This window comes from Aliidongia dinghuensis (assembly GCF_014643535.1).
GTDB classification, from domain to species: Bacteria; Pseudomonadota; Alphaproteobacteria; order ATCC43930; family CGMCC-115725; genus Aliidongia; species Aliidongia dinghuensis.
Genome location: NZ_BMJQ01000010.1, coordinates 1 through 111,334, shown reverse-complemented (window position 1 = coordinate 111,334; position 111,334 = coordinate 1). Strand labels below are relative to the sequence as shown.

The window sequence follows — 111,334 nt, the reverse complement described above, 5'->3', positions numbered from 1 at the left end:
CCTGGGCGTCACCAACCGGGCAGGCTCGCGCCTCGGCCCACGCGCCGTGCGCCAGATCGAGCGGATCGGGCCTTACGAGCATGCGCTGCGCATGATGCCGGCGGCGGGGCTCAAGGTTGCGGACGTGGGCGACGTGCCGTTCCGCAGCCGCTTCAGCCTCGAGGACAGCCACGAGGACATCTTCCAGTTCTACAGCCGTGTCGCGGCGGCTGGCGTCGTGCCGCTGTCGGTCGGCGGCGACCATTCGATCACCTATTCGATCCTGAAGGCGCTCGGCGCCGAGCGGCCGCTGGGCCTCGTGCATATCGACGCCCATTGCGACACGGGCGGCGCCTATGAGGGCTCGAAATTCCACCACGGCGGCCCGTTCCGCCAGGCAGTGCTCGACGGCGTGCTCGACCCGGAACGCACGATCCAGATCGGCATCCGCGGCAGCGGCGAATATCTCTGGGAATTCTCCTATGATTCCGGCATGGCCGTGATCCATGCGGAGGAGGTGCCGGTGCTCGGCATCGAGGCCGTGATCGCGCGCGCCTGCCAGGTTGTGGGCGACGGCCCGGTCTATGTCAGCTTCGACATCGACAGCATCGATCCGGGCTTCGCGCCCGGTACCGGCACGCCCGAGGTCGGCGGCCTCACGCCCCGCGAGGTGCTGGCGCTCATCCGGGGCCTGAACGGCATCGACGTCGTTGGCGGCGACGTGGTCGAGGTGGCACCGCAGTATGACGCGACCAGCAACACCGCCCAGATCGGTGCGCAGGTGCTGTTCGATCTGTTCGCGCTCGCGGCGACCACGCTCCGCGCGAAGCGCGGGATCGCCCCCTGATCACCCCAACCCGATCACGCGGAAGTGATCATCCTGCGACCGCATCCCCTCTGGCCTGGCGCGTATCCAACGCACTAGGAGAAGCCGCGTCAGCAACCAGAGGGGCGGGTATCATGATAGTTCGGGTATCGGCAGTCGCAGCTTTGGGGCTCATTGCGTCGCTCGGCACGGCATGGGCCGCCGACAGCGCACCCGCCCGGGTGCGTGGCACGATCGACCAGGTCGAAGGCCGCGTGCTGCATATCACCGCCCGCAACGGCCAGAAGCTGACCGTGACGCTTGCGGCCGATGCCAAGGTGGTCGAGGTCAGCAAGATCGATATCGGCGCCATCAAGCCGAACAGCTATGTCGGCACGGCCGCGGCCCCCCAGCCCGACGGCACGCTGAAGGCGCTCGAGGTCCATGTCTTCCCCGAGTCGATGCGCGGTACGGGCGACGGGCACCGGCCGTTCGATCTCGGGCCGAACAGCACCATGACCAACGGCACGGTCGGCAGCGTCGTCGGCACTCACGACCGGACGATCACGATCAACTACCAGGGTGGTGAGAAGACCGTGCTCGTGCCGGCCGACGTGCCGATCGTGACCTTCGAGCCCGGCACGCCCGACGAGGTCAAGCCGGGCGCCCATGTCATCCTCGCCGCCACCAAGGCGGCCGACGGCAGCCTGAGCGCCGACCGGATCAATGTCGGCAAGGACGGCTTGACGCCGCCAATGTGACGAGGGCACGAGCCATGGCCATCGCCTCCATCGACCGGGTGCCGAAGAGGCGAATCCGGATCCACCCGCTGCCGGTGCGGATCGCCCATTGGGTGAACGCTTTCGCCATGACCTGCATGATCCTGAGCGGCTGGCAGATCTATGACGCATCGCCGCTGTTCCCGTTCGCCTTTCCCCGCTGGGCGACGCTCGGCGGCTGGCTTGGCGGCGCCATTGCCTGGCACCTGGCGGCGATGTGGCTCCTGGTCGGCAACGGCTTGCTCTATGGGGTCTACGGCCTCGCGAGCGGCCATTTTCGCCGCCATTTCCTGCCGCTCACCTTGGCCTCGGTCTCGGCCGATCTCAAGGCGGCGCTGACCTTCCGGCTCGCGCATCGGCTCGGGCACTACAACGCCGTACAGCGGCTGCTCTATGCGCTGGTCCTGCTGGCGGGCGTGCTTGCGGTCACCTCGGGCCTGGCGCTTTGGAAGCCGGTGCAGCTCCGGTGGCTCTCCTGGCTCTTGGGCGGCTTCGAGGTGACGCGGCGGGTGCATTTCGTCGCGATGGCAGGGATCACGGGCTTCGTCGCCGTGCATCTGGCGCTGGTGCTGCTGGTGCCGAAGACGCTGCCGCCGATGATCACCGGCCGCGCCAAGGAGGAACCATGAGCCTGAGCAAAAGGCTGAAGCGCTCCGACGCAACCCCCGACCTCGTCCGCCTGGAGCGGCGCCTGTTCCTGCGCAACAGCCTGTCCTTGGGCGCGCTCGCCATGCTCACCGGCTGCGATCTCACCGACGGCGACGCGGTCGACAAGGTGCTCTGGGCCATGTCGCGCTGGAACGACCGGGTGCAGGCCTGGCTGTTCGACCCGGACCGGCTGGCGCCGACCTATGCCGAGAGCGACATCACCAAGCCGTTTCCGTTCAATGCCTTCTATGCCATCGACGACGTGCCCGACATCGACGGCGGCGACTGGCAGCTCGAGGTCTCGGGCCTGGTCCAGGACAAGAGCCCCTGGACCCTCGAGCGGCTGCGGACCCTGCCGCAGCAGAGCCAGATCACGCGCCATATCTGCATCGAGGGCTGGAGCGCCATCGGCCAATGGTCGGGCGTGCCGTTCCGCACGTTCCTCGAACGGATCGGCGCCGACCTTCGCGCCCGCTACGTCGGCTTCAAATGCGCCGATCGGTACTATTCCAGCCTCGACATGGCGACGGCGCTGCATCCGCAGACCATCCTCGCGCTCGATTACGGCAAGGACCCGCTGCCGCCGGAATATGGCTTCCCCTTGAAGCTGCGCGTGCCGACCAAGCTCGGCTTCAAGAACCCGAAGCACATCGCGGCCCTGTTCGTGACCAACGACAATCCGGGCGGTTATTGGGAAGACCAGGGCTACAACTGGTATAGCGGCTCCTGAGCCGTCATTCGCCGTCCCAGTAATGGACGGCATCGCGGTCGCGGCCCAGGGCCTGGAAGCTTTGCGGCTTGCCCTCGGCGTCCGGACCCAAGAGCGCCTTGACGCCGAATTTACCGGAGTCCGGGTACTCGACGACCTCCGGCAACATGCGGGTGCTGATCGCGAGATAGCGCAGCTCCTCCGTGCCGGTGTTGCGGATCTGGTGCGCCGTCTCCGGGCCACCGGGCGGGCAGGCGATGACGTCGCCCGGGCGCAGCGGGTAGGTCGCCTCGCCGATGCAGACCTCGCCCTGGCCGGCCAAGACCAGGAACATTTCCTCGTTGATCCAGTGGTTGTGGCGCGGGTAGGCGCGCTTGCCGGGCGGCAGCGCCGTCACGTTGTAGCCGAGCTTCTGCGCACCGACGCGCGTGCCCAGCTGGCCGACCAGCGGCGCATAGCGCTCGGCTGCCGGCCCGGTCGCGGCATATTCCGGGGGCATCGGCTTGAGGTCGACCTCGTCGAGGTTGAGGATCGGTCGGGTCATGATGAACTCCGAAGCAGGGTGGGGCTGTCCGGCGGATCATGGCCGGGGTTGATTGCGCGCACGGAGGCGGTCATGTTCCTGCCTTCCGCCGGAAATATCCAGCGGCTGGAGCGGCCCAAGCCGGCGGACCGAGATCACGCGCGAGAAAGACGATACCCATGTCCACCCACCACGAGACCGATGTCGCGATCATCGGCGCCGGGCCGGTCGGCCTGTTCGCCATTTTCGAATGCGGCATGCTGCGCATGCGCACGCATGTCATCGACACGCTCGACATGGTGGGCGGCCAATGCGCAGCGCTCTATCCGGAAAAGCCGATCTATGACGTGGCCGGCCACCCGGCGATCGAGGCGCGGGATCTCATCGACAAGCTCGCGCACCAGGCCGCCCCCTTCCACCCGGTCTATCACCTGGGCCAGCAGGTGACCGGGCTCACGCAGATCGAGGACGGCGGGTTCCGGCTCGAGACCTCGCGCGGCCAGACGATCGCCGCCAAGGCCGTGATCCTCGCCGCCGGCTGCGGCGCCTTCGGGCCGAACCGGCCGCCGCTCGACGGCATCGAGGCTTTCGAGGGCAAGAGCGTCTTCTACATGGTCCAGCGGCGCGAGGCGTTCCGCGGCCAGCGCATCGTCATCGCTGGCGGTGGCGATTCGGCGGTCGACTGGGCGATTTCGCTCGCCGAGGTCGCGGAGCGGGTCATGGTCGTGCACCGCCGGGCCAAGTTCCGCGCGGCGCCGGAGAGTGCGGCCCGGCTCGACCAGCTCGCCGAAAGCGGCAAGATCGACCTCGTCGTGCCTTATCAGCTCCACGGGCTCGATGGGGCGAACGGGCACTTGAGCGCCGTCGTCGTCGCCGACCTCGACGGCAAGGAACGCCGGCTCGACGCCGACGTGCTGCTGCCGTTCTTCGGCCTGTCGATGAACCTCGGGCCGATTGCGGACTGGGGGTTGGCGCTCGACCGCCATACCGTGTCGATCGACCCGTCGACCGCCGAGACCAACATCCCGGGCGTGTTCGCTGTCGGCGACATCGTGACCTACAAGCACAAGCTCAAGCTGATCACGACCGGCTTCGCCGAGGCGGCGCATGCCGCACACGCGGCCTATCCGCTGGTCCACCCGAACGAGGCACTGCATTTCGAATATTCGACCTCGAAGGGCGTGCCCGGCCTCTGACGGCGGCGCTTCAAGGGGGCGAGTTACAGCGCCGGCAGCCAGCAGGTGACGCAGGTGCCGCCGTTCACGGCCGAATCGAGCTCGACCCGACCGCCGTGCATCTCGATGAAGCTGCGCACCAGCGTCAGCCCGAGCCCGGCGCCGACCTGGCGGCCGTCGGTCTGGCCGCGCTCGAAGCTCTCGAACACCTTGGCCTGCAGCTCGGCCGCGATGCCGATGCCGGTGTCGCTGACGCTCAGGGCGACCTCCGGGCCGATCCGGCGCGCGCCGAGCGTGATCGTGCCGCCGGTCGGCGTGAACTTGATGGCGTTCGACAGCAGGTTGAAGAGGGCCTGGCGGATGCGCGCCTCGTCCAAAGTCACGACGCCGATGTCGTGCGGGCAGTCGAAGGCGAGGTTGAGCTGCAGGTGCTTCGCCCGCTCGCGCGTCAAGGTCAAGACACTCGCCAGCATGGCATGAACATCGACCGGCGACCGGTCGAGCGTGAGCTCCCCGGCCTCGATCGAGGCGATGTCGAGGATGTCGTTGATGAGCGACATGAGCCGCTGCGAGCTCTCGAAGATGCCACGGCTGTATTCGAGCTGCCGGTCGTTCAGCGGCCCGAAATACTGGTTCGACAGGATGTCGGCGAAGCCGATGATCGCGTTCAAGGGCGTCCTGAGTTCGTAGGACACGTTGGCGATGAATTCGCTCTTCAAGCGGCCCGCGGTCTCGAGCGCCTCGTTCCGGTCCCGGAGCGCCTTGCGCACGCGCGCCGAGTCCGAGACGTCGAGATAGCTCAAGAGCACGTTGCCGTCCGGCAGCGGGATCGTGTTGATCTCGAGCACGAGCCCGTCGCGCCGGTCGAGCGTGCTGGCATAGCTCGTGTACGAGATCACCCGGTCGATGATCTCGGCCTTGGTCTTGTCCCAGGCCTCCTCGGCGTAGAACGGTCGCATCCGTTCGACAAGCGTCGAGATATGCGGGCGATTGGCGAGATCGTGCGGCTGCAGCAGCCACATCTCGGCAAAGGCCGGGTTCCAGAGCGTCAAGCGCCCGTCGCTGCCGAACACGACGAGCCCTTCGGACAAATTGTCGAGCGTTGCGCGCTGCACCTCGGACAGCGTGTTGTAGGAGCGTTCGAGCGCCAGCCGGTCGGTCACATTCTCATAGGTGAAGGTGAGGCCGCCGAACGGGTGGCGGCTTACGACCTGGCGCAAGGTGCGGTCGTCGGGCAGATGCAGCAGCTCCTCGCGCGGCGCCCGCAAGTCAGAGAAGAGGGCGGCCTGTTCCGCCTTGAACTTACGGAAGTCGGCATATTCCGGCAGCACCCGCTGCTCGCGCAGCAGGTCCAGCACCTCGGGCAGCGCCGGCTCGGTGTCGAGGAAATCCGGATCGAGCTGCCAGAGCCGGCCATAGGCGGTGTTGTAGAACAGGAGCCGCGCGTCGGGGCCGAAGATCGCGATCGCGGTCGTCACCGTCTCCAGCACTTCGCGGTGGGCGACGCCGAGCCGGGTGATCTCGTTGCGTGCCTGCTCGATCTCGCTCCGGTCGCGGGCGAAGCCGACGGTGCTGCCGCCTGGAATCGGGATCTCGGTCACCTCGAACGGTCCACCCGTTTCGCCGCCGATCATGCCGGCGGCGCTCTGCGGCGTGCCGGTCGCGGCGGCGCTGTCGGCAAGCGGGCGCGAGAAGGTGGCCAGGGCCGGCAGCTGGCGGAAGCGGGCGTTGCCGTTGGTGATCGCGAGCTCGCGGTCACGCCACCAGACCGGCACGGGGATCGTGTCGAGGGCGGCGGCGAGCCGGTCGCGCTCGGCCGCCCGCTCAGCGCCTTCGGCGAGGGCCGCCGCGCGGTCCGAGATGTCGGTCACCCAGACGAGGTCGAACGACAGGCGCTGATCGGTCGAGGTGACGCGGTGCAGAGTGAGCTCGATCGCGCGGCGGCTGCCGTCCTCGAGCGTCATCTGCAGCGTCTCGCCCTTGCCGGTCAAGGCAAGCGAGGCGAAGGCGGCGCGCACGGCCGCTTCCACGGTCGGGGCCAAGCGCAGCAGGTCGTCCAGCACCAGCGGCCATACGGGATCGTCGCCGCGTCCGTCGATCCGGATCGCCCGGCCGTCGACATAGCGGTAGCAGACGCCGGAGATCGTGCCGAGCCCCGCCGACAGGAGTGCTCCCGCCCGTTCCGCCCGCCGGCGCAGGCGCCGTTGCCGCTCGTGCGCGCCGATGCCGGCGCCGATCGCGACGACGAGAAGCAGTTCGGTCAACATGCGGCACGTCCCGGCCCGGATGCACTGGCGCAACCGGTGAGCGTCACCCAGATCGCGGCGGCGGTCGGCACGTTCATGGTTCTCATGGTAAGGGCTCGGCGCGCCCGCCACAAGCGATGCTGTTTCGGCTCAGAAACGGTTTCGGCGGCGCATCGAAACTGCGCCGCCGAAAGGCCCGAAGAGGGGCGGGGAGCCCGCACCCGTGCTCCCCCCACTTGTTCTACTAGTAGCGGTAGTGGTCGGCCTTGAACGGGCCCTTCTCCTCGATGCCGAGGTACTTGGCCTGCTCGGTGCTGAGCTTGGTGAGCTTCGCGCCCAGCTTCTCGAGATGGAGTGCCGCCACCTTCTCGTCGAGATGCTTCGGCAGCACGTAGACCTTGCGCTCGTACTTGGCGTGGTTCACCCAGAGCTCGATCTGCGCCAGCACCTGGTTGGTGAAGGACGCGCTCATGACGAAGCTCGGGTGGCCGGTGGCGCAGCCCAGGTTCACGAGCCGGCCCTTGGCGAGCACGATCAGGCGCTTGCCGTCGGGGAACACGACCTCGTCGACCTGGGGCTTCACTTCTTCCCAGACATAGTTGCGCAGCGAGGCGATCTGGATCTCGCTATCGAAGTGGCCGATGTTGCAGACGATCGCGCGGTCCTTCATGGCGCGCATGTGGTCGAGCGTGATGACGTCGACGTTGCCGGTCGCGGTCACGAAGATGTCGCCCAAGGGGGCGGCCTCGTCCATGGTCACGACCTGGTAGCCTTCCATCGCCGCCTGCAGGGCGCAGATCGGGTCGATCTCGGTCACCATGACGCGGGCGCCCTGGCTGCGGAGCGAGGCGGCCGAGCCCTTGCCCACGTCGCCGAAGCCGGCGACGACGGCGATCTTGCCCGCCATCATGACGTCGGTCGCGCGCTTGATACCGTCGACCAGGCTCTCGCGGCAGCCGTAGAGATTGTCGAACTTCGACTTCGTCACGCTGTCGTTGACGTTGATCGCCGGCACCGCGAGCGTGCCCGCCTTCATCATCTCATAGAGGCGATGCACGCCCGTGGTCGTCTCTTCCGAGATGCCGCGGATGTCCTTCAGCATCTCCGGATACTTGTCGTGCAGGATCTGCGTCGCGTCGCCGCCGTCGTCCAGCACCATGTTCGGCGTCCAGCCGTCGGGGCCGCGCAGCGTCTGCTCGATGCACCACCAGAATTCCTCTTCCGTCTCGCCCTTCCAGGCGAACACCGGGATGCCGGCGGCGGCGATGGCGGCCGCGGCCTGATCCTGGGTCGAGAAGATGTTGCAGGATGACCAGCGCACGGTGGCGCCAAGCTCTACCAGCGTCTCGATCAGCACCGCCGTCTGGATCGTCATGTGCAGGCAGCCGACGATGCGGGCCCCTTTGAGCGGCTTCGTCGCGCCAAATTCACGGCGCAGCGCCATCAGGCCCGGCATTTCCGTCTCGGCGATCGCGATTTCCTTGCGGCCCCAGCCCGCCAGATTGATGTCCGCGACCTTGTAGTCGGTGAACGTTGCCATGCCTGTCTCCAAATCCTCAAGAAAATGGCCGATCCGGCCAGCGGCCGGATCACGAGCGGGCTATAGCAGCAGCGGTGGCGCTGCGGCAAGGCCCGGAGGACTAACGCCGCTCTCGGCAGAAGCGCACCGGCTTGCACGCATGGCCGGCCGTCGATATGGTCGCGCGCCTTTCGAGGCGATGGGGCGGTCCCGATCCGAGGCTCGTCCGGCCGCCCCCGTGAATGCAGAGCGAGACAAGAGGACACGACGACCATGGTCGATTTCGACGAGGCGCAGACGAACGGCTCTCAGAAGGCGCGGCCGGCCGACGTCGGCGGCATCGCCGGCGAGCAGCTCCGCACGATCATCGAGCGCATCGAGCGGCTGGAGGAAGAGAAGAAGGCCCTGGCCGAGGACATCAAGGACGTGTTCGCCGAGGCCAAGGGCAACGGCTTCGATATCAAGATCATCCGCAAGATCATCTCGATTCGGAAGCGCGACCGCGCCGAGCTCGACGAGGAAGAGACCATGCTCGAGGTCTATATGCGCGCGCTCGGCATGCTGCCGAACCTCGACGAAGAGTAAGCGCGGCGCGGAGTAAGCGGCGGGCTCAGCGCCACAAGAGCGGGGCGAGCGGCACCACGAGGGCGGTCAGGAGGCCGTTGAGCGCGATGCCGAGAGCGGCGAAGGCGGCACCCAGCCCGTCTTCGGCCGCGACCTGGGCCGCGGCGACGCCACTGCCGGCGACGCCCGCCGCAAGCCCGTGGGCCCGCCAGTCGTCGATCTTGAGCCAGCTGAGCAGGCGCCGCCCGACAATCGCGGCCACGATGCCGCCGACGATGGCGAGGGCGGCGGTGAGCCCCGGGATGCCGCCGATCTCCTCAGACACAGCCATGGCAATGGGCGTGGTGACGGCCTTGGGCGCCATGGAGAGCGCCACCGCTCGGCTGCCGCCCAGGAGCCAGACCAGGCCGATGCCGCCCGTGATCGACGTCGTCGAGCCGGCAAGGAGCGCCAGGCCCACACCGTGGAGGCTGCGGCGGACGTGGGGCAGGTTGCGGGCAAGCGGGATGGCGAGTGCGACCGTCGCCGGCCCCAGCAGGAAATGGATGAACCCGGCGCCCTGAAAGTAGGTGCCGTACGGGGTGCCGGTCGCGAGCACGAGGGCTGCGACCGCGGCGATGGCGAGCAGCACCGGATTTAGAAGCGGCGTGCCGCCGGCGCTGCGCTGCAGGGAACGGGCGCCGAGATAGGCGGCGAGCGTCACGGCGATCCAGAGCAGGGGCGTGGGCGCGAGCGGCGCCCAGAGTGCCAGAACGATCCGGCTCATGATCTTGCCTCTTGCCGGCCGTGGCGGGCGGGTGTCGCGCAGGGCTGCGCCGAGCGGCGGCCGAGACGATGCATGGCGATGCCGGTGACGCCGAGGCTGAGCACCGTCGAGCCCAAGAGGCCGCCCAGGATCGGCAGCCATTCCGTCCGGAGCAGGCCCGCCGAGGTGATGACCCCGACGCCCGCTGGCACGAACAGCAGGCCCATATGCTCGAGCAGGACGCCCGCGGTCCGGTCGAGCGCCGAGGATGCTTCGGCCTCGGCCCTTCCGTCACCGCGCAGCGCGAGGCCGACGGCGAGCAGGATCATGCCGACGACCGGGCCTGGGATCGGCAGATGCAGGGCATCGCGCAGGAGTTCACCCAGAAATTGGCAGCCGAGTAGGGTGAAGAGGGCGCCGATCACGGCCGGCCCCCGTGCGATACGTTTCGCATGACCATCGATCTTCTCCTCGTGACGGATGCCGTGCCCGAAGAATGGCGCCCGTCCGCGGGTGCCGAAACGTCTCTCCCGTCGAATCTTTCTTGCAGAAAAGGGATGAATGGCGACGCTGTGGCGCGGGATTGCCGCCAATTTTTGCGCGCAAGGGGAGGGCGATGGACTATCTGGCCGCCATGCGGGCCTTCGTCCGCGCTGTCGATCTCGGCAGCTTCTCAAAAGCTGCAGCCGAAGCGGATCTCAAGGTCTCGACCGTCTCGCGCTACGTAAGCGCGCTCGAGGCGGATCTGGGGGCTGCGCTGCTCAACCGCTCGACCCGGCGGCTGCACCTGACGGAGGCCGGCACGGCGTTCCACGAGCGGGCGACCGCAATCCTGGCCGAGGTCGCGGAGGCGCGGGAGGCGACGCGATCGCTCAATGCCCGGCCGCAGGGCCTGCTGCGGATCAATATCCCGGGTGCCTTTGGCCGCCGGCATGTCGTGCCGCATCTTAAGGACTTCCGGTCGCTGCATCCGCTGATCCGCCTCGACGTGACGCTGACGGACGCGACGGTGAACCTGATCGAGAGCGGAGCGGACGTGGCCGTGCGCATCGGCGCGCTCGCCGATTCGACGCTGGTCGCCCGGCGCTTGGCGCCGCAGCGCCGCCTGCTGGTCGGCGCCCCCGGTTATCTGCGGCGGCATGGTGCGCCGGAAGCGCCGGGCGATCTCGCTCGGCACGACTGCTTGGCCTTTGCCTTGCTGCCGGGCGGTGCGTGGTATTGTCGCCCCGTTGGGGAGCCGGAGGCGGACGCCGCGGAGATCCGGATCGAGGGCAGCTTCCGCGCCAACGATTCCGAGACGCTGCTGCAGGCCGTGCGGGACAATCTGGGGTTGGCGCTGCTGCCGACATGGCTCGTTGCCGACGACCTGCGCGCCGGCCGGCTCGTGCCGCTGCTGACCGGATGGGCCTGGATGATCGCGCCGGGGCCTGAGCGCGCCGTCTGGGGCGTCTATCCGCCGAAGCGCATCGTTTCGCCCAAGGTCCGCGCGTTTCTCGACTTCATGGCGGCGCGCATCGGTCAGCCGCCCTATTGGGACTGCGACTTGCCGATCGGCTGATGCACGGTTGCGCCCGGCAAAAATTAGGTTGCGATATGTTACACTAGAAACTGTATATGGGTTGCGCCGTTTCGGTTGCGATCATGCTGCGTTATGGGCTAGATCTCTGAACGGCGTGATTTCAAAGGTGCTTGCCGCCGGTATCGTCGGCAGTTACTTTCACGATTACGAAAGATGTCCTGGCGACCCGAACAAGCGGGCGTCCAGCACACGGGAGACAGGGGGCTTAAAGGGAGCGGGCGGAACGGCCTGCCGGGCGTTTCCGGCGGCGTGTTTCTGCTCATCCTGGCGGCCTGAACTTGGCGCGTACGGGGGATGATGGAATATTTTCTCCAGCAACTGATCAATGGGCTGACGCTGGGCGCCGTCTACGGCCTCATCGCGATCGGCTACACCATGGTCTACGGCATCATCGGCATGATCAATTTCGCCCACGGCGAAATCTTCATGATCGGTTCCTTCATCTCGCTGATCAGCTTCCTGATCTTGAGTTCGGTCGGGGCCAGTTCGGCGGTCGTGGCGATCCTGATCGTCCTTGTGGTGACAATGATCTTCACGTCCATGTTCGGCTGGTCGGTCGAGCGCGTCGCCTATAGGCCATTGCGCGAGAGCTTCAAGCTGGCGCCGCTCATCTCGGCCATCGGCATGTCGATCTTCCTGCAGAGCTTCATCCAGGTGTTCCAGGGTGCCAGACCCAAGCCGCTGCAGCCGATCCTGCGCGGCGGCATTCAGCTCCTGGAGGGCCACGGCTTCACCGTCCAGATCAGCTACCTGCAGATCCTCATCATCGTGCTCACCGTGGCGCTCATGATCGGCTTCACCGGCGTCATCCAGCGCACCTCGCTCGGCCGCAGCCAGCGGGCATGCGAGCAGGACCGCACGATGGCGGCCCTCCTTGGCGTCAATGTCGACCGGACGATCTCGCTGACCTTCGTCATGGGCGCAGGATTGGCCGCTGTCGCCGGCCTGATGTTCACGCTCTACTACGGCGTCATCGACTTCTTCATCGGCTTCCTCGCCGGCGTGAAGGCGTTCACCGCCGCCGTGCTGGGCGGCATCGGCTCGCTGCCGGGCGCCATGCTTGGCGGCGTGCTGATCGGGCTCATCGAGGCCTTCTGGTCCGCCTATTTCTCCATCGCCTACAAGGATGTCGCCGTCTTCATGGTGCTGGTTCTGGTGTTGATCTTCCGTCCGACCGGTCTGCTCGGTCGGCCTGAGGTGGAGAAGGTCTGATGGCCGCCGTCAATGCTGCGGCCGGAAGCCGCAACGGGTTCTTGGGTGCCGTGCAGAACGCGCTCCTGACCGCCGTCGTCGCGCTCGTGCTGACCGTTCCGACCATCGGGCTCAAGACCGACGAGTCCGGCGGCACGCTCATCATCACCCGGCATTTCGATACGGTCGCCTGGATCGTTGCAGTCGTGTTCCTGGGCCGCCTCGCCATGAACCTCTTCATGGCGCGCCGCGCGGTGATCCCGAGCGAGCAGAAGAAGTCGGGCCCGAGCGCCATGGACCGGCTGGCCGCGTCCGTCGCCCAGAACCAGGCGAAGATCGGCGCCGTCGGCTTTCTCGTCGCCGTGGTGCTGCCGTTCTTCACCTCGAACTACCTGATCGACTTCGGCACCAACGTGCTGATCTACGTCATGCTCGGTTGGGGACTGAACATCGTGGTCGGCCTCGCCGGCCTGCTCGACCTGGGCTATGTCGCGTTCTACGCGGTCGGCGCCTATACGGTGGCGCTGCTCGCCACCAACTTCGGGTTCGGCTTCTGGATCTGCCTGCCGCTCGCGGGGCTGTTCGCCGCGTGCTTCGGCGTGGCGCTGGGCTTTCCGGTCCTGCGGCTGCGCGGCGACTATCTCGCGATCGTGACGCTCGGCTTCGGCGAGATCATCCGCTTGATCCTGCTCAATTGGCAGGACGTGACCGGCGGCCCGAACGGCATCGGCGGCATCCCGCGGCCGACGCTGTTCGGCCTGCCCTTCGTGCCGCGCTCGGCGAGCGGTCCCACCTTCTCGGAATTCTTCGGGCTCGAATTCTCGCCGACCCAGCGCTTCATCTTCCTCTACTTCCTGATCCTGCTGCTGGCGCTCGTGACCAATTTCTTCACGGTCCGCATGCGCAAGCTGCCGGTCGGCCGCGCCTGGGAGGCGCTGCGCGAGGACGAGATCGCGTGCCGGGCGATCGGCATCAACGCGACCAACATCAAGCTGTCGGCCTTCGCGTTCGGCGCCATGTTCGCAGGCTTCGCCGGCTCGTTCTTCGCGACGCGCCTGGGCTTCATCAGCCCCGAGAGCTTTACCTTCACCGAATCGGCGACGATCCTCGCCATCGTGGTGCTGGGCGGCATGGGCAGCCAGCTGGGTGTCGTGCTGGCGGCGATCGTGCTCGTGTCGCTGAACGAGGCTGGCCGCTGGTTCTCGTTCTTGGGCGATGTCGCACTCTACCGGCCGCTGATCTATGGCGGTGCGATGGTGCTGATCATGCTGGTGCGTCCGCGTGGGCTGCTCGCCCACCGCCAGCCGTCGATCCTGCTGCACGGCTCCGGCGGGCCGCGCGCGAGCCTCGTGCCCAACGATGCCCAAGCTGCCTCGACGGGAGAGCTGCCATGAGCCAGCTCGACAATTACGCGCCGCCGGGCAAGGCCCCGCTCTTGACGGTCGAGCATCTGACCATGCGCTTCGGCGGCCTGGTCGCGATCAACGACCTGTCGTTCGCCGCCTACGAGCGCGACATCACGGCGCTCATCGGCCCGAACGGCGCCGGCAAGACCACGGTGTTCAACTGCCTGACCGGCTTCTACAAGCCGACGGTCGGCCGCATCACCATGAAGGGCGCTGGCCAGGACTATCTGCTGGAGCAGATGGAAGGCTTCCGCATCACCCGGATCGCGGGCGTGGCGCGCACGTTCCAGAACATCCGCCTGTTCTCGGGCATGACGCTGCTCGAGAACCTGATCGTGGCCCAGCATAACGAGCTGATGGACGCGTCGCTGTTCTCGATCGCCGGCCTCCTGGGCCTGCCGCGCTACCGCAACGCTGAGAAGGCAGCGATCGAGCTCGCCAAGTTCTGGCTGAACCGGATCGGGCTCTACGAGCGCGCCGACCAGCCGGCGTCGAGCCTGCCCTATGGCGCGCAGCGCCGGCTGGAGATCGCCCGCGCCATGTGCACGAAGCCGCGCCTCCTGTGCCTCGACGAGCCGGCGGCCGGCCTCAATCCCAGGGAATCGGCCGAGCTCAACGCGCTGCTCCTGTCGGTGCGCAACGACGAGGGCATCGGCGTGCTGCTGATCGAGCACGATATGAGTGTGGTCATGAAGATCTCCGATCATATCGTCGTGCTGGACTACGGCCGGAAGATCTCGGACGGCACGCCCGAAGCCGTACGGAACGACGAGAACGTCATCAAGGCCTACCTCGGTGAAGTGGAGGAGGAAGAGCTGCCGCCCGAAGTCGCCTCGGATGTGGGGATGCAGTCATGACCCGCATGCTCGACATCTCCGGTGTCCATACCTATTACGGCCGCATCCAGGCGCTCAAAGGGGTGGATCTCACGGTCGAGAAGGGCGAGATCGTCACTCTGATCGGCGCCAACGGCGCCGGCAAGTCGACCCTGCTCATGACCATCTGCGGCCGGCCGCGGGCGAGCGCCGGCAAGATCGTCTATGACGGCGAGGACATCACCCACAAGCCGACCTACGAGATCGTGCGCCATGGCATCGCCCAGTCGCCCGAAGGCCGCCGCATCTTCTCGCGCATGACCGTGCTCGAGAACCTGCAGATGGGGGCCACGACCGGCGATCCGGCCAATTTCGACGGCGACCTCGAGCGCGTCTTCACCCTGTTCCCGCGCCTGAAGCAGCGCCAGACCCAGCGGTCCGGCACCATGTCGGGCGGCGAGCAGCAGATGTTGGCGATCGGCCGCGCGCTCATGAGCCGGCCCCGGCTCCTGCTGCTCGACGAGCCGTCGCTGGGCCTGGCACCGCTCGTCGTGAAGCAGATCTTCGAGGTCATCAAGGAGATCAACGAGCAACAAGGTGTGACAGTGTTCTTGGTCGAGCAGAACGCTTATCATGCGCTGAAGCTCGCCCACCGCGGCTACGTCATGAAGACGGGTGAGATCACGATGAGAGGCAGCGGCAGAGAGCTGCTCGCGAACAAGGAAGTTCGCGCCGCCTATCTCGAAGGAGGGCACTGATGTCCGGCCTCGATTCGGCCATGGCCGTCATCGGCACCAGCCTGTGGGTCTTTATTTGCGCCACCGTCATCCTGTTCGGCTGGGCCGCCTTCATGACGGGTCAGGCGTTGGCGCAGACCTGGCGGCCGATGTGGCATCTCGGACCCTACATGCTGCTCTTGGCGGCGGGCTGCCGGTTCCTCGACTTCGCGCTGTTCGGCGGTACGCTCTTGTCGCTGCCGGGCTATGTGGTGACCGTCATCATCCTGCTGATCTTCACCATCATGGCTTATCGGGCGACCCAGGCCCGCAAGATGGTGAACCAATACCCGTGGCTCTATGAACGGGCCGGGCCCTTCGCCTGGCGCGACCGGCAGGGCTGACGGGAGACTTGCGTACGGAGGGTTGAACTTGCTTTGATGCGGTTCAAGTCCTCCGCGCATGTGCGTGGCCCCGCGCGGACGACGGGGAAAAGTCTGCGCGGGTAATTAGGGGGCCTCGCCACCGGCGGCAACGACAACCCGATGGGGCGGGTCAAATCTTCTGACAGGGAGTTCTTTGAGATGACGAAGGGGCTAACCTTTTTGACGGCGGTCAGCGCTCTGGCGCTTACGGCCGGCGTTGCCAAGGCTGACATCCAGATCGCGACCGTGGGCCCGATCACCGGTTCGAACGCGGCCTTCGGCGAGCAGCTGAAGAAGGGCGCCGAACAGGCGGTCGCCGATATTAATGCCAAGGGCGGCGTGCTCGGCCAGAAGCTGGTGCTGACCGTGGGCGACGATGCCTGCGACCCGAAGCAGGCGGTCGCCGTCGCCAACCAGCTGGCGTCGAAGGGCGTGATCTTCGTGGCCGGCCATTTCTGCTCGGGCTCGTCGATCCCGGCCTCGGCCGTCTACAACGAAGCCGGCATCCTGCAGATCACCCCGGCCTCGACCAACCCGGCGCTGACCGAGGATGCGGCCAAGAAGAAGTGGGACAACGTCTATCGCACCTGCGGCCGCGACGACCAGCAGGGCCAGGTTGCAGGCAAGTATCTGCTTGACCACTACAAGGGCAAGCCGATCGCGATCCTCGACGACAAGTCGGCCTACGGCAAAGGCCTCGCCGACGAGACGACCAAGACCGCCAATGCCGGCGGCCTGAAGGAAGTGGTCCACGAGTCGATCACGGCCGGCGACAAGGACTTCACGGCCCTCATCTCCAAGATGAAGGCGGCGAACGTCTCGGCGGTCTATTTCGGCGGCTACCAGACCGAAGCGGGCCTGATGGTTCGTCAGGCGCACGAGCAGGGCCTGACCGCCCAGTTCATCTCGGGCGACGCGCTGCCGACGACCGAGTTCTGGGGCATCACCGGCCCGTCGGGCGAGGGCACGCTCTTCACCTTCGCGCCGGATCCGCAGAAGAAGCCGACCGCCAAGGCGATCGTCGAGGAGTTCAAGAAGACGGGCTATGAGCCGGAAGGCTACACGCTCTACACCTATGCCGCGATCCAGGTGTTCGCCCAGGCGGCGGAGAAGGCCAAGTCGACCAAGCTGCCGGACCTGGTGAAGGCGCTGCACGGCAATTCGTTCGACACGGTGATCGGCCCGATCAAGTACGACTCGAAGGGCGACATCACCGAGGGCGGCTTCGTCGTCTGGAAGTGGCACGACGGCAAGTATGCCGAGCTGAACGGCTAAGCGATCGCGACGGCTTCCCGGCACAGCCGTGCCGGGAAGCTGGTTGCAGGAACCACAAACGAAACGGCCCGGCGGGGTGCTCCGCCGGGCCGATTTGTTTTCGCTATCGCTCCGCTATTTCTTCGAGGGGCGACGGCCCGAGGTCCTCCCGGCGCCGCGACCGAGCCCGATCTCCTTGGCGAAGGCCGAGCGCTGCGCAGCATAGTTCGGCGCCACCATCGGATAGTCCGGCGGCAGGCCCCATTTCGCGCGATATTCGTCCGGAGTCATATTGTAGGTTGAACGAAGATGCCGCTTCAGCATCTTCAATTTCTTCCCGTCCTCGAGGCAGACGAGATATTCCGGGGTTATCGACTTCTTGACCGGGACGGCTGGTTTGGCCGGCTCCGCCTTTAACTCGGGGGGCGTGCTGTCCAGCCCGCGGAGCGAGTTGTAAACGGCATTGATCACTTCGGGTAGCTGAATCGTCGGCAAACTATTGTTGCTGACGTAGGCTGCAACCACGTCGGCGGTCATCCGCATTAGCCCATCTTCCGTGGCCTTTTCCATCGGCTTCTCCATGTGACATGTGCGTCCCGTAAAATTTTCTTATATTTAAGCATAGTTGCAGAGTGATTTCTTGCTGTCAACGGAAGCCTTGAGTGAATTTCAAGGTATATTGATTTGACGTTGCAATCGAGTGAACCAACTAAGCGTGGAGATTGACGGAAAGGGCAAATGCCGCCGCCCACTTTAGATGGTTCCCCAAGAGACGAAATGTTCTTTTTGAACGAAACATGAGGCGCCGGGCTGGCGCGGCGGCGGCATCCGGCACGCCTGAGGGCAACATGTCGGGTAGTATGCTGTGTGGCATGTGCTGAGAGCGCATCCCCGCTTCTTGGGGCGCACTACCGTCCTTCTTCAACATGTGGTATCCAACCGTTCTGCCGGTCGAGGGACCCGGGCAGTGGCCCGACCGGCCTGGAACCGCCCTGCAACGCCGCGACTCCGGCCAGATCCGGACTCGGGCTCGATCCCATGCGAAGGCTCGATACATGACTCCCAGCAAGCTCGCCGCCGGTGGCCACCCGGAAGGTTTCTTCACTACTGGCCTCGCCGACTCCGACCCTGAACTTCATGGCAGCATCGTCGAGGAACTGGGGCGTCAGCGGCATGAGATCGAGCTGATCGCGTCGGAGAACATCGTCTCCCGCGCCGTGCTGGAGGCGCAGGGCTCAGTGCTCACCAACAAATATGCCGAGGGCTATCCGGGCAAGCGCTACTACGGCGGTTGCGAGTTCGTCGACGTCGCGGAGGCGCTTGCGATCGATCGCGCGAAGCGGCTATTCGACTGCAAGTTCGCGAACGTGCAGCCCCATTCGGGCGCGCAGGCGAACCAGGCGGTGTTCATGGCGCTGCTGCAGCCGGGCGATACGATCCTCGGCATGTCGCTTGCTGCCGGCGGGCATCTGACCCACGGCGCGCCGGTCAACCAGTCGGGCAAATGGTTCAAGGCCGTGCCCTATGGTGTCACGGCCGACACCCATCTCATCGACTATGACGAGTTGCGGCGCCTGGCGCTCGAGCACAAGCCGCGCCTCATCATCGCCGGCGGCTCGGCCTATCCGCGCGTGATCGACTTCGCCCGCTTCCGGGCGATTGCCGACGAGGTCGGCGCCTATCTGATGGTCGACATGGCGCATTTCGCCGGCCTCGTCGCCGGCGGCGCCCACCCGAGCCCGCTGCCGCACGCCCATGTCGTAACCACGACGACGCACAAGACGCTCCGCGGCCCGCGCGGCGGCATGGTGCTGTCGAACGACGAAGAGCTCGGCAAGAAGATCAATTCTGCCGTGTTCCCCGGGCTGCAGGGCGGCCCGCTCATGCATGTGATCGCCGCCAAGGCGGTGGCGTTCGGCGAGGCGCTCAGGCCGGACTTCCAGGCCTACGCGCGGTCGGTCGTGGCAAATGCCCAGATCCTGGCCGAGACGCTGGTCGGCCGCGGGCTTGCCATCGTCTCGGGCGGCACGGACACGCACCTGATGCTGGTCGATCTCCGCCCGAAGCGGCTGACCGGCCGCGATGCGGAGAAGAGCCTCGGCCGCGCGCGCATCACCTGCAACAAGAACGGCATCCCGTTCGACCCGGAAAAGCCGATGGTGACTTCGGGCGTCCGGCTCGGCACGCCGGCCGGCACGACGCGCGGCTTCGGGCCGGCCGAGTGGCAGCAGATCGGCAACCTGATCGGCGACGTGCTCGACGGCCTGGCCGCCAGCAACAGCACCGACAATGACGCGGCGGAGGCGCGGGCCCGCGAAGAGGTGGATGCGCTGTGCCGGCGCTTCCCGCTCTATCCGACGTTCGGCTGACACAAGACGGGCCGTCCATCCTGATGGACGGCCTTTTTTGCATCGAGGCCCGCCCGCGGGGCGGGCATCAAGAGGTGAGACCCGGATGCGCTGTCCATTCTGCGGCTTCGACGATACCCAGGTTAAGGATTCGCGGCCAACCGACGATCGCTCGGCGATCCGTCGCCGACGGTTCTGCCCCAACTGCGCGGCACGCTTCACCACGTTCGAACGGGTGCAGCTGCGCGAGCTGACCGTCGTCAAGAAGACCGGCCAGCGCGAGCCGTTCGATCGCGACAAGCTCGCCCGCTCGATCTACATCTCGCTGCGCAAGCGCCCGGTCGAGGGCGAGCGGGTCGAGCGTGTCATCAACTCGATCGTTCGCCAGCTCGAAAGCTCGGGCGAGTCCGACGTGCCGACCGAACATATCGGCGAGCTCATCATGGAGGCGCTCGCCAATCTCGACCAGGTCGCCTACATCCGCTTCGCCAGCGTCTACCGCGACTTCCGTGAGGCGAAGGATTTCGGCGAGTTCGTCGGGCGCTTCTCGCCGGAAGACCACGAGTAGCGGCAAGGATGGACGACGTCGGCCATATGCGGGCCGCACTGGCTCTGGCCCGCCGCGGGCTGGGCCGTGTGGCACCCAACCCGGCGGTCGGCTGCGTCCTCTTGCGCGATGGCGTCGTCGTCGGGCGCGGCTGGACCCAGCCGGGCGGGCGGCCTCATGCCGAGACCGAGGCGCTGAAGCGCGCCGGTGCCGCCGCCGCGGGGGCGACCGCCTATGTGACGCTCGAGCCTTGCGCGCACCATGGCTCGACGCCGCCCTGCGCCGACGCGCTGATTGCCGCGGGAGTGAGCCGCGTCGTGGCCGCGATCGAGGACCCGGATCCGCGCGTCGCCGGCCGTGGCCTCGACCGGCTGCGTGCGGCGGGCATCTCCGTCGATCTCGGCATCTGCGCCGAGGAGGCGCGCCAGCTCAACGCCGGGTTCCTGAAGCGGGTCGAGGCCGGCCTGCCGCTGGTCACGCTCAAGCTCGCGACCTCGCTCGACGGCAAGATCGCGACCCACACCGGCGAGAGCCGCTGGATCACGGGCGCGCCGGCCCGGGCGCTCGGCCATATGCTGCGCCGGCAGCACGACGCGGTCATGGTCGGCAGCGGCACCGTACTGGCGGACGATCCCGAGCTGACCGTGCGCCTGCCCGGCCTCGGCGACCCGCCGCCGCGCCGCATCGTGGTCGACGGGCGGCTGCGCACGCCCTTGACCGCGAAGCTGGTCGCGACCGCGCAGCAGGTGCCGACGACGATCGTGACGCTCGCCGGCGTCGATGCGCTGCGGGCCGGCGCCTTCCGCGACTGCGGCGTCACCGTGATCGAGATCCATCGGGATGGGGACGGCAATGTGGATCTTGAGGCGGCGCTGCGGGCGCTCGCCAAGCAAGGCCTGACGCGCATCCTGGTCGAGGGCGGGGCGACACTCGCGGCCTCGCTCCTGCGCGGCCGGCTCGTCGACCGCGTCGCCTGGTTCCGCTCGGCCGGGCTCATCGGCGGCGACGGGCTCGAGGCGGTGAAGCCGTTCGGTGTCGACCGGCTTGCCGATCAGGCATTGGGCACCCGCTTGTCCGTCATGCGACTGGGCCAAGATCTGCTGGAAACCTTCGCGCTCAGCGCCTAGGTTTTGCCCCACCATGTTCACAGGCATCATCACCGACGTCGGCCGTGTGCTCGCGATCGAGCCGGACGGCGACCCGCGCTACCGGATCGGAACCCGCTACGACACGGGCGGCATCGCGTTGGGCGCGTCGATCGCGCATTCCGGCGTCTGCCTGACGGTGATCGCGACCGGGCCCGGCTGGTTCGACGTGCAAGTGTCGGCCGAGACACTGGGCCTCACCACGGTCAGGCACTGGCAGGTCGGCACCCGGATCAATCTCGAGCGCGCGCTCAAGGTCGGCGACGAGCTGGGCGGCCATATCGTCTCGGGCCATGTCGACGGCATCGGCCGCATCGTCGAGCGCCGGCCGGAGCAGGATTCCGTGCGCTTCGTGATCGAGGTCCCGCCGGCGCTGGAACGGCTCGTCGCCCGCAAGGGCTCGATCGCGATCGACGGCGTGTCGCTCACCGTGAACGAGGTTGAAGGGCGGCGCTTCGGGATCAACATCATCCCGCACACCCAGCAGGAGACCACCTTCGGCACGGCCGAGATCGGGCAGGAGGTCAACCTCGAGGTCGACATGCTGGCGCGCTACGTCGCCCGCCTGTTGGGCAAGGACCTGCCATGAGCTTTTCCGAGATCGTCTCGCCGATCGCCGACATCATCGAGGATGCGCGCAATGGCCGGATGTTCATCCTGGTCGACGATGAGGACCGCGAGAACGAGGGCGATCTCGTCATCCCGGCCCAGATGGCGACGCCCGATGTCATCAACTTCATGGCCAAGTACGGCCGGGGCTTGATCTGCCTGGCCCTGCCGCGCCAGCGGGTCGAGGATCTAAGGCTGCCGCTCATGCCGCAGCACAATGCCTCGCGCCTGCAGACCGCGTTCACCGTCTCGATCGAGGCCAAGGATGGCGTCACGACCGGCATCTCCGCCTCCGACCGGGCGCGCACGATCGCGGTCGCCATCGACCCGACCAAGGGCCCGTCCGACCTGGTGACGCCGGGCCATATCTTCCCGCTGATGGCGCGCGACGGCGGCGTGCTGGTGCGCACCGGCCATACCGAGGCCGCGGTCGACATCTCGCGGCTTGCCGGCCTCAACCCGTCGGGCGTGATCTGCGAGATCATGAACGACGACGGCACCATGGCGCGCCGGGCCGATCTCATCGCCTTCGCCCAGCACCACGGGCTCAAGATCGGCACGATCGCAGATCTCATCGCCTATCGCCGGCGCCACGAGCGCACGATCGAGCGCTCGCTCGAGAGCGTCATCGACAGCAAGTTCGGCGGCCAGTTCAGGGCGCTCGTCTATCTGAACCGGCTGAACTATTCCGAGCATCTGGCGCTGGTGATGGGCGACGTCGCCTCGGGTGAGCCGGTCATGGTGCGCATGCATGCGCTCAATCTGCTCGACGATGTCTTGGGCTGCGGGCTCTCCGGCCGCGGCGGCGAGCTGCAGCAATCGATGCGCATGATCGCCGAGGCCGGCCGCGGCGTGGTCGTGCTGATCCGGGAACCCAGCCCGACCGCACTCTCCGACCAGGTGAAGGCGCGGCTCGGCCAGGGCGAGCCCACGTCGGAGCTGCGCGACTACGGCATCGGCGCCCAGATCCTGCTCGATCTCGGCGTGACGCAGATGGTGCTGCTGACCAACACCAAGAAGACCGTCGTCGGCCTGGAGGGCTACGGCCTGACCATCACCGACCAGAAATCCATTCCGCTACCGCCCATTCCGCTCCCGAAAGTGACTCCATGAGCAAGCCCCATATCCTGATCGTTGAGGCGCCCTATTACACTGAGCTCGCCGCCGAGCTGCGCGCGGGTGTGATCGAGGCGCTCGACGCCGCGGGCGCCACCCACGAGATCCTGGCGGTGCCGGGCGCCTTCGAGGTGCCGGCGGCGATCGCCCATGCCGCGGGCCTGTTCCGCGAGGACGAAACCGGCTGCCCGTACGACGGCTTCTGCGCGCTGGGCTTCGTCATCCGCGGCGAGACGACCCATTTCGACCTGGTGAGCGAGGCCGCGACGAGCGCGCTGCAGGAGTTGGCGGTGCGCGACGGGCTCGCCATCGGCTATGGCATCTTCACGGCCGAGAACGACGAGCAGGCCTGGGCGCGGGCGCGCCGTACGGAAAAGAACAAGGGGCGCGAGGTCGCCGAGGCCTGCCTGGCGATGGTCAAGGTCAAGGCCCGCTTCGCGGACGCGCCCTGATGGACGAGGTCAAGAAGCCGCGCGCCCAGTCGAGTGGCATGAAGTCAGGCGGTGCGAAGGGGGGCAACAAGCGCAGCGCGGCACGGCTCGGCGCGGTGCAGGCGCTCTACCAGATCGAGATGACCGAGGCGTCGGCGGCGGCCGTCGTGGTGGAGTATGTCAAGCATCGCCTGGGGCAGGAGATCGACGGCGACAAGTTCGTGCCGGCCGACGCCACCCTGTTCGAGGAGTTGGTGCAGGGCGCCGTCCGGCAGCAGGCGGAACTCGACGGCATCATCCAGCCGGCGCTCTCGGCCGAATGGCCGCTCGACCGGCTGGAGATGATCCTGCGCGCGATCCTGCGCGTCGCCACGTTCGAACTCGCCCATCGCATCGACGTGCCGGTCCGGGTCGTCATCACCGAATATGTCGACATCGCCCACGCGTTCTTTACCGGCAAGGAGCCGGGCCTGATCAATGGCGTCCTCGACCGTCTCGGCCGGCAGCTCCGCCCGACCGAGTGGGCCTGACCCGCTGACCGTGAGGCCCCGCTGACCATGGGCAAGCCGACAGCGCTCGGCGAATTCGGCCGGATCGCGAAATTCTTCGCCCCGCTCGCCGCCGGCCAGCCGGGAGCACTGGACCTCCTCGACGACGCGGCACTCGTCGAGTGCCCGCCGGGCGAGCGGCTGGTCGTCACCGTCGACGCGATGGTCGAGGGCGTGCATTTCCTGTCCGACGACCCACCGGATTTGATTGCGCGCAAGCTGGTGCGGGTCAATCTCTCCGATCTGGCCGCCATGGCGGCGAGGCCTGTCGGCTATTTCTTGACCACGGCCCTGCCGAAGTCGCGCGGTGACGATTGGCTCGCCCGCTTCGCCGACGGCCTGGCCCAGGACCAGGCGGAATTCGGCATCGCGCTTCTGGGCGGCGACTCGGTCTCGACGCCGGGGCCGGTCAGCCTGACCCTGACCGCGTTCGGCCGCGTCGCACCCGGCGCTGAGGTGCGACGCAGCGGCGCCCGGCCCGGCGACCTCGTGTTCGTGTCCGGCACGATCGGTGACGGCGCCTTCGGCCTGGAGGCGGCGCGAGGACAACTCGATGAGCGGCTCGATCCGGCCGAGGTCGCTTATCTCGCCGACCGCTACCGCCTGCCGCGGCCGCGTGTCGCGCTCGGCCCACGGCTCTCGGGGCTGGCGAGCGCCATGATGGACGTGTCGGACGGCCTGGCCGGCGACCTTGGCCATATCTGTGCGGCCTCGAGTGTCGCCGGCGTGATCGAAGCGGCGCGAGTACCGCTCTCGCCGGCCGCCGCCCGGCTCGGCCGGCTCGAGCTGGCCCTCACCGGCGGCGATGATTACGAGCTGCTGTTCACTGCATCACGTGCGCAGCAGGACGCCATCCTGGCCGCCGCCGCGGCCGCCGGCGTGCCGGTCACGCCCATCGGCCGGATCGAGGCGGGGCAGGGGGTGCAGGTGCTGGATGCGGCCGGTCAGACGATGGCGCTCGCTGGCGTCGGGTGGCGGCATTTTTAGCGGTCAGCGGCGGTCGTCGGAGGTCTCATAGCATTATTTGCGCATTTTATGATATGATCCGTCACTCGATAACGGATGGGGCCAGAGTATGAACGTCTCTGTGGGCGAACGCTGGGAAGCGTTTATCGAGCGCGCCGTCTCGGCGGGTCGCTATGGCTCGGCGAGCGAGGTCGTGCGCGAAGGCCTGCGGTTGGTCGAGGAGCGGGAGGCCAAGCAGCAGGCCTTGCGGGCCACGCTCGAAGCTTCGGTCGAGGCCGGCGGGCAGGTCGACGATGCGGGCTTGGATGCAGCACTCGCCGAGCGAGCTGAAGAACTGCGGCGGCGCGGCATCGGCGTGTGAAGCGGGCGGTCTTTCTTCGCTCTGTCGAACGCGACCTGCTGTCGATCTTCACCTTCATCGCAGAAGCAAGCGACAGCATCGCTGTCGCCGACCGTTTCGTCCGACAGCTCCGCCAGCATTGCCACAAGCTTGCGAGCCTGCCGGGTACGCTTGGGCGAGCCCGGCCCGAACTGCTGCCGGATATTCGCTCGGTGCCATACCGCGGCTACGTCATTTTCTTTCGGTATGTCGACGAGCGTTTCGAAGTGGTCGATATTCTGGAAGGGCATCGCGATGTGGACGCGTTCTTCGACGGCCGCGTTTAACCTAGCCTAACCCTCTTCGCTCTCGGCGAAGAAATAGGTCCCCAAGAGCGTCTTCATCTCGCCCACGATGCGGTCGCGTTCCTCGATCGTCGGCTGTTCCAGCGCATAGGCCAGAAGCCGGTCGCCGGCGACGGTCACGATGCTGAGGCGCAGGTCCAATTCGGGCGTCGACTCGATGCCGAGCCCCTCGACCATGAAGCTCTTGACCATGCCGGCGAGGCCGCCCTTGGGGGCTGAATGGCTTTCGCGCGCGGCCGAGCTGATGTAGCGGCCGCCGTAGGCGATCGTCTTGAAGTCCGGCCGCTCGTCCAGGAACTGGACGAAGGCGTCGATGACGGCACCCAAGAGCGCCGGCCCGTCCTCCGGCGGGTTAAACATCAGCGCCTGGATCAAGAGGCCCTGGAAATCCTCCAGGTGCCGCGCCGCGATGGCGTCGACGATCGCCTGCTTGTCGGGAAAGAAGCGGTAGAGGGCGCCAACCGAGACCTCGGCCTCGGCGGCGATCATGCCGGTGGTCACGTCTTCGAGCGCCACGCCGCGGCCGAGCAAGCGCGAAGCGGCCGCGAAGATCCGCTGCACGGTCTCCTGGCTGCGTTCCTGCGACGGGCTGCGCCGCGCACCCAGCATGCGAACGTCGCTACCTTCGGCGGCGGTATTTTGGTCTGCTTTCGCCCTGGCCATGCACACCCTATATCGTTGCACCGCACCAGCCGCAATTGACAACGGCCGGTTCGCTGTGCAAAAACGCGAATACGACATCGCGTTCGTGATGCCGCCCTCGCGCCCCAGGTAGGATCTTACCGGTCGGGGCTCGCAATTAGGAGGTCCCTGGTGGGCATATCGCTCTTGCAGACCGTGAAGGTCGGCAGCTACGTCGTGAAGCAGCATCTCAAGGGCAACAAGCGCTACCCGCTGGTCCTGATGCTGGAGCCGCTGTTCCGCTGCAACCTTGCCTGCGCCGGCTGCGGCAAGATCGACTATCCGGACCCGATCCTGAACCAGCGCCTGTCGATCGAGGAGTGCCTGGGGGCGGCCGACGAATGCGGCGCGCCCGTCGTCTCGATCGCCGGCGGCGAGCCGCTGCTGCATCGCGAAATGCCGCAGATCGTCGAGGGCCTGATCGCCCGCAAGAAGTTCATCTATCTCTGCACGAACGCGCTGCTGCTCGAGAAGAAGCTCGACCAGTACAAGCCCAACCCGTACCTGACCTTCTCGGTTCATCTCGACGGCAGCGAGGAAGAGCACGACCACGCCGTCAGCCAGACGGGCGTCTACGTCAAGGCCGTGGCGGCGATCAAGGCGGCGAAGGCCAAGGGCTTCCGCGTCACGATCAACACCACCCTCTTCGACGGCGCCGAGCCGGAGAAGGTCGCGGCCTTCTTCGACGACGTCCAGGCCATGGGCATCGACGGCATCATGGTCTCGCCGGGCTATGCCTACGAGCGCGCGCCGGACAAGGAGCATTTCCTCAACCGGACCAAGACGAAGCAGCTGTTCCGCGACATCCTGAAGCGCGGCGAGGGCGGCAAGAAGTGGGGCTTCAACCTGTCGCCGCTGTTCCTCGATTTCCTGGCCGGCAACCAGACCTATCACTGCACGCCCTGGGGCAACCCGGCGCGCACGGTCTTCGGCTGGCAGCGCCCGTGCTACCTCCTGGGCGAGGGCTACGCCAAGACCTACAAGGAGCTGATGGAGACGACCGACTGGGACTCCTACGGCACCGGCAACTATGAGAAGTGCGCTGACTGCATGGTCCATTCGGGCTACGAGGCGACCTCGGTCACCGACACGATCAAGCATCCGTGGAAGGCGGCGATCGTGGCGCTGAAGGGCGTCAAGACCGACGGCCCGATGGCGCCCGATATCTCGCTCGCGAACCAGCGGCCGGCCGAATATGTCTTCTCGCGCCATGTCGAGCAGAAGATGGCTGAGCTGGCGCACAAGCCGCAGACCTTCGAGACCGCGACCGACGCGGCGGAATGACCCCCGACGGACAGAGGTTCGACCGCGCGGCCTCGGCCGCGCGGTTTTCGTTTGACGGCTGGAGACCGGCTGCCCACCTGCGATAGGCTGGCGGCCGCTTTGCCTTCCGGATGCTCCTTGATGCCGGCCTATCTTCTTATCGTCGTCCTGCAGATCGTCTGCGTCGTCCATGTCATCAAGACCGGTCGCAACACGATCTGGATCTGGGTCCTGGTCCTGCTGTCGGTCGCGGGCATCGCGGCCTATTTCATCGCCGAGATCCTGCCGGAATTGCTCCGCGGCCGCTCTGCGCGCCGCTTTGCGGCCGGCACAGCGAAGCGGCTCGACCCCGGTCGGGCCGCCCGGCGTCGGGCGGCCGATCTCGACATGGCCGACACGGCCGAAAACAAGCGCCTGCTTGCCGAGGAATTCATCGGGCTCGGGCGGTTCGACGACGCCGTCGACCTCTACGAGAGCACGCTCGTCGGCCCTCATGCCGATGATCCGACGTTGCTGCTCGGCCTGGCGCGGGCGCAATATCGGCGCGGCGACTGGGCGGCCGCGCTCGCCGCCCTCGACCGGCTGCGCGCTGCGGATGCCAAGTTCCAGTCGGCCGAGGGCCATCTGATCTATGCCTGCAGCCTCGAGGGCCTGGGGCGCGACACCGAGGCGCTCAGCGAATACGAAGCGCTCGCCGGCTATTTCTCAGGCGAGGAGGCGCGCTGCCGCTACGCCATGCTGCTGGCCAAGACCGGCCGGACCGACCTGGCGCGGCCGATCTTCGAGGAGATTTTGAAGCGCGCCCAGCGCGGTACCGGGCGCTATCGGCGGGAGCAGAGCGAGTGGATCGAGATCGCCCGGCGCGCAGCGGCGTCTGCCTGATCCGCGGCACCCGGTCGCAAGGGCCCAAGTCTCGTTCTAAACCATCTGGTCAGCATTCCGGGCGTATCGAACGGCATCGCGCGCCATAGGGGCGCTCACGTCGGGAGAGATCCCTTGCCGGTCGACCGCCTGCTCCGTTGCCTCGTTCTGATTCTCGCCGTCGCCTTGTTCTCGCCGGCGCCAGCCGCGCGCGCGGCGGAGGGCGCCTCTGCCGATCCGAACGCGCCGGTCTTCGTGCGCACCCAGGGCGTCGCCTTCTCGGTCATCGGTGCGAACAACAAGATCCAGAAGGAAGTCCAGCTCGCCTTCAGCCTCGAGCTCGAGAAAGGCAAGCTCGAGGCGGCGCTCGACCCGTTCAAGCGTAGGCTGCAGGACGCTTATCTCATCGCCATGTCCGACCTGTGGGAATCCCGCCCGGCCGACGCGCCGCCGGTCTCAGGCGAGGAGATCAAGGCCAAGCTCATGCAGGTCACGACCGAGATCACCGGCCCGGGCCTGGTCAAGGACATCCTGCTCCAGGGCATCGGCGAGCGCTCGCACGTGCGGTGAGGGCCGGCGGTGACGGCTGCCCGTATCGCGTCCCTCTCCCGCGCGAGCGGGCAAGGGACGGATTGGCGCGCTCCCGCCATTGACGTACGCCCTTCGCACCTTTCTCTTTGGCGAAAAGCCAATCAGGGACAGGCGCTTCATGGGGCATTACGACGTCATCATCATCGGCGGCGGCCATAACGGCCTCGTCGCGGCTGCCTATCTCGCGGCGGCCGGGCTCACGGTCAAGGTCGTGGAACGCCAGCCGGTCGTCGGCGGCGCAGCGGTGACCGAGGAATTCCATCCGGGCTTTCGCAATTCGGTCGCTTCCTACACGGTGAGCCTGCTGTCGCCCAAGATCATTGCCGATCTGGAGCTGCCGGTGCACGGGCTCCGGATCGTCGATCGCAAGGTGCAGAACCTGCTGCCGCTGCCCGACGGGCGGGCGCTCCGCATGCATCCGGACCCGGCCGCGACTCGCGCCGAGGTCGCCCGCTTCTCGGCCAGGGATGCCGATCGGCTTGGGGCCTTCGGCGAGCGACTCGACCGGATTGCCGACATCGTCCGGCGCCTGTGGCTGAAGACGCCGGCCAATCCGGGCCGCGGCCTCGGCGGCTGGCTGCCGGCGCTCGAGGCGGCGGGGCTCGCCTACGGGCTCGACCGCGAGTCGCAGCGTGATCTCCTGGAGCTGATCGGCTCCAGCGCCGGCGACCTGCTCGACCGCTGGTTCGAGAGCGAGCCCCTGAAGGCGGTGCTGGGCTTCGACAGTGTGGTCGGCAACTACGGCAGCCCCTATTCGCCGGGATCCGCCTATGTGCTGCTGCATCACGTGGTCGGCGAGGTCAATGGCCGGCGCGGCGGCTGGGGCCATGCCGTGGGCGGGATGGGCGCCATCACTCAGGCGATGGCACGGTCGGTCGCGGCGCGCGGCGGCGAGATCGAGACCGGGGTGGCGGTCGCTCGGGTCTTGACCGAGCGGGGGCAGGTGGGGCGGGGGCAGGTGGGGCGGGCGACGGGCGTGGTGCTGGCCGACGGGCGGGTGCTGCGCGCGCGGGCGGTCGTGTCCAACCTCAATCCGAAACTGCTGTTCCGCGACCTGGTCGACCCGGCCGCGGTGCCGGCGGACTTCGCCGCGCGCATGGCGGCCTGGCGCTGCCGCTCCGGCACGTTCCGCATGAACGTGGCGCTCGACCGCTTGCCGGAGTTCACGGCGGCGCCCAATCGCGACGGCACGGATCATCTGACGGCCGGCATCATCCTGGCACCGTCGCTTGGCTATATGGACCGGGCCTATGCCGACGCGCGTGCGCTCGGCTGGTCGCGGGAACCGATCGTCGAGCTCCTCATCCCGAGCACGCTCGACGACACGCTGGCGCCGCCCGGCGGCCATGTCGCGAGCCTGTTCTGCCAGCATGTCGCACCCGACCTGCCGGACGGCCGGTCGTGGGACGAGGCGCGCGACACGGTCGCCGACCTCATGCTCGATACGGTCGAACGCTACGCGCCCGGCTTCAAGGCCTCGGTCCTCGGCCGCCAGGTGCTGAGCCCGCTCGACCTCGAGCGCCGATTCGGTCTCATCGGCGGCGACATCTTCCATGGCAGCCTCGCGCTCGACCAGCTGTGGGCGGCGCGCCCGACCCTGGGGTTCGCGGACTACCGCACGCCCGTGGCCGGGCTCTACCAATGCGGGTCCGGCACCCACCCGGGCGGGGGCGTCAGCGGCGCGCCCGGGCATAACGCCGCGCGCGAGATTCTCCAGGATTTCCGCTGGGGGCGGGTCGCCCAGGCCTGAGGTTCAAGCGCACAGCTGTCACGCAATCGGGTGAGGATAGGGCGGGATCATCCGGACTGCAACGGCCGTCCGCAGGCGTTCCGCCTCGACCGGTTGTGCAACTGCGAAATAAACCTTGCCGAATTCCTCGGCATTGTTTGACGATCTCAGTAAAACCATTGCCCTTCTGGTACGGTCATTGTGCGGCCTCTGCCGTTCTGATATTGCAAAACTGTTTGGTCTGCTTGCCTGTACGCACCGCAGCCGACTCGTCCTTCCGGCCGGTGCCCTCCAAAAACTACGAATAAGAGGCTATCCGGCATGGTCATGACGAATTGGATCATCATCGTTTGCGGTGCAATCGCCCTGCTGTACGGCCTGGTCGCCGGGCGGCAGGTGTTGGCGACCGATGCGGGCAACGCCCGCATGCAGGAGATCGCCGCCGCCATCCAGGAAGGCGCGCGCGCCTATCTCAACCGCCAGTACCGCACGATCGCCATGGTCGGCGTCGTGATCTGCATCATCCTCGGCCTGACCTTGGGCCTCAAGGTGGCGATCGGCTTCATCATCGGCTCGACGCTCTCGGGCGTCGCCGGCTATATCGGCATGAACGTCTCGGTCCGTGCCAACGTGCGCACGGCCCAGGCCTCGCGCGGCGGGCTCGCGGCCGGCCTCGCCGTCGCCTTCAAGGCCGGCGCCATCACCGGCATGCTGGTGGTCGGCCTCGGCTTGCTCGGCGTCTCGATCTATTACTTCATCCTGCGCAGCACGGTGCCGGACGACCAGCTGCGTGCCGTGCTGGAGGCGCTGCTGGGCCTCTCGTTCGGCGCCTCGCTGATCTCGATCTTCGCCCGCCTCGGCGGCGGCATCTTCACCAAGGGCGCTGACGTCGGCGCCGACCTGGTCGGCAAGGTCGAGGCCGGCATCCCGGAAGACGACCCACGCAACCCGGCGGTCATCGCCGACAATGTCGGCGACAACGTCGGCGACTGCGCCGGCATGGCGGCCGACCTGTTCGAGACCTACGTCGTGACCGTGGTCGCGACCATGCTGCTGGGCTTCATCTTCTTCACCGGGGCGGCGCGCGACACGGTCATGCAGCTGCCGCTGCTGGTCGGCGCCGTCTGCATCGTGGCCTCCGTCATCGGCACGCTGTTCGTGCGGCTCGGCGGCGGCGAGAACATCATGGCGGCGCTCTACAAGGGACTGGTCGCGACCGGCATCCTGTCGGCCGCCCTCATCGCCTACGTCATCAGCAGCCAGGTGGGCTTCGGCAACGCACTGCAGACCACGGCCGGCGCCAGCATCAGCGGCGGCGACCTGTTCATCTGCTCGCTCGTCGGTCTCGCCGTCACGGGCCTCATCGTCGTCATCACCGAATATTACACGGCGACCAACTACCGGCCGGTCCGCTCGATCGCGAAGTCGTCCACGACGGGCCACGGCACGAACGTCATCCAGGGCCTGGCGATCTCGATGGAGGCGACGGCGCTGCCGGTGCTGGTGATCTCGGCCGGCATCATCATCGCCTATGTCACGGCCGGGCTCTACGGCATCGCCTTCGCGGCGACGACCATGCTGGCGCTCGCCGGCATGATCGTGGCGCTCGATGCCTATGGGCCGGTCACGGACAACGCCGGCGGCATCGCCGAGATGTCGGACCTGCCCAAGGAGGTGCGCAAGACGACCGACGCGCTCGACGCGGTCGGCAACACGACCAAGGCGGTGACCAAGGGCTATGCCATCGGCTCCGCCGGCCTCGCCTCGCTCGTGCTGTTCGCGGCCTATACCGAGGATCTCAAGACCTATTTCCCGTCGCTCAATGTCAGCTTCGCGCTGCAGAACCCGTATGTCGTGATCGGGCTCTTCATCGGCGGCTTGCTGCCGTACCTGTTCGGTGGCCTCGGCATGACCGCGGTCGGTCGCGCCGCGGGCTCGGTCGTGATCGAGGTGCGCCGGCAGTTCAAGGAGATCGCCGGCATCATGGAGGGGACGGCCAAGCCCGACTACGGCAAGGCGGTCGACCTGCTGACCAAGGCCGCCATCGCCGAGATGCTGGTACCCTCGCTGCTGCCGGTGCTGGCGCCGGTCGTGCTCTATATCGTGATCGACGTGGTGGCCGGGCAGAGTGAGGCGTTCAGCGCCTTGGGCGCCATGCTGCTCGGCACCATCGTCACCGGCCTGTTCGTCGCGATCTCGATGACCTCGGGCGGCGGCGCCTGGGACAATGCCAAGAAATACATCGAGGAAGGCCATCACGGCGGCAAGGGCTCCGACGCCCACAAGGCCGCGGTGACGGGCGACACGGTCGGCGACCCCTACAAGGACACGGCCGGCCCGGCGGTCAACCCGATGATCAAGATCATCAACATCGTGGCGCTCTTGCTGCTGGCGATCCTGGCGGCACTGCACCACTGAGCGAACCGCTCGCGAGCGAAGACGGCCTCCGGGGGCGACTCCGGGGGCCGTTTCGCCGATTCCCGCCCGAGGATTGATGTCCATGTTCGAGCCCGAACGCCATGTCGCGCCCGCTTATCGTGCCTGGGATGCGGCGGAGGCGCGTGCCGCGATCGCCGAAATCGCCGACGACGCCCTGGCCGCGCTCGATCCCGCGACGCTGTGGCAGACCCATCCGCAGGACAATGTCGAGGGCGGCACCGGCTCGATCTATTTCGGTGCCGCCGGTGTCATCTGGGCGATCGATCGGCTGCGCCGCGTGGGTGCGATTGCCGTCGACCGGGATCTTGCGTCGTTAGTCCCAACCGTGCTGGCGCGCAACGCGCCCTGGTACGCCCAGACCATGTATCCGGAGCACGGCTCGCTGCTGATGGGCGAACTCGGCATCCGGCTCGTCGAGATGCGGCTGGCGCCGAGCGCCGCGCTCGCTGATCGGATCCATGGCCTCGCGACGGCGAGCAACGATCTGCCGACGGTCGAGCTGATGTGGGGCTTGCCGGGTGCGATGCTCGCCTGCCTGCATATGCAGGGGCTGACCGGCGAGGCGCGATTTGTGGCGCTGTTTCAGACCCAGGCGGCGCGCCTCCTGAGCGAGCTCGAACATACGGACCGAGGGCCGATCTGGACCCAGCACCTCTATGGGAAACAGCAGCGCTGGCTCGGGCCGGTCCATGGGTTCGCGGGCCATATGGCGCCGCTGCTGCGGGGTTGGGCCTGGCTCGTTGCGAGCCAGCGCGCGCTCGTCGGCGATACGGCGGCACGGGCGCTCGCCGCCTACGCCGTTCGTTCGGAGCTGGGCGCCAACTGGCCGCACGCGGCCGACCAGCCGGCGAAGCTGTGCCAGCATTGCCATGGCGCTGCCGGCATGGTGACGACCTTCGCCGACGCGCCATTCTCCGCACCCGAATTCGATGCCCTATTGGTCGAAGGGGGCAATCTGGTTTGGCACGCGGGACCGCTCGCCAAGGGCTCGAATCTGTGCCACGGCACCGGCGGCAACGGCTATGCGTTCCTGAAGCTCCATCGGCGGACCGGCGACGCGCGCTGGCTCGAGCGGGCACGCGCCTTCGCCATGGCGACGATCGACCAGATGCGGGAGGCGCGCGCCACCTATGGCCGCGGCCGCTATTCGCTGTGGACCGGTGATCCGGGCCTGGCCCTCTATCTCTGGGACTGCATCACCGCCGAGCCGGCCTTCCCGACGATCGATATCTTCTGAGCCTACCGGCCCCCGCCGATTTCCAGGATCGTACCGGTCGTGTAGGAGGCGGCCGGCGACAGCAGCCAGACGACGCCCGCGGCCACCTCGTCGGGCGTGCCGGCGCGCTGCATCGGGATGCCGGCCGCCATGCGCTGCGGCCGGTCGGGGGCGCCATTGGCCGCATGCAGGTCGGTCTCGATCAGCCCCGGGGCGACCGCGTTGACGCGGACGCCTTCAGCCGCAACCTCGCGCGCGAGGCCGATGGTGAAGGTGTCGACCGCCCCCTTGGTCGCGGCGTAATGCACCCATTCGCCCGAGCCGCCGGTGCGGGCCGCAAGCGAGGAGATATTGACGATGGCGCCGCCCGGGCCGCCATGCCGGGTCGAAAGCCGTCGCACGGCCTCCCGCGCACACAGCACGGCGCCGGCGACATTGAGCGCCAGCACGGCCGAAAGCGCCTCGGCCGTGAGGGCTTCGACCCGGGCGAAGCCGCCGGTGATGCCGGCATTGTTGACGAGTCCGCCGAGCGGGCCGAGTCGCCGCTCTGCCTCGACGAAGAGCGCCAGGATATCCGCCTCCCGTGCCACGTCGCCTTGGATTGCCTCCGCGGTGCCGCCGGCCGCGCGAATCGCGGCCACGACTGCGTTCGCCGCCGCCGCGTCGCGTGCGAAATTGACCGCGACCCGCCAGCCGTCGCGGGCGGCGAGCCGCGCCACGGCGGCACCGATGCCGCGGCTGGCGCCGGTCACGATCAGGGTGCGCGGATCGGTTGCGGGCATGCGGGAAGGCTCCTCAGCAGGCAAGGCCATCGGGCCGGATCGACGGCGCAATGCCGAACCCGACGTCGATGAATTGGAACCGGTGCGATGTGGCGCGCGTTCCAGGCCCCATCTCGCCAGGCCCCATCTCGGCGGTCCAGCGCGGCCGCTAGGCGCCGCCGCCCAGGGGCTCTCTCTCGTCGTCGGGCGAATGCTCGGGATCGGGCCTCGGGATCGGGCCGGAATGCCCGGAACCGGGGCGTGGTGCGTCAGCTGGCGATCAGCCGCCGGTCTTCTTCTTCTCGTCGCTGTTCGTGAACTTGCCGAAGTTGCCGAGCAGCTGCTCGATCAGCGACAGTTCCTTGCCCGACGCCGGCGTCGTGCGCGGGATCATCGCCACGTCCGTGTCGTTGTTGTCCTGCTGCTGGAACGTCTTGACCACGCCGTTGTCGTCGAACTGCACGACATAGACGGTCTGGGCGACAAGCTGCGGCTCCGACAGCGCATCGCGCACGGACCGGCGCGAGATGTAGTACCAAGTGCCGGTATCGAACGTGCTGATGTTCGACGGCGACCCCATGAGCTTCGTCACGTCGGCTTTGGTGCTCTTGCCGGGGACGATCTGGGCGACCCCATCCGGGTCGGGCAGGTTGCCGCGCAGTTCCTGCGGCGGGCTGCAGGCGGCGAGCGCCAGCGGCGCGACGGCGGCCAACGCAAGCCATGCGCCACGCGAGGCGTGACGGCGGCGGCGAATGAAAGTCTGTATCTTGGCACCCATTTGCGGCAATAGGTGCCCGTTCCGGTGCCTGTCTGTCAATTGCCGCGATGGCCCTCGTGCGTCCGTCCGGCCCCGAAATCCGAGGTTCCATGGCTTTCGCTCATCTATTCGGCCATTCGCCCGAGAAGATCGCCGCCGCGGCGGTCCATCGCGCTGCCGTCGACCAGGCCCGGCTCGTGCCGTTCTACGCCGAGCACGGCGTGCCCGACACGCTCGACGGCCGGTTCGAAATGATCATCCTGCATGTCTTCCTGGTGCTGCACCGCCTGCGCGGCGTGGCCGAGGCTGAGAAGTTCGGCCAGACGCTCTATGATGTGCTGTTCGCCGACATGGACCGGGCGCTCCGCGAGATGGGTACGGGCGACCTTTCGGTCGGCAAGCAGGTGAAGCGCATGGCCGAAGGCTTCGCCGGGCGCATCAAGGCCTATCGCGACGGGCTCGCCGGCACGACGGACTTGCACGACGCGCTCCGGCGCAATCTTTATGGCACGGTCGCGCCGCGTGACGAGGATCTGGCGTTCCTGGCGGCCTATGTCCGGCGTCAGGAACAGGCGCTGGCCGGACAGGACGTGGCAGAGATCACCGCCGGCCGTATCGCGTTCGCCGCCTTGTGAGCGATCGGGGTGAGCGATCAGGGTAAGCGATCAGGCGAAGGATATGCCCGGTGTCGCGGCCTGCACCCGGTTGCGCCCCTGGTGCTTGGAGCGGTAGAGCGCCGCGTCGGCGTGCCTCAGGAGCCCATCGAACCCGTCATGCGCCAGGTTGCCGCTGGCGACGCCTATGCTGAGCGTCGGCCGCACCTGCAGTTCGGGCATGCCGTCGAGTGCCGCGTCGAACGCGTGGCGGATCCGCTCGGCGACCTCGACCGCCTCGTCGACGCGCGTACGCGGAATGACGATGACGAACTCGTCGCCGCCGTGGCGGGCCAGAATGTCGTGCTTGCGCAGCTGCCGTTCGGCCGTCGAGGTGAACAGCTGCAGCACGGCGTCGCCGGCCGCGTGGCCGCTCGTGTCGTTCAGGCGCTTGAAATGGTCGATGTCGACCAGCAGCAGGGCTGCCTCAGCCGCTTCGCGGCCGCGGGCACCGGCGAGCAAGCCCACGGAATGTTCGAGGCCGTTGCGGTTCATGGCGCCGGTCAGCGGATCATGCCGGGCGATCGCGATCAGCAGGTTCCGGTCCCGTTCGGCCGCCAGCAGCAGCAGCGTGATGCCGCGCATGGCGACGAACGTGGTGACGCTGGCGCCGATCCACTGCTGAGCCGGCGACTGGGAGGCCGCCAGCAGGTCGCCGGCCGGTATCTGGCTGGTCAGCGTCAGGATGCCGCGCGCGCATTGCAGCAGCGCGGTCGGGGCGAAAGTGCCCGCGAGGATCCAGCCGGACACGAGCCGCTCCCGGCGGGCGAGCAGAATGCCCTCGCACATGATGGCGATGTCGCAGCCGGCGAGCAGCAGGGTGCCCGCGAACACGCGCGGCCGGAAGTCTGACGGCTGCGGCCAGACGACGGCGATGAGTGCTGCAGCACCCAGCAGGAGAGCAGCCCCCCGCCAGCCGAAGCGGCGGCGGCCGGAGAAGCGGTCGATCGCGACCAGCAGCAGGAAATAGCCCGCGAGGCTCAGCCCGTTGCTCAGCACGATGGCGAGGGTGCCGTTGGTCGCATGCACCAGCATCACGCCGAGCGGGCCCAAGCCCAGCAGCAGATTGCTGAGGCCCCAATAGGCCGGCCAGCGCTCGAATCGGCCGGTCGCGTAGGCGAGGAGCTGGAGAAGGCCGAGCGTGATCAAGCTCAGCGCGTCGACAATGTACACGGTCCCTATGTCGAGGGTCACGTCGGATACTCTTGCGATGGTTCGGTCCGCGCGGCGCCGACTATGATCATCGGCGGTGAAGAGAGTGTGAAAGACTTCCGCTGGGTTGTGGCACTCGAAACGCGGCCGCGCATGCGGCCCTTGCGACGAATTCTCTCGACGTAGGCGCCGCGACGCACGATCTATAGGGTTCCATTTCGACGACAGTAGACTTCGAGAGCGCGCCATGCCTGCCGCCGACCATCCCCCATCTTCGCCGGAATCCGCGCCGGAGTTCTCTCACCTGGTCTCGACGGCCCGGCTCGGCACCAAGTCCGCAACCTATCGGCTGGCGGCGAACGCGGCCGAGCGGGCGGCCCTGGCGCAACGATTCGACCTGATTTCGCTCGATCGGTTCGAGGCGACCGTGACGCTGAAGCGCGAGGCCGGCGAGGCGATCCGCCTCGAGGGCGAGATCGCCGCGGACCTGGTCCAGGCCTGCGTCGTCACCAACGAGCCGGTGCCGGGCCGGGTCGTCGACCGCTTCACGCTCATCTACCGCGCCGACATCGACGAGGCGACGGCGGACCAGATGGCCCTCGACAATCCGGAAGACGAGATCATCGAGCCGCTCATAGGTGACTCGATTGACATCGGTGAGGCCGTCGCGCAACAATTGTCGGTCGCCATGGATCCCTACCCAAGGTCCGTGGGCGCCCAATCTTCTGTGCCATCGGCCGAGGCCATGGACGAAGACGATGAACCCGGTGCCTCGACGGGACGACGCAATCCCTTCGATGTCTTGGCGGCGCTCAAGAAGCAGAGCTGATGTTTCCGCGGTTGCGGGGATAGGCGTTTTTGTATAGATACCGCCGGCCTGCCGGCGGAGCCCTTAACTTTACGAGTTCGTTACGATGGCCGTTCCGAAGAAAAAGACCTCCAAGTCGCGTCGCAACATGCGCCGCTCGCATCATGCGCTCGCTGCCAACAGCTACGCCGAGTGCTCCAACTGCGGCGAGCTGAAGCGCCCGCACCATGTCTGCGGCTCGTGCGGCCAGTACGACGGTCGTGAAGTTACCGCTGCCGAAGCAGTCTGATCGGGCTTGACGCCGGTCCTTCTGTCTTGAGCAAGGAACTCACCATCGCTCTGGACGTCATGGGCGGCGATCGAGCGCCGGACATGGTGTTGAAAGGGGCGGAGATCGCGCTGGTGCGATTTCCGCAGGTTCGCTTCCTGCTTTTCGGCGATGAGCTGCGCATCAACCCGCTGCTGGAGAAGCTGCCGCGGGTGCGTGCCGCGTCGACGGTCATGCATGCGGAAGACGTCATTACCGGCGATGCGAAGCCGGCGGCGGCGCTCAGGGCCGGCCGCCGCTCGAGCATGCGCCTTGCGATCGACGCCGTGGCCGAAGGCAAGGCCGACTGCATCGTCTCGGCCGGCAATACCGGCGCCCTCATGGTCATGGCCAAGATGGTGCTGAAGACGATGCCGGGCATCGAGCGTCCGGCGATCGCGCAGTTCCTGCCGACCATGCGCGGCGAGACGGTTCTCTTGGACCTCGGCGCCAACGTCGAGTGCGACGCGGAGAACCTCGTCCAGTTCGCGCTCATGGGCGATGCGTTCGCGCGCGCGGTGCTGGGCCTGGTCAAGCCGACCATCGGCTTGCTCAACGTCGGCTCGGAAGAGATGAAGGGCAACGACGCGGTGCGCGAGGCGGCCCTCCGCCTCAAGGAAGGCATCCCCGGCATCACCTATCATGGCTTCGTCGAGGGCAACGACATCGCGGCCGGCACGGTCGACGTGATCGTGACCGACGGCTTCAGCGGCAATATCGCGCTCAAGGCCATGGAGGGCGTGGTCAAGCTGTTCTCGAACTTCACCCGCTCGGCCTTCAAGAGCTCGCTCCTGGCGCAGATCGGCTATCTGTTCGCCCGGCCGGCCCTCAACAAGATGCGGGATCAGCTCGATCCCCGGCGCTATAATGGCGCCATGCTGCTCGGCTTGAACGGCATCGTGGTCAAGAGTCACGGCGGATCCGACGCGGTCGGCTTCGCCAACGCGATCGGCGTGGCGGTCGACCTTCAGGTGAACGGCTTCCTCGACCAGATCCGTGAAGAATTGGCCGTGCTGCGCGGGCCGTTGGCCCCGCCGCAGACCGCAACCGTTTAATGTCCGAGCTCGTCCAGCCCCGAGAGATCATGCCCCTTCGTTCCGTCGTTCTCGGTTGCGGCGCCTATCTGCCGTCACGCATCGTCACCAACGAGGAACTGGCGGCGAAGGTCGATACCTCCGACGAATGGATCGTCCAGCGCACGGGCATCCGGCAGCGCCATGTCGCGGCCGAGGGCGAGTTCACCTCCGACCTGGCGCTCGCTGCCGCGCGCAAGGCGATCGGCCATGCCGGGATCACCGTCGACGAGCTCGATCTCGTCATCGTCGCGACTGCGACGCCCGACAACACCTTCCCGGCGACGGCGACCAAGGTCCAGCATAAGCTCGGCATGAAGCGCGGCTTCGCCTTCGACGTGCAGGCGGTCTGCTCCGGCTTCGTCTATGCGCTGGGCGTTGCCGACAGTTTCATCAAGACGGGCCAGGCGAAGACCGCGCTCGTCATCGGCGCCGAGACCTTCTCGCGCATCCTCGACTGGAACGACCGGCAGACCTGCGTCCTGTTCGGCGACGGCGCCGGCGCCGTTGTGCTGCGCGGTGAGGAAACGGCCGAGCGCGGCATTCTTTCGACCCATCTCCATTCCGAGGGCGAGCATTACGAGCTGCTCCATGTCGACGGCGGCCCGTCCTCGACCGGCACGGTCGGCCATCTGCGCATGGAGGGCCGCAAGGTCTTCGTCCATGCGGTGCAGCGGCTGGCGGAAGTGGTCGACGAGGCGCTGGCCGCGCAGAAGCTGACCGCGCGCGACATCGACTGGCTGGTGCCGCACCAGGCCAACAAGCGCATTATCGACGGCGTCGGCAAGAAGCTGGCGCTCGATCCCCGCCAGGTTGTCGTGACCGTCGACCGGCATGCCAACACCTCGGCCGCCTCGATCCCGCTGGCGCTGGCCGAGGCCGTCCACGACGGCCGGATCAAGCGCGGCGACCTCGTGCTGCTCGAGGCGATGGGTGGCGGCTTCACCTGGGGTTCGGCGCTCGTCCGCTGGTGAGGCCGGCCTGGGCCCGCCGGCCGGAACCTGCGGCGACTCGAAAATCTCACCGCTATATCTTTGACCTTGAACGGTTTCGTCATTAGGCTTTCGGCTTCGGACAACGTCTGGAGGGCTCGAGCCATGACCGGCGGTACCGTCACGCGTGCCCAACTGAGTGAGGCTGTCTACCAGGAGGTCGGTTTGTCGCGGAACGAGTCGGCCGATCTGGTCGAGACCGTTCTGGGCGAGATCTCGAACGCGCTGTCGCGCGGCGAGATGGTCAAGATTTCTTCCTTCGGCAGCTTTGCCGTGCGCCAAAAGGGCGAACGGGTCGGACGCAACCCGAAGACCGGCGAGGAAGTGCCGATCGAGCCGCGCCAGGTGCTGGTGTTCCGCGCGAGCCACGTGCTCAAGGACCAGATCAACACCACGCTCGGCAAGACCACCGGCAAGCCGGGCCGGAAGGGCTGACCATGTCCGATCCCGTGCGCAACGACGGCGGCGAGCCGTCGCGCCGGGTGGTCAAGTCGGCAACCGCGTTTCGCACGATCAGCGAGGTCGCCGACGAGCTCGACGTGCCGCAGCATGTGCTGCGTTTCTGGGAGACGAAGTTTCCGCAGATCCGCCCGTTGAAGCGCGGCGGCGGGCGGCGCTATTACCGTCCGGAAGATGTCGAGCTGCTGCGCCGGGTCGCGCGCCTGCTCTATCAGGAGGGCTACACCATCAAGGGCGTTCAACGCTTGCTGCGCGAAGGCGCGCTCAAGGGCGGTGCGGCACCGGCCTATGAGGAGATGGCACTCCCGCTCGGCCTCGAGGAACTCGATGCCGAGCTTCCCCCTCCGGAAGAGCCGGCGCCGGCGGCGAAGCCGCCCAGCCGACGCCGCGCGCTCGACGCGACGACGCGCGAGGTGCTGGGCGATCTCCTGGTCGAGCTCGAAGCGTTGAAGGCGTTGCTCACCTCGCGCTGATGAGCCGGCGGCGACCATGACGCCAAGCCGTGACGCCACAGGCGGGCTCAAGCCGTCGCAGGTCTGGTGAACGCCGAGGACGGCGGCAGGCGCCAGCACAGCAGGCTGCCCCAGGCGAAGGCCACGGCGCCGGCACCGAGCATGGAAAAGAGCGCCTCGTCGGAATATTGCATCGCCTCGACGACACCGCCGCCGGACGCGATACCGCAGAAATCGAGCACCGCGTGCACGATCATACAGGGCCAGAGCGAGCGGGTGCGGATGCGCACCGCGCCCAGGATCAGGCCCAGCCCGACCACGCTTGCCGCCTGGGCCAGCACCAGGCGGCTATCGATCGGCGACAGAAGGCCGGCCAGATGGATGGCGCCGAACAGCACGGAGGAGACGATGATCGCCCGCCGCGGCCGGTCGAGGCCGAGCTGGGGCATGAGAACGCCGCGGAACAGGCCTTCCTCGCCGAATCCCACCGCCAGGCTGACGGCGGCCCAGCCGGCGAGATAGCGCGGGCTGTCCTCGGCCAGCCCCTGGGTCAGCGGCACTGCCGCATCGAACCAGATCGGCCAGAGCAGCCACCAGCGGCTGATTGCAAGAGGGCCCATGAAGCCGCTCGTCCGCCAGTGCCGGGCGATCGTAAGCGCCAGCGCCAGGAGCAGCGCGAAGCCCACCTTGTCGCTGGCATAGAGTGCCAGCTCGCCCGGCTGCCAGCCGACAGCAAGGATGATCGCCTGGACCGCCAGCTCCCACACCACGATGAGGAGCGCCGTACCCGCTGCCAGACCGATCTGCCTCACACCCGCTCTCCAACCCATGGCGCATCCGCCTTCTGCATAGCGGTCCCACGGGCTCGCGAAAAGATGCGGGTTGCATCGGCTGCCCGGCGCCTCCTATATTCCGCTCCGCCGGGAACGCCCCGGCACGGCCGGTCCTTATGATTGGCTGGGTTCTTCGGTCGCGTCGGGCAATAGCGCAGTCTGGTAGCGCATCAGTCTGGGGGACTGGGGGTCGTGGGTTCGAATCCCGCTTGCCCGACCACCGAAAACCCCAATGAGCCCTCCGGGCCTTCCTTCTGATTTCTTTCGTTCCCGCTCTTGGCGGCGGCGCGCTTTGGCGCGATCATCGCCCGCATGACCGAGCGCCCTCCCTGCATCCGCCATTATTCCGAGATCCAGAATCCGGATAATTCCCGCTACGAGACGAGCGACGAGCTGCTCAGCATCGGCAGCCCGTTCGGCCGACGGCTGGGCCTGACCCGGATCGGCATCCATCATGAGCTGGTCCCGCCTGGGCGACGCACCTCCTTTCCGCACGCCGAGAGTGCGGAGGAGGAGTTCGTCTATGTGATCGAGGGCCATCCCGACGTCTGGCTCGACGGCGTGCTCTACCCGCTTGAACCTGGTGACGCCGTGGGCTTCCCGGCCGGCACGGGCCAAGCGCACACATTCCTCAACAACACCAATCGCGACGTGCGGCTCCTGGTCGTGGGCGAGGTGGCGAAGGCGGAGAACCGCATCCGCTATCCGCTCAATCCGGCGCAGGAGGCGCTGCGCAGCGACGTCTGGACCGACGCGCCGGCCCGGCCGATGGGGTCGCATGACGGCATCCCGCGCCCCGGCACGCGCAAGGTCGTCGACGATACGATCGGCCGGGTTGAACGCGATGTGATCAACCGGGTTGAACACGACGTGATCAACCGGGTCGACCATTTCGTCCTGACCGTCGCCGACATCGAGAAGACCTGCGCGTTCTATACCGCCGCGCTTGGCATGCGGGTCGTGAGCGAGAACGGCCGCCATGCCCTGCATTTCGGCCGGCACAAGATCAACCTGCACCAACGCGGCCGGGAATTCTCACCGCGGGCGCTCCATCCGACGCCGGGCAGTGGCGACTTCTGCCTCATCGCCGATGGGCCGCTCTCCGAAATCGAAGCCCGGCTCGCCGCGGCCGGCGTGCCGATCGAGCTCGGGCCGGTCGAGCGCAACGGCGCGCTTGGGCCTATGCAATCGGTCTATTTCCGCGACCCCGACCAGAACTTGGTCGAAGTGTCGTGCTATCCGGCGGGTGTTTAACTCTTCTTCGTCAAGCCCGGCCATGACGCCGTAGAGTGAAGCCTCGCGGGTTGCGCCTTTTCATTGGCGGCGGGTTGCGCTACTTTGCGGGATCGGGTTGCGCCTGCTGCGCGCCCATCTCGCACGAGGCCTGACGCATGGCGACGACGACGATCGGCGTGAAACTGGACGACGAGCTGCGCAACCGGCTGCGCAAGGCTGCGGAGCGCCTGGGCCGCACGCCCCATTGGCTGATCAAGCAATCAATCGTTACGACGCTGGAGCGTGTTGAGCGCGGCGAGGATCTTTCGAGCCTGATCGGCGAGGCGGCAACGCCAGACGCGCTCGACGGCCTCGTCGATCAGGAGCCGGGAAGCCAGCAGCCGTTCCTGGAGTTCGCCCAGACGGTCCAGCCGCAGACTGTGCTCCGTGCCAAGATAACCGCCGCCTATCGCCGGCCGGAGACGGAGTGCCTGCCGCTGCTGCTGACGGAGGCGGCGCAGCCGCCGGCTGTGACCGAGCAGGCGCGCCGGATTGCCCGCCAGCTGGTCGAGGCGCTGCGTACCAAGCGTCGCGGCGGCGGCGTCGAGGGGCTGATCCACGAATATTCGCTGTCGAGCCAGGAGGGCGTCGCCCTCATGTGCCTGGCGGAGGCGCTGTTGCGCATCCCCGACCGGGCGACGCGCGACGCGCTCATCCGCGACAAGATCAGCGTCGGCGACTGGCAGTCCCATGTCGGCAACAGCCCGTCGCTGTTCGTCAACGCCGCGACCTGGGGCCTGGTCGTGACCGGCCGGCTCACGACCACGTCGAGCGAGTCGGGCTTGTCCTCGGCACTCACACGCCTCATCGGCAAGGGTGGCGAGCCCTTGATCCGCAAGGGCGTCGACATCGCCATGCGCATGATGGGCGAGCAGTTCGTGACCGGCCAGACCATCTCGGAGGCGTTGGCCAACAGCCGCAAGCTCGAATCCCGGGGCTTCCGCTATTCCTACGACATGCTGGGCGAGGCCGCGACGACGGCGCGCGACGCCGACCGCTACTATGCCGACTACGAGCAGGCGATCCACGCGATCGGCAAGGCGGCGGCGCGGCGCGGCATCTACGAGGGGCCGGGCATCTCGATCAAGCTGTCGGCGCTGCACCCACGCTATTCGCGCGCCCAGCAGGACCGGGTCATGGGCGAGTTGCTGCCACGCTTGAAGGCGCTCGTCGTGCTCGCGCGCGGCTATGATATCGGCATCAACATCGATGCGGAGGAGGCGGACCGGCTCGAGCTGTCGCTCGACTTGCTCGAAGCGCTCTGCTTCGCCCCGGAGCTTGCCGGCTGGAACGGCATCGGCTTCGTCGTCCAGGCCTATCAGAAGCGGGCGCCCTTCGTGCTCGACTATGTGATCGATCTGGCGCGACGCAGCGGCCATCGCCTGATGGTCCGGCTCGTCAAGGGCGCCTATTGGGACAGCGAGATCAAGCGGGCGCAGATGGACGGGCTCGAGGGCTTCCCGGTCTATACGCGCAAGATCCACACGGACGTCTCGTATCTCGCCTGCGCCAAGAAGCTCCTGGCGGTGCCGGACGCGGTCTTTCCGCAGTTCGCGACCCACAACGGCCACACGCTCGCGACCATCCACGCCATGGCCGGCGGCAACTATTACGCCGGCCAGTATGAATTCCAGTGCCTGCACGGCATGGGCGAGCCGCTCTATGAAGAGGTCGTCGGCAAGGACAAGCTCAATCGGCCGTGCCGCATCTATGCACCGGTCGGCACGCACGAGACGCTGCTGGCCTATCTCGTCCGACGCCTGCTCGAGAACGGCGCCAACACCTCGTTCGTGAACCGCATCGCCGACGAGCATGTCTCGATCGACGAGCTGATCGCCGATCCGGTCGAGCTTGCGAAGGCGGTCGAGCCGGTGGGATCCACTCACGCCAAGATCTCCCTGCCGCGCGATCTGTTCGATGGCGAGCGGCCGAATTCCGCGGGCCTCGATCTCTCGAACGAGCAGCGGCTCGCCTCACTTTCGGCGGCGCTGCTCGCGAGCGCCGACACGGCCTATCGCGCGATGCCGCTCTTGGCCGACGGCCCGCAGGACGGGCCGGCGCGCGAGGTGCGCAACCCGGCCAACCATCGCGACCTGGTCGGCATGGTGATCGACGCCTCGCCGGAGCAGGTCGATGCCGCCATGGGCCATGCGGTCGGCGCGGCGCCGATCTGGGCCGCCACACCGCCCGACGAGCGCGCCGGCTGCCTGAAGCGCGCGGCCGACGTCATGGAGGCGCGCATGCCGCAGCTCCTCGGCCTGATCGTGCGCGAGGCCGGCAAGTCGCTGCCGAACGCGATCGCCGAGGTGCGCGAGGCGGTCGATTTCCTGCGCTATTACGCGGCGCGGGTCGAGCAGGCGTTCTCGAACGACAGCCACCGGCCGCTCGGGCCCGTGGTCTGCATCAGCCCGTGGAACTTCCCGCTCGCGATCTTCACGGGCCAGGTCGCGGCCGCCCTCGCGGCCGGCAACCCGGTGCTGGCGAAGCCGGCTGAGGAGACGCCGCTCATCGCCGCGGCCGCGGTCCAGCTGCTGCGTGAGGCGGGCGTGCCGGAGGGTGCGGTGCAGCTGCTGCCCGGTGCCGGCGATGTGGGGGCCCGGCTCGTCGCCGACCCACGCGGCCGGGCCGTCATGTTCACCGGCTCGACCGAGGTGGCGCGCCTCATCCAGAAGACGCTCGCCGGGCGGCTCAACCCCGACGGCAAGCCGATCCCGCTCATCGCCGAAACCGGCGGCCAGAACGCGCTCATCGTCGATTCCTCGGCACTGCCGGAACAGGTGGTGGGCGACGTGCTGACGTCCGCCTTCGATTCGGCCGGCCAGCGCTGCTCGGCGTTGCGCGTGCTCTGCTTGCAGGAAGAGGCGGCGGACCGTGTGCTGACCATGCTCAAGGGCGCCATGGCGGAGCTGGCCGTGGGCAACCCGGACCGGCTCGCGACCGATGTCGGCCCGGTCATCACGGCCGAGGCCAAGATAGGCATCGACAAGCATGTCGCGGCCATGAAGGCGAAGGGCCGCCGCGTCGAGGAACTGGCGCTGCCGGCCTCGGCCAAGCACGGCACGTTCGTGGCCCCGACCTTGATCGAGATCGACGGCATGGCGGAGCTGAAGCGCGAGGTGTTCGGCCCCGTGCTCCATGTGCTGCGCTATCGGCGGGAAAAGCTCGATCAGCTGATCGACGAGATCAACGCGTCCGGCTATGGGCTCACCTTCGGCGTTCACACGCGCATCGACGAGACGATCGTGCGCGTCACCGAGCGGGTCGGCGCCGGTAACATTTACGTGAACCGCAACCTGATCGGTGCGGTCGTGGGCGTGCAGCCATTTGGCGGCCACGGGCTCTCGGGCACGGGCCCCAAGGCCGGCGGCCCGCTCTATCTGTCGCGGCTGCTTGCGGCGCGTCCTGCCGAGGCGCTCGATGGCGTTGCCGGCGCACCCCCGGCCGTGGCGGAAAGCTACCAGGCCTGGCTCGCGGCCGAGGGGCGCGCCCGGGAGGCCGCCCGGGTCGGGCGCTACCGGGCGATCTCGCTCGCCGGGGCAGTCGTGGAGCTGCCGGGGCCGGTCGGCGAACGCAACACCTATGTGATCCAGTCGCGCGGCACCGTCGCCTGCCTCGCCCAGACCGAGACGGGCCTGCTGCTGCAGGTCGGCGCGGCGCTTGCGACCGGCAACAAGGCGCTCATCCAGGCGGTGCCGGCGTTGCCGGCACTCCTGGCCAAGCTGCCGAAGGAGCTGAAGGGCTGGATCGCGACGGCCGACGACTGGATCCGGGCCGGTCATGTCGCGGCCGTGCTGTTCGAGGGCGACAGCGACGCGCTCAAGGCGGTGAACCAGCAGGCAGCGGCCTTGGCCGGCCCGATCGTGCCTGTCTACGGCGTCGACCGCGCGGCCTTGGCCGACGGCATCGAGGACTACCCGCTCGAATGGCTGGTCGCCGAACGCTCGATCAGCACGAACACGGCCGCCGCCGGCGGCAATGCGAGCCTGATGACGATCGGGTAGGGGCGTCTCCCAAGGCGCGGGGAAGGGACGCGATGGGCGCTGCGCCTTCTTGTCGCTCGTTTCCGGTCGGGCCGCCGTTGCGCATGAGGGCGGCCCGACCCACTTCATGATGGTTCACTTGTCCCGTGTGAAGGCCAGTCATGAAGACAGGTCCCCTCGGTGCCGTGACCAGCGCTATCGTCCTGGTCCTGGCGATGTCGGCGCCGACAGTCGCTCCGCGCGCGCAGGATGCTGCAGAAGCGGTGGCCGAGGCGCCCGCCGATATGGCCGCCGCCGCTCCCCCGCAAGAAGATCAAGCCGATGGGGCGCCGGCCTACGCGGCGCCGCAGCTTGACGGGCTGGTGGCGCCGGTGGCGCTCTACCCGGACCCGCTGCTCGCCGACATTCTAGCCGCCTCGACCTATCCGCTCCAAGTCGTCGAGGCCGACCGCTGGGTCGCGGATCCGCGCAACGCCGCACTCAAGGGCGATCAATTGACGGCGGCACTGCAGGACAAGGACTGGGACCCGAGCGTCAAGTCGCTGACCGCGTTCCCGCAGATCCTGGCGATGATGGATCGCCAGCTCGACTGGACGGAGCAGCTTGGCGACGCCTTCCTGGCGCAGCAAGCGAAAGTCATGGACGCGGTCCAGCGTCTGCGCCGGGAGGCCCAGGCGACGGGGCACCTGCCCTCGACGGCCCAGCAGATGGTGGCCAATGACGGGACGGCCATTTCGATCATGCCGAGCAATCCCGAGAGGGTCTATGTGCCGGCCTATGATCCGCGCCTGATCTACGGTCCGTGGCTGGATGCCGACTATCCGCCGGCCTATTTCCCGGTGCCCGACTATGACTACGGCCCGCTCGAGGGCGACGGCTTGTTCTTCGGCGACGCTGTCGTGGTGGTCGAGCCGCTCTGGCTATGGTGCGATTTCGACTGGCGCCGTCACCATATCCGCATCGATCACGACCGCTTCGAGCGGCTCCACCCTCACCATAACTTCGAGAATCGGGCGGAATTCTGGTCCCACGACCCGTCGCTGCGGGCCGGCACGGGCGACCCACGGGCGCCAGCACGCCTTCGCTCAACGGGTGTGGGGACCCCCGAGCGGGTTCGCGACTTCCACGCCCTTGCCCCTTCGGCCGTCGCTCCCTCGGTTGTCGCCCGGCCCCTCGTGATGCGGCCTGGCGCGAGCCGGCCGGATCCGGCGCCGCATGTGGCCATCATCCGGCACATGCCGGTGCGCCCCACGCCGCTGGTGCACGCACCCGCGACGCTGGCGCAGCCGCGCGCGACCGAGGGTCGTCCGTCGCCGGCCCACAACTTCGCGCCACCACCGGCCAGTTTCGCCCCGCGGCCGCCCGCCGTGAGCCACGCGCCATCCGGTGGGATGCCCATGGGGGTGGGCTCCGGAATGGCGCTTGGCATGGGTGCGCGCGGCGGCTTCGCGCGATGATCGCGTCGACGGCCGAACCGCTTCAGCCCGTATGAGGACGATCGGGCAGGCTGAGCGACTCTCTCCGGCTTGCGACAGGGTGAGGGTGGCTGATCCAGGTTGACAGCCTGCCAGCCTCGCCCGACACTCGCTCTCGTTCCGAACGATTGGCTCCATCATGATCCCCTCCGCGCGCGCTGCTGCTTTCGCCGTCATGGTCGCCTCGTTCGCGCGCGCGTCCGCACCGCCCCCTGTCGCGCCTCCGCCGCCGCTCGTCTGAGCTTCGGCAAACCCACCACGCCTCCAGTCATGATCCGACCTGCCGCTTGATGCGGCGGGCGCTGCAGGCGCGTGCATCCTCCCGACAGGGGAAATCCGATGAAATTCGACAGGGCAGCCTTGGTTGCCTCCGGGTCGACGACCCTTTTCGTGCTGCTGTGGAGCAGCGGGGCCATCTTCTCCAAGCTCGGCCTCGCCCATGCGACGCCGATCGCGTTCCTGATCCTGCGTTTTGCGCTCGCCGGCAGCGTGCTCTCGGGCCATGGGCTCATGCGTAGGCAATGGCTGCCGGCGGCGGGGATGCGTGGCCGCGTGGCGCTCACCGGCTCCTTGCTGATCGGCTGCTATTCAATCTGTTATTTCCAGGCGCTGGCCCACGGCGTGAAGCCCGGCGTCCTGGCCACATTGCTGGGCGTCCAGCCGATCCTGACCCTGCTCTGGGTCGAGCGGCGCTTCTCGTCCGCGCGGCTTGCCGGCCTGATGCTGGCGCTCGGCGGGCTGGTCCTGGTCGTCTATCAGGGCATCGGGTTCGCCCGCCTGTCGCTCGCCGGCATCGGCTTCGCGCTCCTGGCGCTCGTCTCAATGACGGTCGGCGCCATCCTCCAGAAGGGCATCCGGGAGGCGCCCGGCGCCGTGCTGCCGCTGCAATATGGCGTGAGCCTGGCGCTCTGCCTCGCGTGCCTGACGTTCGAGCCGTTTACGTTCGAAGTCTCGGTCGCGTTTCTGGTCCCGCTCCTGTGGCTCGGGCTCGTGATCTCGGTCCTGGCGACGCTGCTGTTCTATCGGCTGATCCGGGCCGGCAACCTGGTGAACGTCACCAGCCTGTTCTACCTGGTGCCGGCGGGCACGGCGGCCATGGACTACCTGTTCCTCGGCAACCCCATGGCACCGCTGGCGCTCGCCGGCATGGCGGCGATCCTTGCCGGGCTGGCGCTGGTGTTCCGGACGAGTTAGGCGCCTGCGCGCGCGTCAGCCGTCGCTCATTTTCGTCATTCCCGCGAAGGCGGGAATCCAGAGCAAGCGACGGGCCGGCAGCCTTTACGGCCGCCCTGGATCCCCGCCTCTCGCGGGGATGACGGGGAGGGACAGGGGAGCGGTGTTGTTTAGGCCGCCTTCGCCAGCGCCTGGTCCAGGTCGCGGATCAGGTCCTCGTGCCGCTCGATGCCGATCGAGAGGCGCACGACCTCCGGCCCGGCGCCGGCGGCGATCTGCTGGGCTTCGGTCAATTGCCGATGCGTGGTCGAGGCCGGGTGCAGGATTAGCGACTTGTTGTCGCCGATGTTGGCGAGGTGGGAGAACAGCTCGACGCCCTCGACCAGCTTGACGCCGGCGGCATAGCCGCCCTTCAAGCCGATGGTGAAGACCGAGCCGGCACCCTTCGGCATGTAGCGCTGGGCGAGCGCGTAATAGGGGCTCGTGGGCAGGCCGGCATAGGACACCCAGTCGATCGCCGGGTGCTCCGCCAGATAGCGGGCGACCGCGAGCGCGTTGGCGACGGAGCGGTCCATGCGGAGCGCCAAGGTCTCGATGCCGGTCAGGGTCAGGAACGCGTTCATCGGCGCCATGGTCGGGCCGAGGTCGCGCAGGCCCACCGCATGGCCATGGACGGTGAAGGCGAGGTCGCCGAACGTTTCCTGGAAGCGCAGCCCGTGATAGGCCGGCTCCGGCTCGGCCAAGGTCGCGTATTTCGGGCTCTGCGACCAGTCGAACTTGCCGGAATCGATGACGCAGCCGCCCATGGCCTGGCCATGGCCGCCCAGGAACTTGGTCGTCGAATGGACGACCAGGTCGGCGCCGAACTCGATCGGCCGGCAGAGGTAGGGCGAGGCCATGGTGTTGTCGACGATGAACAGGATGCCCGCGTCATGGGCGATCTTGGCGACCGCCTCCAGGTCGGTCACGACGCCGCCGGGGTTGGCCAGGCTCTCGACGAAGATCGCCCGGCAATCCTCGGTGAGGGCGCGCTTGAAATTCTCCGGGTCGGTCTGGTCGACGAAAGTCGCCTTCCAGCCGAACTTGGTGAAGCTGCGGCCGAACTGGGTGATCGAGCCGCCATAGAGCCGGTTGGAGGCCAGGAACGAGGCGCCGGGCGTCATGAAGCCGAAGAAGGCGAGCAGCTGCGCCGCATGGCCCGATGCGCAGCAGATGGCGCCGCGCCCGCCCTCGAGGCTGGCCATGCGCTCTTCCAGCGCCGCTACGGTCGGGTTGGTGAGGCGCGAATAGATGTAGCCGTAGGTCTGCAGGTTGAATAGCGACGCCGCCTGGTCGACGTCGTCGAACACATAGGCCGTCGTCTGGTAGATCGGCATGGCGCGGGCACCCGTCGCGGGGTCGGGCGGCGTGCCGGCATGGACGGCCAGCGTTTCGAAGCCATAGGCGGGCGGCGTGCTCATCGGGCGGTCCTTGGGGCGGCGTTTGCGGGGCGGCGCTTCAATGCGAAACGAGCCGGGAGTTTACCCGGCTCGTCTGCAAAGGATAGCGCTCATTCGCCCCGGCCCGCCGGCCGGGTGAGGTGGCCTAATCGCCGCCTTCGGCCTCGGGCAGCTTGCGGCCCGTGCTCAAGCGATGGGCAAATGCCCCGACGCGCGCCGTGCAATCGACCAGAAAGGCGACGCTCGCGAACAGGCCCGTGACGACGCCGACGGCGAGGAACATGCCCATCAGGATCGCATTGGCGTCGACCGTCGGCTGGTTGTCCGCCGGGGACATCGGTGCGGCCATCGGCTCGAAACCGTTGAACGCAGCCTGGCCCACGAGGTCGGATGTGAGCGGCGGCAGCGGGTGGGCGACCAGCGCCTGCAGCAGCAGGGCGACCATGGCCAGCACGATGGCGGCGCCGATCAGCAGGCCGCGTGTCGTCTGGCTGATCTCGGCATGATGTTCGGCACAGGCGGCGTAGAAGGCGGCGAACCCGGAATTCTCTTTGCTCATGATGCAGCACTCGAATGCGCTGGTCCGACCAGCGGACCCTCATATTGCACTGCAGCAAATCATATGCCGAGTTCAGTTTTCAATGGGCGATCGCCTCATGTCTGCCTTGCTGCAGCGCAAGAGGTGCGTCAGACGACCTTGCGCCGCCGGCTGGTCAGGATGCCGGTATTGACGCCGCTCCAGCCGAGCTCGCCGCACAGCCGGGAATATTCGATCTTGGGGCAGTGGTTCATGACCACATCGAGCCCGGCAGCCTCGGCGCGGGCCGCGGCGGCATCATGGCGCACGCCGATTTGCATCCAGACGGTCTTGGCGCCGACCTTGATCGCGTCCTCGACGATGCCCGGGGCCGCGTCGCTCGCCCGGAACACGTCCACCATGTCGACCGGCACCGGGACGTCGGCGAGCGTCGCCACGACCGGCTCGCCCAATATCTCCTCGCCCGCCGCACGCGGATTGACCGGGATGACGCGGAAACCCTTTGCCTGCAGGTATTTCATCACGAAATAGCTGGGCCGGTTCCAGTTGGGGCTGGCGCCGACCATGGCGATCGTCTTAGTGCGCCGCAGGATGCCGCGCAGGTAGTCGTCGCTATAGCTGTCGTGGTTCATCGGGGCGTGGTTCACTTTTGGGTCACTCGCCGGTCCATTGGGGGGCACGCTTCTCCAGGAAGGCGTCGATGCCTTCGCCGGCGTCGCGCGCCAGCATGTTGCGCGTCATCACCTCGCTGGCATAGGCATAGGCGGCCTCCAGGTCCAGCTCGGCTTGGGCGTAGAACGCCTCCTTGCCGATCGCAAGCGTGAGCGGGCTCTTCGACGCGATCTGCCGGGCAAGCTCGCGCGTCGCGGCCTCGAGCTCGGCCGCCGGGACCACCCGGTTGACGAGCCCGATCTCGCGTGCCCGCTCGGCCGGGATCAAGTCGCCGGTCAGCAGCATCTCCATGGCGTGCTTGCGGGCGACGTTGCGGCTCAAGGCCACCATCGGGGTCGAGCAGAACAGGCCGATGTTGACGCCGGGGGTGGCGAAGCGCGCGGCCTCGCTCGCGACCGCCAGGTCGCAGCTCGCGACCAGCTGGCAGCCGGCGGCGGTGGCGACGCCATGAACGCGTGCGATCACCGGCTTCGGCAACCGCACGATCTTCAGCATCGTGCGCGAGCATTGGGCGAACAGCGCCTCGTAAGCCTCGCGCCGCCGGTCGGCGCGGACCTCGCGCAGGTCGTGGCCGGCCGAGAAGGCGGGGCCGGTGCCGGCCAGGATCACGACCTTGACCGCCGAGTCCTCGGCGATCGCGTCGAGCGCCTGTTCGAGCGCAGTCATCAGCCCGGTCGAGAGCGCGTTGCGCTGATCGGGCCGGTTCAGGGTCAAGGTGGCGATGCCGTCGGCATCGTCGCGCAGCAGGAGGGGGGAGGGATCGGCCATGCCGGGGCCTCGTTCACCGTCTCGTAAGACCGCGATCTTGGCCCAACGGCGGGCCCGTGACCAGTAGACCGCCGGTCACGGGCCTTATGCGTCAGTGTAAAGGGATCAGCGCAGCGGGATCGCGTACATGAGCCCGCCGGCGGTCCAGAGGCCGTTCGGCCCGCGGTCGAGCTTGAGCGCGCTCGCCTTGCCGACGTTGCGCTCGTAGCTGTCGCCGTAATTGCCGATCTGCTTCACGACGTTGTAGGCCCATTTCTCGTCGAGCCCGAGCGCCTTGCCGTTGCCCTCCGAGACGCCCAGGAGCCGCTGGATGCGCGGGTCGGCATCCTTGAGCTTCTCGTCGACGTTGGTTTGGGTCACGCCCAGTTCCTCGGCCTCGATCATCGCCATCAGGGTCCAGCGCACGACGTCGAGCCACTGGTCGTCGCCGTGGCGCACGAACGGCCCGAGCGGTTCCTTCGAGATGCGTTCCGGCAGGATCATGTAATCGTCCGGATGGCCCGAGACCGAGGTGATCGCGGCGGCCAAGGCCGAGGCGTCCTGGGTCATGGCGTCGCACCGGCCGGCGAAGAACGCCTCGTACATGCGGTCCTGGTTCTCGAACACGACGGGCTTGTAGTCGAGCTTGTGGCCGCGGAACCAGTCGGCGAGCGTCAGCTCGTGCGTCGTGCCCTGGGCGATGCAGATGGTGGTGCCCTTGAGCTCCTCCATCTTGGTCACCTTGGCCGCCTTCGTCACGGCGACCGCCTGGCCGTCGTAGAAGTTGATGCCGGCATATTGCAGGCCCAGCTGTGTGTCGCGCTGGAGCGTGATGGTCGAATTGCGCACCAGCATGTCGATCTCGCCGGTCTGCAGCGCCGTGAAGCGGGTGGCGGCGGTGAGCGGCGTATAGCTGGCCTTGCCGGCGTCGCCCAGCACGGCGGCCGCGACGGCGCCGCACATGTCGATGTCGAGCCCGCGCCATTTGCCCTGGCTGTCGAGAAAGGAGAAGCCGGGCAGGCCGGTATTGACGCCGCATTTCAGCTCGCCGCGTTGGCGAACCGCATCGAGCGTGCCGGCCGCGGCCGGCTCGGCTGCGGCAAAGATGCCCACGGTTGCGAGCGCCAGGATCGCGCCCCCTAGCAATTTTCTCATGATGCCCCCTGTCAGGCTTAAGTTGGTCGGCTTGTGGTCGCGGCCTTATGGCCGCGTGCTTGTCGTCGCGCTGGGCAGCCCGGCGAACGCCGCGTCGACGGCGGCGCCGAGCTTGTCGGCCAGTTCCCCGATTTCCTCGGGTGTGATGATGTAGGGCGGCGCCAGCAGCACATGGTCACCCTGCCGGCCGTCGATCGTGCCGCCCATCGGGTAGCACATGAGGCCGCGTGCCATGGCCTCGGCCTTGATGCGGGCGTGGAGCTTCAGCGCCGGGTCGAACGGGCGCTTCGTCGCCCGGTCCTCTACCAGCTCGAGCCCCATGAACAGGCCGCGGCCGCGGATGTCGCCAATATGGGCGTGGTTGCCGAAGCGCTCGTCGAGCGCCTGCGCCAGGTCTTGCCCACGCGCCCTGACCGCGTCGAGCAGCCGCTCCTCGCGGATCGTCTGCTGCACGGCCAAGGCCGCGGCGCAGGCGGTCGCATGGCCGAGGTAGGTGTGGCCATGCTGGAAGGCGCCGCTGCCGGCCTCGATCGCGGCGATCACCTTGGCGCTCGCCAGCATGGCGCCGATCGGCTGGTAGCCGCCGCCCAAGCCCTTGGCGATCATCATGATGTCGGGGGCAACCCCTTCCTGCTCCGAGGCGTGCAGCGTGCCGGTCCGGCCCATGCCGCACATGACCTCGTCCAGGATCAGGAGCACGCCGTAACGGTCGCAGATCTCGCGGATGCGCTTGAAATAGCCGGGCACGGCGGTGAGCGCGCCGGCCGTGGCGCCGACGACCGGCTCGGCGATGAAGCCGATGACCGTTTCCGGCCCCAGCTCGAGGATCTTCGCCTCGAGCTCGTCGGCGACGCGCCGGCCGTAGGCCTCCTCGCTCTCGTCGTCGCGCCGGTCGCGATAGGCGTAGCAGGGCGCGATATGGTGCGTTTCGATCAAGAGCGGCGCGAACTGCCGGCGGCGCCATTCGTTGCCGCCGACGGCAAGGGCGCCCAGCGTGTTGCCGTGGTAGCTCTGGCGCCGGGCGATGAAGTGCCGGCGCTGGGGCTCACCGATCTCAACGAAATATTGCCGCGCGAGCTTCAAGGCTGCCTCGCTCGCCTCCGAGCCGCCGGAGACGAAATAGACCTTGTCGAGGCCGGCGGGCGCGTCCGCGATCAGCAGGTCGGCGAGGCGCTCCATCGGCTCGTTGGTGAAGAAGCCGGTATGGGCATATGCCAGCGACGCCACCTGGGCCTGGATCGCGGCGACGATGCGCGGATGGCCGTGCCCGAGGCACGAGACCGCGGCGCCGCCCGAGGCGTCGAGATAGCGCTTGCCGGTCGCATCGACGAGGTAGCAGCCATCGCCCCCGACCGCGACCGGCAGGCTCGCACTGCTGCGCTGCAGGACATGACTCATGGTGCCGGTTCCTCGTTCTGTTCAGTCCAATAGACGCCGAAGCGGGCGAGCTGCCGTTCGCTTTCCTCGATCCGGGCCAAGGCGGCATCGCCGCCGCGGGCGACCAGCAGCGCCAGCAGTGCTTGGGCGAGCGCCACCATCGGCACGATCGAATGGAAGAACGATGGCGTCGCGGTCGCGACCAGCAGCACCACGTCGGCGAGCCGCCCGATCGGCGACAGGCGGTCGTCGGTGACGGCGATGAGGCGCGCGCCGCGTTCGCGCGCCCAGCGCGCGGCCTCCACCGTGTCGGCGGTATAGGGCGCCACACTCACCACCAGCAGCACGTCGTCCGGACCGGCGTCGCGCAGGCAATCGACGATGAGCCCGTCCGGCACCAGCACGGCATTCGAGCGAAACAGACGGTGCACATAGTGGAAGAAGGCGGCGGTCGGGTGGCAGCTGCGCCGGCCCAGCACGAACAGGCGATCGGCCTGCTCCATGAGCTCGGCGGCGGCGGCGAGCCGCTCCGGATGGTTGCGGCTGAACACCTGTTCGAGATTGTCGATCTCCGCCTCGAACAGGTCCTTGACCAGCGTCTGCGCCTTGTCGCCGCCCGAGCGCAACTGCAGGTCGCGCGCCTTCAGGCTGAAGCCGGCACGGCTCCTTTGCCGGCGCACATCGCCTTGGAACACGGCTCTGAGCGCGTTGTAGTCGATGAAGTCGAGCGCGCGGGCGAGCCGTACGAAGGTCACCGGCGGCACCCCGACGGCAAGCGCCACCTCACGCATGGATTTGAGGGCGACCTCAGTCGGATGGTCGAGCAGGAAACGCGCGGCGCGGCGCTGCTGCGGCGTCAACCGGTCGAAGCGCTCCGAAATATGCCGCGTGATGTCGATGCCGGAACCCATGCGCCATCGAACCACAGGGTCGGTTGTGGTGCAACAAATGAATCATGATTTGCGAAGTTGTGAACCATTTGATCCGTTCGGACTGCTTGACGGCACCGGGCGCGCTCACGCTTTGATGAACGGCAAAGAGAACGGGGGAGGAAGCAGCCGGATGACCGAGGACGCGCGGATCACGATTGCCGAGTTCGAGCGGATCGTCGAAGAGAGCCTGCCGCTGGCGGCGGCGTGGAAGATCGAGACGCGCGCGCTCCATCACGGCCGGGCGACGCTCCGGCTGGGATTCGATGCGGGTTTTCTCCGGCCCGGCGGCACGATCAGCGGGCCGATCCAGATGGGTCTCGCCGATGTCGCGATTTTCGCGGCCCTCTTGGGCGCCATCGGCCCGGTGCCGGGGGCGGTGACCTCCAACCTGTCGATCAATTTCCTGCGCCGGCCGAAGCCGTCGCCGCTCATCGCCGAGGCGCGCATGCTGAAGGTCGGCCGCAAGCTGGCGGTGGGCGAGGTCGAACTCTATTCAGAGGGCGATCCGGAGATGCTGGCCCACGTGGTGGCGACCTACGCCATTCCCGCCGCGTAGAGCGCCCTCGTATAGGCCTCGCCGTGGCCCGAGAGATAGAGGGCGAGGCGGGTGATCAGTTCCTGGGAATTCGCCTGGTGGCCGTGCAGCGTCAGGCAGACGAGGGCGAGGGCCGCGATCATGACGCCAGGCGCCAGGTTCGGCGCCGGCAGCCGGCGCGATCCGGCGGCGAAACCGCCCGCGACCAGGCTGCCGATGACGAGGCCGGCCAAGACTTCCGAGACCGAATGGGCATCGAGCGCCAGGCGCGACAGGCCGACGGCGAGCGCCGAGACACTGCCGGCCACGAGCAGGCCCAGGCGATGGGCGCGAGGCAGGCCGCGCGACAACAGGTGGAGCGCCGTCAGGATGACCGCGGTCGCGAGCGTCGTATGGCCGCTGATGCCGGTGAAATCGAGCGAGGCGTTGCCGACGCCCCAGCCCATGAAGGCGATCTTGGTCGCGGCGACGAGGGCCGTGCCGGCGCCGAACGCGACGAGCCAGACGAGCGCCTGGCGCCAGGCGCCGCCGGCAGCGAGCCAGAGCGCGATCGCGAGGGCGGCGGGCAGCATCACGGCGCTGTCGCCAAAGCCGGTAATGAGGGTCCAGGCCGTCATGGGCGGCAGAATGGTCCGAAAGCGTTAAGGCCAGCTTGATCCAGGAGCAGCCTACGCGAATTGCCCGGCCACCCGCTATGCGTTTGTTGCGCTGCAATATGGGCTGATTTATGGCCGATCCGTCTTGGCGGTCGAGGAACCGGCCAAACCGTTGGATCGCAATCCGGTTCGGCTGGCCTCCGCGGCGCTCGTCTCCTAGACTGATGGCCTCGGCCGACCGGACCGGTTGGCGCTTGTAGACCCTGGCTTTTCGCCTTCCGCTCCGAGAATCCTCGTTGGAAGCCCTCCTCACGACCTTAGTCGGCCTGCTTGTGGCGGCGATCGCCGTCGCTCTGATGGCTCGCCGCTTGAGATTGCCCTACACCGTGGGCCTCGTGCTCTCTGGGGTGGCGCTCGCGATCTCCAAGATCGGGTCGGGCGCGTTCCTCACGCATGATTTCATTTTCGATATTGTGCTGCCGCCGCTGCTGTTCGAAGCGGCGATCAACATTCACTGGCATGAGCTGCGCCGGGATCTCGTCCCCGTGCTCGTGCTCGCCATCGTCGGCACCGTTACGGCCGCGGCGATCGTGGCAAGCGGCCTCGTCTGGACCCTGGGCTGGCCGCTGCCGTTTGCGCTGCTGTTCGGCGTGCTCATCGCCGCCACCGACCCGGTCTCCGTCATCGCCATGTTCAAGGACAACGGCGTCAAGGGGCGGCTACGCCTGCTCGTCGAGAGCGAAAGCCTGTTCAACGACGGTGCGGCGGCGGTGCTGTTCACGCTGGTGCTGGCGTGGACCGAGACGGGCGACGTGAGTTCCGCCCTGCCGGCGGATGAGATCATGTGGCGGCTCTTCGTGATCGTCCTCGGCGGCGTCATGGCCGGTCTCACCTGCGCCTGGGCAACGATCGCACTCGTGGGCCGCACCGGCGACTACCTCGTCGAAAGCACGCTTACGACGGTCGCGGCTTATGGCTCGTTCCTGCTGGCCGAGCGGTTCCACGGATCAGGCGTGTTGGCGACCGTGGCTGCAGGGCTGGTCACCGGCAATGTCGGCCTTTTCGCGGAGAGCGGGCGAAGCCGCCTCTCCCTCAAAGGGCGCGAGTTCATCCTGGCGCTTTGGGATTTCATCGCGTTCCTCGCCAATTCACTCGTGTTCCTGCTCATCGGCTTGGCCGTCGCCACGATCCCCTTCGACCGGCTTGGCATCCGCGCCCTGTCGATCATCCTGCTGCTGGTGCTGCTGTCGCGAGCGGCGACGGTCTATCCGCTGAGCTGCCTGTTCAGCCGCTCGCAATGGGCGATATCGACCCGCGACCAGCATATCCTCTGGTGGGGTGGCTTGCGCGGGGCGCTCGGGCTTGCCTTGGCGTTGTCGCTACCGCCGGCGTTGCCCTATCGCGGCGAAATTCTCGTTGCGACCTTTGCCGTCGTGGTCTTCTCGGTCGTGATCCAAGGCTTGACGATGCCGCTGCTGCTGCGCTGGCGCCGTCCGCGAGACTGACGGGCACGCTCGGCTGACGGCGTTTGCGGGCAATTGCATGGGTCTTTGACGCGGAACCCGAAAGCGCCGTCTCGAATTTCAATGGCCTGCCGACCCACTCTCCCGCGGCAACAGCAGGGGAGCGGCCGATGTCCGGCCGTCGATGTGGGAATGAGAGCACGCAACCGGTCGGCCGCGGCAACCGCATGGGAACGCCTCTGATGCCGACCGTGGTGCGTCGGCGCAAGGCCGACTTCGAGACGACCGCTCTCCGTGCCGTCCTGGCGGCAGCCGGATGCCTCATGGTGGCAAGCGCCGTGTCCGGCAACGGGGCCTCGGCCCTGCTGGCGCTCCTCGCGTGCCTCGGCTGCTTGAGCCGGATCGAGCGCAATTACCGGCGCGGCGCCTACGGGCGCATCGAGCGCGAGCTGATCGAATAGCGGGCGCGCCTAGGCGGTCGCAGCCCCGACGTTGGCCGAGATGCGCCGGGCGGCGTCGCGCAAGAGGGCGAGCGCGACCGCCGGATCGCGGTTCTGGTCGCGCTGCGGCAGGAACGGCAGGGTGAGGGCCGCGACCGCCTGGCCGGAATGGTCGACCACCGGGGCGCTCATGTCGACGAGGCCGGCGACGATCGTGCTGGGTGCCATGTCGTAGCCGGCAGTGGCGATCGTCTCGAGCCGTGGGGCGATCCCGTCCGCCGGTACCTTGCTCTGGCGCGCCAGCACGGCCACGAGTTCGGTCCGGCGCCGTTCGCGCTGGAAGGCGGCGATGACGCGCGCCGAGACGAAATCGAGCGTGAACGGAAAGACCGCGCCGAGCTTGACCGACCACCCCATCGGCCGGTCCGATTCCGCCTGCGCCACGATCAGGAAATGCTCGCCGCTCACCATGCTGAGATGGCAGGAGAGGCCGGTCTCGGCCGCCAGCTCCTCCATGACCGGCAGTGCCGCCTGCTGCAGCCGGCGGCTCGGCGGGTGGTGGGTCGCGAGCTGGAACAGGCGCAGCGACAGGCTGTATTCGCCGGTCTTGGGATGGCGCGTGACATAACCGCGCTGCTCCAGCACGCCCAGCATGCGGAAGATCTCGCCGACCGAACGGCCGATGCGCCCGGCGAGCGCCTTCTGCGAAATGCCGTTCGGTTCGGCCGCGAGCGCTTCCAGGAGATCGAGCCCCTTTTCCAGCGCCGGCGCGCCCGGGCGGCGCGCGTCCGCCTGTTCGTCGTTGTTGACTTCTTCGCTCATTCAGTTTCACATTTGAAATTGCATCAACACATAAGAAATTTGACGACAGTCAGTAAGATGCATCCGGGAGGGAAATCCCATGATAAAGCTGGGCCCGGCTGCCGCCGAGCGGTTTGAAAGCCAAGGCTTTTACGCGCCGATCCGCGCGATTTCCACGACAGAGGCCGCAGACCTGCGCGCCAAGCTCGAGACGCACGAACGCCAGCATGGCCTGCTTAAGGGGCCGTGGCGCCACAAGACCCATCTCCTCTTCACCTGGCTCGACGACCTCATCCGCCATCCTGGCATCCTGGACGCGGTCGAGGATATCCTGGGGCCGAACCTGCTGGTCTGGGGCTCGTCCTTCTTCACCAAGGAGGCGCACGACCCGAGCTACGTCTCGTGGCACCAGGACTCGACCTATTGGGGCCTCGATCCGGCTGACATCGTCACCGCCTGGGTCGCCTTCTCCGAAAGCACGGCCGAGAACGGCGCCATGCGCGTCATCCCCGGCAGCCACAAGCTCGACCAGCTCGCCCATCGCGACACGTTCGCCGAGGGCAACCTGCTGTCGCGCGGCCAGGAGATTGCGGTCGAGGTCGACGAGGCCCAAGCCCGGATGCTGGAGCTGCAGCCGGGCGAGATGTCGCTGCACCATGTCCGGCTGATCCATGGTTCCGACCCGAACCCGTCGGAGAAAAGGCGCATCGGCTTTGCCATCCGCTATCTGCCGACCCATGTGCGCCAGGTGGTCGGGACCCACGACAGCGCGACGCTCGTCCGCGGTGTCGACGCCTACGGCAATTTCGTGCCGGAAGAGCGGCCGCTCTCGGACCTGTCAGAGGCGGCGATCGCCTTTCACGCCAAGGTCACGGGCGAGCACCAGCAGATCCTGATGCGGGACACCGGGCGCACGGCCGCCGCCTGACGTACGCCAAGCGGCCACCAAGGCGCCTTGTCCGAACCCAGTATCAACGCGGGGACTCGCGGCAGGGCGATCCAGACGAACAGGTTCAACGGGTAACCGGCCGCAAGACGCCGGCACCCAGGGAGGACTTGCCATGTTCGCGCGCCTTCGCTGGTTCATCGTGGCCCTGCTGTTCATCGGCGGTGCCATCAGCTATCTCGACCGCGCCGCCCTTTCGGTCGCGGCACCGCTCATCGCCAAGGACATGCAGCTCGATCCGACCGAGCTCGGCATCGTGTTCAGCAGCTTCTTCGTGGGATACGCGCTGTTCTGCTTCGTCGGCGGCTTCGCGTCCGACCGGATCGGGCCCCGGAACGTATTCGGCGTCGCCATGACCGTCTGGTCGGTGTTCTGCGGGCTCACCGCGGCGGCGGCGGGCATCTTTTCGCTGCTGGTCGTGCGCGTGATCTTCGGCATGGGCGAGGGGCCGTTCAGCTCGACCGCCAACAAGTTCGTCAGCAACTGGTTTCCCCGGCCCGAGCAGGCGAGCGCCGTCGGCATGGCGAACGCCGGCCAGCCGCTGGGGGCAGCACTGGCCGGTCCGGTCGTGGGCCTGCTGGCGGTCGCCGCCGGCTGGCGCGTCTCCTTCATCGCGATCGGTGCCATCGGCCTCGTCTGGACCGTCGCCTGGATGTGGCTCGCGACCGACCGGCCGGAGCAGCACCGCTGGCTCGACCTCGACGCGCTCCGCGCCCACACGCGTGAGCGAGCCGAGCGGGCAAACGAGCTCGAGGCGCTGCCGCTCGGCCACTATTTGAAGCGCCCGGCGATCCTCGCGACCGCGTTCGCCTTCTTCGGCTACGCTTATATCCTCTATTTCTTCCTGTCCTGGTTCCCGAGCTACCTCACCATGGCGCACCATCTCTCGATCCAGAAGATGGGCGTGGTGAACGCGATCCCCTGGCTCGTGGGCTTCATCGGCCTTGCGTCCGGCGGCTTCGTGTGCGACGCGATCTTCCGCCTGACCGGCAACGCGCTCTACGCCCGCAAGCTCGTGCTGGTCACGAGCCTGATCATCGCCGCGATCTGCGTGGCGCTCGCCGGCGTCGTTACCGGCATCACGGCGGTCGTGGCACTGATGGCGACGACCGTGTTCTTCATGTACCTGACCGCCAGCACCTATTGGGCGATCATTCTCGACACGGTCGCCGAGGCGCGCGTCGGCGGCGTCAGCGGCTTCGTGCATCTGATCGCCAACCTGGCCGGCATCGTGGCGCCGGCGGTGACGGGCTATCTCGTGTCCGTGTCGGGCAGCTTCGCCAGCGCCTTCGCGCTCACCGGCGCCATCGCCGTGCTGGGCGCGCTCGGCGTCGCTTTCCTGGTGCGCGAACCGCAGCCGGAAGCGGCGACCGAGGTGGCGGCCGCGCTCTAAAGGCGCACCGAACCTTTCAATCCTCCTGCTCAGTTGGAGCCGCGCGCAACCGCTCAGTACAAGCGGTTGTGCGCGGTATTTTATTGTGTGCGAATTTCTAAAATACTTCTATAATAAATAGTGTCATAATTAACAAATTTAACAATATTAATATCTTTAATTATTAATATCGTCGAATGAAATAAAAGAGTTTTACTTTCGATATTGCGCCATGATGTATTTGCATCAACGAAAACTCTTCGAGGGGGCTTCCGATGAAGATCTGTAGACTGTTTCGGCCGGCGGTGGTGAGGAACGGCAAGGCGTTGGCGTACCCGTTGGCCGCAGCCTTGCTCATGGGCTCGGCGGCGTCAGCGCTCGCGGCCGGCGCGCCGGTCCAGAACCGGCTCATGTCCCAGGCGCAGGATGCGGGCGCCGTCGCTGCGGCGACGCCGCTGACCGCGATGGTCTGGCTCAAGGGCCATAACGAGGCCACGCTGGATAGCTACGTGGCCCAGCGCTACGACCGGACCTCGCCGGCCTATCACCAGTGGATGAGCCCGGCCGAAGTCGCCGGTTTCGGCCCGACGGCGCAGGACGTGGCGACGGCACAGGCGTCGCTCCGCGCCGTGGGGCTGAAGATCGAAACGGTCAGCAAGGACGGCCGGGCGATCAAGGTGTCCGGCACGGCTGACAAGATGCAGGCGGCGTTCGGCACCACCGTTCATCACCTGCAGGCGAACAACCAGACATTCTACGCGGCCGTCACTCAGCCGAAATATCAGGGCGCGCATCCGGAGCTGATCGACAAGGTCGCGGGCCTGACCAATCTCGGCGCGCAGCCGTTCGTCGCGCGCCAGATCGACCTCGCGACCGGAGAGCCGGTGCCGATGGTGGATCTGGCCACGGCCGGGGCGAGCCCGCTGTCCTCCTTTACGACCGACTGCTTCGGCCCTCAGTTCAATGCCAAGATGTCCGGCTTTGGCTGGTCCATTGTCAACGGGACTGTCGTAGCCGGTGCCGTGGCCGACAACTTCACCGGGCCGACCTACCTCGACCCCACGAAGACGACGAACCGGCCCTTCTGCGGCTACACCGCGCAGCAGGTTGCCGCCCACTACGGCATGGACCAGGCCTTCGCCCGCGGCTGGACCGGCAAGGGCGAGACGATCGTCATCGTCGACGCCTACGGCTCGCCGACGATCCAGGCCGACGCCGATGCCTTCTCCCAGCTGATGGGGCTGAAGGGCCTGGACAACCAGAACTTCCAGATCGTCTATCCCGACGGCCAGCCGACGACGACCGATAGCGGCTGGGGCCTCGAGACGACGCTCGACGTTGAATGGGCGCACGCCATGGCGCCGGACGCCAACATCGTGCTCGTGGTGGCGCCGTCCAACGACGATGCGGAACTGGCCTATGCGGTCCAATACACGGCCGACCACCAGCTCGGCAGCGTGATCTCGAACAGCTGGGGCCGGCCGGAAGCCACCGATTCGAACACCGACGCCTCGATGTTCAACGACGTGTTCAAGCGCGCCGCGGCCGAGGGCATCTCGGTCAATGTCGCGACCGGCGACAGCGGCGACAATGGCGTCGGCCACCCGTTCGGCGCCGCCTCGGTGCCGGCCAACTCGCCCTACGCCACGGGCATCGGCGGCACCAGCATCGGCGTGCCGAGCGACCAGGGCCCGGTCGAAGCGGCCTGGGGCATCACAGTCTCCCACCTCGGTACGCTTCGTCAGCCCAACGCGGTGCCGAGCTTTAGTGGCTTCATCCAGGGCGGCGGTGGCGGCGAGAGCGCCATGTTTGCCAAGCCGCCCTATCAGCAGCACCTGCCCGGCGCCGGCCGGCAGCTGCCCGACGTCTCGGCGCTTGCCGACCCGCAGACCGGCGCGCTCGTCGTCTTTACCGACCCGAAGAGCGGCCAGCAGCAGATTGGCCCGATCGGCGGCACCAGCCTCGCGACCCCGCTGTTCTCGGGCATCTGGGCGCTCGCCAACCAGGCGGCCGGCCAGTCGCTCGGTCAGGCGGCGCCCGCCGTGGGCGTCCTGCCCGCGTCGGCGTTCAACGACATCGGGCCGGTCGTGGCTCATAAAAACAGCAACACGTTTGGCTCGATCACCTTCCGCGGCACGCAGACCACCAACTACGACCCGGCGCAGTTGATGGACCTGCAGGACACCCAGCCCGACGGCTTCGTCGCCGCGCTGGTGTTCGCCGGCCAAGTGCCGTTCCAGGGCTGGAACGTGATCGGCTTCGGCACCGACTCGTCACTGAGGGCAGGCCCCGGTTGGGACAATGCCACGGGTTATGGCGTGCCCAACGGCATCCATTTCATCGAGGAGGCGACGCGGCTCTCCCGGCAGCTGTTCTAGCCTGACCGCTGGTTGGACTTCGGTCCGACGCATGAACGGGGCCGCCGTCTCCCTCAGGGGCGGCGGCATCGTCGTGGCGGCGAGCCGGCATCGTCAGGCGCGTCCGGTCTGCACGAGCCGGTTGCGGGCGAATGCCACCGCCTGCGGCTCGCTCCATTGCGCGCCCTCGGCGGCCCAGGCGTCGAGGCGCGTCGGTGGCACCGCAGCCGCGAGCGCCCGCTGCAGCGCGTCATGGATCAGCTCTTCCGTGGGCTCCCGCCGCTCGCCGGCTTCGCGGTAGCCGTGATCGACGAAACCCAGGAGGCGCGCCGCCGCCTCATACCGTCCTTCGCGCGCACCGATGAGCGCCCAATGCTGCAGACAGAGCCGGACGATCAGCCCGCCGCTCTTCTGGGCCTCGCCGAGCGCTTCCTCGGCGAGCGTCCGCGCCTCGCCGAGGTCGCCGCGAGCGACAAGGTAGGCGGCGAGATTGGCAAGCGCCCATTCACGATGGGTCGACCGGTTGGTCGAGCGCATGAGCGCCAATGCCTCGCGGCCGCGCGAAATCGCGCGATCGACGGCACCGCCGAGGAATTCGTTTTCCGCCATGTTCGCGAGGATGTTGGCGATGCGTACGCTGTCGCCGAGCGCCTCGGCGAGTTCGAGCGCACGTGCCAGATGACGGGCGTTCTCGGCGAAGTCACGCCGATGATAGGCGAGGGTGGAGCGGGTGGTAACCACGCCCAGCAGGGACTTCTTCCGGGTATCCGCACCCCTGTCGGTCGCGAGGAGCAGTGCCTCGGCCTCGCCGAGCGCCGCCTCGGCCTCGGCGCCGCGGCCCATCCTCAGGTAGAGCCGGCTGATCGTTGCCAGCACCGGCGCCAGGTCCGTCTGGTCGTTGAGCTGGCGGTAGAGGCCGGCCGATTGCTCGAGCAGGCCGAGGCTGCGCCGGCGGTCGGAGGAATCCCAGAGATAGTTGCTGAACCGCAGGAAGCGGGCCGCGGCGGGCGACGCGTCGCGGCCGAGGGTGGCAAGGATGCGCTCCGCGTAGCGCCGACCTTCCGCGATCAGGCCGAGGTTGTACCAGACGATGGCGAACGGGCCGGCGATCGTCGCGGCCAGCCTGGCGTGCGCCGGATCGGCGGTCGCCCAGTCGAGCGCGGCACGCACGTTGCCGAGCTCGCGCCGGTAGATCTCGACCCATTGCGCGTCGGCAACGGTTTCCCATTGCTCGTGCGCCTGGTCGAACAGATCGGCGAAATGACGGGCATGGCGAGCGATGGTGGCCTCGCGCTCGTCGCTCTCCTCGAGCCGCGCCATCCCGTAGATGCGCAGCGTCTCGAGCAGGCGGTAGCGCGGCGGGGCGCCGTCCTCGATCGACAGGAGCGACTTGCCGACCAGGCGCTCCAGGATCTCGATGATCTCCCATCGGCTGGCGCCGTCGCCCGCCACCGCGACTGCCGCGTCGAGCGAAAAGCTGTCGACGAAGATCGCGAGGCGCCGGAAGACGCGCCGTTCGGCCGCGTCGAGCAGCCCGTGGCTCCACTCGATCATGGCGCCGAGCGTCATGTGCCGCGCCTCGCCCGCGCGCGGATTGCGCCGCAGCATCTCGAGCCGGTCGCCGAGGCCGGCGCGCAGCCCGTCGATGCCCAGGAGCGGCAGCCGGGCGGCCGCCATCTCGAGCGCCAGCGGGATGCCGTCGAGCTGCCGGCAGATTTCCACGACGCTCGCAGCATTGCGGCTGTCGAGCACGAAGCGCGCATCTGTCTCCCGGGCGCGTTCGACGAACAGCTCGATCGCGCCGAAGGCCATTCCGTTGCCGATGATCTCGCGGGCGTCGGCGTCGGCGGCGGGCAGGCCGAGCGGCGCGAGGCGATAGATCTGCTCGCCGGGGATGCGCAAGCTCTCCTGGCTGGTCGCGAGGATCGACAGGCCCGGCGACCGCCCGAGCAGCGTCGCCGCGAGCGTGGAGGCGGCCTCGATGAGATGCTCGCAATTGTCGAGGATCAGCAGCATTCGCCGCGGACCGATCGCGGCGGCGATCGCCTCCGTCGGTGCCAAGGCGTTGTCTGCCAAGGCATCATCCAGCGGCACGTTCAAGGCGGCGGCCGTGGTGCCTGGCACCTTCGCCGGGTCGGTGACGGACGCCAGATCGACGAGCCGTACGCCGTCCGGAAACTCCTTTGAGAGTTGCAGGCCGAGCTCGACGGCGAGGCGGGTCTTGCCGATGCCGCCGGTGCCGACGAGCGTCACCAGCCGCCGCCGGCAGACATGGTCGGACAACGTCACCAACTCCGCCGTACGCCCGATCAGGGGCCCCAGCGGCAACGGCAGGTTCGTGTCGGCGACCGATACTGACGACGGGGGCCCGGGGTGGGCCTGGGCCGTTGGCGTGTCGTCCGCTTCGCCGGGCAGGATGGTGACATCGGCGACGAACCGGTAGCCGCGCCCCTGGACCGTCTTGATGAGATGCCGGTCGTCACCGAGCGCCCGGCGAAGCGCATGCATCTGGACCCGGAGATTGGCCTCGTCCATCGGCAGATACGGCCAGACGCGGTGCAGGATCTCGCTTTTGCCGATGGTCTGGCCGCGGGCTTCGATCAACGCGATCAGCAGCTCGACGGCGCGATCGCCCAGTTCCGCCGGCTTGCCGTTCACGAACAAACGACGGGCGTGCACCAGGAGACGGCAATTCGCGAACACGACCGTCGCCTTGCCGTCCAAAGGTATTCCGTCTAGCGCCCCATCGACCGTCCGGCTGATCGGGATCAACGCTGCAACTCCATCGCCCAGTAGGTCTCCCCCGATAGGGGCGTCTTCTTCGGATCGGGGCGCGCTAGGACGGCATGGGGCCGGCTCGGCGGTCAAGCCCCCGTGACGGGGGGCCGCTCGGGCAATTTGCAAGCCGCCAGATGGCCGGCGGGCTCACAAGCCGCATCGACATAATTTTGTCACGGACATGCCGCGTGGCAACGGCGTTGGTTTCGAACCGCGGGGACGACAGCCCGTAAGCCTTGGCCGACAAAGGCGGCGAGAACTTTAAACAATGAACTTTGATTCGATAGACCTCCCGATCCTTCGGTTTCTGACCAGCTTCGTCGGCAAATCGTTGCTGTTCGATCACCTCGTCCACGCCGTGTCGCGCTACGACACGTTCAAGGGCGTCGTCATGATGTCGCTCTTGTGGTTCGCCTGGTTCGTGCGGCCGGCAGGCGGCAGCCTGGGCGCGACCGGAATCGACGACGAGGCGGCACGCCGGGTGCGGCTGATGCTGGTCCTGGCCGGCAGCGTCGCGACGGTGGTGCTCTCCCGGGTGCTGCAGCTGGTTTTCCACATCCATCAGCGCCCCATCCTGGCGAACCTCGGGCTCAATTTCCCGCCCTTCATGGACGCGGGCTCGGTCAATCACTGGAACTCGTTCCCGTCCGACCATTCGATGCTGTTCTTCTCGCTGTCGACCGGTCTCTGGATGGTCGACCGGCGCCTGGGGTGGCTCGGGTTCTTCTGGTCCGCCGTCGTGATCGACCTGCCGCGCGTCTATCTCGGCATCCATTACCCGAGCGACGTCTTCGCAGGCGCGATCCTGGGCGTCCTCTGCATGGTGGGCTTCCTCGCCTTGCCGCTGCGTGAATTGGCGGAGCGGGCGCTCGCCTGGGGCAACCAGCACCGCGCCCTGTTCTATTGGATCGCCTTCATGGTGACGGAGCAGGTGGCGCACCTGTTCGACGATTTCCGCAAGCTGGGCTTCACCCTGCTCGGGCATGTCGAGGGGTAGGCGGCGCGAGCCCCGGCGCCCGCGATGAGCGCCATAAAAAATTGAGACGAATTCCACCTTCACGATTTTATATAGGTAGGTGCGAGGCAATTTGCGTTCAGTTTTCGCACCTTTGAGCGCGGTAACATCACGATGATTGGTTCTGTCGACCAATATTAATCGTGTTCAATGAAGCGTTTGTCCCCTGTTGCTTCGATGTGAACTTTAACACTTACCCAAAATAGCATCCTGTTTCTGGTGAAAGTCCGGCGCTAGTGCCGGAATTACGAGCCTGCGAATGACCGAACACCCGGCCGATAGTTTCTATCGGCAAGACGATCCAAGCACATTTTGTCCAGTCGCGAGCAAGGCACAATCCGATGGCACGCACTTTTCTTGTCTGGCGCTTCGCGCCTTTGGCCGGAGCCCTCTTGGCCGCCTGTCACACCGCATCGCCGGCCCCCAACGCGTTCTACGCGCCGCCGAACGCGTTGTCGCCCGGCGATGCGGTCAGCATTGTCGGCACGAAGAACGACCCGTCATGGCTGAATGCCAACGAGTACATCTATCTGTGGGGCGTGGACCGGAAGCCGATCGCCGAAGCGCAGGGGCACTGGAACACGCCAACCCTGCTGACGCCGTCGGTGTTCCATCACCTTGACCTTGCTTACCGATGGGGCATGCAGTTCGGCTCTGTGGGATTCGACCTCGTCGGCCGGCCCGGGCAGCGTCTCGCGATCGAGTGCGAGGTGCTCGAGACGGACAAGGCCGCGCAGATGTGGCTGGTCGATGCGGCCACCGGCGAGCCGATGACAGAAAAGTATGTGATGCAGATCAGGCCGCTGGGCGGCGTTTCAGCCGCAAAACCGATTTTCGCCTATTACAATTAACGGGCTCGAGGGTGCCTCCGGGATCGCCACGACCGATTGAGGGAGGGATGGATAAAAATATCGCGGCAACAATGCCGACACTTCCATCGCTCTTAAGCCGCACCGGACCGCTGCGCCTTGTCGCGGCGCTGCCGATGACCATGTGGCTGTCCTTCATGCTGATCTTCGGCATGCCGGTGCGCAGCTGGGCGCTGTACCTGCCGTTCTTCCTGCTCCTGGACTTCCTCAGGCACTGCGCGCGGCCAAACCGCGCCGCCTATATGGGCTGGCTAGTACAGGCAATGGCGGCTCTGCCGCGCGGCGACGCCGTGGCATTGCCCGCCGCGTTCGTACGGCGACGCGTCTGGTGCGGCCGCATCGTCCTCGCGTTCTGGCTGTATGGCCTCTCCATCATCTTCGTACCCCAGGCGCGCTACCTCGCGCGGGCCTTGGATGGTGTGCCGGCCATCGAGTGGCTTTACGGGGTGATCGATCAACTCTATCCGGCCGCCATCGGGCAGGTGGCTCACATCGTCGTTCGCGGCCATTTGGTCGATGCCTACGACCTCAGGCACTTCCTAACGATGTGTCTGCTCCTCTCGTGCACCACGCTCTTCCTCTACTCCGGGCCGAATTGCGCGGGGTCTCCGGAGTTTTTGTTGCTGAAGCCGATCAGTATTTCCATAAAGCGGAAAAACAAGAAGTTTCGCATAAATAAACTTCTTTGGCAGGAACTGTTCTGCGTATTGCTTTCCGCGATATTTTTGTGGGTATTTACGTTGATGGGCAGCGAAAGCCCCAGCGATCCAGTCTACTGGCAGATGAAAGCCTTCCCGCCTTGCGTCATGTTCATGCTCAACGCGTGGGCCACAGCAGCCATGCTTGCCCATATCGCAGCATGGCACGATCTGTCGCTGGCGGAGAAAATTTGCCGGCGTGCACCCGCGCCGGTGCGGACATTGCCATCCGTCGACGCATGACCGGCGAGCATGGGTGCCTGCCGCTCCGTGACGGAATTCGCACGGAAATGGTCAATTTATTTATCTATTTCAAATAGATACAGGAAACATACTATAATACCGCTCGCTATGTTCCTCGAACATCGATGTTTTTTCGCGTTGACTCGGAGGGGCTCGAGCCCTTAGACAACGGCCTCCGCCCGGAATGTGCCTCTCGCATGTGCCGCGTGGGTCCCTTTTCGAGTCGAGATCGATGAAGACCTATTCCGCCAAGCCGTCCGACCTGGACAAGCGCTGGACGCTGATCGATGCCGACGGGCTTGTGCTCGGTCGGCTTGCCTCGATCATCGCCAACCATCTGCGCGGCAAGCACAAGCCGACCTACACCCCTCACATGGATTGCGGCGACCATGTCGTCGTGATCAATGCCGAGAAGGTGCATCTGACCGGCAAGAAGCGCACCGACGACATCTTCTACTGGCACACCGGCTATCCGGGCGGCATCAAGGGCCGTTCGAAGGGCCAGATCCTGGATGGCAACCATCCGGAGCGCGTCATCGAGAAGGCTGTCGAGCGCATGGTTCCGCGCGGGCCGCTCGGCCGCCAGATCATGAGCAACCTGCGCGTCTACGCCGGTCCCGCTCATCCGCACGAGGCGCAGCAGCCGGTTCTGCTCGACGTCGCCGCGATGAACCCGAAGAACAAGCGAGCCCTCTAATATGTCGGACCTCACCCAGCTCTCGCAGTTGAAGGCTGCGCTCGCGAGCGCCCAGAACGCCCAGCCGGTGGTCGACGAGGCCGGGGCCGGCGCCCAGGCCGCTATCGCCGAGCCGAAGATCGACAAGTTCGGTCGCTCCTATGCCACCGGCAAGCGCAAGGACGCGGTCGCCCGCGTCTGGATCAAGCGCGGCACCGGCAAGCTGCTGATCAACGGCCGCGAGGCGCCGATCTATTTCGCGCGTCCGGTGCTGCGCATGCTGCTCGCCCAGCCGTTCGTCATCACCGACCGCGTCGGCCAGTTCGACGTGTGGTGCACGGTTGCTGGCGGCGGCCTCTCGGGCCAGGCCGGTGCCGTCCGTCACGGCATCTCCAAGGCGCTGACCTATTTCGAGCCGGCGCTCCGCCCCGTGCTCAAGGGCCAGGGCTTCCTCACCCGCGACAGCCGCGTCGTCGAGCGTAAGAAGTACGGTAAGGCCAAGGCCCGCCGCAGCTTCCAGTTCTCGAAGCGCTAAAGCTCGGGCCGGCGCAAGTCGGTTCTGGAAAGCCGCCGGTCCCGCGAGGGGCCGGCGGTTTTGTTTTGGCCGGGTGCTGCCGGCCGGTGCCGTCCGCTGGCATCGACGGGCCCGATACAATTACTGCGCGTCTTTCCCGGCGATCGGTGCACCAAAAGGTCGCATCGGATTTTACGCAATAATTTCGGTCGCGCGTTCCGCTCTATCTTTGGTTTCAGACTCTCTTAACGCCGCGGAATCTATGTTCCCCGAGTAAACGGCATCTCGAACGGTACATTGATATTTCGGCTTCTCGAGCTGGGCGCGAGCGCCTCGGCTTGGCTAAGCAAGAACATTGTGCTGCCGAGGCTGGATTCTTCGGGTTCTCGCTAGAGGCGGCAATGATGCGGACTGGTGGTGTCACGGCGGGCACGCTCCTTCTTTCTCTTGGGCTTTCTCTCGGGGTCGGGGGAACCTTGGGTTCGCCGTCCCAGGCGCACGCTCAGGGTGTCGTCTGGGGCGGCTTCATCGGCCAATACCAATCCGGCACCGCCGGCGTGACCCAGCCGGCGTTCCAGCGGCGCGACGCGCGCATCGACTTTACCTGGAACGCGGCCGGCCCCGGCGGCTCGACCTCGCCGGAATTTTCGACCGCCGCCTGGTCGAACTTCTCGGCCAGCTGGACCGGCCAGATCATCGCGACGACGAGCGAGACCTACAGCTTCCGCGTCCAGTCGAGCGACAGCGTGTCGCTCGCTATCCGGCCGACCGGCAGCAGCGCCTGGACGACGCTCGTCACCGACGGGGCGAGCGGGGCCAGGACCGATACCGCGAGCTTCGCGCTCACCGCCGGCAAGTCCTATGACATTGCGATGCATTACTTTCAGCACGGCAGGAGCGGCTCGCTCCGGCTCGGCTGGTCGAGCCCGACCGTGCCGTTCCAGGTGATCGAGGCGGCGACGCCGCTCGGCATCAACAGTGCCGCCGTCCTGCCCGGCGAGCCCGGCAACATCTTCGCCGACGTGGTCAAGCAGGCGAAGCCGTTCGGCGCCTATTCGAACAGTGCCGCCGTGGTCGCAACCGACGCCAACGGCTGGCCGCTCGCCGATGCGAGCCTGGCGCTCTGGTCCAGCGGGCGCGAGATGAACGGCACCTATCAGGTGACCTTCAACGGGGCGGCGAAGCTCGTTGACTGGACCGGGCTCGGCAGCTTCTCGGTCGGTGGCGTCAGCTACGGCGCCACGCTGCCGTTCGGCGTGGGCTATAACGCTGGGACCAACGTGACGACGGCTGAATGGACCGTCAGCAACGCCGCACCGGCGGCGGCGACGCTCGGCTTTGCTGAGACCCGGCGCACGGCCACGTCGGCGACCGGCTCGGGCATCACCAACTTGCGCATCATGCGGCCGCTGGCGCCGGGTTCGGCGACACCCCACGCGGTGGGCGAGCTGTTCAGCGCGGAATACAAGTCGTTCCTGTCCTATTTCACCGGCATCCGCTTCATGGATTACCTGGCGACCAACGGCAATCGCCAGGTCAATTGGTCGGACCGGGTGAAGCCGACGGACGCGACCCAGTACCAGCCGAAGGGCGGATACGGCTGGCAGGGCAAGGGCGCTTCCTGGGAGGACCTGGTGGCGCTCGCCAACGAGACCGGCAAGGACGTGTGGATCAACATCCCGGTCTATGCCAGCGACGACTACGTGACCAAGCTCGCAGAGCTGCTGGCCTACGGCAGCGACGGCGCGACCCCCTATACGGGCCGGCAGTCGAGCCCGGCCTATCCGCCGCTCAACTCGAACCTCAAGGTCTATATCGAATATTCCAACGAGGTCTGGAACACGTCCTTCCCCCAGTACAACAGCAACGTGGCGCTGGCTGAGGCCGAGGTCGCGGCCGGCAATTCGCCGCTCGATTACGACAAGAACGGGCGCTCGTTCGTCTGGGAGCGCCGGCGCGTCGCCAAGCGCATCATGGAGGTGAGCAACCTGTTCCGCGCCGTCTGGGGCGACGCCGCGATGATGACGCAGATCCGGCCGGTGTTCGAATGGCAGTACGGCAACATGAACGAGACCGCCGCCGTCGGGCTCGACTTCCTCGATAGTTTCTACAACAACGCCGACGGCGTGCAGCACGTGGCGAACCCGCATCCGGTCAATTACTTCCTCTACGGCGGTGGCGGCGGCTGGTACGTGGCGCCGATACACCAGGGTCTTGGCACGGCCGCGGCCGTCTTCGCCTCGGGCCAGAACGTGCCTTCGACCGGCAGCGACGCGCTCTGGGCCAATGCGTTCGGGCTCAAGGCCATGGGCTATGAGGGCGGCTTCGAGGTGGGCGGCGACACCGGCACGGCCTCGGAAGTGGCGCTCAACCTCGACCCGGGCGTGCTCGGCCAGGCGACCCAGGCGTTGAATGCGTTCTTCCATCTGGGCGGCACCATGCCGTTCATCTTCAACGCGGCGGGTGCTACGGCCTACGGCGTCGCCAACCCGACGATCAACGAGCAGAACACGCCGAAGATGCAGGCGATCCTGGCGCTCGGCTCGAACGCTCGGCCGCTGCAGCAGATCGCCTGCCACGCGCCCTGCACCATCCCCTACCAGGGCACGAGCGGCGTCACGAGCTCCGGCTACGTGACCAACGCCATCGCCAAGGTCGGCGACTACATGGGCTTCAGCATCTCGGTTGCGACGCCGGGCAATTTCACGGTCGCCTCGGACGCGGCTCGGCCGACGGCGGTGCGCATCCTGATCGACAATGTGCCGGTCGGCACCGGCACCTGGACCGGGACCTTGTCGAGCGGCGTGCACGGCATCCGGCTGCAGAACGTGCTGGCCGGCGGCACGACGCTCACCAAGCTCGTCGTGACCCAGGCGAAGTAGTGCGGGGAGGCAATTTCCGCCTTGCGTTCCGGCTACGGGCGTTCCATCGAAGAACGAATGAACTGTCCGAGGAACGCGCCATGCCCGGCCTGCTGCTGCCCTTCGAAGGCATTCGCCCGACGATCGCCCCCGATGCCTTCATCGCGCCGAACGCCACGATCATCGGCAACACTGTGATCGGCGCCGGCAGCTCGATCTGGTTCGGCTGCGTGCTGCGCGGCGATGTGCACGAGATCCGCGTTGGCGCCCGGGTCAATATCCAGGACGGCACGGTCGTCCATGTCTCGCGCGCCCGCACCGGCACCTATATCGGCGACGATGTCTCGATCGGCCATATGGCGCTCATCCACGGCTGCGTGCTCGAGGACCAGGCTTTCGTCGGCATGAATGCGACCGTCATGGACGAATGCGTGGTCGAGAGCCTGGGCTTCGTCGCCGCCGGCGCGCTGGTGACGCCCGGCAAGCGCGTCCGGCGCGGCGAACTCTGGGCCGGCCGGCCGGCCAAGATGCTGCGCGAGCTGACCGAGGAGGACTATGCCATGATGGCCGGCACGGCGCGGAGTTACGCCAGCCTCGCCCAGCAGTACCGCAGCGAGATCGGCTAAAGCGGCACGAGCGGCAGCAGGCGCGAATCCTCGAGCGCCGCGCGGCGATGGCCGATGCCCGCCAGATACGCGGCATTGCCGGCGAAATCCATGAATTGCCGCACGCTGGCCTGACGGACCAGCATCACCCGGTCCCAGCGCTCGTCCGCCGGGCCGACCAGGAACGGACCGCCTTCGCCAACGAACAGCAGTTCCCCACCGCTTGCCGAGAGGAAGGGCAGGGTGTGGGCGATATAGCGATCAAAGGCGTCGGCACCGCTGATCGGGGTTTCCGGCGCCAGATCCGGGTGTGCCGAATAGTCCGCGACCGCGCGAAAGCGCAGCAGGTTCAGCATGACGAACTCGCCGGCGATCTCGCGCCGCATGAAGGCGACGGCGCTCGCCTGGGTCGGCTCGAGGTGGCGCGTCATTGTGGGCTCCCGTCGGCCAGCTTCAGCATGTAAGCGCGCACGTCCGCCGGCCAGCCGGCGCCGTGCCGTTCGAGGCCGGCCCAGTCGTCGGCAAAGAGCGCGCGCGCCGCCTCCTCGAAGCCCGGCAGGTCGCCGGCCATCGCCGCCATGAAGCGATAGGCGGCCTCGCGCGCGGCCCGGAGGCGACTGTCGTCGCCGTCCGCGCGCCGCGCCTGGTCGACCAGCCGCCGGAGTGTCACCGACGCGCCGCCGGGCTGCGCCGCCAGCCATTCCCAGTGGCGCGGCAGAAGTGTCACCTCCCGCGCCGTGACGCCCAGCTTGGGCCGGCCACGCCCCCGGGCGGGCGACGCGTCGCCGAGGCGGGCGGCGATCTCCGCGTCGGATCCGCGCAGGTCCAGATCGATGACCCGGCCGGTCCGATCGTCGAACGTCAGCACAGGTCCCGCGGCACCGGCAGCGATTGCCGCCTTGACCGCGAGTGCGACCGCGACCAGCGGCCCGCTTGCGATCCGTCGGGGGCCGTCGAACGCGGTCGCGGTTGGGGATGCCGGTTCGGGAGAGATTTCGATCATGGCGGATTTATATCCGGGTCATATTGCTGAGTCAATTCTGCCCGGGTATAAATCTGCCGATGGAGGTGATCGATGCAGGGTAGGGAACGCAAGGCTGCGGTCGCGGCCTATAAGGAGCGCAAGGTCAGTGCCGGCATCTATGCTGTCGCCTGCACGGCGAGCGGCGAGCGATGGGTCGGGCGCGCGCCCGATCTTGCGACGATCCAGAACCGGCTTTGGTTCACGCTCAAGCTTGGCGTCAACCCGCACCCGGGCCTGCAGCAGGCCTGGAACAGCCACGGCGCCGACCGTTTCACGTTCGAGGTGCTGGAGCGGCTGCCGGAGGAGGCGCTTGCCTTTGCCCGTGACGCGGCCTTGAAGCGACGCCTCGCCCATTGGTGCGCGGCGCTTGGTGCCGCGGTGATCTAGCTAGACCGTCTCCTCGCACGCCGCGCGTGCCGGCCGCTTCGCCGTGGCACCGGCCGTGTTGGCCAGGATGACGCCGCCGACCGCGGCGCTGCCGCCCAGCACCATGATGAGCGTCGGCACCTGGCCGAGCCAAGCCCAGGCGATGAGCGTCGCGATCAGCGGCTGCAGATAGATGAAGCTCGCGACCCGGCTGACCGGCGCCCGCGACAGGGCGAAGTTCCACAGGATGTAGCCGAGCGCGCTCGGTGCCACACCCAGATAGACGACCGACAGGATCTGGCCTGCGGGTGCTGCGCTGACGGCGGCCGGCAAATGGAACCCGAACGGCAACAGGCCCACGGCGCCGGCGATCAGGCTCCAGGCGGTGAAGCCGATCGGCGTCATGCGCTGCATCAAGGGCCGCTGCAGCACGAAATAGCCGCTGGTAGCGAAGACCGAGACCAACGCCAGCAGCGCCAGCGGCTCGAACCGGATCTCTTTGCCGGCGCCGACCGTGATCAGGATCGCGCCCAAGAACGCGACGCCGAGGCCGCCCCAGGCGCGGGCCGACAGCCGTTCGCCGAGCCGCAAGGCGGCGAGCGCTGCCGTGACGCCGGGCACGAGGGCGATGACCACGGCCGCGGCCCCGGCCGAGATGCGCGTCTGCGCCGTGCCGAGGCAGACCTGGTAGAGCGTGATGCCCATGAGGCCCAGGAGCGCGATCATCGGCCAGTCGCGCCGCTCGGGTACCGGGATCCGGCCGGTCACGATCGCCGGCAGGAAGCAGAGCGAGGCGACCAGGAACCGCAGCAGCGCCAACTCTCCGGGCGAGAAGCTGCGCAAGCCGTAGCTGATGCAGGCGAAGGACGACGACCAGACCAGCAGCGTGGCCAGGATGGCGAGGAGGGTGAGGGGATCGAGGCGGGAGCGCATGATGGCCGAATCATAGAAGGCTGAATTCGCTTTCTGAATGGATGATCGACGGATATCCTGGCCATCGTCCGTTTGTTCGAAGAAAGATTTTGGTGATGGCCGTCGATTCAAAAGTCGAGCTCGATGCGCTCGACTGGCGCTTGCTGCAGGCGCTGCAGCGGGACGCACGGGCGAGCTACGCCGAGCTCGGCCGCACCGTCGGCCTGTCGCCGCCGGCGATCGCGGAGCGGGTTCGCCGGCTCGAGGAGGCGGGCGTCATCCAAGGTTATCGGGCGATCCTCGATCCGGCCAAGGTCGGCCTCGGCATCACCGCGGTCGTCCGCATGCGCTGCCCGGGCGAGATCTGCAGCCGGCTCGGCGATCTCATCGCCCATATTCCGGAGGTGATCGACTGCCGGCGCGTCACCGGCGAGGACAGCGGCATCCTGACCGTCGTCGCGACCTCGATCCCGCATCTGCAGGAGGTCATCGACGAACTGGTCGCCTTCGGCACGACCACGACGCTGGTCGTGACCGCGACCGCCTTCCGCGACCGCCCGATCGAGCGCGCGATCGTCGAGCGCGACTGATGTGGCACCGGCAAGCTAGGTGCCGCCCGTGCCCGGATAGGTCGGCAGGTCGTCGTCGATCGCGTAATAGTCGCCCTTGTCGGCGACGAAGATGTGGCGCCGGCCGGTGAGGCCGGTCGGTTCGTCAAGGCTGCCGGCGGTGAAATAGGTCCGGCTTTCGTCCGGCGAGTCCCAGAACAGCGCCGAGCCGCAGGTCGGGCAGAAGCCGCGGCGGGCCTTGTCCGACGAGGCGTACCAGTGCGGTCGGCCGGCGCCGACGAAGGCGAAGTCGCTTCGTTCCACGCCGACGAAGGCGCCGGCATGGCCGTGGAAGCGCCGGCACATGGCGCAATGGCAATAGCTGACGTCGGTCACCGGGCCGGTCACGACGTAGCGGACATGCCCGCACAGGCAGCCGCCGGTATGCCGCTCCTTCTTCATGGACCGTTCGCCGTCATGTGATCCTGAGCTTCACGTAAGAGCCGGGCGCATCCTCGATCGGCGTCAGCTTGCCGCAGCCGGGCTCGCGTGCCGGCACCGTACCGCTGGCGAATTTCTCGACCCACTTGTCCCATTCCGGCCACCAGGAGCCGGGTTGCACGGTCGCCCCCTCGAACCAGGCGTCCGGCTGCTTCGGCAGCTTCGGATTGGTCCAATACTGGTACTTCTGCGCCTCCGGCGGATTGACCACGCCCGCGATATGGCCCGAGCCCGCGAGGCAGAACTTCACCGGGCCGCGATAGAGCTGGGTTGCGGCATAGGAAGATTTCCACGGCGCGATATGGTCTTCCTTGGTCGCCAGGATGAAGACCGGCGTCTGGATCTGCGTCAGGTCGATCGGCTCGCCGTGGATGCTGATGCCGCCCGGCCTGACCAGCCGGTTCTCCTGGTACATGTTCCTGAGATAGAAGCTGTGCATGGCGCAGGGCATGCGCGTCGCGTCCGAGTTCCAGAACAGCAGGTCGAACGGGAACGGCTCCTTGCCCAGAAGATAATTGTTGATGACGAAGGACCAGATCAGGTCGTTGGCGCGCAGCATATTGAAGCTGTTCGCCATGTTGGAGCCTTCGAGATAGCCCTTCTCGCGCATGCGGCCTTCGAGCGCCTGGATCTGCTCCTCGTCGATGAAGACGCTGAGCTCGCCCGCCTCGGCGAAGTCGACCATGGTCGTAAAGAAGGTGGCGCTCGCGAAGCGGCGGTCGCCGATCTTCGCCATGTAGGCGAGCGTGGCCGCGAGCAGCGTGCCGCCGATGCAATAGCCGATGACATTGACTTGGGGCTCGCCGGTCACCGCCTCGATCGCGTCGAGGGCGGCGAACGGGCCTTCGTCCATGTAGGCCTCGAAGCTTTTCTCGGCCAGGTCGCCACCGGGATTGACCCAGGAAATGACGAACACCGTATGGCCCTGCTGGACCGCCCAGCGGATGAACGAGTTCTTCGGCTTGAGGTCGAGGATGTAATATTTGTTGATCCAGGGCGGGACGATCAGCAGCGGCCGCTTGCGCACCGTCTCGGTCGTGGGCGCGTACTGGATAAGCTGCATGAGGTCGTTCTGGTAGATGACCTTGCCGGGCGCCGTCGCGATGTTTTCGCCGAGGTTGAAGGCCTCCGTGTCGGTCATGCGGATCGCGAGCTGGCCTTTGCCGCGCTCGAGATCGTCCAGCATGTTCTCGAGCCCGCGCACCAGGTTCTCGCCGCCGCTCTCGACCGTGGCGCGCAGCACCTCGGGATTGGTCAGCACGAAGTTCGACGGCGCCATCGCGTCGACGAACTGGCGTGTATAGAAATCGACCTTCTTCGCCGTCTTCTCATCCAGGCCCTCGACCTCGCGCACCGTGGTCTGCAGGAAGCGGGCGGACAGCAGGTAGGACTGCTTGATGAAGTCGAACACGGCATGGTCCTGCCAGGCCGGGTCCTTGAAGCGCTTGTCGCCCTTGGGCGTCTCGATGACCGGCTCGACCGGCTGTGCGGCGGCGCCGTTGGTGCCGAGGAAGCGCTCGGTCGTGCGCTGCCACAGCTGCATATAGTCGCTCCACAGCGAGACCTGCGCCTGCACGAGCCGGGTCGGGTCGAGCATCAGCTTGGTCGTCATCTCGAAGAACGCGCCGGCGATGTTGAGCGGGTCGCCCATGCCGACCGACGGTGCCTCGCCCGTTTGCTTCGAAAGAAATTCCGAGACCAGCCGTTGACTGCGTTCAGCGATGCCGGCCACGGCGCGGGAAAGTTCGATGGGGTCGGGCAGCTTGCCCTCGGGGCTGGATTCGTCGTGCATTTAGGCTCCCTCGCGGGTCCTTGATTGCGTGGTCCCGCTCGTTCTTCATCGGATGGTCGCCCGGACGACGTCCGGTTTCAAGTTGTCTTCGACTCGCGCCCCCGGCGAAGCTTTCCGGCATCTGCACGGAACTCGTCGCCGGTTTCGCGTCCAGATACGCGAACGCATCCCATTATGCCATAAGAGATGGGGGGTGGGTCTGCGCGCCGGTAGGGGCTGCGGCACGGTTCATGCTCGGGCCGCTTGATCGCGAGCCGCCCGCACTCTAAGACGAGGGGCCGCTGGTTTCGCGGCGCGCGGCTCCATGGGGTTTCGGGGCGACGGGCTTGCCCGCCGCGGGCGGGCTGCGCGAGATGACAGGCTCGAAGGGGCGAAGATGGGGAACGGCAAGGTGCGGGCTGGCGGGTTCAAGAACAGGTCCTGGCGTGCGGCGGTGGCCGCGGCCGGCATGCTGGCGCTCGGCGGCTGCAGCACGCTGGACGCGGTCAATCCGATCAACTGGTTCCGCGACACGAAGAACGATCCCGGCGCAGACGCGCCCAACTCGGCCAATCTCGAGGCGGGGTCCGAGCAGCCTTATCCCAACCTCGCGAGCGTGCCGCCGACGCCGACGCGCGGCCTGACGCAGGCGGAGCGCGACGCGCTCGCCAAGGGGCTCGTCTCCGACCGGGAGAATGCCCATTACGCGGACGTGCAGCAGCGCGCCGGCGACGCGAGTGCCGTGCCGGCGCCGCAGATCCATGTGCCGGAAGAGCAGCTGCAGCCGATCGACCTCAACAACATCACCCAGCAGGCGCAAGCCCAGCAGCAACAGCAGCAGGCGCCCCAGCAGCAGGCGCCCCAGCAGCAGGCACAGGCGCAGCCCCGGCCGCTGCCGCCGATGCCGACGATTCCCCGGCCGGCGCCGCGGCCGCCCGCGGCGCAGGCGCCCCGGCCGACGAGCGTCGCCCCGGTCGCGGCCGCCGGCAGCAGCCATCTCTCGGTGGGCGGCGGTTTCGCGGCCCCGATCGCGGCGTCGCGCGAATCCGCGCTGAAGACGCCGACCCCGCGCGAGGAACCGCAGGCCGAGACGCCGACGGAGCCACCGGCACAACCCCAGCTTGCGGCCGTGCCGCCGCCGCAGCCGATCCAGCCGCTGGTGCAGGGCCATCCGGCGCCCGATAGCAGCAGCGCCGAGGTGGGCGGGGTGCCCGTGCCGCCGGCAGCACCCGTGCGCGCCGAGCCGACGCCGTCCGTGCCGCAGCTTTCGGCGGCACCCGCCGTGCAACCGCCCGCAGCCTCGCCGCTGCCGGGCAAGCGCCAGACCTCCGTGCCGGCCGGCGAGATCGATTTCGAGCCGCTGTCGAACACGCTGCCGGCGGGCGCCGCCGCGACGCTCAAGGCGGTGCCGGCCAAGATGCAGGGCCATGACGCGATCGTGCGCGTCGTCGGCCATGCGGCGCCGAACGGCGCCGGCGGCGACGCGGCCGGCCAGCAGCTCGCGACATATCAGACGGCGCTTGCCCGTGCGAACGCGGTCAAGCAGGGCCTGATCGCGGCCGGCGTTGACGCGGCCAAGATCCAGGTCGAGGCGGCGCCGACCGACGCCGGGTCGACCGACCGCGCCGACGTCCTGGTCGAGTACTGAGCCGATGGTCGCGAGTGCCCCGCTCCGCATCGGCGTCGCCGGCCTCGGCACGGTCGGCGCCGGCGTCGTCAAGCTGCTCGAGGACAACCGGGCGCTCCTGACCCAGCGAGCTGGCCGGCGGATCGAGATCGCGGCCGTCTCGGCACGGCGCCGCGCTGCCGACCGCGGCGTCGACCTGTCGGGCTTCGCCTGGCAGGACGATCCGCTGGCGATCGCCGACGACCCGTCGATCGACGTCGTGGTCGAGCTGATGGGCGGCGAGGCCGGGCCGGCGCTGGCGCTGGTCGAGCGCGCGCTGGCCAACGGCAAGTCGGTCGTGACGGCGAACAAGGCGCTCTTGGCCCACCATGGCAGCCGCCTGGGGCAGATCGCCCGCCAGCGCGGCGTCGGGCTCTGCTTCGAGGCGTCGGTCGCCGGCGGCATCCCGGTCATCAAGGCGCTCAGGGAAGGCCTCGTCGGCAACCGCATCAGCCGGATCTCCGGCATCCTCAACGGCACCTGCAACTATATCCTCTCGACCATGCGCGAGACTGGACGGGCGTTCGACGACGTGCTCGCCGACGCGCAGAAGCTGGGCTATGCCGAGGCCGACCCGACGCTCGACATCGACGGCTGGGACGCCGCCCACAAGCTTGCGGTGCTGGCCGGCATCGCGTTCGGCACGCCGGTCGATTTCGAGCGGGTCTATGTCGAGGGCATCCGCCACATCTCGCCGCTCGACATCGAATATGCCGAGGAGCTGGGCTTCCGCATCAAGCTGCTGGGCACGGCGGTCCGCACCGAACGCGGCATCGAGCAGCGCGTGCATCCGACCATGGTGCAGGCGACCGAGGCGATCGCCCAGGTCGACGGCGTGTTCAACGCCGTCGTGATCGAGGGCGATCACGTCGGCCGTGTCGTGCTGCAGGGCCGCGGCGCCGGCGCCGGCCCGACCGCGTCCGCGGTGGTGGCCGACCTCGTCGATCTCGCGACCGGCCGCCTGTCGCCGGCCTTCGTCGAGGCGGCGGAGGGCGGCATCGGCCCGGTGTCCATGAGCGAGCACGACGGCCCCAGCTACGTGCGGCTCATGGTGCGCGACCAGCCGGGCGTCATCGCCGATATCGCGGCCGAGCTCAGGAACGAACGCGTGTCGATGGAGGCGATGATCCAGCGCCGCCATCACCCGGGCGGCGCCGTTCCGGTTGTCCTGACCACGCATCCGAGCAAGGAGGCGGCCTTGAGCCGCGCGCTCGAGCGCATCGGCGCGCTCGAAAGCGTGCTGGAGCCGCCGCGCATGATCCGCATCGAGCTTTAGCATTGCACTGCTGCTACGCGGCGCGCAGGTTCTTGCAACGAACGATCGTCCCCGGCGGTTAGCGGCGGGACGGTCCCAAGGAACGACCGAGGCCGGCCCCAAGGTGGGAATGCCGGCCGGACGGACATGAGGAATAAGATGAGCCAGACCACGACGATGGATCGCAACCTCGCGCTCGAGGCCGTGCGCGTGACGGAGGCGGCAGCGCTCTCCGCCGCCCGCCTGATGGGCCGCGGCGACGAGAAGGCGGCCGACCAGGCGGCGGTCGACGCGATGCGCACCGCCCTCAACAGCCTCGCCATCGACGGCACTGTCGTGATCGGCGAGGGTGAGCGCGACGAGGCGCCGATGCTCTACATCGGCGAGAAGGTCGGCAGCGGCGACGGCCCGAAGATCGACATCGCGCTCGACCCGCTCGAGGGCACGACCATCACTGCCAAGGGTGGCGCCAACGCGCTGGCCGTGATCGCGATGGCCGACGCCGGCGGCTTCCTGAACGCGCCCGACGTCTATATGGACAAGATCGCGGTCGGCGGCGGCCTGCCGGACGGAGTCGTCGACCTGGACGCGACCCCGGCCGAGAACCTCGCGGCGCTCGCCAAGGCGAAGCATGTCGATGTCGCCGACCTGGTGGTCTGCATCCTCGATCGCCCGCGTCATTCCGAGCTGATCGAGCAGGTGCGCGCGACCGGTGCGCGCATCATGCTGATCTCCGATGGCGACGTGGCCGGCGTGATCGCGACCAGCCAGCCCAAGGCCGGCGTCGACATCTATCTGGGATCGGGCGGGGCGCCCGAAGGCGTGCTGGCGGCGGCGGCGCTGCGCTGCATCGGCGGCCAGATGCAGGGCCGGCTCCTGTTCCGCAACGCCGACGAGAAGGCGCGCGCCGCCCGCTGGGGCATCACCGACCTCGACCGCAAGTACGGCCTGACCGACCTTGCCTCGGGCGACGTCATGTTCGCTGCGACCGGCGTTACCAACGGCAGCCTGCTGGCCGGCGTGCGCCGCGTGCCCGGCGGCTTCACGACCCAGTCGATCGTCATGCGCTCGAAGAGCGGCACTGTCCGCATCATCGACGCGCAGCACAATCTCGACCGCAAGACCAGCTGGACGGCATTCGCACGCTGAACCCGCTGATCATAAGACCGAACGGAGGGCCGCCCATCGGGCGGCCCTCTCTCGTTTGGGAACATGGGGCCATGCGGGGCGCCGAGAAAGCTTGATCCGCCACCCCGAATCGGCGGAGCGTTTAGTCGAAGGGGAAATCAAGTTGGGGGTGTGGCCGAACATGGCGCTGGCGGCGGAGCAGGTGGCGGCGGTTTCCGCTTTCCTCGGTGTCGAGTGTTCGCTCGGCGGCCGGCGCTGGCGGCAGCGGGCGGGTGACGACCGGCTGGGGCTCGCGATCGCCCAGCGCCTCTCCCTGCCCGAGGTTGTGGGCCGCATCCTGGCCGCGCGCGGGCTCGAGCCGGACGCGGTCGAGCGGCATCTGGCGCCGACCCTGCGCGACAGCCTGCCGGACCCGAGCCGGCTTAAGGACATGGACCGGGCGGTCGAGCGCCTGGCGCGCGCGGTCGAGCGCGACGAGCTGATCGCGATCTTCGGCGATTATGACGTGGACGGCGCCACGTCGTCGGCACTGCTCGGCCGCTTCCTCGCCGCGGTCGGCGCGCGAACCCGGGTGCATATTCCCGACCGGCGGACCGAAGGCTATGGCCCGAACCTGCCGGCGCTCCTGGCGCTGAAGGCGGCCGGCGCCGGCGTGGTCGTGACCGTCGATTGCGGTACGACCGCACATGGGCCGCTCGGCGAGGCCGCGACCGCCGGGCTCGACGTGGTGGTGATCGACCATCATGCGGCCGAGCCCGAGCTGCCGGCCGCCGTCGCCGTCGTCAACCCGAACCGGCTCGACTGCGAATCGGGCGAGCGCCATCTGGCGGCGGTCGGCGTCACCTTCCTGCTGATCGTCGCCTTGAACCGCGCCTTGAAGCAGTCCGGCTGGTACGGCAGCCATCCGGCGCCCGACCTTCTGCAATGGCTCGACCTGGTGGCGCTCGGCACGGTGTGCGACGTGGTGCCGCTCGTCGGCCTCAACCGCGTGCTGGTGGCGCAGGGCCTGAAAGTGATGGCCGGCCGGCGCAATGCCGGCCTGGTGGCGCTCGCCGATGCGGCCAATGTCGCCGAGCGGCTCGACGCCTATCACCTGGGCTATGTGCTGGGGCCGCGCGTCAATGCGGGCGGGCGGGTCGGCCGGGCCGACCTCGGCTGCCGTCTGCTCTCGACCGAGGATGCTGTCGAGGCGCGCCGGCTCGCGGCCGAGCTTGAGCAGTTCAACGCCGAGCGCAAGGAGATCGAGGCCGAGGTGCAGGCGGCTGCGATCGCGCAGATCGAAGGCGGCGAGGGCGGGGCCGGCGCCTGGGTCTTGGCCCACGGCACCGACTGGCATCCGGGCGTCATCGGCATCGTCGCCGGGCGCCTGAAGGAGCGCTACAACCGCCCGGCCTGCGTCGTCGCCTGGGAGGACGGGCCGGACGGGCGGATCGGTAAGGGCTCGGGCCGCTCGGTCGCCGGCATCGATCTGGGCGCCGCCGTGATCGCGGCGCGGCAGGCAGGCCTGCTCGTGGGCGGCGGCGGCCATCGCATGGCGGCGGGCTTCACCGTTGCCGAGGCTCGGCTTGCCGAGTTCCAGGCCTTCATGGCGGCGCGGCTCGGCGGCGAGCAGGCGGGGCTCGACCTGACGCCGGAACTGGGCATCGACGGGCTTTTGTCGCTGCCGGCCGCGACGCCGGCGCTCATTGACCTGCTGGCCGGGCTTGGCCCCTACGGCGCCGGCAATGCCGAGCCGCGCTTCGTGCTGCCGCGCGTCCGAGTGCTGCGCGCCGACGTGGTCGGGCAGAACCATGTGCGCTGCGTATTGGCGGCCGGCACGGGGCCCGAGCGTCTCAAGGCGATCGCGTTCCGCGCGCTCGAGACCGAACTCGGCGCGGCGCTGATGAAGAGCGACGGCGCACTGCTTCACATCGCGGGCCACCTCCGGCTCGACAGCTGGCAGGGCCGCAACGGCGTGCAGCTGATGATCGACGACGCCGCCTTCGCGCACGCCTAAGCGTGACGCAAGGGAGGCCTGCACCGAACCGAGGCCGCCCCTGCACGGGAAGTGCTTGCATTCAGCCGCTCGTCCCTGTACCTCGACCGAACTGTCCGCCCGCCGCTGTCCCCATCGTCTAGAGGCCTAGGACACCGCCCTTTCACGGCGGTAACAGGGGTTCGAATCCCCTTGGGGACGCCAAATTTATTTAGTTTTGCTCGAATTTGATCGTGGCCGGATTGAGTCAACGGGTCGTGCGGCAAGCGATAGTTGGCGGTTTACGTCAAAAAATAGTTGAACGGCATAGATTCTCCATTACGGTCGCGGCGGTGGGGGCTATGCAGCCCTCTGTCGGGTCATTCGTCCAGCTGGCGTCATGGCTGGAGGCTCAGCCTACTCAAGTACGTCAGAGACGGCGGCGTCAGTCGGGCGAGAACCGTCCCTTGGTTCTGCTGTTCCGGACGGACCGGTCAGTTATTCGATTTTAAGGACAGTGCAGGAAGCAGCATGAAGCTTACGATTGTTATTCCCTGCTACAATGAATTGAAGACGATCGACGCGATCATTGAAGCCGTTCGCAATTCGCCCTATCCCGACAAGGAGATCATCGTCGTCGATGATTGCTCGAAGGACGGCACGCGCGAGAAGCTGAAGACGGAAATCGAGGGATCCGGCCGGGTCGAAAAGGTCATCTACCACGATTACAACCAGGGTAAGGGCGCCGCTCTGCGCACCGGCTTCAAGCATGCGACCGGCGACATCGTGATCGTCCAGGACGCCGATCTTGAATATGATCCGAACGAGTACAGTCGGATGGTCGAGCCGATATTGGCGGACAAGGCTGACGTGGTGTTCGGATCGCGCTTTGCCGGCGCCGACGCCCATCGTGTCTTGTATTTCTGGCATCGGGTCGGCAACAGCTTCCTGACCCTGCTCTCCAATATGTTCACGAATCTTGACCTGACGGACATGGAAACCTGCTACAAGGCATTCCGTCGAGAGATCATCCAGTCGATAACCATCGAAGAGAGCCGTTTCGGCTTTGAGCCAGAAATAACCGCCAAAATTTCGAAGCGCAAAGGCATCCGGATATTCGAAGTTGGCATCTCCTATTATGGCAGAACTTACGATGAGGGCAAAAAGATCGGCTGGAAGGATGGCTTTCGTGCGCTTTACTGTATTGTGAAATATAACACATTGTCATGAAAATCATAATCTACTTCTTCGTTGGCGGTGCGGCGGCTGCGGTCGATATCGGCTTGTTCTATCTCGGCGTAAGCGTGCTTCATTGGAACTATCTGATTGTCGGCACCTGTTCGTTTGCGCTTGCGACTTTGGTAAATTACGTCATTAGCGTGCGTGTGGTTTTCCAAAGCGGCGTTCGATTTTCCAAGCATCATGAGCTTGCTCTGATCTTCGTCGTCAGTGGCGCCGGTCTTTTGCTCAATCAGGCCATTCTGTATTTTTGCATTTCGCAACGAATTACGGGCCTACTCGTGGCTAAACTTGCCGCGACAGGGGGCGTTTTCCTGTGGAACTACTTCATGAGAAGCCGCATTGTCTTTGCCGAAGAACATGATCTACGCGCCTGACGACAGAAGCGAGGCGCGCGTTTCGGCCGTTGCCGGCAGATTTGTGGGCGCTTGGCTGGGGATCGTCCTCACCGGTATCATCGGCTTGGTGCTGGTCGTGGCGCCGCACGTCGTCAACGGCCAGATTCCGGGTGACTTAGGCGACGCTCGCTTCAACAGCTATGTTCTGGAGCATGGCTATCGCTGGCTCACGGGACAAACGGCGAGCTTTTGGAATGCGGCTTCCTATTACCCGTTCCCGCTGACCATCGCCTTCAGCGACAATCACCTGGGCAACGACCTTGTCTATTCGGTCCTGCGCCTCATCGGGTGTGATCGGGAGGATGCGTATCGCGGCTGGTACGAGCTAGGTTATGTGGCCAACTTTGCTGCCTGCGCGTATACGCTGCGCAAGCTCGAACACGGCTGGCTCGCGGCCGCCTCGGGGGCTTTCCTCTTCGCCTTCGGGCTTCCGATAACCGCCCAGAGCAGCCACGCTCAGCTCATCTACCGGTTCGGTGTGCCCCTTGCGATGCTGTCGTTGATCCAGTTCGGGCAACGTCCTCGTCTTTCGTCGCTTGTGGCACTCGGGTTCTGGACCGTTTGGCAGTTCTACTGCTCCATCTATATCGGATATTTCCTCTGCCTTCTGCTCGGCGCATTTGCGCTGGGCCAAGCGCTTGTAGGATCGACCTTTGGCCGTGGCACATTGCGTCATTGGCCCTTGCGGCTCGCCGGCGCTTGGCGGGGCGCTTCGGGTGGCGGGCGTGCTGGCTTTCTGATCGCGGGCGGCGTTTTCGCCGCCCTGTTGGTCGGGTTGTTCATGCCCTATCGTGAGGTCACTCGGCTCTACGGGTTTCATCGCACATGGGCCGAGATCGCAACCATGTTGCCGCGGTTGGCCAGCTATCTGCTGGCGGACCTTTCCGGTTTATGGAAATTCCCTTGGTCCGGTTTCGATGCTCTGCCGATGCGCCATGAGCATCAGATGTTCTTTGGCGTAGCGCCGTTGCTGGCACTTGCGATCGCTCTCGTGCTCGGGAAGCGCAATCGAGCCCCGCTCGGTCCTCTGTTCGCCTCTGCTCTTCTGGCGATCTGCTTCCTGTGCCTGCTGACGTTGTGGGTGCATGGCCATTCGGTCTACCGCTTCGTCGCGACGCTGCCGGGCGTGAATTCCATTCGTGCCGTGACGCGGATCTGCGTCGTTCTGCTGTTCCCGATCTCGATGCTGCTGGCCCGTTCGCTGGACGCGATATCGGGGGCACGGATCGCCAAGCCGGTTCGGTATGCTTGTCAGCTCTTGGTCGTTGTATTGCTGGTCGTCGAAAGCAGCGACATCGACCAGCAAAATTCGACAAAGAGCGAATGGCAGGAGCGGCTCCGGGCTGCCGCTGCTCAGCTGCCCACTAATCTGCCGGCATCGCCGATCCTGATTCTGGCACCGGGGCGAAACGAGCCGGCGTACTTGCGTGAACTCGACGGGATCATTCTCGCCCAGGACCGCGGCTGGCCGACACTGAATGGATACTCCGGCAACACACCGCCTGGCCATGTCTTGACTGGCGGGTGCGGGGATGCGGCAGCCGATATCTCAACCGCTCTCGACTTTCTCGGCCGCACTGGAGACAACGAGTTCGAGCGGCTGGCAAAGCGCGTTGTGATGGTCGGATATGATGGGTGCGACCCGTCATTGTTCGCACATCGACTGCATCGAGCCAGTTTTGCAGGGCCGCTGCCGGCCGGCCTCATGGGTAAGACCGAGGTCGCGATTGAAGGTCTGCGCGTTGAGAATGGCACCCTCTTTGCGACCGTGATGATTCGCAATCACGGCACTTCGACGATACCGGCCATGTCGAGCACCGGAACGCCAGTGCGGCTTTCAGCGCGATATTTTCCTGCCGATCATTTGACGCCGGAAGAGCTGCGAGCCCCAGGATGGGATCTTCGGCAAGATCTGGCCGGCGATGTGCCCGCGGATGGCAGCTTACGTATCGATGTTCCCATGGCTCCGCCCCAAAAGGGCGGCCCCAATGTCGTCGCCGTATCTCTTGTTCAAGACGGCGTTGGTTGGTTCCACGATCGCGGAATGCCGATCGCGACCAGCGCACAGCAGATCACGATGTCCGCGGACGGGTTGCACCTTGTGAACTAGACGTGTGACGTCAACCGTTGCTGGAGCGGAATGGCCCCGGCGGCTTGTGCCGCCGGGGCTTTTCGTCCGTCAGAACGGCAACCCTTTGACTGCCGCGACCGCCTACATCACGCCGCCCACCTCGGTCAGGCTCTTGAGGCGTCCGATCGGCGGATAGCCCGGATGGGTCTTGCGCCCGACGTCGGTCAGGAGCTCGTGGCCGTGGTTGGGGCGGAACGGGAAGCGCTTGCATTCGGCCGCTCGTCCCTGTATCTCGACCGAACTGTCCGCCCGCCGCTGTCCCCATCGTCTAGAGGCCTAGGACACCGCCCTTTCACGGCGGTAACAGGGGTTCGAATCCCCTTGGGGACGCCAGCGAATTCTAGCGATTAGCTCATGGCCGCGGCAGTCGGCCTGCCGCGCCCGAGGGCGTCGGCGGAAAGGCTCCCCGATCAGGCGAGGCCCGCTCACTGCGGCGCAGGCGGCGCACGAAAGCTCATCGTGCCAAATGAATACAATTTTCCATAAATCTTCTGTGATAATTCTTGAAGCACAGTAGCAAAACGCTACTTTTCGACCATGAAGAAATTTGCCGTCATAGCCGCACTCGTTGCGCTCCAGATCGCCGACGTGCTGAGCACGAATGCGGCCCTCGCCGCGCCCGGAATTGTCGAGGCGAACCCGGTCATGGCCTGGTGCCAGGGGGCGCTCGGCGCGCTCTGGTGGCTGCCGAAGGTCGCCGTGGTGGCGTTCGTCGCCTATGCGGTGCTGCGGCTCGAGCGGCTCCATGCCCGGTGGCTCACGGCCGGGATGATCGGGCTCTATTGCGCCGTCGTGGCCAGCAATGTGCTGAACGCCTTCTGACGCCGGACGAACTCAGGTTCACCGATGGGCCTTGGCGGTAATGCCGTGGCGCGTGCAGTACTCCCTGATCCAGGGGCTGCGGCGCCGGTGTCCGTTCGCCCACAGGGCTGCTGCATAGGCCTCCGCTGAATGACCATGCTTGTTGCTCTTGCGGGAGACGAGACCGGCACGCTCGGCCTGAGCGTATGCCCGGCAGACCGCGGCCTCGTCGTATCCCAGCATCGTCAGTAGCCCGCGCATCATGTCGCGCTGACTGTGGTGCATGATCGTGGTGTCCTTCGAGACTGCGCGTTGAGTTAATCCGCGAGCCGCGAAGGGATCTCAGGATCTTTCTCTGAGATGCGCGATGGCTGCTCTCAGGCCGAAAGGGCAGGGCCCGGCGGATTGCGCCGCCGGGCCTTTTCGTCCATCAGACCGGCAGACCCTTGATTGCGGCGACCGCGGTCATCACGCCGCGCACCTCGGCCAGGCCCTTGAGGCGGCCGACCAGCGGGTAGCCCGGATGGGTCTTGCGCCCGACGTCGGTCAGGAGCTCGTGGCCGTGGTCCGGGCGGAACGGGATGCGCCAGCGCGCGTCGTTCCGGTCCTTGCGGCGCTTCTGCTCCTCGAGGATCTCGGTCACGACCGCGACCATGTCGACGTCGCCGCCCAGGTGGTTCGATTCCATGAACGAGCCGTCCGGCTCCTTCGCCACGTTGCGCAGATGCACGAAATGGATGCGCGAGGCGAAGCGGCGCGCGATCTTCGGCAGGTCGTTGGCCGGCCCCGCGCCGAGCGAGCCGGTGCAGAGCGTGAGCCCGTTCGCGACCGAATCGACGGCGCCGACGATGAAGGCCAGGTCTTCCTCGTTCGACACGACGCGCGGCAGGCCGAAGATCGGGCGCGGCGGATCGTCCGGATGGACGCCCAGACGCACGCCGACCTCTTCCGCGGTCGGGATCACTTCCCTGAGGAAACTCGCGAAGTTCTGGCGCAGGTCGTCGGCGGTGATGTCGCGATAGGTGTCGATCACCCGCTTCAAGCCCGGCACGTCATAGCGCTCGTAGGCGCCGGGCAGGCCGGACATGATGCAGGCCAGGAGCTTGTCCTTGTCGCTCTCGGACGCCGCATCGAACCAGGCCTTGGCCCGCTTCAGCACTTCGGGTGAATGCTCGGCCTCGGCACCCTGGCGCTCGAGCATGTAGACGTCGAACGCGGCATATTCGTGCGCGTTGAAGCGCAGTGCCGAGCCGCCGGTCGCCAGCGGGTAATAGAGCTGCGTGCGCGTCCAGTCCAGGATCGGCATGAAGTTGTAGCAGACCGTGTCGATGCCGCAGGCCGCGAGGTTGCGCAGCGTCTGGCGATAGTTCTCGTAGAGCGGCTGCAGGTCGCCGCCGCCGAGCTTGATCGGTTCCGCGACCGGCACGCTCTCGACCACCGCCCAGCGGAGGCCGGCAGCCTCGATCATCGCCTTGCGCTTCTCGATCTCCTCGACGCTCCACACCACGCCGTACGGAATGTGGTGCAGCGCCGTCACGATGCCCGTGGCACCGGTCTGGCGGATCTCGGGGAGTGTGATCGCGTCCTCCGGACCGAACCACCGCCATGTCTGTTCCAAGCCAACCTCCTCTGATGAGCCCTTCGCCGGCGTGTCGTTCACCGGTGGGCGGAAAAACCTCTTGCGGGCCGGGGCAGCGCCCCATCGCTCTTGGTCCCGTCATGTTTGTCCGGACGATCGAGACGCAACACGGCAACGGTCTTGAAGATCTCGCTCAGATGATCGCGCATCGCCTGCTCGGCCGCATCGGCGTCGCCCGACGCCACCGCCTCGACGATGGTCCGATGCTGCTGGATCAGGTGCGACATATGGCCGGCGATCGGCAGGCTGAGGTGCCGGACCCGGTCCATGTGCACCTTGCTGCGATGGATGATCCGCCAGACATCGGGCCAGCCGGCGACCGCGCAGAAGGTCGCGTGCATCTCGTCGTCGAGCCCGTGGAACAGCGCCGTGTCCTCGTCGACTGCCGCCAGTTCCTGGCGCTGCAGCAAGGATTTGAGCTGCGCGATGCCGCGCTTGTCGGCCTGGGACGTGACCCGCCGGATGATGCCGCATTCGAGCCGTTCGCGCACGAACTGCGCCTCTTCCAGCTGGTCGAGGTCAATGGCGGCGACGAAGCTGCCGGACTGCGGATAGATCACCACCAGCCCATCCTGGACGAGGCGCAGCAGCGCCTCGCGCAGCGGCGTGCGGCCGATCGTGAGGCGCAGGGTCAACTCGGGCTCCGAGAGGCGCGAGCCCGGCGGCATCTCGCCGCTGACGATCATCGCCCGGAGGGTGTCATAGGCCTGGTCGGCAAGGGTCGCACGGGAGCGGAGCGGGACGGGCATGGCGACATACTAATATATTAGTCGCCGAAGGGAAGCCTGCACGAAAGCGCACGTGTCATTCCCGCACCGCACGCCGGTATCGGCATGAAGAGGCGCCCCGGACACGAGCCCGGGACGCCCGCAAGGTGCTGCGCGCGACGATCAGGCCCCTTGCAGCGCCTGCATTTGCGTTTCGAGCTCGTCGAGGGTCAGCCCGCCGGGTGTCGTGCCTTTGACGGCGACCCAGTTCGGGTCGGCGATGGCATAGACCTCGTCGACATACTGGGCGAAGAACGCCCAGGTCATCGTGAAATATTCGCCCCAGGAAATGACGCGGGCGCCGCTCGCGTCATAGCCGGCGAGCACGACCGCATGGCCGCCGATGATGTTGGTATCGGTATCTTGCACGTCCCACGTGCGGGGCGGCGTCGCCGGCGGCTGTGGCATGATGAACTGCGGCACGTTGAAGCCGATATAGGCGACGCCGCAATCGTTGATCGTGCGCTTGACGTCGTCGGTGTTGCGGGGGTCGACCTCGACGAAGGCGGCGATCTTGTGCTTCTGCTGGCCGTTCGGGCCGAACGGCGCGCCGCGGCGCAGGAGGTAGGTCAACACATGCTGCTCGTTGCCGCCCGGTCCCTCGCCCGGGACGCGCGGGTTGTAGCCGCAGGCGAGGACGTAGAGCTTCTCGACATCCACGTCCGGCTGCGTCTGCATCGCCGACAGCGTGTTGGCGGTCCAGACCTGCTGCGCGTGGTAATAGGCAGCACAGGTGCAATCGCCCAACCGATCGTTGAGCATCATGCCGAGGTTGTCGGGCATGTGCTCGGCCCAGTCGACGCTGGGCGGCGGCGGCGGCAGCGACTGCCCCGCCAGCAAGGCGCTCATGTGGGGGATCCGCGGATTGTAGGTCCGGTGCAGACGTCCGAGCTGATACGACATGGCCTATCCTCTGCAAAAGGCTGCAGAGCCGATCCGCTGATCGGGAAGAAGCAGCAGATGGGCCGCCGCGCGCGCAACATGGTCGAAAGGGGCGAAGCGCGTGGCTTGTGCGAACGCGCTCTCACCTAGGATGTTCACGGCATCCTATACGAGAGAATAGAGGAAATTTTATTTCTTTGCGTGTGACAACGGACACAGGTACCGCACAAATCCAGGTGGATGATCATCCCGTCGCTGGTCCTTGGCGATGGCCGTGCTTAGACTGGTGGTTGAGGTTCTGCGGTTGCTTCTCCTGGCGATCGCGGCGCCTGCCAAGAGCGACGAAAAGCCGGCCAAGGCTTTCAGCCGATATTTTCACTAATCATGGGTTCGGGTTCGATGGCCTCGGCGAAATCGACGCAGAATGCCGCTTCGTATTTGGCATTCGTGCTGATCATTCTTGGGTTCGTGGCGCTGCTGGTGATCGCCGGCCTGTTCATCCGCCGCTCGTTCCCGGCCGGGCCTGCGGCACCGTCCAGCGCACCGCCGAAGCCGGCGGCGGCGATTGCCGGGCGCTATACGGGCTATACGACGCTGCAGACCGGCATCTGCAGCCTGGGCGTCCACGAGTTCGTCCTCGTGGTCGACGAGAACGGCAACGCCAAGTCCGATTACGCCATGAAGGAGGGCAAGTTCCTGACCGGCACGGTGGCGCCGAACGGCAAGGTCAAGCTCGCCTTCCGCGAGAACGGGGCGTCTATCCTGTTCGACGGCCAGGTCCAAGACGGACACATTACAGGCACCTCGTCGGCGAGCAGCGATCGGACCTGTACGATCCATTGGGACCTGACGCGCAACTGATCTGGCGCGGAGGCCTGAGGGCTGCGGCCGATGCCGCTCATGCGCTGAAGCGGAGCCTGCCCTGGATCCTCTCGCGCAGCTGTTCGGCCACTGCGCGTCGGACGGCGCCTTCCTTGCGGAACTCGTTGCGGTCCCGCTTCGTCTCGCGGTCGCCGACGATCGCGGTGATCCAGGCCTCGAGCTCGGCGAATTCCTTGGCGATGCCGGTGTCGAGAGTGCGGATGCGCATCTCGACGCCGTAGAGCCTGAGCGTCGAAAGACCGGGAAAGGCGGCGGGACCGGTGACGAGGAACTGCGGCTCGCTTTCCTCGCCGGCACTCGGCAGGCATTGGATCAGCGCCTGCAGCTTGCTGAGCGCGTCGAGCGCGATGTCGATCTGGTCCTTGCGCTCCCGCTCGTCCCGGGCCTTCCGGCGGGCTGTCTCCTTGGCGGTGGCGGCGGCCAGCGTGCGCTCGGCCGCTGCGGCCGTCGCCCGCGCGGTGATCCGTGCCGCGCGCAGCGTCGCCTTCGCGCTCTGCCGCGTCGAGTGCTGCACCGCCTCGAGCACGATGCCGGCAGCGGCGAGGGCAAGCAAGCTCGCGACGAGCGGCTGCCAGACCATGAGATAGTGATAGGCCTTGAGCAGGATCGGGTGGGCGTACGGCGACCAGGCGCCTTCGAGCGCAAGCGCCGCGGGCGCCAGGACGAGGAAGAGCGCCACGACGATCAGCCGCTTGATCAATGTCCGTATGTTCACTTTGCCGAACCCGAGAAACTGCCGCGAGGGCGACCGGGCTCGCGTGGGAGGTGCCGGCCGCGGTCGCCGTTGACATAACCTAAAGGCGCTGTCGGGAGCGAGGCGAAAAGCAGGGATTGTCGATGCCGGCGCTCAGGAACCGCCCTTCGCGTACCAGCGCGATGCCGGCAGCTGCCAGCCGCGATAGAGCGCCAGCACGCGGAGCGCGAAGCAGACCGCGGCGCCGAGGATGGCCACTGGGGCCTCCGGCAGCGCCAGGCGATCGCCGGCCACGACGATGAGCGCGCCCGCAAGGGCCGCCACCGCATAAATGTCCGCGCGCAACACGACCGGCACTTGGGCCAGCAGCACGTCGCGCACGACGCCGCCGCCGATCGCGGTCACCATGCCGACGACGGCGGCGGCGAGCCCGTCTAGGCCGTGATGCAGCGCCTTTTCCGTGCCGGCCACCGCGAAGAGCGCCAGGCCGGCGGCGTCGAACAGGCGGACGGGGTAGGTGAAGCGCGCGACCAGCGGATACCAGCGGAAGGTGAGGAGCCCGGCCGTCGCAGCCAGTACCATGTAGTGCGGGTGCCGTAGCGCGTCGGGCGGCACGGCGCCGATGACGATGTCGCGGGTGATGCCGCCGAACACGGCGGCGACGAAGGCGACGACGAGCACGCCGAACAGATCGAGCCCGCGGCGCACGCCGGCGACGGCGCCGCTCAGCGCGAAGACGAAGGTGCCGATCAGGTCGATCGCCTGCAGCAGCGTCGGCACGTAGAGCATCAGGTGGCACCCGGCCTGGTTTCAGACGCCGTCATGGCTCGCCTCCCGACTTTGCACCGACGCCGTTCGATAGATGGGGGAGCGTAGGCCGGACGACCGGCGCTTGGAAAGCCGTGTCGCCCGAAAAATGCACGGCAAGGGCGAAGGCGGGACCGCCCTTTGGACGGTCTGCCCTCGTGCCCTGCTCTCGGGTGCTTGCGCCGTCGGCGCCGCCTTTAGGCGACGAGATCGCTGATCAGGCTGCTGTCGCTCGACGAGCTGCTCGAGGAATCGCTGCTGGTATCGGCATTGTCGCCCAGTTGCTGGTTCTGGGCGTAGGACTCGACATGGTGGCGATGATGGTGGTGATGCACGCCAGTTGATTGGTTCTGGTCGGTCGAGGCCGATGCGGTCTGGCTGTCGCTGCTCGAGCTCGCCGTCGTGCTGGTCGATGCCGAGGTGGCCGACGCGGTCGTGCTGGTGCTGTTGGATGTGCTGGCGTTCTCGAACGCGGCGAGATCGGTCTGCAGCTGCGCCAGCAGCGACTGCAGCTCGCTCGCCAACTGGTCGACAGGGCTCGTCGACGTGCTGTCGCTGCTCGAGCTGGTCGTCGTGCTCGTCGAGGTGGAGGCACTCGTGCTGCTCGTGCTCGTGTTACTGGCGCTCGTGTTACTGGCGCTCGTGCTGCTCGAATCGCTCGAGGACGTGCCGTCGGCGGTCTGAGCCGGCGGGGGTGGAGGCGACCCGTCCTGGAGCGCCTTCAGCAGCGCTTCGAGTGCGCTTTCGAGCGCCGTCGAGGTCGTGCTCGAGCTGCTGGTGCTGGTGGCACTGCTGGCGCTGGTCGCGTCCGTGCTGGTACTCGTGCTCGCGCTGCCCGTGCCCGAGCTGCTGTCGCTCGACAGCCCGGTCAGGAAGTTGATGTTGAGCAGCTGAAAGAAGGCGGGCGGCGCGGCGTTGGCCGTCGAACCGTTGGTGATCGAGTTGCTGTCGCTGCTGCTGGAACTGGCGCTGCTGGCTGAACTGGCGCTCGTCGTCTCTGCGGCCCTGAGCCGCTGTTGCAGCTCTTGCCACTGCTGGAAGACGTCGGCTTGCGAGATGCTGCTGACGCTCATGAAGGACCCTCCTCAGATCAAGGGGTTAGGACCTTCTGCCAAGAGCAATCCGCCGGCCGCGAGCCAGTTTCCGCCTTCTCAGTCGCTTAATAGAAAAATACGCCGGGCAGGGAGCGCCACCCGGCAGAACTTGCCGGGTCGTTTCTGCCGGGCGGCATCCCTGCTACGGCCTCATCGCGGGATCGGGGCTAGAAGGGCAGGTCGGCGCAGTCGCGCACGAAATGGCCGGGCGCCACCTCGTTCAGCGGGCCGGGTTCCCGGCTGATCTCGCGGATGCGATCGGCGTGCCGGACCAGGCTCGCGTCCTCCGCGGCGAACGACCGGCCGACCTCCGGCACCGCGGCGAGCAGCAGCCGGGTATAGGGATGGTGCGGCGCGTCGATGATCGCGTCGGTCGGGCCCATCTCCACGATGCGGCCGCCGAACAGCACCGCCGTATCCTCGGCCACGTAGCGCGCGGTTGCGATGTCGTGGGTGATGTAGAGCATGGCGACGCCGCGCTCACGCTTCAGCGGCTTCAGCATGTCGAGCACATTCAAGCGGATCGAGACGTCGAGCATCGAGGTCGGCTCGTCGGCGATCAGCACGGCCGGCTCGACCGCCATGGCGCGCGCCAGGTTGACGCGCTGGCGCTGGCCGCCCGACAGCTCGTGCGGATATTTGCCGAGCGTTTCGACCGGATCGAGGCCGACCGCGAGCGCCAGTTCATCCGCGCGGTCTTCGCGCTCGGCGCGGCCGAGCTCCGGCTTGTGGAGCGCGAGCGGGCGCGTCAGGTGATGACGCACGTCGTGCGCCGGGTTGAGCGCCGCGAAGGGGTCCTGGAACACCATCTGCACCTGGCACCGATAGGCCAGCACCTCGCGCCGGTCGCCAGGCCGGGTCACGTCCCGGCCGTCGAACAGGATCTGGCCGTCGGTCGCCGCCACCATGCGCGTCAAGAGCTTGGCGCAGGTGCTCTTGCCCGAGCCGGACTCGCCGACGAGCGCCAGGGCCCGGCCGCGCTCGAGCGTGAAGCTGACGTCGGAGAGCGCCGCCACCTCGCGATGGCCGCGATAGATCATGCCGAGCTTGCGGGTCTCGAGGATCGGTGCGCTCACGGCATCTTCTCCAGGACCCGGCGCGGCGGCATCCGCGGCGGGTGCAGTGGCGGGATCGCCTGCCACAGCTTGCGCGTATAGGGATGCTGCGGCGCGTCGATCATCTGCTCTGGCTCGCCCTGCTCGACGAGCGCGCCGTTCAGCATGATGCCGATCCGGTCGCAGAACTGGCTCATGAGCGCCAGGTCATGGGTGATGAACAGCACCGAGAACCCGAGCTGCCGACGGAGCGCCGACACTTCCTGCAGAAGCTCGCGCTGCACCACCACGTCGAGCGCCGTCGTCGGCTCGTCCATGATGATGAGCTTGGGGCTCAAGGCCAGCGCCATGGCGATGACGAGGCGCTGGCGCATGCCGCCGGAGAAGCGGTGCGGATAGTCCCGGAGCCGGTCGGGCGCGATCCCGACCAGGCGCATGAGCTCGGCGCTGCGCTCGCGGATCTCGGCCTTGTCGCGGATGCCGTGGGCGCGGAACAGGTCGGCGAACTGCGCCTCGACGGTCAAGAGCGGGTTGAGCGCGTTCATGGCACTCTGGAGCACGACGCTCACGTCGCGCCAGCGCCATTGCCGGAGCGCTTCGCCCTCAAGCGCGAGAACATCCGTGCCGTCGAGCAGGATGCTGCCGCCGGTGATGAAGGCGGGCGGGCGATGCAGCCGCGCGATGGCGAAGGCGACCGTGCTCTTGCCGGAGCCCGACTCGCCGGCGAGGCCCAGCACTTCGTTCGCGTCCAGCGTAAATGACGCCCGGTCGACCGCGCGCTTCAAGCCCTTGGGCGTCGCATAGTCGACGCAGAGCTCGCGGACGCTGAGGAGCGGAGGGGGCTTGACCTCGGTCATGGCGATTACCGTCATTCCGCCGGGCCGACCGGCCGGAGCGCCGCCAGGATCCGCTTCGGCACGCGCAAGGTGCGCAGGCGCGGGTTGGCGATCTCGTCGACGGCGAAATTGATGAGCGACAGGCCCGAGCCGAACAGGACGAGCGCCAGGCTGGGTGCTGCGATCTCCCACCAGGCGCCGACCCGGAGCGCCGAGGTCTCCTGAGCATGGTAGAGGTTGGTGCCCCAGCTCAAGGCCAGCGGGTCGCCCAGGCCCAGGAACTCTAGCGTCGCCTCGGTGATAAGCGCGTAGAGCACGCTGCCGATGAAGTTGAAGCCGATGATCGAGGTGAGGTTCGGCAAGAGCTCGACCAGGATGATGCGCCAGGCGGGCTCGCCCAGGAGCTCGGACGCGAGGATGTAGTCGCGCTGGCGCAGGCTCAGGGTTTGGGCGCGCGTGACGCGGGCGCCCCAGCCCCAGGCGGTCAAGCCGATGATGGTCGCGATGGTGAGTGGCCCGGCTTCGCCGACGAAGGCGGCCAGCACCAGCATCAGCGGCAGGTTCGGGATGACCAGCACGACGTTGGTGAGCAAATTGAGCGCCTCGTCGACCCGGCCGCCGAAATAGCCCGAGGTGACCCCGACTGCGACGCCGACCACGGTCACGACCAGGCCGGCGACGAAGCCCACCATGAGCGAGGTGCGCGTGCCGTGGATGGTCTGCGAGAGCACGTCGCGGCCCATGCGGGTCGAGCCCAGCACATGTTCCGCACTCGGCGGCTCGTGCGGCCGGGCCACCCGCTGGTTCGGCCCGGCCGGCGCGACGAACGGGGCGAACAGCGCCACCAGGATAAAGAAGCCGACGACGACGAGGCCGACCAAGGCCTTGCGATTGCTCGTCAGCGCCAGAAGGATCGCGGCGATGATCAGGCCCTCCTCAGGCGGGGGTCGACGAGGATGTAGAGCGTGTCCGCGACGAAATTGGCGCTCAGCATGGCGAGCGTCATGATCAGCAGTTGACCCTGGATCAGCGGATAGTCGCGCGACGTGATGCCTTCATAGAGCGTGTAGCCCAAGCCCGGGTAGTTGAAGACGACTTCGGTCACGAGCGAGCCGCCGAACACGGCGCCCAAGCTCATGGCGAAGCTGGTCAAGGCCGGCAGCAGCGCATTGTAGGCGGCATAGACGAGCCTGAGCCGTCGGTCGGAGAGGCCCTTCGCCTGGCCCAGCGTGATGTAATCCTCGCCCAGCAGATTGATCATGCTGTTGCGCATGGTGACGAGGTAGCCGCCGATCTGGGCCAAGGCCATGGTCGCGACCGGCAGCACCGCGTGGATGAGCACGCTTGAGACCGAGGCCCAGGACCAGGTGAGGTCGAGCATCGGGTCCCAGGCGAAGCCGGTCGGCAGCCACTTCAAGCTGATCGAGAACAGCGAGAGCGCCAAGAGCGAGGTCACGAGCGGCGGCACCGCCTGCAGCATGAGCGCGCCAGGCGCCCCCACGCTGTCGAAGGTGCCGCCGCGCCGCCAGGCGGCCCGCGCGCCGGCGAGCGAGCCGATCGCGAAGGCGGTCAGGGACGAGGTCATTACCAGGAGCAGCGTCCAGGGCAGCGCCCGGAGCAGCACCTGGTTGACCGTGAGCGGATAGAACTTGACCGAGAGCCCGAGGTCCCAGGTGAAGACGCTGCCGAGATAGTGCAGGTACTGCACCGGCAGCGGCGCGTCGAGGAAGCCGAACGTCGCCTTGAGCGCGTCCAGGCTCTCGGGCGGCAGGGCCGTGCCCGCCTGGGCGAACATCGTGTCGATCGGGTTGCCCGGCATGAGACGGGGAATGAGGAAATTGAACGTCGCGGCGAACAGGAAGGCCGCGACATAGAAGCCGAGCCGGCGCAGCAGGAAGACCATCACCGGGCTCCGGCACGGGAAAGGGCGAGGGGCAGCATGGCCGCGCTCAGGGCTTCACCGGCTCGAGGGCCAGCAGATGCAGGAGCCGCTCCGGCGTGCCGTCGAACACGTCCGGCCGGGCGACCGGGTTGTCGCTGTTGAACCAGCCCTTGAAGCGCTTCGTGTCGTACTCGTACCAGATCGGGTTCGAGTAGAGCGGCACGTAGGGCATGTTCGCGGCCAGGATCATCTGCACCTTGTTCATCGCCTGCCGCTGCGCCGCCGGATCGATGGTCGAGATGAAGGCGTCCAGCGCCTGGTCGAGCTCCGGATCGACGAAGCGCGTCGCCGCGAACCGCGTCTTGCCCGAGAAGCGCGAATGGAAGCCCATGTCGAACGAGCGGTAGGGTGTCTCGCCGGTGAGATACCCGTTGATCGCCGTGTCGTAGGAGCCGCTGATGAGCTTCTGCGCCCAGGCCGCGGGCTCGGGCGTCGAGACGCGCGCATTGATGCCGATCTGGTTCAGGCTCTCGGCGACGAGCTCGGTCGTGTTCACCCAGTCGGTCCAGCCGTTCGGCGCCAGGATGGTGAAGCTGATCGGCGTGCCGTCCGGGTTCGAGACGAAGCCGCGCCCGTCCTTGTCGCGGAAGCCACTCTCGGCCAAGAGCGCGCGTGCCGCATCCTTGTCGAACCGGGCATACTGGCCGAATTCCTTCTCGGCCTCCTGGTCGACCCAGTTCTGGTAGGTCCGGCCGATGCCGCTCGCATATTCGTTGACGGTCGGATAGCCGTAGCCGGCGATGTCGACGATCGCGCGCCGGTCGATCGCCATGCTGACCGCGCGCCGGAAGTTGAGGTTGCGGAAGGCTGCGCGGTTGCCGGGGTCGGGGCTGTCGAAGTTGATGTTGAGCGCGACCGTGCCGCCCGGTGGAAACCAATAGCGGAAATGCGCCGGATCGGCCGCGATATAGGTGCGCTCGATGTCGGGCAGGAAAGCGCCGAACCAGTCGATGGCGCCGGCCGCGGCCGCCGTCAGCAGTTGCTCGTTGGTGCCGACCTGCGGGAAGCTCAGGCAATCGACCTTGAGGTCCTGGGCGTCCCAGTAATGCGGGTTGCGGCACTGCTGGTAGATCTGCGAGGTGAAGCGGCGCACCTCGGTCATGGGGCCGGATCCCACCGGGGTGTCGTTGGTGAAGCTCACCGGGTCCGCGACCTTGCTCCAGATATGCTCCGGCACGATCGGCACGCGCACGATCTCGAACGCGATGTTCGTGTTCACCCGCTTGAGCGTGAACACGACGGTATTGGCGTCGGGGGCGTCGACCGCGGAGATGCGGTCCCAGATGTTCTGGGTGTCGAGCGCCTTCTGCCGCTTCAGCATCTCGAAGGTGAAGACGACGTCCTTGGCGCTGAACGGCTGGCCGTCGGACCATTCGACGCCCTCGCGCAGGTGGAACGACAGCTTCAGGAGATTGCCCGAGTAGTTGTAATCGGTCGCGAGGCGATAGCTGGGGGTGCCGTCGTGCATCGAGTTGAAGATGATGAGCGGTTCGTAGACGAAGTCGCGGACGCTGTGCAGCCGGGTCGTCTCGTTGAATGGGTTGAAGTTGCGCACCCAGCCGGTCGACAGGCTGGCGACGATGGTCAGGTTCGATTCGGCGACGGCGGTGGCCGGTAGCAGAGCGACGAGCGCGGTAGCGATGATGCTTCTGAACATCGGGGTCCTTCCCCGGATTTTTGCCCCCTCAAGCGAGGGGTCCGTTCCGGGCCGTCCCGCCTTGAGCCAAGACCCTGTCACGGCTGGCCTCGCGGCGGCTAGGTTGCAAACTCGTTGTTTTCGTCAGGGGAAGACGGATTTCCGTCGCTTTGCCGACAGTCTCTTGCGCGGCCTGCCGGCGGTCACGCGGCAAGCTGCCGCATGATCTCGCCGACGGTCTCGGCGACGTCGAGCGGCGGCAGCGCCGGCGGCGGCACCCGGTTGGCCGCGAGCCGGGCGGTGGCCGCGTCGGTCAGCGGCCGGGCCGCCGCGGCAATGGCCTGCCATTCCTCGACGTCGCCGTGACTCGAGAGCGCAATGTCGATGCCCGAGGCGAGCACGGCGCGGCAGCGCTCGGCGAGCGAGCCGCCCAGCGCCTCCATGTAGATGCAGTCCGAGATCAGCACGCCCTCGAAGCCCAGCCGGCCGCGGATCAACTGCTCGATCACCAGCGGCGAGATCGTCGCCGGTCGCTTGGCGTCGATGTCGGGGAACAGGATATGGGCGACCATCGCCCAGGGCGCCGAGGCCAGCCGGCGGAACGGCACGAAATCGGTGTGGTCGAGCTCGGCGAGCGGGGCCGCGACGGTCGGCAGCTCCTTGTGGCTGTCGACCATGGCGCGGCCGTGGCCGGGGATATGCTTGATGATCGGTGTGACGCCTGCGGCCTTCATGCCCTCGACGAAGGCATCGGCGAGCAGCGCCACCTCTTCCGGATCGCTCGAGAAGGCGCGGTCGCCGATCACCGGGTCGGCGCCGGCGACCGGGACGTCCAGGAGCGGCGCGCAATCGACGGTGATGCCGTGCTGGCTGAGGAGCGTGCCGATCGCCCGGCCGTTGAGCCGTGCGGCGGCGAGGGCGGCGGCCGGGTCGTGAGCGTAGAGCGCGCCGAACCGCGCCGGCGCCGGGAATTGCGGCCAGACCGGCGGATCCATGCGCTGGTGCGTGCCGCCCTCGTGATCGATCAGGATCGGCGCGTCGGCCCGGCCGACCGCCGCGCGGAAATCCTCGGTCAGGCGGCGCAGCTGATCCGGCGTCTCGCAGTTCCGCTTGAACAGGATGAGGCCCAGCGGATTGGCGTCGCGGAAGAAGGCGCGCTGGTCGGCGGTCAGGGTCGGACCGGGCGTGCCGAAGATGACGGCCAACGGAGCTTCTGACATGGGTGCGCTCTCGCTCTGATCGATGTCGTGGCGACGAGACAAGCGGCAAGGACGGGCTTCGATCAAGGGCAGCTTCGCCGATGAACGAAATTGACGGTTTCGTGACGGTGTGTTCGCCGCGTCAAAGGCTTATAGGCTTGGGAGCGGCTCGGGCGGCGGTGGCTTTTGCGTCCGGATGGGGCGGCGAGGGTGCCGGTGGCCCGGAATGGCGCGGACTCTGTGGTGCAAGGCGGGGCGGCGCGGGTTGCGCTCGGGAGAACGGCAGGGGGCGAACCGGTTTCGCCCGAAACTTGACAGGCGCGAGTCGAACGGGCTTGATCGATGTTACGACAAAATCGTCAAAATCAGATCCCGGACGCCGGCGTTTTGGGGGGCGGGCAGTGTTGGGGCTTCACGGAAGGCTGTCCAGGGCGGTAGTTCCGCTACTCCCTGTCATTGCTGTATTTTTGGCAGCCCTGCTGGCGCTGGCGAATATTATTGAGCAGCGGACCCAATTCCAGATCGATATCGCCGAAACTTCGGCAAGCCATGATCTGACCACGATCGTCGACTTCGCGCGCAGCCAGAGTGCCGCCTTCGCCAGCACGAGCTTCATCGGCTACAGCATTGGCCGCTATTACGGATTCGCGCCGGCCTTCGCGCAGATCTCGCCCGATCCGGAGCGTGCGGCCGCACTGCTCCGCTCCTATTACGGCAAGGGCCAGCCGCCGCAGGAGATGCCGCCGTCGCTGCCGGCCTATGCGAGCGTGCACGACCGGTTCCATGCGAGCTTCCAGAGCCTGATCGCCTCCACGCTGTTCGATGATCTCTACCTGATCGATCACTTCGGCCGCGTCGTCTATTCGCTGCAGAAGGATTCGAACTTCGCGGCCGACTTGACCCAGCCGCGCCAGCGCGACCTGCCGCTCGCCGAGGTCTATCGCGAGGTGCTGGCGCGCCTGCAGCAGACCGAGGATCCGTCGACCATCCTCGTCGTCTCGCCGATCAAGCGGATCGAGGACACTTACGGCGTGCTCCTGGCACGCCCGGTCATCCAGCACGGCTCGGTCGAGGGCGTCGTGGCCTTCCGGCTGCCGGCCAAGGCGCTCGCCGAGCGGCTGGCGGCGCTGCAGCACCCCGGCATCCGCATCATGCTGCTCGACGTCAAGGGCACGCCGGTCGACGCGACGCCGGTCGCCGATTCCGTGCGCGAGGCGACCTACGGCCCCGAGATCATGCCGGACACCGGCTGGCATTATCTGGTACTGGCCGACCGCTCGGCGCTCGCCGGCCGGCTGTGGCTCTGGTTCCTGCTGCTTTGCATTGCCAGTGCCGGCGCGATCGGCGGTTCGATCTTCCTCGCCTGGCGTCTTGCCGAGGAGCGGCCGCGCGGCACGGGACGACTGGTGCTGCCGCCGGTTGTCGCGCCGACCATTCCCGAATCGGTGCCGGCCATGATGGCCCAGGCAGAGGCGCTGCCGGGCGAGCCGGAACCGGTGCCCGAACCGACGGTGGAGGCGGATTACGTCGAGGCGGCCGTTCCTGCCGACGCGCTCGGCGACGAGGTCGAGGCGAGCGAGGGCTATCGCCGCGCGCTGGTCGAGGTCATGACGCTCGCCCTCGACTACTGGCAGAGGGTCAAGCACAAGGGCAAGATCGAACTCGCTGAAGAGAGCGGGCTCTGGCGCGTCTATATGGATCGCAGCTCGCTGCAGACGCGCACGCTCGACAAATACCTGCTGGTCGAGACGTTGCCGCGCAACCCGCGCTGGCGCGACGTCGTGCGCACGGCCGAATATGTGCTGCGCAATGCCACGCAACCGGGGCCTGAGCGGGATCAGCTGGTCGAAGCGCTCACCAACCTGAAGCAGCATCTGCGTCAGGTCGAGCGGGTCTGACCTGCATCGACCGATTGCCGGCCGTCCATTTCCCTCAACGCGCAACGGTCCTGAAATTCCTGGGATTTTCCCGGGTAGGTCTGGTCACGCGAATTTCAATAGAGCAACGAATTTTTGTCATTTTCGGCATTCTGCCGGTTTGAGCCTTTCGCCTCGCCACCGTTCGGTTTCGATAGCACGGCGTAGAGGGGAGCCGTCTGCTGAAGCCACTCGGGCCTGCTGAATGCGGGAACAGCAACAGCGGGCAGATCAACGAGGCGGGGGGTTAAGGGTGAAACGCCGGAGCAGCCGGCGCCGACCCGTGCATCCGCCAAAAGCAGGCTCCAAGAACATGTCAGGAGGCGGATCAATGCGGACTGGGACAATGGGGATGGGGACCTCACGAAGGGGAATGGGGCTGCTTCGAGGTTCGGTAAGCGTGATGGCGTTGATGACCGTCGCGGGCCTGGCTCGGGCCCAGGACGCGCCCCCGAACGCGGCGCCAGCCACGCAGACGGCGCAGACTCAGCCCGCGGCCGGCACGGCGGCGACGCCCACGGCGACCACGCCGCAGACGGAGCAGATCGAGGTCACGGGCATCCGCCTGTCGCTGCAGCGCTCGATGGACGTGAAGCGGGCCGCCGACGGTGTCGTCGAGGCGGTGAGCGCCACCGATATCGGCCAGCTGCCCGACAAGAACGTCGCCGACGCGCTGCAGCGCCTGCCGGGCATTACGACGATCCAGTCGGCCGCCGCCGGCTCCGGCGGCTTCGGCGAGAACGACCGCGTCGAGATCCGCGGCACGGCTCCGTCGCTGACCCAGACCTTGATCGACGGCCATGCGGTCTCGACCGGCGACTGGTTCATTCTCGACTCGCTCAGCGCCGCCAGCCGCAGCGTCTCCTATTCGTTGTTCCCCTCGGAAATCGTCGATCACGCGGTCGTCTACAAAAGCTCGCAGGCCGACCTGCCGGAAGGCGGCACCGCCGGTTCCGTCAACATCGTCACCAAGGGTCCGCTCGACTTCGCCAAGCCGATCACGGCGGAGGTTCAGCTGGGCGGCGCCTATTCGGATCTCGCCGATCGCGCCGGCCCACAGTTCAACGGTCTCGTCGCCTGGAAGAACGACGCCAGCACGATCGGCGTCATGCTGCAGGGCTTCCGCGAGCAGCGCTACCTGCGCCGCGACGGCCAGGAAGAGCTCGGCTATGCCCAGATTCCGACCACCGCCACGCTTCCGGGTCCGAACGGAACCACGGTTGCCAACCCGTTCCCGGCGGGGATCCGCGGTGACTACTACCCGCAGGTCATCAACAACGCGCTCTTCGTGCAGGAGCGCCTCCGCCAGGGTGGCGACGCCGCGATCGAGTGGCGGCCGAACACGCACTGGGACTTCAAGCTCGACGGCTTCTATAGCTATCTGAACGCGCCCAACTACAACCAGGGCGATCTGGTCGACCTCAACGACTTCGTCAACCCGACCAATCACCTCTACATCCCGCCGACGGCCTATACGGCCAGCAACGGGATATTGACCTCGGCGACCTTCCCCGGCGACACCGCGCACGGCAACCCGGGCATCAACGACATCTATCGTCCGGGCGCCGGTTCTTCGACCTACTACATCGACGCCAACGGCACCTGGAAGCCGACGCCGAACTGGAACATCCACGTCCAGGGCGGCTATTCGCGCGGCAAGGGGCAGACGGACCAGTTCGCCTATGGCACGACCTCGGGCACCGGCAGCGGCGTCTCCTACGGTCTGAACGGTACCAATCCGCTGTCCTTGGGCTTCCCGGGGGCCGTGGGCCTGAACGATCCGTCGAATTACGGCGCGTTCAAAGGCGACGGCAATCAGGACTGGGTCGGCGACACGTCACTCGCCCAGCTCGATACCGACACGTCCGGCCAGGTCGACGTGGAATATTTCCTCGACGATGGCCTGATCACGTCGATCAAGGGCGGTATCCGCCTGACCGAGCACGAGCGCAACGAGGTCGAAGCCGAGAACTTCGGCTGCTACAGCCCGGCCTGCGGCACGACGCTGGCCGGTATCTCGAACGGATTGTTCCCGAGCAACTTCGGCAGCGGAGCGGGGATTTCGACGCCGTTCCTGCTGTCCGTCGATCCGAACGGGCTGCAGTCGCTGATCAAGGGCTTCGTCGCGTCGACCGGCCAAACCACTGCTGCACGCTACTATTTCCCGGCCGCGTTCAAGATCAAGGAAAACACCAGGGCCGGCTATCTCATGGCCAAGTTCGGCGGCACGAACTTCCAGGGCAATTTCGGCGTCCGCATCGTCTCGACCACGGACGATATCAATAAGTTCGACACGAACCCGGCCGATCCGAGCGTTCACGGGGACACGGCCTCGGCATTCGGCACCTATTATATCAACCACGCGAAGCAGGATTACACGGACATCCTGCCGAGCTTCAGCGTGAAGTACGACGTCAGCCCGACCGTGGTTACGCGGTTCTCGGCCGGCGAGACCATGACCCGGCCGGACTATTACGCCTTGGCCGGCGGCGCCACGCTCAACGATACGCTGTTTAGCGGCTCGCAGGGCAATCCGAACCTGAAGCCGACGCGCTCGACCAACCTCGACCTGTCGGCCGAATGGTACTACGCACCGCAGGCGTCCCTGACGGCCGGCGTGTTCGACATGCAGATGCGCTCGACCTTCGACGCCGGCACCATTCAGGAGCGGGCACTCAACATCAGCCTGACCCAGAACGCGAACAACCCGCTGGGCTTTGCCAACCCGATCTTCAGCACGTATACGGTGACGGCGCCGACCAACAACAGCGGCTCGTCCAAGGGCTTGGAACTCGCCTGGCAGCAGCCGCTCGCCTACGGCTTCGGCTTCGCCTCGAACTACACGTTCGCGCAAAGCTCCCAGGACAATCCGACGCCCGGCATCGGCGGCCGGCAGCTGCTGGGTGCCGCCAAGCACACCGGGAACATCACGGCCTATTACCAGAACGACTTCGGCCTCGACGCGCATCTGGCCTATACCGTGCATTCCCAGATCTACCAGGGCATCGACCGCGCCACGAAGTATTTCCAGGATGACGGCGGCGAGCTCGACGGGCACATCGGCTACGCGATCAACAGCCACTACGCGGTCAGTCTCGACGTGCTGAACATCTCGGACGAGAAAGACAAGTACGTGACCAGCATCAACGGCGTGCAAGTACCGCGCGCGATCTACGACAACGGGCGGACCTTCTACTTCCAGCTGACGGCCAAGTACTGAGGCCAGATCCTTGATGAAGGAAGGGAGATGCCGGGGCGACCCGGCATCTCTTTTCCGCTTTCGGCCGCTCGGGCATAGTCGGCCTGGCAAGGGGGGATGCCGACCGCATGAAGATCAGACCGTTCCTGCACAAAGACTTCCGCATGCGCGTCGACCGGATCGGCGCTGAGCAGGCGCCGGTCGTGGTCATCGACAATTTCCTGCTCGACGCGGACCAGATGGTCGAGCATGCCGCGACCCAGTCGCGCTTCACGCCGGCGACGGCACTCTATCCCGGCATCCAGGCGCCGGTCCCGGCGCCCTATCCGCTGTTTGCTCATTTCTTCACGCGCAGCCTCATTCCCGAGGCGTTCGGGCTCGGCGACCGCGACGTCGTCGATTGCCGCTCTACGTTCTCGATGGTGACCCAGCCGCCGGACAAGGTCGGCGTCCGCCAGCGCATCCCGCATACGGACTTCCTCGACCCGAACCATATCGTGCTGCTGCACTATCTCTACGAGGCACCCGGCGGCGGCACCGCGTTCTACCGCCATCGCGCGACCGGCTACGAGGTGATGAGCGTCGACCAGCGCGAGCGCTACGAGGGGCTGCTGAAGGGCGAGCTGCAACGTTCGCCGCCCACGGGCTATATCGGCGGCTCGACGCCGATCTTCGAGCAGATCGCCTCATACGACGCCGTGTTCAACCGCGCGATCCTCTATCGCAGCACCAGCCTGCACGCGGCCTGCGTCCCGCCGGGCTTCAGCTATTCGTCCGACCCGCGCCGGGGCCGGCTGACGGCGAACACCATGTTCTACTACGGCGACCAGGCGTCCTTCTTCGGCCCGCCGCGCCGGCCGACCCTAGAGACTCCGGCGTAACGTCTAGGCTGAAGGCCTAATCAGCGGCGACCGCATCGGGTGGAGAGCGGTCCGGCTTCTGTGGATGGCTCCCGCGTTGCAAGTGCGATGTGATGATCTGGCGTGTGGTCGGGTGCAGTCTTCTGTCCGGCCTGTTGATGCAGTCGGTAGGGACTGCTGGCCCTGATGGAGTCCGCGAAC

Annotated in this window: 106 protein-coding genes and 3 tRNA genes (1 of these 109 cut by a window edge); 70 read left to right on the top strand and 39 right to left on the bottom strand. The window is 67.2% G+C overall.

Annotated features, from left to right (window positions below; translation table 11 throughout):
* From speB to IEY58_RS19235, 4 genes are all read left to right on the top strand, one after another.
* On the top strand, nucleotides 1-826 hold the 3' portion of the coding sequence (speB, locus tag IEY58_RS19250; protein WP_189048741.1) for an agmatinase. 236 nt of this gene lie to the left of the window's left edge; the window shows 826 of its 1,062 coding nt (coding positions 237-1,062); the start codon falls outside the window, past its left edge; the stop codon is at nucleotides 824-826.
* A gap of 113 nt (nucleotides 827-939) precedes the next feature.
* On the top strand, nucleotides 940-1,545 hold the full coding sequence (locus IEY58_RS19245) for a hypothetical protein (RefSeq protein WP_189048739.1): 606 nt from the start codon (nucleotides 940-942) through the stop codon (nucleotides 1,543-1,545).
* Between the two features lie 14 nt (nucleotides 1,546-1,559).
* Nucleotides 1,560-2,192 carry a cytochrome b/b6 domain-containing protein gene (locus tag IEY58_RS19240; protein WP_189048737.1) on the top strand — a complete coding sequence of 211 codons (633 nt, stop codon included), beginning with the start codon at nucleotides 1,560-1,562 and terminating at the stop codon, nucleotides 2,190-2,192.
* The gene (locus IEY58_RS19235; protein ID WP_189048735.1) at nucleotides 2,189-2,941 is read left to right on the top strand and encodes a molybdopterin-dependent oxidoreductase; all 753 of its coding nucleotides are present in this window, start codon (nucleotides 2,189-2,191) and stop codon (nucleotides 2,939-2,941) included. The genes IEY58_RS19240 and IEY58_RS19235 overlap by 4 nt, the downstream gene beginning before the upstream one ends.
* A gap of 4 nt (nucleotides 2,942-2,945) precedes the next feature.
* On the opposite strand, the gene IEY58_RS19230 is transcribed toward IEY58_RS19235, so the two are convergent.
* On the bottom strand, nucleotides 2,946-3,464 hold the full coding sequence (locus IEY58_RS19230; RefSeq protein WP_189048733.1) for a cupin domain-containing protein: 519 nt from the start codon (nucleotides 3,462-3,464) through the stop codon (nucleotides 2,946-2,948).
* Nucleotides 3,465-3,616: 152 nt separating this feature from the next.
* Here IEY58_RS19230 and IEY58_RS19225 point away from each other — a divergent pair, with 152 nt between their 5' ends.
* Nucleotides 3,617-4,639: an NAD(P)/FAD-dependent oxidoreductase gene (locus tag IEY58_RS19225; RefSeq protein ID WP_456057525.1), complete on the top strand. Its 1,023-nt coding sequence runs from the start codon at nucleotides 3,617-3,619 to the stop codon at nucleotides 4,637-4,639.
* A gap of 23 nt (nucleotides 4,640-4,662) precedes the next feature.
* On the opposite strand, the gene IEY58_RS19220 is transcribed toward IEY58_RS19225, so the two are convergent.
* Both IEY58_RS19220 and ahcY read right to left on the bottom strand, forming a co-directional pair.
* Nucleotides 4,663-6,885, bottom strand: coding sequence for a PAS domain-containing sensor histidine kinase (locus IEY58_RS19220; RefSeq protein WP_189048729.1), 2,223 nt, complete (start codon nucleotides 6,883-6,885; stop codon nucleotides 4,663-4,665).
* Nucleotides 6,886-7,108: 223 nt separating this feature from the next.
* The gene (ahcY, locus tag IEY58_RS19215) at nucleotides 7,109-8,404 is read right to left on the bottom strand and encodes an adenosylhomocysteinase (RefSeq protein WP_189048727.1); all 1,296 of its coding nucleotides are present in this window, start codon (nucleotides 8,402-8,404) and stop codon (nucleotides 7,109-7,111) included.
* 252 nt (nucleotides 8,405-8,656) lie between these two features.
* Here ahcY and IEY58_RS19210 point away from each other — a divergent pair, with 252 nt between their 5' ends.
* Nucleotides 8,657-8,968: a DUF2312 domain-containing protein gene (locus tag IEY58_RS19210; protein ID WP_189048725.1), complete on the top strand. Its 312-nt coding sequence runs from the start codon at nucleotides 8,657-8,659 to the stop codon at nucleotides 8,966-8,968.
* A gap of 25 nt (nucleotides 8,969-8,993) precedes the next feature.
* Here the strand turns inward: IEY58_RS19210 and IEY58_RS19205 are convergent, their stop codons facing one another.
* The gene (locus tag IEY58_RS19205) at nucleotides 8,994-9,713 is read right to left on the bottom strand and encodes an LrgB family protein (protein WP_189048723.1); all 720 of its coding nucleotides are present in this window, start codon (nucleotides 9,711-9,713) and stop codon (nucleotides 8,994-8,996) included.
* Nucleotides 9,710-10,117 (bottom strand): CidA/LrgA family protein, encoded by a 408-nt coding sequence (locus tag IEY58_RS19200; protein WP_189048721.1) that lies wholly within the window; start codon nucleotides 10,115-10,117, stop codon nucleotides 9,710-9,712. Before IEY58_RS19200 ends, IEY58_RS19205 begins: the two co-directional genes overlap by 4 nt.
* Nucleotides 10,118-10,308: 191 nt before the next feature.
* On the opposite strand from IEY58_RS19200, the gene IEY58_RS19195 reads away from it, so the two are divergent.
* From IEY58_RS19195 to IEY58_RS19165, 7 genes are all read left to right on the top strand, one after another.
* The gene (locus IEY58_RS19195; RefSeq protein ID WP_189048720.1) at nucleotides 10,309-11,250 is read left to right on the top strand and encodes a LysR family transcriptional regulator; all 942 of its coding nucleotides are present in this window, start codon (nucleotides 10,309-10,311) and stop codon (nucleotides 11,248-11,250) included.
* 318 nt (nucleotides 11,251-11,568) lie between these two features.
* Nucleotides 11,569-12,483 carry an ABC transporter permease subunit gene (locus IEY58_RS19190; RefSeq protein ID WP_189049106.1) on the top strand — a complete coding sequence of 305 codons (915 nt, stop codon included), beginning with the start codon at nucleotides 11,569-11,571 and terminating at the stop codon, nucleotides 12,481-12,483.
* Nucleotides 12,483-13,856 (top strand): high-affinity branched-chain amino acid ABC transporter permease LivM, encoded by a 1,374-nt coding sequence (gene livM, locus IEY58_RS19185; RefSeq protein ID WP_189048718.1) that lies wholly within the window; start codon nucleotides 12,483-12,485, stop codon nucleotides 13,854-13,856. The genes IEY58_RS19190 and livM overlap by 1 nt, the downstream gene beginning before the upstream one ends.
* A complete protein-coding gene (locus IEY58_RS19180) occupies nucleotides 13,853-14,725 on the top strand; it encodes an ABC transporter ATP-binding protein (RefSeq protein WP_189048716.1) in 873 nt (290 codons plus the stop codon). Before livM ends, IEY58_RS19180 begins: the two co-directional genes overlap by 4 nt.
* A gap of 5 nt (nucleotides 14,726-14,730) precedes the next feature.
* Nucleotides 14,731-15,441, top strand: a complete 711-nt coding sequence (locus IEY58_RS19175; protein WP_189049104.1) for an ABC transporter ATP-binding protein — start codon at nucleotides 14,731-14,733, stop codon at nucleotides 15,439-15,441.
* Nucleotides 15,441-15,803: a DUF6867 family protein gene (locus IEY58_RS19170; RefSeq protein ID WP_229743823.1), complete on the top strand. Its 363-nt coding sequence runs from the start codon at nucleotides 15,441-15,443 to the stop codon at nucleotides 15,801-15,803. Before IEY58_RS19175 ends, IEY58_RS19170 begins: the two co-directional genes overlap by 1 nt.
* Nucleotides 15,804-15,983: 180 nt before the next feature.
* On the top strand, nucleotides 15,984-17,099 hold the full coding sequence (locus IEY58_RS19165; protein ID WP_189048714.1) for a branched-chain amino acid ABC transporter substrate-binding protein: 1,116 nt from the start codon (nucleotides 15,984-15,986) through the stop codon (nucleotides 17,097-17,099).
* Between the two features lie 114 nt (nucleotides 17,100-17,213).
* Here the strand turns inward: IEY58_RS19165 and IEY58_RS19160 are convergent, their stop codons facing one another.
* The gene (locus tag IEY58_RS19160) at nucleotides 17,214-17,648 is read right to left on the bottom strand and encodes a MucR family transcriptional regulator (protein WP_229743822.1); all 435 of its coding nucleotides are present in this window, start codon (nucleotides 17,646-17,648) and stop codon (nucleotides 17,214-17,216) included.
* 485 nt (nucleotides 17,649-18,133) lie between these two features.
* Between IEY58_RS19160 and glyA the strand changes: the two genes are divergently transcribed.
* From glyA to IEY58_RS19110, 10 genes are all read left to right on the top strand, one after another.
* Nucleotides 18,134-19,447: a serine hydroxymethyltransferase gene (gene glyA / locus IEY58_RS19155; RefSeq protein ID WP_189048710.1), complete on the top strand. Its 1,314-nt coding sequence runs from the start codon at nucleotides 18,134-18,136 to the stop codon at nucleotides 19,445-19,447.
* 85 nt (nucleotides 19,448-19,532) lie between these two features.
* Complete coding sequence (nrdR, locus tag IEY58_RS19150; RefSeq protein ID WP_189048709.1) at nucleotides 19,533-19,994, top strand: transcriptional regulator NrdR; 462 nt, start codon at nucleotides 19,533-19,535, stop codon at nucleotides 19,992-19,994.
* A gap of 8 nt (nucleotides 19,995-20,002) precedes the next feature.
* A complete protein-coding gene (gene ribD, locus IEY58_RS19145) occupies nucleotides 20,003-21,100 on the top strand; it encodes a bifunctional diaminohydroxyphosphoribosylaminopyrimidine deaminase/5-amino-6-(5-phosphoribosylamino)uracil reductase RibD (RefSeq protein ID WP_229743821.1) in 1,098 nt (365 codons plus the stop codon).
* Between the two features lie 13 nt (nucleotides 21,101-21,113).
* On the top strand, nucleotides 21,114-21,707 hold the full coding sequence (locus tag IEY58_RS19140; RefSeq protein WP_189048707.1) for a riboflavin synthase: 594 nt from the start codon (nucleotides 21,114-21,116) through the stop codon (nucleotides 21,705-21,707).
* Nucleotides 21,704-22,840 carry a 3,4-dihydroxy-2-butanone-4-phosphate synthase gene (gene ribB / locus IEY58_RS19135; RefSeq protein WP_189048705.1) on the top strand — a complete coding sequence of 379 codons (1,137 nt, stop codon included), beginning with the start codon at nucleotides 21,704-21,706 and terminating at the stop codon, nucleotides 22,838-22,840. The genes IEY58_RS19140 and ribB overlap by 4 nt, the downstream gene beginning before the upstream one ends.
* Nucleotides 22,837-23,295 (top strand): 6,7-dimethyl-8-ribityllumazine synthase, encoded by a 459-nt coding sequence (gene ribH / locus IEY58_RS19130; protein WP_189048703.1) that lies wholly within the window; start codon nucleotides 22,837-22,839, stop codon nucleotides 23,293-23,295. The genes ribB and ribH overlap by 4 nt, the downstream gene beginning before the upstream one ends.
* Complete coding sequence (gene nusB, locus IEY58_RS19125; RefSeq protein WP_229743820.1) at nucleotides 23,295-23,804, top strand: transcription antitermination factor NusB; 510 nt, start codon at nucleotides 23,295-23,297, stop codon at nucleotides 23,802-23,804. Before ribH ends, nusB begins: the two co-directional genes overlap by 1 nt.
* A gap of 27 nt (nucleotides 23,805-23,831) precedes the next feature.
* Nucleotides 23,832-24,809, top strand: coding sequence for a thiamine-phosphate kinase (thiL, locus tag IEY58_RS19120; protein WP_189048702.1), 978 nt, complete (start codon nucleotides 23,832-23,834; stop codon nucleotides 24,807-24,809).
* 88 nt (nucleotides 24,810-24,897) lie between these two features.
* On the top strand, nucleotides 24,898-25,149 hold the full coding sequence (locus IEY58_RS19115; protein WP_189048700.1) for a type II toxin-antitoxin system ParD family antitoxin: 252 nt from the start codon (nucleotides 24,898-24,900) through the stop codon (nucleotides 25,147-25,149).
* Nucleotides 25,146-25,454: a type II toxin-antitoxin system RelE/ParE family toxin gene (locus tag IEY58_RS19110; RefSeq protein ID WP_189048698.1), complete on the top strand. Its 309-nt coding sequence runs from the start codon at nucleotides 25,146-25,148 to the stop codon at nucleotides 25,452-25,454. The genes IEY58_RS19115 and IEY58_RS19110 overlap by 4 nt, the downstream gene beginning before the upstream one ends.
* A gap of 6 nt (nucleotides 25,455-25,460) precedes the next feature.
* Here IEY58_RS19110 and IEY58_RS19105 read toward each other — a convergent pair whose 3' ends face one another.
* Complete coding sequence (locus tag IEY58_RS19105; protein WP_189048697.1) at nucleotides 25,461-26,081, bottom strand: TetR/AcrR family transcriptional regulator; 621 nt, start codon at nucleotides 26,079-26,081, stop codon at nucleotides 25,461-25,463.
* Between the two features lie 204 nt (nucleotides 26,082-26,285).
* On the opposite strand from IEY58_RS19105, the gene hpnH reads away from it, so the two are divergent.
* The 6 genes from hpnH to IEY58_RS19075 all read left to right on the top strand — a co-directional run bounded on the left by hpnH (nucleotide 26,286) and on the right by IEY58_RS19075 (nucleotide 34,273).
* Nucleotides 26,286-27,437 carry an adenosyl-hopene transferase HpnH gene (gene hpnH / locus IEY58_RS19100; RefSeq protein WP_189048695.1) on the top strand — a complete coding sequence of 384 codons (1,152 nt, stop codon included), beginning with the start codon at nucleotides 26,286-26,288 and terminating at the stop codon, nucleotides 27,435-27,437.
* Between the two features lie 120 nt (nucleotides 27,438-27,557).
* Nucleotides 27,558-28,298, top strand: coding sequence for a tetratricopeptide repeat protein (locus tag IEY58_RS19095; protein WP_189048693.1), 741 nt, complete (start codon nucleotides 27,558-27,560; stop codon nucleotides 28,296-28,298).
* A 114-nt stretch (nucleotides 28,299-28,412) separates the two neighbouring features.
* A complete protein-coding gene (locus IEY58_RS19090; RefSeq protein ID WP_189048691.1) occupies nucleotides 28,413-28,847 on the top strand; it encodes a hypothetical protein in 435 nt (144 codons plus the stop codon).
* A gap of 139 nt (nucleotides 28,848-28,986) precedes the next feature.
* Nucleotides 28,987-30,618, top strand: coding sequence for a phytoene desaturase family protein (locus tag IEY58_RS19085; protein WP_189048689.1), 1,632 nt, complete (start codon nucleotides 28,987-28,989; stop codon nucleotides 30,616-30,618).
* A 300-nt stretch (nucleotides 30,619-30,918) separates the two neighbouring features.
* On the top strand, nucleotides 30,919-33,015 hold the full coding sequence (locus IEY58_RS19080) for a sodium-translocating pyrophosphatase (protein WP_189048687.1): 2,097 nt from the start codon (nucleotides 30,919-30,921) through the stop codon (nucleotides 33,013-33,015).
* Between the two features lie 82 nt (nucleotides 33,016-33,097).
* Nucleotides 33,098-34,273: a lanthionine synthetase C family protein gene (locus IEY58_RS19075; RefSeq protein WP_189048685.1), complete on the top strand. Its 1,176-nt coding sequence runs from the start codon at nucleotides 33,098-33,100 to the stop codon at nucleotides 34,271-34,273.
* A gap of 2 nt (nucleotides 34,274-34,275) precedes the next feature.
* On the opposite strand, the gene IEY58_RS19070 is transcribed toward IEY58_RS19075, so the two are convergent.
* Together IEY58_RS19070 and IEY58_RS19065 are read right to left on the bottom strand one after the other, a co-directional pair.
* Nucleotides 34,276-35,034: an SDR family oxidoreductase gene (locus tag IEY58_RS19070; protein ID WP_189048683.1), complete on the bottom strand. Its 759-nt coding sequence runs from the start codon at nucleotides 35,032-35,034 to the stop codon at nucleotides 34,276-34,278.
* Nucleotides 35,035-35,293: 259 nt separating this feature from the next.
* On the bottom strand, nucleotides 35,294-35,725 hold the full coding sequence (locus IEY58_RS19065) for an outer membrane protein assembly factor BamE (protein WP_189048681.1): 432 nt from the start codon (nucleotides 35,723-35,725) through the stop codon (nucleotides 35,294-35,296).
* Nucleotides 35,726-35,880: 155 nt separating this feature from the next.
* Here IEY58_RS19065 and IEY58_RS19060 point away from each other — a divergent pair, with 155 nt between their 5' ends.
* The gene (locus IEY58_RS19060; RefSeq protein ID WP_189048680.1) at nucleotides 35,881-36,405 is read left to right on the top strand and encodes a ubiquinol-cytochrome C chaperone family protein; all 525 of its coding nucleotides are present in this window, start codon (nucleotides 35,881-35,883) and stop codon (nucleotides 36,403-36,405) included.
* A gap of 30 nt (nucleotides 36,406-36,435) precedes the next feature.
* Here the strand turns inward: IEY58_RS19060 and IEY58_RS19055 are convergent, their stop codons facing one another.
* Nucleotides 36,436-37,617, bottom strand: a complete 1,182-nt coding sequence (locus IEY58_RS19055) for a GGDEF domain-containing protein (RefSeq protein WP_189048678.1) — start codon at nucleotides 37,615-37,617, stop codon at nucleotides 36,436-36,438.
* 205 nt (nucleotides 37,618-37,822) lie between these two features.
* Between IEY58_RS19055 and IEY58_RS19050 the strand changes: the two genes are divergently transcribed.
* The 6 genes from IEY58_RS19050 (at nucleotide 37,823) to IEY58_RS19025 (ending at nucleotide 41,687) form a co-directional block, all read left to right on the top strand.
* The gene (locus IEY58_RS19050) at nucleotides 37,823-38,404 is read left to right on the top strand and encodes a YceD family protein (protein WP_189048676.1); all 582 of its coding nucleotides are present in this window, start codon (nucleotides 37,823-37,825) and stop codon (nucleotides 38,402-38,404) included.
* A gap of 85 nt (nucleotides 38,405-38,489) precedes the next feature.
* Nucleotides 38,490-38,672, top strand: coding sequence for a 50S ribosomal protein L32 (gene rpmF / locus IEY58_RS19045; RefSeq protein WP_189048674.1), 183 nt, complete (start codon nucleotides 38,490-38,492; stop codon nucleotides 38,670-38,672).
* A 26-nt stretch (nucleotides 38,673-38,698) separates the two neighbouring features.
* Nucleotides 38,699-39,745 (top strand): phosphate acyltransferase PlsX, encoded by a 1,047-nt coding sequence (gene plsX, locus IEY58_RS19040; protein WP_189048672.1) that lies wholly within the window; start codon nucleotides 38,699-38,701, stop codon nucleotides 39,743-39,745.
* 29 nt (nucleotides 39,746-39,774) lie between these two features.
* The gene (locus tag IEY58_RS19035) at nucleotides 39,775-40,737 is read left to right on the top strand and encodes a beta-ketoacyl-ACP synthase III (RefSeq protein ID WP_189048670.1); all 963 of its coding nucleotides are present in this window, start codon (nucleotides 39,775-39,777) and stop codon (nucleotides 40,735-40,737) included.
* A gap of 81 nt (nucleotides 40,738-40,818) precedes the next feature.
* Complete coding sequence (locus tag IEY58_RS19030; protein ID WP_268237586.1) at nucleotides 40,819-41,190, top strand: integration host factor subunit alpha; 372 nt, start codon at nucleotides 40,819-40,821, stop codon at nucleotides 41,188-41,190.
* A gap of 2 nt (nucleotides 41,191-41,192) precedes the next feature.
* Nucleotides 41,193-41,687, top strand: a complete 495-nt coding sequence (locus IEY58_RS19025) for a MerR family transcriptional regulator (RefSeq protein ID WP_189048667.1) — start codon at nucleotides 41,193-41,195, stop codon at nucleotides 41,685-41,687.
* Nucleotides 41,688-41,734: 47 nt separating this feature from the next.
* Here IEY58_RS19025 and IEY58_RS19020 read toward each other — a convergent pair whose 3' ends face one another.
* On the bottom strand, nucleotides 41,735-42,478 hold the full coding sequence (locus tag IEY58_RS19020; RefSeq protein ID WP_189048665.1) for a CPBP family intramembrane glutamic endopeptidase: 744 nt from the start codon (nucleotides 42,476-42,478) through the stop codon (nucleotides 41,735-41,737).
* Between the two features lie 164 nt (nucleotides 42,479-42,642).
* Between IEY58_RS19020 and IEY58_RS19015 the strand changes: the two genes are divergently transcribed.
* From IEY58_RS19015 to IEY58_RS18995, 5 genes are all read left to right on the top strand, one after another.
* Nucleotides 42,643-42,719, top strand: a tRNA-Pro gene (locus IEY58_RS19015).
* 92 nt (nucleotides 42,720-42,811) lie between these two features.
* Nucleotides 42,812-43,753, top strand: a complete 942-nt coding sequence (locus IEY58_RS19010; RefSeq protein WP_189048663.1) for a cupin domain-containing protein — start codon at nucleotides 42,812-42,814, stop codon at nucleotides 43,751-43,753.
* 137 nt (nucleotides 43,754-43,890) lie between these two features.
* A complete protein-coding gene (putA, locus tag IEY58_RS19005) occupies nucleotides 43,891-47,775 on the top strand; it encodes a trifunctional transcriptional regulator/proline dehydrogenase/L-glutamate gamma-semialdehyde dehydrogenase (RefSeq protein WP_189048661.1) in 3,885 nt (1,294 codons plus the stop codon).
* Nucleotides 47,776-47,915: 140 nt separating this feature from the next.
* Nucleotides 47,916-49,211, top strand: coding sequence for a DUF3300 domain-containing protein (locus IEY58_RS19000; RefSeq protein WP_189048659.1), 1,296 nt, complete (start codon nucleotides 47,916-47,918; stop codon nucleotides 49,209-49,211).
* Nucleotides 49,212-49,568: 357 nt separating this feature from the next.
* Nucleotides 49,569-50,423 (top strand): DMT family transporter, encoded by an 855-nt coding sequence (locus IEY58_RS18995; RefSeq protein ID WP_189048657.1) that lies wholly within the window; start codon nucleotides 49,569-49,571, stop codon nucleotides 50,421-50,423.
* A 149-nt stretch (nucleotides 50,424-50,572) separates the two neighbouring features.
* Here the strand turns inward: IEY58_RS18995 and IEY58_RS18990 are convergent, their stop codons facing one another.
* From IEY58_RS18990 to IEY58_RS18960, 7 genes are all read right to left on the bottom strand, one after another.
* Nucleotides 50,573-51,862 carry an O-acetylhomoserine aminocarboxypropyltransferase gene (locus IEY58_RS18990; protein WP_189048655.1) on the bottom strand — a complete coding sequence of 430 codons (1,290 nt, stop codon included), beginning with the start codon at nucleotides 51,860-51,862 and terminating at the stop codon, nucleotides 50,573-50,575.
* A gap of 124 nt (nucleotides 51,863-51,986) precedes the next feature.
* Nucleotides 51,987-52,400 carry a hypothetical protein gene (locus IEY58_RS18985; RefSeq protein ID WP_189048653.1) on the bottom strand — a complete coding sequence of 138 codons (414 nt, stop codon included), beginning with the start codon at nucleotides 52,398-52,400 and terminating at the stop codon, nucleotides 51,987-51,989.
* Between the two features lie 128 nt (nucleotides 52,401-52,528).
* On the bottom strand, nucleotides 52,529-53,026 hold the full coding sequence (locus IEY58_RS18980) for a CoA-binding protein (RefSeq protein ID WP_308422442.1): 498 nt from the start codon (nucleotides 53,024-53,026) through the stop codon (nucleotides 52,529-52,531).
* A gap of 7 nt (nucleotides 53,027-53,033) precedes the next feature.
* Nucleotides 53,034-53,819, bottom strand: a complete 786-nt coding sequence (locus tag IEY58_RS18975; RefSeq protein ID WP_189048651.1) for an enoyl-CoA hydratase — start codon at nucleotides 53,817-53,819, stop codon at nucleotides 53,034-53,036.
* 105 nt (nucleotides 53,820-53,924) lie between these two features.
* Complete coding sequence (locus tag IEY58_RS18970; RefSeq protein WP_189048650.1) at nucleotides 53,925-54,953, bottom strand: amino acid ABC transporter substrate-binding protein; 1,029 nt, start codon at nucleotides 54,951-54,953, stop codon at nucleotides 53,925-53,927.
* Nucleotides 54,954-54,998: 45 nt separating this feature from the next.
* On the bottom strand, nucleotides 54,999-56,351 hold the full coding sequence (locus IEY58_RS18965) for an aspartate aminotransferase family protein (RefSeq protein ID WP_189048648.1): 1,353 nt from the start codon (nucleotides 56,349-56,351) through the stop codon (nucleotides 54,999-55,001).
* Entirely contained in the window at nucleotides 56,348-57,241 is an 894-nt protein-coding gene (locus IEY58_RS18960) for a MurR/RpiR family transcriptional regulator (RefSeq protein WP_189048646.1), read from the bottom strand. Before IEY58_RS18960 ends, IEY58_RS18965 begins: the two co-directional genes overlap by 4 nt.
* A gap of 151 nt (nucleotides 57,242-57,392) precedes the next feature.
* Between IEY58_RS18960 and IEY58_RS18955 the strand changes: the two genes are divergently transcribed.
* Nucleotides 57,393-57,818 carry a PaaI family thioesterase gene (locus IEY58_RS18955; protein WP_229743819.1) on the top strand — a complete coding sequence of 142 codons (426 nt, stop codon included), beginning with the start codon at nucleotides 57,393-57,395 and terminating at the stop codon, nucleotides 57,816-57,818.
* Here the strand turns inward: IEY58_RS18955 and IEY58_RS18950 are convergent.
* Complete coding sequence (locus IEY58_RS18950) at nucleotides 57,797-58,414, bottom strand: phosphatase PAP2 family protein (RefSeq protein ID WP_189048642.1); 618 nt, start codon at nucleotides 58,412-58,414, stop codon at nucleotides 57,797-57,799. The genes IEY58_RS18955 and IEY58_RS18950 overlap by 22 nt on opposite strands.
* 275 nt (nucleotides 58,415-58,689) lie before the next feature.
* Here IEY58_RS18950 and IEY58_RS18945 point away from each other — a divergent pair, with 275 nt between their 5' ends.
* Together IEY58_RS18945 and IEY58_RS18940 are read left to right on the top strand one after the other, a co-directional pair.
* On the top strand, nucleotides 58,690-59,898 hold the full coding sequence (locus IEY58_RS18945) for a cation:proton antiporter (protein ID WP_189048640.1): 1,209 nt from the start codon (nucleotides 58,690-58,692) through the stop codon (nucleotides 59,896-59,898).
* Nucleotides 59,899-60,098: 200 nt separating this feature from the next.
* Nucleotides 60,099-60,317, top strand: coding sequence for a hypothetical protein (locus tag IEY58_RS18940; RefSeq protein ID WP_189048638.1), 219 nt, complete (start codon nucleotides 60,099-60,101; stop codon nucleotides 60,315-60,317).
* Between the two features lie 9 nt (nucleotides 60,318-60,326).
* On the opposite strand, the gene IEY58_RS18935 is transcribed toward IEY58_RS18940, so the two are convergent.
* Nucleotides 60,327-61,118, bottom strand: coding sequence for an IclR family transcriptional regulator (locus tag IEY58_RS18935; RefSeq protein WP_189048636.1), 792 nt, complete (start codon nucleotides 61,116-61,118; stop codon nucleotides 60,327-60,329).
* 79 nt (nucleotides 61,119-61,197) lie between these two features.
* On the opposite strand from IEY58_RS18935, the gene IEY58_RS18930 reads away from it, so the two are divergent.
* From IEY58_RS18930 to IEY58_RS18920, 3 genes are all read left to right on the top strand, one after another.
* Nucleotides 61,198-62,025 (top strand): phytanoyl-CoA dioxygenase family protein, encoded by an 828-nt coding sequence (locus IEY58_RS18930; RefSeq protein ID WP_189048634.1) that lies wholly within the window; start codon nucleotides 61,198-61,200, stop codon nucleotides 62,023-62,025.
* Nucleotides 62,026-62,158: 133 nt separating this feature from the next.
* A complete protein-coding gene (locus IEY58_RS18925; protein WP_189048632.1) occupies nucleotides 62,159-63,436 on the top strand; it encodes an MFS transporter in 1,278 nt (425 codons plus the stop codon).
* Nucleotides 63,437-63,690: 254 nt separating this feature from the next.
* Nucleotides 63,691-65,793: a S53 family peptidase gene (locus IEY58_RS18920; protein WP_189048630.1), complete on the top strand. Its 2,103-nt coding sequence runs from the start codon at nucleotides 63,691-63,693 to the stop codon at nucleotides 65,791-65,793.
* Between the two features lie 93 nt (nucleotides 65,794-65,886).
* Here IEY58_RS18920 and IEY58_RS18915 read toward each other — a convergent pair whose 3' ends face one another.
* On the bottom strand, nucleotides 65,887-68,544 hold the full coding sequence (locus IEY58_RS18915; protein WP_189048628.1) for an ATP-binding protein: 2,658 nt from the start codon (nucleotides 68,542-68,544) through the stop codon (nucleotides 65,887-65,889).
* 274 nt (nucleotides 68,545-68,818) lie between these two features.
* Here IEY58_RS18915 and IEY58_RS18910 point away from each other — a divergent pair, with 274 nt between their 5' ends.
* From IEY58_RS18910 to IEY58_RS18880, 7 genes are all read left to right on the top strand, one after another.
* A complete protein-coding gene (locus tag IEY58_RS18910; RefSeq protein WP_189048626.1) occupies nucleotides 68,819-69,547 on the top strand; it encodes a phosphatase PAP2 family protein in 729 nt (242 codons plus the stop codon).
* Between the two features lie 359 nt (nucleotides 69,548-69,906).
* Nucleotides 69,907-70,416 carry a hypothetical protein gene (locus IEY58_RS18905; protein ID WP_189048624.1) on the top strand — a complete coding sequence of 170 codons (510 nt, stop codon included), beginning with the start codon at nucleotides 69,907-69,909 and terminating at the stop codon, nucleotides 70,414-70,416.
* Between the two features lie 47 nt (nucleotides 70,417-70,463).
* On the top strand, nucleotides 70,464-71,375 hold the full coding sequence (locus tag IEY58_RS18900; protein ID WP_189048622.1) for a hypothetical protein: 912 nt from the start codon (nucleotides 70,464-70,466) through the stop codon (nucleotides 71,373-71,375).
* 232 nt (nucleotides 71,376-71,607) lie between these two features.
* Nucleotides 71,608-72,072 carry a 50S ribosomal protein L13 gene (rplM, locus tag IEY58_RS18895; RefSeq protein ID WP_189048620.1) on the top strand — a complete coding sequence of 155 codons (465 nt, stop codon included), beginning with the start codon at nucleotides 71,608-71,610 and terminating at the stop codon, nucleotides 72,070-72,072.
* 1 nt (nucleotide 72,073) lies between these two features.
* The gene (gene rpsI / locus IEY58_RS18890) at nucleotides 72,074-72,586 is read left to right on the top strand and encodes a 30S ribosomal protein S9 (RefSeq protein ID WP_189048618.1); all 513 of its coding nucleotides are present in this window, start codon (nucleotides 72,074-72,076) and stop codon (nucleotides 72,584-72,586) included.
* 455 nt (nucleotides 72,587-73,041) lie between these two features.
* Nucleotides 73,042-75,447 carry a PA14 domain-containing protein gene (locus IEY58_RS18885; RefSeq protein ID WP_189048617.1) on the top strand — a complete coding sequence of 802 codons (2,406 nt, stop codon included), beginning with the start codon at nucleotides 73,042-73,044 and terminating at the stop codon, nucleotides 75,445-75,447.
* Nucleotides 75,448-75,527: 80 nt separating this feature from the next.
* Entirely contained in the window at nucleotides 75,528-76,052 is a 525-nt protein-coding gene (locus IEY58_RS18880; RefSeq protein WP_189048615.1) for a gamma carbonic anhydrase family protein, read from the top strand.
* Here the strand turns inward: IEY58_RS18880 and IEY58_RS18875 are convergent.
* On the bottom strand, nucleotides 76,049-76,462 hold the full coding sequence (locus IEY58_RS18875) for a DUF1330 domain-containing protein (protein ID WP_189048613.1): 414 nt from the start codon (nucleotides 76,460-76,462) through the stop codon (nucleotides 76,049-76,051). The genes IEY58_RS18880 and IEY58_RS18875 overlap by 4 nt on opposite strands.
* On the bottom strand, nucleotides 76,459-77,034 hold the full coding sequence (locus IEY58_RS18870; protein ID WP_189048612.1) for a DUF2239 family protein: 576 nt from the start codon (nucleotides 77,032-77,034) through the stop codon (nucleotides 76,459-76,461). The genes IEY58_RS18875 and IEY58_RS18870 overlap by 4 nt, the downstream gene beginning before the upstream one ends.
* 72 nt (nucleotides 77,035-77,106) lie before the next feature.
* Here IEY58_RS18870 and IEY58_RS18865 point away from each other — a divergent pair, with 72 nt between their 5' ends.
* On the top strand, nucleotides 77,107-77,442 hold the full coding sequence (locus IEY58_RS18865; protein ID WP_189048610.1) for a GIY-YIG nuclease family protein: 336 nt from the start codon (nucleotides 77,107-77,109) through the stop codon (nucleotides 77,440-77,442).
* On the opposite strand, the gene IEY58_RS18860 is transcribed toward IEY58_RS18865, so the two are convergent.
* Nucleotides 77,443-78,354, bottom strand: a complete 912-nt coding sequence (locus IEY58_RS18860) for a DMT family transporter (RefSeq protein WP_189048608.1) — start codon at nucleotides 78,352-78,354, stop codon at nucleotides 77,443-77,445.
* A gap of 95 nt (nucleotides 78,355-78,449) precedes the next feature.
* On the opposite strand from IEY58_RS18860, the gene IEY58_RS18855 reads away from it, so the two are divergent.
* Entirely contained in the window at nucleotides 78,450-78,923 is a 474-nt protein-coding gene (locus IEY58_RS18855; protein WP_189048606.1) for an Lrp/AsnC family transcriptional regulator, read from the top strand.
* 15 nt (nucleotides 78,924-78,938) lie between these two features.
* Here the strand turns inward: IEY58_RS18855 and IEY58_RS18850 are convergent, their stop codons facing one another.
* Together IEY58_RS18850 and IEY58_RS18845 are read right to left on the bottom strand one after the other, a co-directional pair.
* Nucleotides 78,939-79,343 carry a GFA family protein gene (locus tag IEY58_RS18850; protein WP_189048604.1) on the bottom strand — a complete coding sequence of 135 codons (405 nt, stop codon included), beginning with the start codon at nucleotides 79,341-79,343 and terminating at the stop codon, nucleotides 78,939-78,941.
* Between the two features lie 13 nt (nucleotides 79,344-79,356).
* Nucleotides 79,357-81,174: a PHA/PHB synthase family protein gene (locus IEY58_RS18845; RefSeq protein ID WP_189048602.1), complete on the bottom strand. Its 1,818-nt coding sequence runs from the start codon at nucleotides 81,172-81,174 to the stop codon at nucleotides 79,357-79,359.
* 376 nt (nucleotides 81,175-81,550) lie between these two features.
* Between IEY58_RS18845 and IEY58_RS18840 the strand changes: the two genes are divergently transcribed.
* The 10 genes from IEY58_RS18840 (at nucleotide 81,551) to IEY58_RS18790 (ending at nucleotide 91,746) form a co-directional block, all read left to right on the top strand.
* Complete coding sequence (locus IEY58_RS18840) at nucleotides 81,551-82,801, top strand: hypothetical protein (RefSeq protein WP_189048600.1); 1,251 nt, start codon at nucleotides 81,551-81,553, stop codon at nucleotides 82,799-82,801.
* 4 nt (nucleotides 82,802-82,805) lie between these two features.
* Nucleotides 82,806-84,095 (top strand): homoserine dehydrogenase, encoded by a 1,290-nt coding sequence (locus IEY58_RS18835; protein ID WP_189048598.1) that lies wholly within the window; start codon nucleotides 82,806-82,808, stop codon nucleotides 84,093-84,095.
* A gap of 156 nt (nucleotides 84,096-84,251) precedes the next feature.
* Entirely contained in the window at nucleotides 84,252-85,223 is a 972-nt protein-coding gene (gene glpX / locus IEY58_RS18830; protein WP_189049095.1) for a class II fructose-bisphosphatase, read from the top strand.
* Nucleotides 85,224-85,371: 148 nt separating this feature from the next.
* Nucleotides 85,372-87,198 (top strand): single-stranded-DNA-specific exonuclease RecJ, encoded by a 1,827-nt coding sequence (recJ, locus tag IEY58_RS18825; protein WP_407648417.1) that lies wholly within the window; start codon nucleotides 85,372-85,374, stop codon nucleotides 87,196-87,198.
* A gap of 107 nt (nucleotides 87,199-87,305) precedes the next feature.
* Nucleotides 87,306-87,381 (top strand) — tRNA-Glu (locus IEY58_RS18820).
* Nucleotides 87,382-87,687: 306 nt separating this feature from the next.
* Nucleotides 87,688-88,386, top strand: a complete 699-nt coding sequence (locus tag IEY58_RS18815) for a glycosyltransferase family 2 protein (RefSeq protein WP_189048596.1) — start codon at nucleotides 87,688-87,690, stop codon at nucleotides 88,384-88,386.
* Nucleotides 88,383-88,772: a GtrA family protein gene (locus tag IEY58_RS18810; RefSeq protein WP_189048594.1), complete on the top strand. Its 390-nt coding sequence runs from the start codon at nucleotides 88,383-88,385 to the stop codon at nucleotides 88,770-88,772. The genes IEY58_RS18815 and IEY58_RS18810 overlap by 4 nt, the downstream gene beginning before the upstream one ends.
* Nucleotides 88,756-90,903 (top strand): hypothetical protein, encoded by a 2,148-nt coding sequence (locus tag IEY58_RS18805; RefSeq protein ID WP_189048592.1) that lies wholly within the window; start codon nucleotides 88,756-88,758, stop codon nucleotides 90,901-90,903. The genes IEY58_RS18810 and IEY58_RS18805 overlap by 17 nt, the downstream gene beginning before the upstream one ends.
* 278 nt (nucleotides 90,904-91,181) lie before the next feature.
* Nucleotides 91,182-91,257 (top strand) — tRNA-Glu (locus IEY58_RS18795).
* A 204-nt stretch (nucleotides 91,258-91,461) separates the two neighbouring features.
* A complete protein-coding gene (locus IEY58_RS18790) occupies nucleotides 91,462-91,746 on the top strand; it encodes a DUF5658 family protein (protein WP_189048590.1) in 285 nt (94 codons plus the stop codon).
* Between the two features lie 18 nt (nucleotides 91,747-91,764).
* On the opposite strand, the gene IEY58_RS18785 is transcribed toward IEY58_RS18790, so the two are convergent.
* From IEY58_RS18785 to IEY58_RS18770, 4 genes are all read right to left on the bottom strand, one after another.
* Nucleotides 91,765-92,010 (bottom strand): hypothetical protein, encoded by a 246-nt coding sequence (locus IEY58_RS18785; RefSeq protein ID WP_189048588.1) that lies wholly within the window; start codon nucleotides 92,008-92,010, stop codon nucleotides 91,765-91,767.
* 145 nt (nucleotides 92,011-92,155) lie between these two features.
* The gene (gene uxuA, locus IEY58_RS18780; protein WP_189048586.1) at nucleotides 92,156-93,343 is read right to left on the bottom strand and encodes a mannonate dehydratase; all 1,188 of its coding nucleotides are present in this window, start codon (nucleotides 93,341-93,343) and stop codon (nucleotides 92,156-92,158) included.
* A 38-nt stretch (nucleotides 93,344-93,381) separates the two neighbouring features.
* Nucleotides 93,382-94,113 carry a GntR family transcriptional regulator gene (locus IEY58_RS18775; RefSeq protein ID WP_189048584.1) on the bottom strand — a complete coding sequence of 244 codons (732 nt, stop codon included), beginning with the start codon at nucleotides 94,111-94,113 and terminating at the stop codon, nucleotides 93,382-93,384.
* A 141-nt stretch (nucleotides 94,114-94,254) separates the two neighbouring features.
* The gene (locus IEY58_RS18770; protein WP_189048583.1) at nucleotides 94,255-95,034 is read right to left on the bottom strand and encodes a C1 family peptidase; all 780 of its coding nucleotides are present in this window, start codon (nucleotides 95,032-95,034) and stop codon (nucleotides 94,255-94,257) included.
* A gap of 378 nt (nucleotides 95,035-95,412) precedes the next feature.
* Here IEY58_RS18770 and IEY58_RS18765 point away from each other — a divergent pair, with 378 nt between their 5' ends.
* On the top strand, nucleotides 95,413-95,874 hold the full coding sequence (locus tag IEY58_RS18765; RefSeq protein WP_189048581.1) for a hypothetical protein: 462 nt from the start codon (nucleotides 95,413-95,415) through the stop codon (nucleotides 95,872-95,874).
* A 37-nt stretch (nucleotides 95,875-95,911) separates the two neighbouring features.
* Here IEY58_RS18765 and IEY58_RS18760 read toward each other — a convergent pair whose 3' ends face one another.
* From IEY58_RS18760 to nagZ, 9 genes are all read right to left on the bottom strand, one after another.
* Nucleotides 95,912-96,595: a hypothetical protein gene (locus IEY58_RS18760; protein ID WP_189048579.1), complete on the bottom strand. Its 684-nt coding sequence runs from the start codon at nucleotides 96,593-96,595 to the stop codon at nucleotides 95,912-95,914.
* A gap of 147 nt (nucleotides 96,596-96,742) precedes the next feature.
* The gene (locus tag IEY58_RS18755) at nucleotides 96,743-97,378 is read right to left on the bottom strand and encodes a trimeric intracellular cation channel family protein (protein ID WP_189048577.1); all 636 of its coding nucleotides are present in this window, start codon (nucleotides 97,376-97,378) and stop codon (nucleotides 96,743-96,745) included.
* A gap of 215 nt (nucleotides 97,379-97,593) precedes the next feature.
* The gene (locus tag IEY58_RS18750) at nucleotides 97,594-98,469 is read right to left on the bottom strand and encodes a hypothetical protein (protein WP_189048575.1); all 876 of its coding nucleotides are present in this window, start codon (nucleotides 98,467-98,469) and stop codon (nucleotides 97,594-97,596) included.
* Nucleotides 98,470-98,657: 188 nt separating this feature from the next.
* Nucleotides 98,658-99,566, bottom strand: a complete 909-nt coding sequence (locus IEY58_RS18745; protein ID WP_229743818.1) for an ABC transporter ATP-binding protein — start codon at nucleotides 99,564-99,566, stop codon at nucleotides 98,658-98,660.
* On the bottom strand, nucleotides 99,563-100,402 hold the full coding sequence (locus IEY58_RS18740) for an ABC transporter ATP-binding protein (protein WP_189048572.1): 840 nt from the start codon (nucleotides 100,400-100,402) through the stop codon (nucleotides 99,563-99,565). Before IEY58_RS18740 ends, IEY58_RS18745 begins: the two co-directional genes overlap by 4 nt.
* Nucleotides 100,403-100,413: 11 nt before the next feature.
* Nucleotides 100,414-101,283 (bottom strand): ABC transporter permease, encoded by an 870-nt coding sequence (locus tag IEY58_RS18735; protein WP_268237585.1) that lies wholly within the window; start codon nucleotides 101,281-101,283, stop codon nucleotides 100,414-100,416.
* Between the two features lie 23 nt (nucleotides 101,284-101,306).
* Complete coding sequence (locus IEY58_RS18730) at nucleotides 101,307-102,284, bottom strand: ABC transporter permease (protein ID WP_189048570.1); 978 nt, start codon at nucleotides 102,282-102,284, stop codon at nucleotides 101,307-101,309.
* 46 nt (nucleotides 102,285-102,330) lie between these two features.
* Nucleotides 102,331-103,980: an ABC transporter substrate-binding protein gene (locus IEY58_RS18725; RefSeq protein WP_189048568.1), complete on the bottom strand. Its 1,650-nt coding sequence runs from the start codon at nucleotides 103,978-103,980 to the stop codon at nucleotides 102,331-102,333.
* A gap of 182 nt (nucleotides 103,981-104,162) precedes the next feature.
* The gene (nagZ, locus tag IEY58_RS18720) at nucleotides 104,163-105,179 is read right to left on the bottom strand and encodes a beta-N-acetylhexosaminidase (RefSeq protein WP_189048567.1); all 1,017 of its coding nucleotides are present in this window, start codon (nucleotides 105,177-105,179) and stop codon (nucleotides 104,163-104,165) included.
* A gap of 446 nt (nucleotides 105,180-105,625) precedes the next feature.
* Here nagZ and IEY58_RS34730 point away from each other — a divergent pair, with 446 nt between their 5' ends.
* From IEY58_RS34730 to IEY58_RS18705, 3 genes are all read left to right on the top strand, one after another.
* The gene (locus IEY58_RS34730) at nucleotides 105,626-107,056 is read left to right on the top strand and encodes a cache domain-containing protein (protein WP_189048565.1); all 1,431 of its coding nucleotides are present in this window, start codon (nucleotides 105,626-105,628) and stop codon (nucleotides 107,054-107,056) included.
* A 421-nt stretch (nucleotides 107,057-107,477) separates the two neighbouring features.
* Nucleotides 107,478-110,294, top strand: coding sequence for a TonB-dependent receptor (locus IEY58_RS18710; RefSeq protein WP_189048563.1), 2,817 nt, complete (start codon nucleotides 107,478-107,480; stop codon nucleotides 110,292-110,294).
* A gap of 107 nt (nucleotides 110,295-110,401) precedes the next feature.
* Nucleotides 110,402-111,154, top strand: coding sequence for a DUF6445 family protein (locus IEY58_RS18705; protein ID WP_189048561.1), 753 nt, complete (start codon nucleotides 110,402-110,404; stop codon nucleotides 111,152-111,154).
* Nucleotides 111,155-111,334: the final 180 nt, after the last annotated feature.

What these genes read in the sequence shown, in the direction of transcription:
- IEY58_RS19245 (WP_189048739.1), top strand. Translation starts at nt 940, where the DNA reads ATGATAGTTCGGGTATCGGCAGTCGCAGCTTTGGGGCTCATTGCGTCG.
- IEY58_RS19240 (WP_189048737.1), top strand. Translation starts at nt 1,560, where the DNA reads ATGGCCATCGCCTCCATCGACCGGGTGCCGAAGAGGCGAATCCGGATC.
- IEY58_RS19235 (WP_189048735.1), top strand. Translation starts at nt 2,189, where the DNA reads ATGAGCCTGAGCAAAAGGCTGAAGCGCTCCGACGCAACCCCCGACCTC.
- IEY58_RS19230 (WP_189048733.1), bottom strand. Translation starts at nt 3,464, where the DNA reads ATGACCCGACCGATCCTCAACCTCGACGAGGTCGACCTCAAGCCGATG.
- IEY58_RS19220 (WP_189048729.1), bottom strand. Translation starts at nt 6,885, where the DNA reads ATGTTGACCGAACTGCTTCTCGTCGTCGCGATCGGCGCCGGCATCGGC.
- ahcY (WP_189048727.1), bottom strand. Translation starts at nt 8,404, where the DNA reads ATGGCAACGTTCACCGACTACAAGGTCGCGGACATCAATCTGGCGGGC.
- IEY58_RS19210 (WP_189048725.1), top strand. Translation starts at nt 8,657, where the DNA reads ATGGTCGATTTCGACGAGGCGCAGACGAACGGCTCTCAGAAGGCGCGG.
- IEY58_RS19205 (WP_189048723.1), bottom strand. Translation starts at nt 9,713, where the DNA reads ATGAGCCGGATCGTTCTGGCACTCTGGGCGCCGCTCGCGCCCACGCCC.
- IEY58_RS19195 (WP_189048720.1), top strand. Translation starts at nt 10,309, where the DNA reads ATGGACTATCTGGCCGCCATGCGGGCCTTCGTCCGCGCTGTCGATCTC.
- IEY58_RS19190 (WP_189049106.1), top strand. Translation starts at nt 11,569, where the DNA reads ATGGAATATTTTCTCCAGCAACTGATCAATGGGCTGACGCTGGGCGCC.
- livM (WP_189048718.1), top strand. Translation starts at nt 12,483, where the DNA reads ATGGCCGCCGTCAATGCTGCGGCCGGAAGCCGCAACGGGTTCTTGGGT.
- IEY58_RS19180 (WP_189048716.1), top strand. Translation starts at nt 13,853, where the DNA reads ATGAGCCAGCTCGACAATTACGCGCCGCCGGGCAAGGCCCCGCTCTTG.
- IEY58_RS19175 (WP_189049104.1), top strand. Translation starts at nt 14,731, where the DNA reads ATGCTCGACATCTCCGGTGTCCATACCTATTACGGCCGCATCCAGGCG.
- IEY58_RS19170 (WP_229743823.1), top strand. Translation starts at nt 15,441, where the DNA reads ATGTCCGGCCTCGATTCGGCCATGGCCGTCATCGGCACCAGCCTGTGG.
- IEY58_RS19165 (WP_189048714.1), top strand. Translation starts at nt 15,984, where the DNA reads ATGACGAAGGGGCTAACCTTTTTGACGGCGGTCAGCGCTCTGGCGCTT.
- IEY58_RS19160 (WP_229743822.1), bottom strand. Translation starts at nt 17,648, where the DNA reads ATGGAAAAGGCCACGGAAGATGGGCTAATGCGGATGACCGCCGACGTG.
- glyA (WP_189048710.1), top strand. Translation starts at nt 18,134, where the DNA reads ATGACTCCCAGCAAGCTCGCCGCCGGTGGCCACCCGGAAGGTTTCTTC.
- nrdR (WP_189048709.1), top strand. Translation starts at nt 19,533, where the DNA reads ATGCGCTGTCCATTCTGCGGCTTCGACGATACCCAGGTTAAGGATTCG.
- ribD (WP_229743821.1), top strand. Translation starts at nt 20,003, where the DNA reads ATGGACGACGTCGGCCATATGCGGGCCGCACTGGCTCTGGCCCGCCGC.
- IEY58_RS19140 (WP_189048707.1), top strand. Translation starts at nt 21,114, where the DNA reads ATGTTCACAGGCATCATCACCGACGTCGGCCGTGTGCTCGCGATCGAG.
- ribB (WP_189048705.1), top strand. Translation starts at nt 21,704, where the DNA reads ATGAGCTTTTCCGAGATCGTCTCGCCGATCGCCGACATCATCGAGGAT.
- ribH (WP_189048703.1), top strand. Translation starts at nt 22,837, where the DNA reads ATGAGCAAGCCCCATATCCTGATCGTTGAGGCGCCCTATTACACTGAG.
- nusB (WP_229743820.1), top strand. Translation starts at nt 23,295, where the DNA reads ATGGACGAGGTCAAGAAGCCGCGCGCCCAGTCGAGTGGCATGAAGTCA.
- thiL (WP_189048702.1), top strand. Translation starts at nt 23,832, where the DNA reads ATGGGCAAGCCGACAGCGCTCGGCGAATTCGGCCGGATCGCGAAATTC.
- IEY58_RS19115 (WP_189048700.1), top strand. Translation starts at nt 24,898, where the DNA reads ATGAACGTCTCTGTGGGCGAACGCTGGGAAGCGTTTATCGAGCGCGCC.
- IEY58_RS19105 (WP_189048697.1), bottom strand. Translation starts at nt 26,081, where the DNA reads ATGCTGGGTGCGCGGCGCAGCCCGTCGCAGGAACGCAGCCAGGAGACC.
- IEY58_RS19095 (WP_189048693.1), top strand. Translation starts at nt 27,558, where the DNA reads ATGCCGGCCTATCTTCTTATCGTCGTCCTGCAGATCGTCTGCGTCGTC.
- IEY58_RS19085 (WP_189048689.1), top strand. Translation starts at nt 28,987, where the DNA reads ATGGGGCATTACGACGTCATCATCATCGGCGGCGGCCATAACGGCCTC.
- IEY58_RS19080 (WP_189048687.1), top strand. Translation starts at nt 30,919, where the DNA reads ATGGTCATGACGAATTGGATCATCATCGTTTGCGGTGCAATCGCCCTG.
- IEY58_RS19075 (WP_189048685.1), top strand. Translation starts at nt 33,098, where the DNA reads ATGTTCGAGCCCGAACGCCATGTCGCGCCCGCTTATCGTGCCTGGGAT.
- IEY58_RS19070 (WP_189048683.1), bottom strand. Translation starts at nt 35,034, where the DNA reads ATGCCCGCAACCGATCCGCGCACCCTGATCGTGACCGGCGCCAGCCGC.
- IEY58_RS19060 (WP_189048680.1), top strand. Translation starts at nt 35,881, where the DNA reads ATGGCTTTCGCTCATCTATTCGGCCATTCGCCCGAGAAGATCGCCGCC.
- IEY58_RS19050 (WP_189048676.1), top strand. Translation starts at nt 37,823, where the DNA reads ATGCCTGCCGCCGACCATCCCCCATCTTCGCCGGAATCCGCGCCGGAG.
- rpmF (WP_189048674.1), top strand. Translation starts at nt 38,490, where the DNA reads ATGGCCGTTCCGAAGAAAAAGACCTCCAAGTCGCGTCGCAACATGCGC.
- IEY58_RS19035 (WP_189048670.1), top strand. Translation starts at nt 39,775, where the DNA reads ATGCCCCTTCGTTCCGTCGTTCTCGGTTGCGGCGCCTATCTGCCGTCA.
- IEY58_RS19025 (WP_189048667.1), top strand. Translation starts at nt 41,193, where the DNA reads ATGTCCGATCCCGTGCGCAACGACGGCGGCGAGCCGTCGCGCCGGGTG.
- IEY58_RS19010 (WP_189048663.1), top strand. Translation starts at nt 42,812, where the DNA reads ATGACCGAGCGCCCTCCCTGCATCCGCCATTATTCCGAGATCCAGAAT.
- putA (WP_189048661.1), top strand. Translation starts at nt 43,891, where the DNA reads ATGGCGACGACGACGATCGGCGTGAAACTGGACGACGAGCTGCGCAAC.
- IEY58_RS19000 (WP_189048659.1), top strand. Translation starts at nt 47,916, where the DNA reads ATGAAGACAGGTCCCCTCGGTGCCGTGACCAGCGCTATCGTCCTGGTC.
- IEY58_RS18995 (WP_189048657.1), top strand. Translation starts at nt 49,569, where the DNA reads ATGAAATTCGACAGGGCAGCCTTGGTTGCCTCCGGGTCGACGACCCTT.
- IEY58_RS18990 (WP_189048655.1), bottom strand. Translation starts at nt 51,862, where the DNA reads ATGAGCACGCCGCCCGCCTATGGCTTCGAAACGCTGGCCGTCCATGCC.
- IEY58_RS18985 (WP_189048653.1), bottom strand. Translation starts at nt 52,400, where the DNA reads ATGAGCAAAGAGAATTCCGGGTTCGCCGCCTTCTACGCCGCCTGTGCC.
- IEY58_RS18975 (WP_189048651.1), bottom strand. Translation starts at nt 53,819, where the DNA reads ATGGCCGATCCCTCCCCCCTCCTGCTGCGCGACGATGCCGACGGCATC.
- IEY58_RS18970 (WP_189048650.1), bottom strand. Translation starts at nt 54,953, where the DNA reads ATGAGAAAATTGCTAGGGGGCGCGATCCTGGCGCTCGCAACCGTGGGC.
- IEY58_RS18965 (WP_189048648.1), bottom strand. Translation starts at nt 56,351, where the DNA reads ATGAGTCATGTCCTGCAGCGCAGCAGTGCGAGCCTGCCGGTCGCGGTC.
- IEY58_RS18960 (WP_189048646.1), bottom strand. Translation starts at nt 57,241, where the DNA reads ATGGGTTCCGGCATCGACATCACGCGGCATATTTCGGAGCGCTTCGAC.
- IEY58_RS18955 (WP_229743819.1), top strand. Translation starts at nt 57,393, where the DNA reads ATGACCGAGGACGCGCGGATCACGATTGCCGAGTTCGAGCGGATCGTC.
- IEY58_RS18950 (WP_189048642.1), bottom strand. Translation starts at nt 58,414, where the DNA reads ATGACGGCCTGGACCCTCATTACCGGCTTTGGCGACAGCGCCGTGATG.
- IEY58_RS18940 (WP_189048638.1), top strand. Translation starts at nt 60,099, where the DNA reads ATGCCGACCGTGGTGCGTCGGCGCAAGGCCGACTTCGAGACGACCGCT.
- IEY58_RS18935 (WP_189048636.1), bottom strand. Translation starts at nt 61,118, where the DNA reads ATGAGCGAAGAAGTCAACAACGACGAACAGGCGGACGCGCGCCGCCCG.
- IEY58_RS18930 (WP_189048634.1), top strand. Translation starts at nt 61,198, where the DNA reads ATGATAAAGCTGGGCCCGGCTGCCGCCGAGCGGTTTGAAAGCCAAGGC.
- IEY58_RS18925 (WP_189048632.1), top strand. Translation starts at nt 62,159, where the DNA reads ATGTTCGCGCGCCTTCGCTGGTTCATCGTGGCCCTGCTGTTCATCGGC.
- IEY58_RS18920 (WP_189048630.1), top strand. Translation starts at nt 63,691, where the DNA reads ATGAAGATCTGTAGACTGTTTCGGCCGGCGGTGGTGAGGAACGGCAAG.
- IEY58_RS18910 (WP_189048626.1), top strand. Translation starts at nt 68,819, where the DNA reads ATGAACTTTGATTCGATAGACCTCCCGATCCTTCGGTTTCTGACCAGC.
- IEY58_RS18905 (WP_189048624.1), top strand. Translation starts at nt 69,907, where the DNA reads ATGGCACGCACTTTTCTTGTCTGGCGCTTCGCGCCTTTGGCCGGAGCC.
- IEY58_RS18900 (WP_189048622.1), top strand. Translation starts at nt 70,464, where the DNA reads ATGGATAAAAATATCGCGGCAACAATGCCGACACTTCCATCGCTCTTA.
- rplM (WP_189048620.1), top strand. Translation starts at nt 71,608, where the DNA reads ATGAAGACCTATTCCGCCAAGCCGTCCGACCTGGACAAGCGCTGGACG.
- rpsI (WP_189048618.1), top strand. Translation starts at nt 72,074, where the DNA reads ATGTCGGACCTCACCCAGCTCTCGCAGTTGAAGGCTGCGCTCGCGAGC.
- IEY58_RS18880 (WP_189048615.1), top strand. Translation starts at nt 75,528, where the DNA reads ATGCCCGGCCTGCTGCTGCCCTTCGAAGGCATTCGCCCGACGATCGCC.
- IEY58_RS18875 (WP_189048613.1), bottom strand. Translation starts at nt 76,462, where the DNA reads ATGACGCGCCACCTCGAGCCGACCCAGGCGAGCGCCGTCGCCTTCATG.
- IEY58_RS18870 (WP_189048612.1), bottom strand. Translation starts at nt 77,034, where the DNA reads ATGATCGAAATCTCTCCCGAACCGGCATCCCCAACCGCGACCGCGTTC.
- IEY58_RS18865 (WP_189048610.1), top strand. Translation starts at nt 77,107, where the DNA reads ATGCAGGGTAGGGAACGCAAGGCTGCGGTCGCGGCCTATAAGGAGCGC.
- IEY58_RS18860 (WP_189048608.1), bottom strand. Translation starts at nt 78,354, where the DNA reads ATGCGCTCCCGCCTCGATCCCCTCACCCTCCTCGCCATCCTGGCCACG.
- IEY58_RS18855 (WP_189048606.1), top strand. Translation starts at nt 78,450, where the DNA reads ATGGCCGTCGATTCAAAAGTCGAGCTCGATGCGCTCGACTGGCGCTTG.
- IEY58_RS18850 (WP_189048604.1), bottom strand. Translation starts at nt 79,343, where the DNA reads ATGAAGAAGGAGCGGCATACCGGCGGCTGCCTGTGCGGGCATGTCCGC.
- IEY58_RS18845 (WP_189048602.1), bottom strand. Translation starts at nt 81,174, where the DNA reads ATGCACGACGAATCCAGCCCCGAGGGCAAGCTGCCCGACCCCATCGAA.
- IEY58_RS18840 (WP_189048600.1), top strand. Translation starts at nt 81,551, where the DNA reads ATGGGGAACGGCAAGGTGCGGGCTGGCGGGTTCAAGAACAGGTCCTGG.
- IEY58_RS18835 (WP_189048598.1), top strand. Translation starts at nt 82,806, where the DNA reads ATGGTCGCGAGTGCCCCGCTCCGCATCGGCGTCGCCGGCCTCGGCACG.
- glpX (WP_189049095.1), top strand. Translation starts at nt 84,252, where the DNA reads ATGGATCGCAACCTCGCGCTCGAGGCCGTGCGCGTGACGGAGGCGGCA.
- IEY58_RS18815 (WP_189048596.1), top strand. Translation starts at nt 87,688, where the DNA reads ATGAAGCTTACGATTGTTATTCCCTGCTACAATGAATTGAAGACGATC.
- IEY58_RS18810 (WP_189048594.1), top strand. Translation starts at nt 88,383, where the DNA reads ATGAAAATCATAATCTACTTCTTCGTTGGCGGTGCGGCGGCTGCGGTC.
- IEY58_RS18805 (WP_189048592.1), top strand. Translation starts at nt 88,756, where the DNA reads ATGATCTACGCGCCTGACGACAGAAGCGAGGCGCGCGTTTCGGCCGTT.
- IEY58_RS18790 (WP_189048590.1), top strand. Translation starts at nt 91,462, where the DNA reads ATGAAGAAATTTGCCGTCATAGCCGCACTCGTTGCGCTCCAGATCGCC.
- IEY58_RS18785 (WP_189048588.1), bottom strand. Translation starts at nt 92,010, where the DNA reads ATGCACCACAGTCAGCGCGACATGATGCGCGGGCTACTGACGATGCTG.
- IEY58_RS18775 (WP_189048584.1), bottom strand. Translation starts at nt 94,113, where the DNA reads ATGCCCGTCCCGCTCCGCTCCCGTGCGACCCTTGCCGACCAGGCCTAT.
- IEY58_RS18770 (WP_189048583.1), bottom strand. Translation starts at nt 95,034, where the DNA reads ATGTCGTATCAGCTCGGACGTCTGCACCGGACCTACAATCCGCGGATC.
- IEY58_RS18765 (WP_189048581.1), top strand. Translation starts at nt 95,413, where the DNA reads ATGGCCTCGGCGAAATCGACGCAGAATGCCGCTTCGTATTTGGCATTC.
- IEY58_RS18755 (WP_189048577.1), bottom strand. Translation starts at nt 97,378, where the DNA reads ATGCTCTACGTGCCGACGCTGCTGCAGGCGATCGACCTGATCGGCACC.
- IEY58_RS18750 (WP_189048575.1), bottom strand. Translation starts at nt 98,469, where the DNA reads ATGAGCGTCAGCAGCATCTCGCAAGCCGACGTCTTCCAGCAGTGGCAA.
- IEY58_RS18740 (WP_189048572.1), bottom strand. Translation starts at nt 100,402, where the DNA reads ATGACCGAGGTCAAGCCCCCTCCGCTCCTCAGCGTCCGCGAGCTCTGC.
- IEY58_RS18730 (WP_189048570.1), bottom strand. Translation starts at nt 102,284, where the DNA reads ATGGTCTTCCTGCTGCGCCGGCTCGGCTTCTATGTCGCGGCCTTCCTG.
- IEY58_RS18725 (WP_189048568.1), bottom strand. Translation starts at nt 103,980, where the DNA reads ATGTTCAGAAGCATCATCGCTACCGCGCTCGTCGCTCTGCTACCGGCC.
- nagZ (WP_189048567.1), bottom strand. Translation starts at nt 105,179, where the DNA reads ATGTCAGAAGCTCCGTTGGCCGTCATCTTCGGCACGCCCGGTCCGACC.
- IEY58_RS18710 (WP_189048563.1), top strand. Translation starts at nt 107,478, where the DNA reads ATGGCGTTGATGACCGTCGCGGGCCTGGCTCGGGCCCAGGACGCGCCC.
- IEY58_RS18705 (WP_189048561.1), top strand. Translation starts at nt 110,402, where the DNA reads ATGAAGATCAGACCGTTCCTGCACAAAGACTTCCGCATGCGCGTCGAC.